The organism is Marinoscillum furvescens DSM 4134 (assembly GCF_003386095.1).
Classification (GTDB): domain Bacteria; phylum Bacteroidota; class Bacteroidia; order Cytophagales; family Cyclobacteriaceae; genus Marinoscillum; species Marinoscillum furvescens.
Window position 1 is genome coordinate 1 of record NZ_QREG01000012.1, and the last position, 115,343, is coordinate 115,343.

At 43.2% G+C, this 115,343-nt stretch carries 93 protein-coding genes and 1 other RNA gene (1 of these 94 running past the window's edge); 61 read left to right on the forward strand and 33 right to left on the reverse strand.

Features of this window, described 5'->3' with window-relative positions; translation table 11 throughout:
* The 9 genes from C7460_RS13010 to C7460_RS13050 all read left to right on the forward strand — a co-directional run.
* On the forward strand, positions 1 to 357 hold a 357-nt coding region (locus C7460_RS13010; RefSeq protein WP_245986348.1), incomplete at its 5' end, for a PfkB family carbohydrate kinase.
* 117 nt (positions 358 to 474) lie between these two features.
* Entirely contained in the window at positions 475 to 1,485 is a 1,011-nt protein-coding gene (locus tag C7460_RS13015) for a sugar kinase (RefSeq protein WP_115868550.1), read from the forward strand.
* Between the two features lie 4 nt (positions 1,486 to 1,489).
* On the forward strand, positions 1,490 to 2,164 hold the full coding sequence (locus C7460_RS13020) for a bifunctional 4-hydroxy-2-oxoglutarate aldolase/2-dehydro-3-deoxy-phosphogluconate aldolase (protein ID WP_115868551.1): 675 nt from the start codon (positions 1,490 to 1,492) through the stop codon (positions 2,162 to 2,164).
* Positions 2,161 to 3,141, forward strand: a complete 981-nt coding sequence (locus tag C7460_RS13025) for a TRAP transporter substrate-binding protein (protein WP_115868552.1) — start codon at positions 2,161 to 2,163, stop codon at positions 3,139 to 3,141. Before C7460_RS13020 ends, C7460_RS13025 begins: the two co-directional genes overlap by 4 nt.
* Positions 3,125 to 3,589, forward strand: a complete 465-nt coding sequence (locus tag C7460_RS13030) for a TRAP transporter small permease (protein ID WP_115868553.1) — start codon at positions 3,125 to 3,127, stop codon at positions 3,587 to 3,589. Before C7460_RS13025 ends, C7460_RS13030 begins: the two co-directional genes overlap by 17 nt.
* Positions 3,586 to 4,881, forward strand: coding sequence for a TRAP transporter large permease (locus C7460_RS13035; protein WP_115868554.1), 1,296 nt, complete (start codon positions 3,586 to 3,588; stop codon positions 4,879 to 4,881). The genes C7460_RS13030 and C7460_RS13035 overlap by 4 nt, the downstream gene beginning before the upstream one ends.
* Before the next feature lie 354 nt (positions 4,882 to 5,235).
* Positions 5,236 to 7,260: a transketolase family protein gene (locus C7460_RS13040; RefSeq protein WP_115868555.1), complete on the forward strand. Its 2,025-nt coding sequence runs from the start codon at positions 5,236 to 5,238 to the stop codon at positions 7,258 to 7,260.
* A gap of 13 nt (positions 7,261 to 7,273) precedes the next feature.
* Positions 7,274 to 7,930, forward strand: coding sequence for a fructose-6-phosphate aldolase (fsa, locus tag C7460_RS13045; RefSeq protein WP_115868556.1), 657 nt, complete (start codon positions 7,274 to 7,276; stop codon positions 7,928 to 7,930).
* Positions 7,931 to 7,996: 66 nt separating this feature from the next.
* The gene (locus C7460_RS13050) at positions 7,997 to 9,076 is read left to right on the forward strand and encodes an ARMT1-like domain-containing protein (RefSeq protein ID WP_115868557.1); all 1,080 of its coding nucleotides are present in this window, start codon (positions 7,997 to 7,999) and stop codon (positions 9,074 to 9,076) included.
* Here the strand turns inward: C7460_RS13050 and C7460_RS13055 are convergent.
* Positions 9,073 to 9,789 (reverse strand): ThuA domain-containing protein, encoded by a 717-nt coding sequence (locus tag C7460_RS13055; protein ID WP_115868558.1) that lies wholly within the window; start codon positions 9,787 to 9,789, stop codon positions 9,073 to 9,075. The genes C7460_RS13050 and C7460_RS13055 overlap by 4 nt on opposite strands.
* Positions 9,776 to 12,697, reverse strand: coding sequence for a ligand-binding sensor domain-containing protein (locus C7460_RS13060; RefSeq protein WP_115868559.1), 2,922 nt, complete (start codon positions 12,695 to 12,697; stop codon positions 9,776 to 9,778). Before C7460_RS13060 ends, C7460_RS13055 begins: the two co-directional genes overlap by 14 nt.
* A gap of 262 nt (positions 12,698 to 12,959) precedes the next feature.
* Between C7460_RS13060 and C7460_RS13065 the strand changes: the two genes are divergently transcribed.
* From C7460_RS13065 to C7460_RS13100, 8 genes are all read left to right on the forward strand, one after another.
* On the forward strand, positions 12,960 to 16,028 hold the full coding sequence (locus C7460_RS13065; RefSeq protein WP_115868560.1) for a SusC/RagA family TonB-linked outer membrane protein: 3,069 nt from the start codon (positions 12,960 to 12,962) through the stop codon (positions 16,026 to 16,028).
* A 31-nt stretch (positions 16,029 to 16,059) separates the two neighbouring features.
* On the forward strand, positions 16,060 to 17,667 hold the full coding sequence (locus tag C7460_RS13070; protein WP_170148005.1) for a RagB/SusD family nutrient uptake outer membrane protein: 1,608 nt from the start codon (positions 16,060 to 16,062) through the stop codon (positions 17,665 to 17,667).
* A gap of 49 nt (positions 17,668 to 17,716) precedes the next feature.
* Positions 17,717 to 19,357, forward strand: coding sequence for a PKD domain-containing protein (locus tag C7460_RS24450; protein ID WP_317127697.1), 1,641 nt, complete (start codon positions 17,717 to 17,719; stop codon positions 19,355 to 19,357).
* Positions 19,358 to 19,500: 143 nt separating this feature from the next.
* Positions 19,501 to 20,700: a family 16 glycosylhydrolase gene (locus C7460_RS13080; RefSeq protein ID WP_115868563.1), complete on the forward strand. Its 1,200-nt coding sequence runs from the start codon at positions 19,501 to 19,503 to the stop codon at positions 20,698 to 20,700.
* 20 nt (positions 20,701 to 20,720) lie between these two features.
* The gene (locus C7460_RS13085; protein WP_115868564.1) at positions 20,721 to 21,515 is read left to right on the forward strand and encodes a glycoside hydrolase family 16 protein; all 795 of its coding nucleotides are present in this window, start codon (positions 20,721 to 20,723) and stop codon (positions 21,513 to 21,515) included.
* Positions 21,515 to 23,791: a beta-glucosidase BglX gene (bglX, locus tag C7460_RS13090; RefSeq protein WP_115868565.1), complete on the forward strand. Its 2,277-nt coding sequence runs from the start codon at positions 21,515 to 21,517 to the stop codon at positions 23,789 to 23,791. Before C7460_RS13085 ends, bglX begins: the two co-directional genes overlap by 1 nt.
* Positions 23,792 to 24,024: 233 nt before the next feature.
* The gene (locus tag C7460_RS13095; protein WP_115868566.1) at positions 24,025 to 26,502 is read left to right on the forward strand and encodes a tail fiber domain-containing protein; all 2,478 of its coding nucleotides are present in this window, start codon (positions 24,025 to 24,027) and stop codon (positions 26,500 to 26,502) included.
* A gap of 24 nt (positions 26,503 to 26,526) precedes the next feature.
* Positions 26,527 to 29,637, forward strand: a complete 3,111-nt coding sequence (locus C7460_RS13100; RefSeq protein ID WP_170148006.1) for a leucine-rich repeat domain-containing protein — start codon at positions 26,527 to 26,529, stop codon at positions 29,635 to 29,637.
* Between the two features lie 392 nt (positions 29,638 to 30,029).
* Here the strand turns inward: C7460_RS13100 and C7460_RS24455 are convergent, their stop codons facing one another.
* Entirely contained in the window at positions 30,030 to 30,428 is a 399-nt protein-coding gene (locus C7460_RS24455) for a DUF6503 family protein (protein WP_115868568.1), read from the reverse strand.
* A 78-nt stretch (positions 30,429 to 30,506) separates the two neighbouring features.
* Complete coding sequence (locus C7460_RS24460) at positions 30,507 to 30,674, reverse strand: DUF6503 family protein (protein ID WP_170148007.1); 168 nt, start codon at positions 30,672 to 30,674, stop codon at positions 30,507 to 30,509.
* A 66-nt stretch (positions 30,675 to 30,740) separates the two neighbouring features.
* Between C7460_RS24460 and C7460_RS13115 the strand changes: the two genes are divergently transcribed.
* Complete coding sequence (locus tag C7460_RS13115) at positions 30,741 to 31,400, forward strand: TetR/AcrR family transcriptional regulator (RefSeq protein WP_115868570.1); 660 nt, start codon at positions 30,741 to 30,743, stop codon at positions 31,398 to 31,400.
* On the opposite strand, the gene C7460_RS13120 is transcribed toward C7460_RS13115, so the two are convergent.
* Positions 31,397 to 33,481 (reverse strand): prolyl oligopeptidase family serine peptidase, encoded by a 2,085-nt coding sequence (locus C7460_RS13120; RefSeq protein ID WP_115868571.1) that lies wholly within the window; start codon positions 33,479 to 33,481, stop codon positions 31,397 to 31,399. The two genes, C7460_RS13115 and C7460_RS13120, sit on opposite strands and share 4 nt — an antisense overlap.
* 87 nt (positions 33,482 to 33,568) lie before the next feature.
* Between C7460_RS13120 and C7460_RS13125 the strand changes: the two genes are divergently transcribed.
* The 18 genes from C7460_RS13125 (at position 33,569) to C7460_RS13210 (ending at position 56,007) form a co-directional block, all read left to right on the forward strand.
* Positions 33,569 to 34,876 carry an ABC1 kinase family protein gene (locus tag C7460_RS13125; RefSeq protein ID WP_115868572.1) on the forward strand — a complete coding sequence of 436 codons (1,308 nt, stop codon included), beginning with the start codon at positions 33,569 to 33,571 and terminating at the stop codon, positions 34,874 to 34,876.
* A gap of 173 nt (positions 34,877 to 35,049) precedes the next feature.
* Positions 35,050 to 35,610, forward strand: a complete 561-nt coding sequence (locus C7460_RS13130; protein WP_115868573.1) for a YeeE/YedE family protein — start codon at positions 35,050 to 35,052, stop codon at positions 35,608 to 35,610.
* Entirely contained in the window at positions 35,607 to 36,023 is a 417-nt protein-coding gene (locus C7460_RS13135; protein WP_115868574.1) for a DUF6691 family protein, read from the forward strand. Before C7460_RS13130 ends, C7460_RS13135 begins: the two co-directional genes overlap by 4 nt.
* Positions 36,024 to 36,078: 55 nt before the next feature.
* Positions 36,079 to 37,008: an SDR family oxidoreductase gene (locus C7460_RS13140; protein WP_115868575.1), complete on the forward strand. Its 930-nt coding sequence runs from the start codon at positions 36,079 to 36,081 to the stop codon at positions 37,006 to 37,008.
* A 3-nt stretch (positions 37,009 to 37,011) separates the two neighbouring features.
* On the forward strand, positions 37,012 to 37,638 hold the full coding sequence (locus tag C7460_RS13145) for a Crp/Fnr family transcriptional regulator (RefSeq protein WP_115868576.1): 627 nt from the start codon (positions 37,012 to 37,014) through the stop codon (positions 37,636 to 37,638).
* 56 nt (positions 37,639 to 37,694) lie between these two features.
* On the forward strand, positions 37,695 to 39,407 hold the full coding sequence (locus C7460_RS13150; protein WP_115868577.1) for a SulP family inorganic anion transporter: 1,713 nt from the start codon (positions 37,695 to 37,697) through the stop codon (positions 39,405 to 39,407).
* A gap of 81 nt (positions 39,408 to 39,488) precedes the next feature.
* On the forward strand, positions 39,489 to 40,895 hold the full coding sequence (locus tag C7460_RS13155; protein ID WP_115868578.1) for an MBL fold metallo-hydrolase: 1,407 nt from the start codon (positions 39,489 to 39,491) through the stop codon (positions 40,893 to 40,895).
* A 140-nt stretch (positions 40,896 to 41,035) separates the two neighbouring features.
* The gene (locus C7460_RS13160; RefSeq protein WP_115868579.1) at positions 41,036 to 44,974 is read left to right on the forward strand and encodes a PAS domain S-box protein; all 3,939 of its coding nucleotides are present in this window, start codon (positions 41,036 to 41,038) and stop codon (positions 44,972 to 44,974) included.
* Between the two features lie 127 nt (positions 44,975 to 45,101).
* Positions 45,102 to 46,367: an ATP-binding protein gene (locus C7460_RS13165; RefSeq protein WP_115868580.1), complete on the forward strand. Its 1,266-nt coding sequence runs from the start codon at positions 45,102 to 45,104 to the stop codon at positions 46,365 to 46,367.
* Positions 46,367 to 46,738, forward strand: a complete 372-nt coding sequence (locus C7460_RS13170) for a LytR/AlgR family response regulator transcription factor (RefSeq protein WP_115868581.1) — start codon at positions 46,367 to 46,369, stop codon at positions 46,736 to 46,738. The genes C7460_RS13165 and C7460_RS13170 overlap by 1 nt, the downstream gene beginning before the upstream one ends.
* Before the next feature lie 6 nt (positions 46,739 to 46,744).
* Positions 46,745 to 47,443 carry a LytR/AlgR family response regulator transcription factor gene (locus C7460_RS13175; protein WP_115868582.1) on the forward strand — a complete coding sequence of 233 codons (699 nt, stop codon included), beginning with the start codon at positions 46,745 to 46,747 and terminating at the stop codon, positions 47,441 to 47,443.
* Positions 47,444 to 47,529: 86 nt separating this feature from the next.
* Positions 47,530 to 49,143, forward strand: a complete 1,614-nt coding sequence (locus C7460_RS13180) for a PAS domain-containing protein (protein ID WP_115868583.1) — start codon at positions 47,530 to 47,532, stop codon at positions 49,141 to 49,143.
* Positions 49,144 to 49,150: 7 nt separating this feature from the next.
* Entirely contained in the window at positions 49,151 to 50,953 is a 1,803-nt protein-coding gene (locus C7460_RS13185) for a hybrid sensor histidine kinase/response regulator (protein ID WP_115868584.1), read from the forward strand.
* A 213-nt stretch (positions 50,954 to 51,166) separates the two neighbouring features.
* The gene (locus C7460_RS13190; protein WP_170148008.1) at positions 51,167 to 52,090 is read left to right on the forward strand and encodes a PorP/SprF family type IX secretion system membrane protein; all 924 of its coding nucleotides are present in this window, start codon (positions 51,167 to 51,169) and stop codon (positions 52,088 to 52,090) included.
* Between the two features lie 242 nt (positions 52,091 to 52,332).
* Positions 52,333 to 54,447 (forward strand): sensor histidine kinase, encoded by a 2,115-nt coding sequence (locus C7460_RS13195; RefSeq protein WP_170148009.1) that lies wholly within the window; start codon positions 52,333 to 52,335, stop codon positions 54,445 to 54,447.
* A 4-nt stretch (positions 54,448 to 54,451) separates the two neighbouring features.
* Complete coding sequence (locus tag C7460_RS13200; protein ID WP_115868587.1) at positions 54,452 to 54,874, forward strand: response regulator; 423 nt, start codon at positions 54,452 to 54,454, stop codon at positions 54,872 to 54,874.
* Between the two features lie 72 nt (positions 54,875 to 54,946).
* Positions 54,947 to 55,747, forward strand: a complete 801-nt coding sequence (locus C7460_RS13205) for a hypothetical protein (RefSeq protein WP_115868588.1) — start codon at positions 54,947 to 54,949, stop codon at positions 55,745 to 55,747.
* Positions 55,748 to 55,758: 11 nt separating this feature from the next.
* Positions 55,759 to 56,007, forward strand: coding sequence for a hypothetical protein (locus tag C7460_RS13210; RefSeq protein ID WP_115868589.1), 249 nt, complete (start codon positions 55,759 to 55,761; stop codon positions 56,005 to 56,007).
* 1 nt (position 56,008) lies between these two features.
* Here the strand turns inward: C7460_RS13210 and C7460_RS13215 are convergent, their stop codons facing one another.
* Positions 56,009 to 56,488, reverse strand: coding sequence for a DUF4494 domain-containing protein (locus tag C7460_RS13215; RefSeq protein WP_115868590.1), 480 nt, complete (start codon positions 56,486 to 56,488; stop codon positions 56,009 to 56,011).
* A 156-nt stretch (positions 56,489 to 56,644) separates the two neighbouring features.
* Here C7460_RS13215 and C7460_RS13220 point away from each other — a divergent pair, with 156 nt between their 5' ends.
* Together C7460_RS13220 and C7460_RS13225 are read left to right on the forward strand one after the other, a co-directional pair.
* On the forward strand, positions 56,645 to 58,615 hold the full coding sequence (locus tag C7460_RS13220; protein WP_115868699.1) for an acetoacetate--CoA ligase: 1,971 nt from the start codon (positions 56,645 to 56,647) through the stop codon (positions 58,613 to 58,615).
* A gap of 87 nt (positions 58,616 to 58,702) precedes the next feature.
* Complete coding sequence (locus tag C7460_RS13225; protein ID WP_115868591.1) at positions 58,703 to 61,501, forward strand: ATP-binding protein; 2,799 nt, start codon at positions 58,703 to 58,705, stop codon at positions 61,499 to 61,501.
* On the opposite strand, the gene C7460_RS13230 is transcribed toward C7460_RS13225, so the two are convergent.
* The 7 genes from C7460_RS13230 to C7460_RS13260 all read right to left on the reverse strand — a co-directional run bounded on the left by C7460_RS13230 (position 61,484) and on the right by C7460_RS13260 (position 68,596).
* Positions 61,484 to 61,687: a hypothetical protein gene (locus C7460_RS13230; RefSeq protein ID WP_115868592.1), complete on the reverse strand. Its 204-nt coding sequence runs from the start codon at positions 61,685 to 61,687 to the stop codon at positions 61,484 to 61,486. The genes C7460_RS13225 and C7460_RS13230 overlap by 18 nt on opposite strands.
* Before the next feature lie 182 nt (positions 61,688 to 61,869).
* Complete coding sequence (locus tag C7460_RS13235; protein WP_115868593.1) at positions 61,870 to 62,715, reverse strand: DUF4249 domain-containing protein; 846 nt, start codon at positions 62,713 to 62,715, stop codon at positions 61,870 to 61,872.
* Positions 62,712 to 65,282, reverse strand: coding sequence for a TonB-dependent receptor (locus tag C7460_RS13240; protein WP_170148010.1), 2,571 nt, complete (start codon positions 65,280 to 65,282; stop codon positions 62,712 to 62,714). The genes C7460_RS13235 and C7460_RS13240 overlap by 4 nt, the downstream gene beginning before the upstream one ends.
* A 79-nt stretch (positions 65,283 to 65,361) precedes the next feature.
* Positions 65,362 to 66,231 carry a FecR family protein gene (locus C7460_RS13245; RefSeq protein WP_115868595.1) on the reverse strand — a complete coding sequence of 290 codons (870 nt, stop codon included), beginning with the start codon at positions 66,229 to 66,231 and terminating at the stop codon, positions 65,362 to 65,364.
* An 87-nt stretch (positions 66,232 to 66,318) separates the two neighbouring features.
* A complete protein-coding gene (locus tag C7460_RS13250) occupies positions 66,319 to 66,873 on the reverse strand; it encodes an RNA polymerase sigma factor (protein ID WP_115868596.1) in 555 nt (184 codons plus the stop codon).
* Positions 66,873 to 67,979, reverse strand: a complete 1,107-nt coding sequence (locus tag C7460_RS13255) for a serine hydrolase domain-containing protein (RefSeq protein WP_115868597.1) — start codon at positions 67,977 to 67,979, stop codon at positions 66,873 to 66,875. Before C7460_RS13255 ends, C7460_RS13250 begins: the two co-directional genes overlap by 1 nt.
* Positions 67,976 to 68,596, reverse strand: a complete 621-nt coding sequence (locus tag C7460_RS13260; RefSeq protein WP_115868598.1) for a hypothetical protein — start codon at positions 68,594 to 68,596, stop codon at positions 67,976 to 67,978. The genes C7460_RS13255 and C7460_RS13260 overlap by 4 nt, the downstream gene beginning before the upstream one ends.
* 90 nt (positions 68,597 to 68,686) lie before the next feature.
* On the opposite strand from C7460_RS13260, the gene C7460_RS13265 reads away from it, so the two are divergent.
* Genes C7460_RS13265 through C7460_RS13275 form a run of 3 tightly spaced genes read left to right on the forward strand, consistent with a single transcriptional unit; the run spans position 68,687 to position 70,773 of the window.
* Positions 68,687 to 69,241 (forward strand): RNA polymerase sigma factor, encoded by a 555-nt coding sequence (locus C7460_RS13265; RefSeq protein ID WP_115868599.1) that lies wholly within the window; start codon positions 68,687 to 68,689, stop codon positions 69,239 to 69,241.
* Positions 69,234 to 69,752, forward strand: coding sequence for a hypothetical protein (locus C7460_RS13270; RefSeq protein WP_115868600.1), 519 nt, complete (start codon positions 69,234 to 69,236; stop codon positions 69,750 to 69,752). Before C7460_RS13265 ends, C7460_RS13270 begins: the two co-directional genes overlap by 8 nt.
* Positions 69,730 to 70,773: a DUF4097 family beta strand repeat-containing protein gene (locus C7460_RS13275; RefSeq protein WP_115868601.1), complete on the forward strand. Its 1,044-nt coding sequence runs from the start codon at positions 69,730 to 69,732 to the stop codon at positions 70,771 to 70,773. Before C7460_RS13270 ends, C7460_RS13275 begins: the two co-directional genes overlap by 23 nt.
* Positions 70,774 to 70,782: 9 nt before the next feature.
* Here the strand turns inward: C7460_RS13275 and C7460_RS13280 are convergent, their stop codons facing one another.
* The 5 genes from C7460_RS13280 to C7460_RS23785 form a co-directional block, all read right to left on the reverse strand.
* Positions 70,783 to 71,493 carry a cell division ATP-binding protein FtsE gene (locus tag C7460_RS13280; protein WP_115868602.1) on the reverse strand — a complete coding sequence of 237 codons (711 nt, stop codon included), beginning with the start codon at positions 71,491 to 71,493 and terminating at the stop codon, positions 70,783 to 70,785.
* 3 nt (positions 71,494 to 71,496) lie between these two features.
* On the reverse strand, positions 71,497 to 71,700 hold the full coding sequence (locus C7460_RS13285; protein WP_115868603.1) for a fructose-6-phosphate aldolase: 204 nt from the start codon (positions 71,698 to 71,700) through the stop codon (positions 71,497 to 71,499).
* 38 nt (positions 71,701 to 71,738) lie between these two features.
* Complete coding sequence (gene fsa, locus C7460_RS13290) at positions 71,739 to 72,395, reverse strand: fructose-6-phosphate aldolase (RefSeq protein WP_115868604.1); 657 nt, start codon at positions 72,393 to 72,395, stop codon at positions 71,739 to 71,741.
* A 54-nt stretch (positions 72,396 to 72,449) separates the two neighbouring features.
* Positions 72,450 to 72,543, reverse strand: an RNA gene (ffs, locus tag C7460_RS13295) — signal recognition particle sRNA small type.
* A gap of 68 nt (positions 72,544 to 72,611) precedes the next feature.
* Positions 72,612 to 72,779, reverse strand: coding sequence for a hypothetical protein (locus C7460_RS23785; RefSeq protein WP_170148011.1), 168 nt, complete (start codon positions 72,777 to 72,779; stop codon positions 72,612 to 72,614).
* Between the two features lie 274 nt (positions 72,780 to 73,053).
* Between C7460_RS23785 and C7460_RS13300 the strand changes: the two genes are divergently transcribed.
* The 4 genes from C7460_RS13300 to C7460_RS13315 all read left to right on the forward strand — a co-directional run bounded on the left by C7460_RS13300 (position 73,054) and on the right by C7460_RS13315 (position 75,328).
* Positions 73,054 to 73,170: a 30S ribosomal protein THX gene (locus C7460_RS13300; RefSeq protein ID WP_115868605.1), complete on the forward strand. Its 117-nt coding sequence runs from the start codon at positions 73,054 to 73,056 to the stop codon at positions 73,168 to 73,170.
* 32 nt (positions 73,171 to 73,202) lie between these two features.
* The gene (locus tag C7460_RS13305; protein ID WP_115868606.1) at positions 73,203 to 73,901 is read left to right on the forward strand and encodes an outer membrane beta-barrel protein; all 699 of its coding nucleotides are present in this window, start codon (positions 73,203 to 73,205) and stop codon (positions 73,899 to 73,901) included.
* Positions 73,882 to 74,982: an alkane 1-monooxygenase gene (locus C7460_RS13310; protein WP_245986350.1), complete on the forward strand. Its 1,101-nt coding sequence runs from the start codon at positions 73,882 to 73,884 to the stop codon at positions 74,980 to 74,982. Before C7460_RS13305 ends, C7460_RS13310 begins: the two co-directional genes overlap by 20 nt.
* A gap of 94 nt (positions 74,983 to 75,076) precedes the next feature.
* Positions 75,077 to 75,328 carry a hypothetical protein gene (locus C7460_RS13315; protein WP_115868607.1) on the forward strand — a complete coding sequence of 84 codons (252 nt, stop codon included), beginning with the start codon at positions 75,077 to 75,079 and terminating at the stop codon, positions 75,326 to 75,328.
* Between the two features lie 56 nt (positions 75,329 to 75,384).
* On the opposite strand, the gene C7460_RS13320 is transcribed toward C7460_RS13315, so the two are convergent.
* Together C7460_RS13320 and C7460_RS13325 are read right to left on the reverse strand one after the other, a co-directional pair.
* Positions 75,385 to 75,813 carry a tellurite resistance TerB family protein gene (locus C7460_RS13320; protein WP_245986352.1) on the reverse strand — a complete coding sequence of 143 codons (429 nt, stop codon included), beginning with the start codon at positions 75,811 to 75,813 and terminating at the stop codon, positions 75,385 to 75,387.
* Between the two features lie 10 nt (positions 75,814 to 75,823).
* Positions 75,824 to 77,719 (reverse strand): lamin tail domain-containing protein, encoded by a 1,896-nt coding sequence (locus C7460_RS13325; protein WP_115868609.1) that lies wholly within the window; start codon positions 77,717 to 77,719, stop codon positions 75,824 to 75,826.
* A gap of 285 nt (positions 77,720 to 78,004) precedes the next feature.
* On the opposite strand from C7460_RS13325, the gene C7460_RS13330 reads away from it, so the two are divergent.
* Genes C7460_RS13330 through aroF form a run of 8 tightly spaced genes read left to right on the forward strand, consistent with a single transcriptional unit; the run spans position 78,005 to position 85,441 of the window.
* A complete protein-coding gene (locus C7460_RS13330) occupies positions 78,005 to 79,414 on the forward strand; it encodes an anthranilate synthase component I family protein (protein WP_115868610.1) in 1,410 nt (469 codons plus the stop codon).
* Positions 79,415 to 79,996, forward strand: a complete 582-nt coding sequence (locus tag C7460_RS13335) for an anthranilate synthase component II (RefSeq protein ID WP_115868611.1) — start codon at positions 79,415 to 79,417, stop codon at positions 79,994 to 79,996.
* 22 nt (positions 79,997 to 80,018) lie between these two features.
* Positions 80,019 to 81,011, forward strand: coding sequence for an anthranilate phosphoribosyltransferase (gene trpD / locus C7460_RS13340; protein WP_115868612.1), 993 nt, complete (start codon positions 80,019 to 80,021; stop codon positions 81,009 to 81,011).
* A 17-nt stretch (positions 81,012 to 81,028) separates the two neighbouring features.
* On the forward strand, positions 81,029 to 81,829 hold the full coding sequence (trpC, locus tag C7460_RS13345) for an indole-3-glycerol phosphate synthase TrpC (protein ID WP_115868613.1): 801 nt from the start codon (positions 81,029 to 81,031) through the stop codon (positions 81,827 to 81,829).
* Between the two features lie 2 nt (positions 81,830 to 81,831).
* Complete coding sequence (locus C7460_RS13350; protein ID WP_115868614.1) at positions 81,832 to 82,440, forward strand: phosphoribosylanthranilate isomerase; 609 nt, start codon at positions 81,832 to 81,834, stop codon at positions 82,438 to 82,440.
* A complete protein-coding gene (gene trpB / locus C7460_RS13355) occupies positions 82,437 to 83,633 on the forward strand; it encodes a tryptophan synthase subunit beta (protein WP_115868615.1) in 1,197 nt (398 codons plus the stop codon). The genes C7460_RS13350 and trpB overlap by 4 nt, the downstream gene beginning before the upstream one ends.
* Before the next feature lie 27 nt (positions 83,634 to 83,660).
* Positions 83,661 to 84,437: a tryptophan synthase subunit alpha gene (gene trpA / locus C7460_RS13360; protein WP_115868616.1), complete on the forward strand. Its 777-nt coding sequence runs from the start codon at positions 83,661 to 83,663 to the stop codon at positions 84,435 to 84,437.
* Positions 84,437 to 85,441, forward strand: coding sequence for a 3-deoxy-7-phosphoheptulonate synthase (gene aroF / locus C7460_RS13365; protein WP_115868617.1), 1,005 nt, complete (start codon positions 84,437 to 84,439; stop codon positions 85,439 to 85,441). Before trpA ends, aroF begins: the two co-directional genes overlap by 1 nt.
* Positions 85,442 to 85,523: 82 nt before the next feature.
* Here the strand turns inward: aroF and C7460_RS13370 are convergent, their stop codons facing one another.
* The 3 genes from C7460_RS13370 to C7460_RS13380 all read right to left on the reverse strand — a co-directional run bounded on the left by C7460_RS13370 (position 85,524) and on the right by C7460_RS13380 (position 96,789).
* Entirely contained in the window at positions 85,524 to 88,349 is a 2,826-nt protein-coding gene (locus C7460_RS13370; protein WP_221409523.1) for a PAS domain-containing protein, read from the reverse strand.
* Positions 88,350 to 88,701: 352 nt separating this feature from the next.
* The gene (locus C7460_RS13375) at positions 88,702 to 92,643 is read right to left on the reverse strand and encodes a PAS domain S-box protein (protein WP_115868619.1); all 3,942 of its coding nucleotides are present in this window, start codon (positions 92,641 to 92,643) and stop codon (positions 88,702 to 88,704) included.
* A 153-nt stretch (positions 92,644 to 92,796) separates the two neighbouring features.
* Positions 92,797 to 96,789, reverse strand: a complete 3,993-nt coding sequence (locus C7460_RS13380; protein ID WP_115868620.1) for a PAS domain-containing sensor histidine kinase — start codon at positions 96,787 to 96,789, stop codon at positions 92,797 to 92,799.
* Positions 96,790 to 97,006: 217 nt separating this feature from the next.
* On the opposite strand from C7460_RS13380, the gene phhA reads away from it, so the two are divergent.
* The 6 genes from phhA to C7460_RS13410 all read left to right on the forward strand — a co-directional run bounded on the left by phhA (position 97,007) and on the right by C7460_RS13410 (position 102,012).
* The gene (phhA, locus tag C7460_RS13385) at positions 97,007 to 97,750 is read left to right on the forward strand and encodes a phenylalanine 4-monooxygenase (RefSeq protein ID WP_245986354.1); all 744 of its coding nucleotides are present in this window, start codon (positions 97,007 to 97,009) and stop codon (positions 97,748 to 97,750) included.
* Between the two features lie 70 nt (positions 97,751 to 97,820).
* Positions 97,821 to 98,405 (forward strand): imidazole glycerol phosphate synthase subunit HisH, encoded by a 585-nt coding sequence (hisH, locus tag C7460_RS13390; RefSeq protein ID WP_115868622.1) that lies wholly within the window; start codon positions 97,821 to 97,823, stop codon positions 98,403 to 98,405.
* Between the two features lie 3 nt (positions 98,406 to 98,408).
* Positions 98,409 to 99,122: a 1-(5-phosphoribosyl)-5-[(5-phosphoribosylamino)methylideneamino]imidazole-4-carboxamide isomerase gene (gene hisA, locus C7460_RS13395; protein ID WP_115868623.1), complete on the forward strand. Its 714-nt coding sequence runs from the start codon at positions 98,409 to 98,411 to the stop codon at positions 99,120 to 99,122.
* The gene (gene hisF / locus C7460_RS13400; protein ID WP_115868624.1) at positions 99,122 to 99,877 is read left to right on the forward strand and encodes an imidazole glycerol phosphate synthase subunit HisF; all 756 of its coding nucleotides are present in this window, start codon (positions 99,122 to 99,124) and stop codon (positions 99,875 to 99,877) included. The genes hisA and hisF overlap by 1 nt, the downstream gene beginning before the upstream one ends.
* The gene (hisIE, locus tag C7460_RS13405) at positions 99,877 to 100,476 is read left to right on the forward strand and encodes a bifunctional phosphoribosyl-AMP cyclohydrolase/phosphoribosyl-ATP diphosphatase HisIE (protein WP_115868625.1); all 600 of its coding nucleotides are present in this window, start codon (positions 99,877 to 99,879) and stop codon (positions 100,474 to 100,476) included. Before hisF ends, hisIE begins: the two co-directional genes overlap by 1 nt.
* A 51-nt stretch (positions 100,477 to 100,527) precedes the next feature.
* Positions 100,528 to 102,012 (forward strand): dihydrolipoyl dehydrogenase family protein, encoded by a 1,485-nt coding sequence (locus tag C7460_RS13410; RefSeq protein ID WP_115868626.1) that lies wholly within the window; start codon positions 100,528 to 100,530, stop codon positions 102,010 to 102,012.
* Here C7460_RS13410 and C7460_RS13415 read toward each other — a convergent pair whose 3' ends face one another.
* The 3 genes from C7460_RS13415 to C7460_RS13425 all read right to left on the reverse strand — a co-directional run bounded on the left by C7460_RS13415 (position 102,013) and on the right by C7460_RS13425 (position 104,375).
* The gene (locus tag C7460_RS13415; RefSeq protein WP_115868627.1) at positions 102,013 to 102,630 is read right to left on the reverse strand and encodes a hypothetical protein; all 618 of its coding nucleotides are present in this window, start codon (positions 102,628 to 102,630) and stop codon (positions 102,013 to 102,015) included.
* Positions 102,631 to 102,866: 236 nt separating this feature from the next.
* A complete protein-coding gene (locus tag C7460_RS13420; protein ID WP_115868628.1) occupies positions 102,867 to 103,547 on the reverse strand; it encodes a nitroreductase family protein in 681 nt (226 codons plus the stop codon).
* 15 nt (positions 103,548 to 103,562) lie between these two features.
* The gene (locus tag C7460_RS13425; RefSeq protein WP_115868701.1) at positions 103,563 to 104,375 is read right to left on the reverse strand and encodes a purine-nucleoside phosphorylase; all 813 of its coding nucleotides are present in this window, start codon (positions 104,373 to 104,375) and stop codon (positions 103,563 to 103,565) included.
* Positions 104,376 to 104,493: 118 nt separating this feature from the next.
* On the opposite strand from C7460_RS13425, the gene C7460_RS13430 reads away from it, so the two are divergent.
* On the forward strand, positions 104,494 to 105,669 hold the full coding sequence (locus C7460_RS13430) for an aspartyl protease family protein (protein ID WP_115868629.1): 1,176 nt from the start codon (positions 104,494 to 104,496) through the stop codon (positions 105,667 to 105,669).
* Positions 105,670 to 105,672: 3 nt separating this feature from the next.
* Here the strand turns inward: C7460_RS13430 and C7460_RS13435 are convergent, their stop codons facing one another.
* The 7 genes from C7460_RS13435 to C7460_RS13465 form a co-directional block, all read right to left on the reverse strand.
* Positions 105,673 to 106,863, reverse strand: a complete 1,191-nt coding sequence (locus C7460_RS13435) for an aspartate aminotransferase family protein (RefSeq protein WP_115868630.1) — start codon at positions 106,861 to 106,863, stop codon at positions 105,673 to 105,675.
* 83 nt (positions 106,864 to 106,946) lie between these two features.
* Complete coding sequence (bcp, locus tag C7460_RS13440; RefSeq protein WP_115868631.1) at positions 106,947 to 107,402, reverse strand: thioredoxin-dependent thiol peroxidase; 456 nt, start codon at positions 107,400 to 107,402, stop codon at positions 106,947 to 106,949.
* A 49-nt stretch (positions 107,403 to 107,451) separates the two neighbouring features.
* Positions 107,452 to 109,317, reverse strand: coding sequence for a M23 family metallopeptidase (locus C7460_RS13445; RefSeq protein WP_115868632.1), 1,866 nt, complete (start codon positions 109,315 to 109,317; stop codon positions 107,452 to 107,454).
* 65 nt (positions 109,318 to 109,382) lie between these two features.
* Positions 109,383 to 109,991, reverse strand: a complete 609-nt coding sequence (locus tag C7460_RS13450) for a fumarylacetoacetate hydrolase family protein (RefSeq protein WP_115868633.1) — start codon at positions 109,989 to 109,991, stop codon at positions 109,383 to 109,385.
* 2 nt (positions 109,992 to 109,993) lie between these two features.
* Positions 109,994 to 111,310 (reverse strand): tRNA (N(6)-L-threonylcarbamoyladenosine(37)-C(2))-methylthiotransferase MtaB, encoded by a 1,317-nt coding sequence (mtaB, locus tag C7460_RS13455; RefSeq protein WP_115868634.1) that lies wholly within the window; start codon positions 111,308 to 111,310, stop codon positions 109,994 to 109,996.
* Positions 111,311 to 111,442: 132 nt separating this feature from the next.
* Complete coding sequence (locus tag C7460_RS13460; RefSeq protein WP_115868635.1) at positions 111,443 to 114,115, reverse strand: CHAT domain-containing protein; 2,673 nt, start codon at positions 114,113 to 114,115, stop codon at positions 111,443 to 111,445.
* Positions 114,116 to 114,117: 2 nt separating this feature from the next.
* The gene (locus C7460_RS13465) at positions 114,118 to 115,065 is read right to left on the reverse strand and encodes a hypothetical protein (RefSeq protein WP_115868636.1); all 948 of its coding nucleotides are present in this window, start codon (positions 115,063 to 115,065) and stop codon (positions 114,118 to 114,120) included.
* Between the two features lie 185 nt (positions 115,066 to 115,250).
* Here C7460_RS13465 and C7460_RS13470 point away from each other — a divergent pair, with 185 nt between their 5' ends.
* A protein-coding gene (locus tag C7460_RS13470; RefSeq protein ID WP_115868637.1) for a hypothetical protein crosses the window boundary here: on the forward strand, positions 115,251 to 115,343 show its 5' end (the start). Its footprint extends 735 nt past the window's final position; 93 of the gene's 828 nt are visible here — the first part of the coding sequence; its start codon is at positions 115,251 to 115,253; the stop codon falls past the right edge of the window.

The following is a 115,343-nucleotide window of genomic DNA, read 5'->3' on the forward strand; positions in this document are numbered from 1 at the left end:
TGTCAGCAGATGATGAAGAAGTTTCCGAAGGCCAAGAAGGTGATCACTACCCTTAGAGGCTCTATTTCGGCTTCACACAACACCTGGGCAGGCGTACTGTATGACGGCAGCAAAATGTATGAGACGCGTCAGTACCAGATCACGGATATTGTAGACCGTGTAGGGGGAGGAGATTCATTCATGGGCGGACTGATCTACGGATTGCTGACTTACCCAGAGGATGACCAAAATGCACTGGACTTTGCCGTGGCGGCTTCATGTCTGAAGCACACCATCAAAGGTGATGCGAACCTGGTGAAGGTAGAAGAAGTACAAAAACTCATGGGCGGAGATGCTTCCGGCCGAGTAGCGAGATAATAAAGACATTCAATGTATCGGCCGGCAAATTAAGTGTGGGTTTGCGTCGATAATTCATATTCACAATGGTTTTTAAGAAGCGGCCGGCCGTGCATTGAATAATTAAAATACAAGCTTATGAAACGAGTAGTCACATTTGGAGAAGTCATGATGCGGTTGTCTCCGCCAGGTTATGCCAAGTTTTCGCAGACCAACACCCTGGATGTGGTGTATGGTGGAGGAGAAGCTAATGTGGCCATTTCTTTGGCCTACCTTGGTGTATCTGCAGCACATGTCACGCGTTTTCCAGACAACCTACTCGGACGCTCTGCTGAGCAATTTTTACGTCACCACTGGCTGGATACCTCTGCGATCATCTACGGCGATCATCACATGGGCAAATATTTCCTGGAAAAAGGTGCCGTGCATCGTGGTAGCCAGGTAGTATATGAGCGCGATGGATCAGCGTTTGCTAAGATAGAGCCCGGTATGGTAGATTGGTCTCAGGTGCTGGACGGAGCCGATTGGTTTCACTGGACGGGGATCACACCTGCAGTTTCTGCTGGAGCGGCTGCATGCTGCCAGGAGGCCATCGCTGAAGCCAACAAACGCGGGATTACCGTTTCGGCCGATATACACTCTCGTAAAAGTCTCTGGAATTATGGCAAGGCACAGCAGGAAATTATGCCTGAGCTAATAGCAGGTTCGGATGTGGTGATTGGCAGTGAATACGATGTTTCGGAGATTTTTGGAGAACCTATCACCGGAGAAGGAAACGAGCGTTTCAGAATAGCAGCCGAAAAGCTGACCAAACTTTGTCCACGGATACAAAAGGTATTTGATAAAAACAGGGAGATGGTGAGTGCCTCGCACAACCGAATCCAGGGAAAGCTTTGGAATGGCAAAGAATTTTTGAAAACCACCAAGCTGGATGTGACTCACATCGTGGACCGGGTAGGTACAGGTGACGCATACGCGGCGGGCATTATTTATGGCTTGTTGCACTATGCAGAAGACATTCAGGCGCTAAAGTTTGCCACCGCAGCATGTGCGCTCAAGCACACCGTAGAAGGAGACGCCAACATGGTTTCTTTGGAAGTGGTGCAAAACGTAATGGAAGGAAATACATCAGGAAAGATATCTAGATAATAACATGGCAAGATTTACAAGAATAGAAGTAGCATTAAAAATGAAAGAAACCGGCATAGTGCCGGTATTTTACCACAAAGATTTAGAAGTCTGCAAGGAAGTTCTCATGGCGTGCTACCGTGGTGGTGTGCGTGTGTTTGAGTTTACCAATCGTGGCGATTTTGCTCATGAGGTGTTTGCTGAGCTCAACAAGTTTGCTGCAGAAAATGCACCTGAAATGATCCTCGGTGTAGGGTCCATAGTGGATGCAGGTACTACATCACTATACATTCAGCTCGGGTCCAATTTCATCGTATCTCCGGTGCTCAATGCTGATATGGCTAAGGTTTGTAATCGTAGAAAAATCAGCTGGTCTCCAGGCTGTGGCTCTGTAACTGAGATTTCATATGCAGAAGAACTAGGAGCAGAGGTGGTGAAAATTTTCCCTGGTTCTCAGGTAGGAGGTCCATCATTTGTGAAAGGTGTGAAAGGACCGTTTCCATGGTCGAGCATCATGCCTACAGGTGGTGTGGAACCTACCGCAGATAACCTTACCAAATGGCTGGAAGCAGGCGTACACTGCGTGGGTATGGGCTCTCAGCTAATTACGAAAGACATCTTAAAAAATGGCGATTATGCCACTTTAGAGCAAAAAGTGAGCGATGCGATCGCTCTGGTACAGCAAATTCGTTCCAAATGAAGAAGTTCATTTACTTCCTGACTCTGCTTGTTCTTATAGCGGGATGTGCTGGTAATCAGGAAAAGAAAGTGCTCAAACTTGCCCATGGACTGGATGTGTCTCATCCAGTTCATAAAGGCATGGAAAACCTTGCTGAGCGACTTGCAGAAAAGTCAGAAGGTAAACTTACGATCAAAATTTACCCCTCCGGTCAGCTTGGCAATGAGCGAGAGTGTTTAGAGCTTTTACAGATAGGAGCCCTGGCTATGACCAAAGTGTCTAGTGGTGTGTTGGAAAACTTTGTGCCTGATTTTAAGGTGCTTGGACTGCCATATCTCTTTCAAAACAAAGACCATCTTTTTGGAGTGTTGAATGGCCCTATAGGGCAAGAGCTGTTGGCTAAAGGTCAAGATTACAGATTTAGAGGCTTGTGTTTTTACGATGCGGGTTATCGCAGCTTTTACACCAAAGAGCGACCGATCTATGAACCCAAAGATCTGGAAGGCTTGAAAATCAGAGTGATGAAAAGCGTAACTGCCGTGAATATGGTTGATCAACTCGGCGGTTCGCCTACACCAGTGTCGTTTGGTGAGCTTTACACCGCACTACAGCAAGGTGTAGTAGATGGTGCAGAGAACAATCCTCCAAGTTTCTATTCCAGTAGGCATTATGAAGTTTGCAAATACTATACTTTAGATGAGCATACAGCTCTTCCGGATGTACTGCTGGTAAGTCTTGACTGGTGGAAGAGTCTTACTGATCAGGAACAATCCTGGCTGAAAGAAGCAGCCATGGAATCTGTTGGATTTCAGATGAAAGTGTGGGAAGAGTCAGAGCAACACTCGCTTGAAGAAGTTCAGAAAGCAGGTGTGGAGATTATCAGACCAGATAAAAGTACATTTTCTAATCAGGTGGGCCCACTCTATGAAGCCTATAAAGATCAGCCTGAGCAGTATAAACTGATACAACGAATCAAAGATTATGCAGCTAAGAACTAAAGTAGACAAAGTATTGGCCGCCGTGTTAGTCGTACTTATGTCAGTCATGGTCATTAATGTATTGTGGCAGGTTGCCTCCCGGTATTTGTTGGGGTCACCGAGCTTGTTTACCGATGAACTTGCCAATTTTTTACTTATTTGGGTAGGGCTGCTAGGTGCGGCGTATGCTGCCGGGCAACGGGCACACTTGTCTATAGACATCTTGCCTGAAAAGCTTTCCGGAGCTAAGAAGCGTACGCTCCATATCATTCTTGGGGTGCTTACTATAGGTTTTGCACTGACGATCATGGTGATAGGAGGCATTCGGTTGGTGTATGTGACGCTGCTACTGGAGCAAGCTTCTGCCACCTTGCGGTTGCCACTGGGATATGTATACCTCGTAATTCCCGTGAGTGGCTTGCTCATCATTTTTTACACACTTTTAGACTTCAAATCCCAACCCAAATGAGTTTAACAGAGATATTAATTTTGGTTTGCAGCTTTGTGGTATTGCTCGGTATTGGGTTGCCCATAGCTTACTGCATAGGCCTGTCATCGCTTTTCACCCTGGTGGTGTCTATGCCCTCACTTACGGCTTTTACAACCATGGCGCAGCGCATGGCTACTGGCCTGGATAGTTTCTCGTTGTTGGCTATACCATTTTTCGTGCTTTCGGGTCAGTTGATGAACAGTGGAGGTATCGCCCGAAGATTGGTGGATTTTGCCAAAGCCATGGTAGGTGGATTACCCGGAGGACTGGCCTTTGTCAACATTGTGGCTAGTATGTTATTTGGGGCTATATCAGGTTCGGCCGCAGCTGCTGCATCAGCCATTGGTGGATTTATGGGGCCTCGCATGGAAAAGGAAGGTTATGATAAATCTTTTGGTGCTGCAGTAAACATTACCAGTGCCACTACAGGATTGGTTATTCCCCCTTCTAATATTTTGATTGTCTATTCACTGGCTAGTGGGGGAGTATCTATTGCTGCATTGTTCATTGCGGGGTATGTACCAGGTTTGTTGGTAGGTCTTGCTTTGATGATTGTCTCTGCTGTAATTGCCCTGCGCAATAAATACAAAAGAGGAAGCTGGGAAAGTCTTGGAGAGACCTTTAAGAAGTTTATGAGTGCGTTTCCTAGTTTGCTGTTGTTGGTGATCGTAATAGGAGGAATCGTGGTGGGGATTTTTACAGCCACAGAGGCTTCTGCGATTGCGGTACTTTATACTCTGATTTTGGCTTTTATTTACAAGGAAGTAAAAGTGCAGGACTTACCAGGTATTATCCTTAATACGGTGGTAACTACTTCTATCGTAATGCTATTAATTGGTACATCGATGGGGATGTCCTGGGTGATGTCTTACGAAAACATCCCTCAGGAGGTGAGTAAAGCATTGATCACCCTTTCTGATAACCCCATAGTGATCTTACTGATCATAAACATGATTCTTCTCTTTGTCGGGGTTTTCATGGATATGACTCCAGCAGTTTTAATTTTCACTCCTATATTCTTACCGGTTGTTACCAACCTGGGTATGGATCCGGTTCATTTTGGGATCGTAATGGTGCTAAATCTATGTATCGGTCTATGTACTCCTCCTGTGGGGTCTGTTTTATTCATTGGTTGTGGAGTAGCTGGTATCAGCATTCAAAAAGTACTCAAGCCTTTGATACCCATGTTTCTGGTGATGATCCTGGTTTTATTATTGGTGACTTACGTACCACAGCTCAGCCTTTGGTTGCCGGGAGTATTTGGTTATTAGATAAATGTATTAATTACACTATTGATTATTCTGTATCTTTGAAGGGCAAAACCTCTATGAGTAGATCATAGAGGTTTTTTGCTTGGTCGGGGGTTGAATTTAGAATAATCTACAAGTGATTAAATAAAATCCATTATGAAGATTTTGTAAAATGGAGTGATTTTACCTTGTAGTTTCCAATTATTATGGGGAAATGTTGAAGATTTATTCTACTTTTGGCCGAAACTACCGTACCTGGTAGTTGTGCTCCAATCGAATGCCCCAAATAGATCATAACAACGTGACATGTGCTGTTTACAGGATGTGTTTCGTAGAGGTATGCAATTGGAATATTAATAATAAACGGATTATAGTATGAGTAACCAACAGATTGATGTAAGGTGTGCGGATAATATCAGGGCTTTGTCAGCGGCCATGGTAGAAGCTGCAAAATCGGGTCACCCGGGTGGTCCAATGGGTGGAGCTGACTTTATTCACATCCTGTATAGTGAGTTTTTAAGATTCGATCCTGATAACCCGCAGTGGGCCTGGAGAGATCGTTTTTTCCTGGATCCCGGACACCTTTCGGCTATGCTTTATGCACAGCTACATTTGGTTGGAAATTATTCAAAAGAAGATATATCAAACTTTCGTCAGTGGGGTTCTGTGACTCCCGGACACCCGGAAGTAGATCAGGCCAGAGGTGTAGAAAATACCTCAGGACCACTGGGACAAGGGCACGCCATGGGCGCGGGTGCAGCTTTGGCGGCTAAGTTTTTAGCGGCCAAATTTGGGGCCTGGACCGACCATAAAATCTATGCTTACATTTCTGATGGAGGTATTCAGGAGGAGATTTCACAAGGGATTGGTCGTATCGCAGGATACCTTGGTCTCAATAACCTCATCATGTTTTTTGATTCCAACGACGTACAGCTGTCTACCAAAACGGATGAGGTAACGTCTGAAGATACCGCCAAAAAATATGAAGCCTGGGGCTGGAATGTAGTAGTGATTGATGGGCATGATCATGATGCCATTCGCAAAGCGCTACAGGATGCCCAAAATTCAGACAAGCCTACACTCATCGAAGGAAAGACCATCATGGGTAAAGGGTGTGTGGATGCTGATGGCAATTCGTATGAAGGACATGTAGAGCTGCACGGTAAGCCACTAGGAGGTACAGGTGCTGATTTTACCAAAACACTGGAAGCACTAGGAGCTAACCCGGAAGATCCATTTGAAGCGTACAGCGATGTAAAAGAGTACTATGCTCAGATTCTAGACCGCAAACGCGAAGAAGTAAAAGCTGCAAAGCAAACAGAGCAGGAGTGGAGAGCAGCCAATGCAGAGCTAGCCAAGAAGCTGGATTTATTCCTCAGCGGCGATATTCCTGAGGTAGATTTTGCCGAGGTACAGCACAAAGCGAATGGAGCATCTAGAGAAGCTTCTTCTGCTGTATTGGGATACCTGGCAGGAAAAGTAGAAAACTTGATCGTAGCATCTGCAGACCTTGCCAATAGTGACAAAACGGATGGGTACCTCAAGAAGGTGAAGCAATTTGGTCCGGGTACATTTGATGCTAATTTCTTACATGCAGGTGTGGCTGAGTTTTCCATGGCGGCTATGGCCAATGGTATGGCGCTCCATGGCGGTGTGATTCCGGTGATAGGTACATTCTTTATTTTCTCTGACTACCAGAAGCCAGCTTATCGCTTGTCTGCACTCATGGAACTCCCAGTAATTTACTTATGGACGCATGATGCGTTCCGAGTAGGAGAGGATGGTCCAACCCACCAGCCAATTGAGCAAGAAGCACAGCTAAGACTTTTAGAAAAACTGAAAAATCACTCTGGTAAACGCTCGATGCTGGCACTACGTCCGGCAGATGCTGCTGAAACCACCGTGGCATGGGAGATGGCTCTTAAAAATACTGCTACCCCTACAGGTTTGATTTTTTCTCGTCAGGGAATCAAAGATCTGCCTGCAGAAGGTAGTCGACTGGAAGTAGCTCAACAAGCTGCTAAGGGTGCATACCGAGTAAAATCTGATGCTGATGCAGAGGTCACTTTGATTGCCAATGGTAGTGAAGTGGCTACACTAGTGGATGCTGCTGAGCTGCTTGAAAAAGAAGGGATCAAGTCAAATATAGTTTCGGTGATCTCAGAAGGACTCTTTAGAGATCAGTCAGCAGACTATCAGGCGGAAGTGCTGGGCGATAAACCGAAGTTTGGATTGACTGCAGGACTTCCGGTGACTCTGGAAGGACTGGTAGGGCTAGATGGTAAAGTGTTCGGATTAGAGCATTTTGGCTACTCTGCACCTGCAGGTGTGCTGGATGATAAGTTTGGCTACACAGGTCCTAAAGTTTTCGAACAGGTAAAAGCATTTTTGGGTAAATAAATAAGCGACGAATATGAAATTTTTTATAGATACTGCCAATCTCAACGATATCAAGGAAGCCTATGACCTTGGAGTTCTTGATGGTGTGACTACCAATCCTTCGCTCATGGCAAAGGAAGGAATCACTGGCGAAGCAAACATTTTGAAGCACTACAAAGACATCTGCGATATCGTGGATGACAATGTAAGTGCTGAGGTAATCTCCACTACCTACGATGAAATGGTAGAGGAAGGTAGAAAACTTGCCAAGATCGACGATAAGATTGTGGTAAAAGTACCGATGATCAAAGATGGCGTGAAAGCGATCAAGCAATTTACTGCTGAGGGCATCCGCACCAACTGTACCCTGATTTTCAATGCTGGTCAGGCGATATTGGCAGCAAAAGCTGGAGCAAGCTATGTTTCGCCATTCATTGGTCGACTAGATGATATTTGCCAGGATGGTCTGGACCTTATTGCTCAGATTGTACAGATATATAGCAACTTTGGTATCGAGACTGAAGTGTTGGCTGCCTCTGTGCGTCACAACATGCACCTGATCAAGTGTGCTGAGATAGGCGCTGATGTGGTTACTTGCCCTCTTAACGTCATCACTGGATTGCTTAAGCATCCATTGACTGACAGTGGATTGGAAAAATTCCTTGCAGATTACGCGAAAGGAAATAAATAAGTATTTACTTTACCAATATCAGAAAGGCAGCCGCAGGAATGTAGCTGCCTTTTTTAGTTTGTTGTTATGCTAGATTACTTTGACTACTTAAAACCTACCATTGGCTCTTTCGCTTTGTATACTTATGAGCATCGTATACCTAAGATTGTAGCTGATGTAATTGCTAATAACCAAATTTCGGCAGAAATAGAGACCAGGCTGGTAGAGTTGAAAAATGCTTTGACCATTCGTGTTTCTTCACAATTACCAACGTCGGGTAATCCATATTGGCATCCGTTTCTAGAGGAGTACGATGGGGAAGAGCTCCAATCTGTACCATTTCTATTGGGTGAAATCTACTGGTATAAGCTACTTTATGAAGTAGTGAGCCAAGAGGTAAGTGACCCATTTCAGCAAATAAAGGAGTCTGATCTCAAGGGAAACATGGATTTTGTATCCGATTGCTTGTCCAGGGACTGGTCGCTCAATGACCTTATTTACTTATGTGTGGAAGGCAATAGCGCTGATTTAAGTCAAATGAATGGATCTGCGCATGGGAAAAGCCTTAGCTATATATTGGATCATTCTAACCTACTTGTAGACGAGTTAAACCGGGTGAGCAAAGTAGAAGTTCTTTGCGACAATGCTGGTATTGAGCTATTTACGGATTTGATGCTGGTGGCAAACCTACTGGATAGTGGCCTGGTAGAAAAAGTGGTGCTACATCTAAAAGCACAACCCATCTTTGTTTCCGATGCTACCCGAAAGGATTTTAACTTTTTGATGAAGCAACTGACCAACACCATGCTTGGTCGTTCATTCGAAAATTGGATAGAGCAAGGTAAGGTGGAGCTCCAGACCAGTACTTTTTGGCATGCTCCGACGTTTTTTCGCGAGGTTCCGTCAGAGGTGTTGCAGCCGAATCCCGAAACCATTTTGATAAGTAAAGGAGATGCAAATTATCGCCGATTTTTTGAGGACCGTGCATTTCCTCCGTCATCTACTTTTGACGTTCCTTTAGCGTACCGGGCTGTATATGCTTTTCGTACCCTTAAGTCTGAACTACAAACGGGACTGGATCCGGAGCGTACAGCGGAACTCAACACTGCATTTGGAAAATCCTGGATGACAGATGGAACTCACGCAGTAATACAAAAGCTGTCTTAATCTTTAGAACAAACCCACTTTATGCCACCAAGAATGTGGTTTAAAAAATGAGGTTCCCGATAGGACGCTTTGGTATGGCCTAGTGCTGTATAGAAAGCTCTACCTCCATCAAACTCATGATACCATGCAATAGGGTGATGGTTTCCCATTTTACCTCCAGTGTAGGTCTGCTCATCTACTGTAAGTAACACTTGTATGCTGTCGTCCAATGCTGACCTAAAATTGTACCATTCGTCTGATCGTATCCACGGATCTGGCAGGTGTTCTGTAGCCAAATGCGATGCTAACACATGTAATTCCGCCTCTTGTACTTTGGGGTGATCGGCAAAATAACTGCCAACCAATTTTCCGTACCAGGGCCAATCATACTCTACGGTGGAGGCACCATGAATACCCACAAAGCCACCACCGCTTCTAATATAATGTTGGAGTGCATCTTGTTGCTCCTCATTGAACACATCCCCCGAAGGACTTAGAAAAATCAGTGCATCGTATTTTGATAGGTTGTTACGGGTAAATGCTAAGGAATCTTCCGTAAAATAGATACTGAAGTCATTGCTAGCTGCCAGGGAATCCAGGGCTTCTTTGCCTGCGGCGATGCTTTCATGTCGGAAGCCATTCGTTTTTGAAAATACCAGCAGGTTTTGAGTGACGGCTTGTACAGGGCCAGTGACAATAAAAAGAATTAATAGGCAATGTTTAAGCTTGGTCATATTCTAGCATATAGTCCACAAGGTTCGTGTCTCTTGTGAGGTTGAGTTTTTTGCGTAATCGGTATCGGCTAATTTCTACACCACGGACCGAAATATTGAGCAAATTGGCAATTTCTTTTGAGGTCATGTTCATGCGCAAGTAGGCACACAGTTTTATCTCTTGAGGAGTAAGTGTAGGGTGGTCTTTTTTGATGTTAGACAGGAAATCACCGTGTACCTGATCAAAATGCTTTGTAAACTGCTCCCAGCCTTCATCCTCGGACATGTTTCGGTCTATATCTCTGATCAGCTTTTTTGCTACATCTTTAGAGCCATTTTTAGCCAAATCTTTAATCGACTCCCGGATCGTAAGCATAAATTCGTTTTTATTGATCAGGTGCATGGTGGTAGTCGCCAGTTCCCTGTTTTTATGGTCGATTTCTGCACGCAACTTGTCATTTCTCAGTTTGGTGATTTCCTGCTCGGATTTTTTCGAAACTTCTTGCAACTGACTGTCTTTCTTTTGCAGTTCGTGCTTTTGTAGTTCGGCAAGTATTTCATGTTTTTGACGGTGCCTTTTATCCAGAATAAACATGGATATAGCAAATATTAAAACTAGCACAGAAGCATAGATCAGGTATGCTAACCTGGACTGATACCAGGGAGGATACACGGTGAAGGTAAACACTGCCGGTTCGCTAATCACTCCAAATACATTTTTGGCACGAACATGAAAAGTGTAGGTGCCCTGTGATAGGTTAGTATATTCCTTTTCAGAGATTTCTGTCCAGTCTGACCAATCTTTATCAAAATTTTCCAACTTGTATTGGTAAAGCAAATCTTCCTGACCATCAAAGTAAGGAGTAGCATATTTGAATTTTAGCGAAGAAAAATATGCCGGTAATGAGAAGTCTGGAACATAAACACTGTCTGCTCCACCATGTACGATAATGGCACTATCTGTAACAGCCTCAATATGTCGTAAATAAGTTTGAAAAGACTGATCTCTATTATAGTTTTTACTTGGGTTATAATGTATGAAGCCCTCTTTAGCACCAATGAAAACATTTTGATGATCTATTACGGTGATGTTTTCCAGGTCATCATTCACATATTTTAAGATTCTTGAGAATTCTGCTGAGCGTTTTTGATATGATCCAAAATTGTTTTTTTCAAGTATCCCCAGCTCCTGATCTGTTAGGTAATAGATGTTTCCATGAATGTCTGAAGTCATTTCTCTGACATGTTGATTAGGTGCAATCCATTTTTCCAGTTTTTGATGGTGAACAAAGCGATCTATATCTGAATCATAACTAAATATGCCAGTAGCAGCAGGGAAGACCAGCTCATTTCCAAGATCAAATACATTAATCAGGATGTTGGACGGAAACCCGCTCTGATCTCCATAGTATTTTACTTCAGAAAACTGATTCTTATGTGTGTTGTAGGTTAACCTGTAAACTCCTTTATAACCATGGGTCATAAAAATGACAGAGTCGTTGTAAAACTCAAAAACTCTACTGGACTCACGAAAATCATCTAACAATTCAATATGCCTAGACCCTGAAGAGGTGGTGTTGAGTTGCAAAAAACCGTCATAAGTTCCGGCCAAAATTTCCGTTTCATGAGGGATTTTTTCAAACTTCCAGGTGCCAGAGACATCATAAAATGGTACAGCCTGATCATTGATAATTTCAAACGCACCACTGTGATGCCCCAAAAGTAGCGAGTTGTTGATTTGCTGGATGTTGTATACCTGCCCTCCAGAGCCAGGGATCAGTTCATAATTGCGACTTTCTGCTATGGGATCGGGGTGTGCATCCAGTTTAAACAGTCCATTACTGGTTCCCAGGTACAGTGTATTGCCAAAGAAACCTGCACAATAACCCGTGCCTGGCAGTCCTGATTGCTCATCGATAATCGAAAAAGGTGAGGCAAGTTCCACCATAGAAATACCATTATTCAGTCCTACCCACAGGTTTTGAAATTGATCTTCATGAAGTGCCAGCACTGTTCGGTTGCCTAACCCACGGTCTTTGGTAAGGTGTAATACCGATTTTCCTGTACTGTCCAATATAAGAATGCCATTGTTTTGAGTGCCTATAGCAATCTGGTTGTTTTGAAGTAATAGCACCTTATTTATAAGGGCCTCCTTCAGAAAATCTCCTGCCGCTACTGACCAGGGGGAAAGTTTGCCGTTGGAGAATTTAAATATGTGGCCATCTTCGAGGAATATTAGGAGATTTCCATTTTGGTGAGGGATAATTTCTTTTATCTGATTATCCCCAAACCTTTTGGTATTAGGTATTACCTGGAAAGTTTGACCGTTGAATTCAGCAAGGCCATGCTCAGGTGCGTAGACATACATTTTGTTGGCCACGTTGAATGCCAGACCATACTCAAATGGACGCGGTAACATGCGTGCTTTTTTGCCGTCATAGCCTATGATACCCAGGTACGAGCAAAACCAGATTTCATCTTCGTAACGCGTAATCTTCCAAATGTCCTCAAGACTTTTATTTTGGTCAGTTAGGCTGTCATATATGCTGCTGAAAGTGAGGGTGCCTGAGCTGTCTGGAGCGAAATACCCGAATTGATTTTGCCCCCCCACGTATACACGGTTGGTTTCATCTACATATACTGATCGCACACGAGTGTTGTTTTGTACTTCATATTTACGCCACTCATTTCCATCATATTCGAGCAAACCGAAGTTGTTTGCCACGTATACAAACCCGCGTTGATCCTGAATTAGGTCCCAGTTTTGAATGCCTCCCTGATAGTCTGAAGTTTGAAACGTCGTGTAAACAGGGATCTTAGAAAAACCATATGTGTCGTGCTGAGCATAGAGCATCATTGAACTCAACAAACAAAGTATTGAAGCTAGGAGCTGCATATCAATAGGAGAGCTGCGTATGAAATGGTTCATTCTTGTTGATGTGGCTAATGAGAAAAGAAAAATAAGTAATCGAATATTGAAAACCCTTTAAAATGCTTAAAAACCTATTAAAAAGGTGCCTTTGATGTAGTAATGATGTAGTAGTTATTTGGTGTTGATGTATTAATGTAGTGATGTAAAATCGTTTTCACGATCTCATACTCATCTAAATTGGTCAAAGGTTTTCGTGCAGCGAAGTGCAGCATTAACCTCATCAAGTTCTAACCATTTCTAAACTAAAACTACAATTTAGATGAGACCAAGCAGAAGTATAAAGTATCAAGTGTCCGCGCTGGTGGCACTGCTGCTTATCAGTTTTTGGGCCACTGCTCAGCAGCGCACCATCAGTGGTATGGTGACCGATGCTGGAGATGGTACTCCTTTGCCAGGAGCTACTATCATGGAGAAAGGTTCCACCAATGGAACCATAACAGATATAGAGGGACAGTTTCAGCTTACGCTGCAGGGAACAACACCTGTACTTACCGTTTCATTCGTAGGGTTTGAGACCCAGAAAATAGTAGTGGGTGAACGGACCAATGTAGATGTACAGTTGTCCATGGCACTGGACGAGCTGAGTGAGGTGGTAGTAATTGGCTACGGTACCCAACAGAAAAAGGTAGCCACAGGGTCTATTTCTAAAGTGAAGGCTGAAAACCTTGAAGGCTATAAGGTGCCTAGCGTACAATCAGCTCTTGACGGTCAGGTGTCTGGGGTGATAGTCAATGAAACATCTGGCCAGCCGGGATCTGGGAAAAGCATACTCATTCGTGGTATCAGCACCAATGGCGACAATTCTCCGCTGTATATAGTAGATGGACTCACAGTGAGTAGTATAGACAATATCAACCCATCGGATATTGAATCCATTGATGTACTGAAAGATGCCGCCTCTACAGCTATATATGGTGCGAGAGCAGCTAATGGCGTAATCATCATCTCCACTAAACAAGGTAGTGACGAGGGTAGCATTACTTATGAAGGTTTTACATCCTATGCCAATCCGTGGAAACAACCAGAGATGCTCAATGCCAATCAATATGTAGAACTGATTAGAGAGAAGTTTGCCAACAGTGGACAAACTGCACAGTTGGATAATCGAGGGTTCCCAACGAGCGGAGAAGGAGCAGTAAACACTGACTGGATGGATGAGATTTTTGATCAGTCTACCATGGTCAATCACCGCCTTTCAGCTACCATGAACAATTCCTACCTTTCACTGGAATACTGGGATCAAAATGGTGTAATAGGAGGCGAAAAGTCAAATTATAAGCGCTACGCCATTCGTATCAATAGCACCAAAGACATCAATGATTTGATAAGTATAGGTCAAAACCTGTACCTCAATCGTACTGAAAACCAAAACCTGGGAACAAACAACGCTTTTGGAACACTAGTAGCTGATGCGTTTGCTTATGACCCACTTACTCCGGTCTATGACGCTGATGCAGAATATGGATTTGCTCAGTCTGAGTGGGTGCAAAAGGAGTACATCAACCCATTGAGCAGATTGTTTTTGGCAGACAATGACGGCCATGCAGATCAGATTCAGGGAAATGCTTATGTGAAAATCAAGCCTATTGAAGGCTTAACGATAAGTAGTGACCTGGGGGTGGATTTTAGCTGGTATAACTATCGTTCTTTTCGACCAGACTACAACTATCATGCTGCATTTAATAACCCCAACAATAGCATTGCTCAGGGATATGGCTTTGGCCAAAGGCTGCAATTTGAAAATTATGTAAACTATCAAAAAGATTTTGGCTTACACTCTATCAATGCAGTAGTAGGTACCACCAACATCAGCCAGGAATTTGAAACTGCCGGTGGAAGTACTTTGAATATACCAGATGCAGTAAAATTCAATGATCAGTTTCAGTACATAGATGCAGCACCGACGGATACCATAGATCTTGCTTTTGGATCAGCTGCTGTTGATTATCGTCTGGTCAGCTACTACGGCCGTCTGATTTATGATTACAACGACAAATACTTGTTTAGTGCTACACTACGCCGCGATGGTTCCAGCCGATTTGGAGCCAACAACCGATGGGGGGTATTCCCTTCATTTTCACTTGGGTGGGTAGTGTCTGATGAGTCATTCTTTCCTACCAGTCCTGTTAGTTTCTTAAAAGTAAGAGGTAGCTGGGGGGTAAATGGTAGTGACCGAATAGGGGATCTGCGTTATGCATCGCGTATAGAAAATGCGTTTTCGTATACCTTAGGAATGAGCCCGGCATTGAACCAGGGGTCTACACTAGCTACCATACCCAATCCGAATCTCAAGTGGGAGGAAAGTGTGCAGCTTGATGTAGGTGTGGAAATGAAATTGTTTGACGATCGCCTCTCTACCGAATTTGATTACTATATCAAGACTACACGAGACCTGTTGGGTGATGAACGTATTCCTGGCTATGTGGGAGCTACCAATTTTCCAGTTTCCAATTTAGGGGAGATCCAAAACAAAGGATTCGAAGCAAGTATCAGCTACCGTCAGCGAATCGGTGATTTAAACTTTAGAAGTACGCTCAATTACACCACATTTAAAAACACTACAGTGGAAATCCCGGGTACTACTGAGTTTATCAATGGATGGAGCTGGCCAGTGCGCAATACCGCTATTACTCGAATGACCGAAGGTGAGCCTGTAGGACATTTTGTAGGCTACAAAACCTTGGGGATTTTTCAAGATGAATCCGATGTATTTGGGCACATCAGCAGTGAGGGAGATGTATTGCAACCTGATGCACAGCCGGGAGATCTAATCTTTGCAGATGTAAATGGAGACGGCACGATTAACTCCGATGACCTTACAAACATTGGTTCCCCATGGCCTGATCATATTTTGGGTCTCAATCTAAGTGCAGATTATAAGGGATTTGACATTAACATACTCTTTTCTACCCAGATAGGTCATGACATCTACAGAACCTATGAGCGGTCCGATGTGCCGTTTAGCAACCTTCAGTCTTTTTGGATGGACCGCTGGACTGAGAGCAACCCCAGCACAGAATACCCACGACTGGTACTCAACGATGTGAACGGCAACCAAAACCCATCAGATTTTTATGTAGAGGATGGGTCATTCCTCCGGTTGAGAAACCTACAAGTAGGTTATAACCTTCCAGAGAGCATTTTAGATGTGCTGCATTTGAAATCACTTCGCATCTACTTCTCAGCCAACAACCTGCTGACACTGACGGGTTACAAAGGCTTTGATCCAGAGATCGGTACAGACGGCTGGATACTCAATACGGGTATTGATAAAGGCTATTACCCGAGCAACAAAACGCTGGGCGGTGGTATACGCATCTCTATGTAATCCTATTCACAAGACTTAAATGACATTAGATATGAAATCATTAAAACTATTAGCTGCTTCTCTGTTGCTATTCGGGGCTTGTAAACAGGACCTTGAAGTGGAGCCAGTCAATCAATATTTGTCAGAGAATTTTTATCAAACCGAAGAGCAGGTATTTGCTTCTCTCATCGCAGCGTATGACCCTATCGGATGGTCTATGGCCATGGGGCAGTGGATATCACCGGTCATGCTAGGAGAGATTCGCTCAGACAATGCGAATGCCGGAGGTGATGCTTCTAACAATGATCAACCTGCATGGCAGGAATTGGATGATTTTAGAGAAACCAATACCAACACCATTCTACAGCCGATCTATCGTAAAAATTATATTGGTATTTTTCGGGCCAACCTGGTCATACTGGAGCCAGAATTAGAATCTGCCAATATCGATCGCTATCAGGCAGAAGCAAGGTTTTTGCGCGCTTATTACCACTTTGAGCTTTTTCGCCATTTTGGCCCTGTGCCAGTAATCGACCGCTTGTTGACTCCCGATGAGGTAGGTCTGGAGCGTAGTTCCATGGATGAGCTGTTTACACTAATCAAGGATGACCTGAAAGCAGCGATAGAAGTTCTCCCTACTACGCTTTCAGAAAATGAATTAGGACGTGCGAGCCGAGGTGCTGCTCAGGCATTACTTGGTAAGGCTTATCTCTACTGGGCAGATTTAGACAATGATGATGCAGAAAAATTTGGGCTAGCAGCCCAGTACCTTCAGGATGTGGTGGATTCGCGCCAGTACCAGCTGGAAGATGATTTTGCAAACCTTTTTGCTTATGAGACCGAAAATTCACCTGAGGCTGTTTTAGAAATTCAGCATTCAAATCTTTGGCCTAGTGACTGGGGATGGTTTGAAGGTATTGAAGGAAACGGAATTATTCAGCTGTGTGGTATTAGAGGGCTATGCTCTGACTATCCGGAGTATTCCGCCGGATGGGGATTTTTACTGCCTACTGCAGATCTAAACGACCATTTTCTTAGCGATGACGATTACAGACGAGATGCTGCGATCATTTCATTGTCGGAATTAGAAGAAACTGTAACCAACGAAGGAATTGCCGGCTGTGGTGTGGTGGTAGACCTTTCAGAAAATAACCCATCGGATTACACGGGCTTTTGGCAACAAAAATATGCCAATTACAAGGAATATGAAGGAAACAACATCAATGGGGGAGATCCCAATCTCACCAAGGATGGAAATACCTACGCTATACGCTATGCGGATGTATTGTTGATGCTTGCAGAGGCTATCCATCGTAGTGGCGGGGCGGATGCCCAGGCTTTGGAATATATAAACCTGGTACGCGAACGTGCCGCCGGTCCCGGTGACAACACAGGTTCGTTTCGCACTGCACAGCAGCTAATGGCAGATACAGGTTGGAGTTTGCAGGATGTCATCTGGTATGAGCGTCGTGCCGAGCTGGCGGGCGAAGGAGATCGCTGGTATGACCTGGTACGAAGCGGAAGAGTTTCCAATGACCTGTTTGATGCCGAAAAGGCTTCCAACCTCAAGACTGAGAGTATTTGGCTGCCCATTTCGCTAGAGGAAACCAGCGTGGCTACCAAGCTCTCTACATATCCTGAAACAGAGCTATTTAATTAAGAAATACCTAAAAAACACAATAACTAAAAACAACTCGATGATGAAGAAGATGAAGAACAATTTGGTCCTGCAAGGACGAGTATTAATGAGCATACTCGTGCTTGCTTTGATGGCTTCATGCGAAACAGGTGAAGATGCTGAGCCAGAGCAGGAAGATCCCATTGCAAGCTTCCAGTTTGAAGTAAGCACGGATAATTTCCTTGAGGTTACTTTTTCGAACTTTTCAAAAAATGCCACGAGCTATGCCTGGGATTTTGGAGATGGCAATACAAGTGAGGAAGAAAGCCCTGTACATACATTTGAAACTGTCGGAACCTATGAGGTGACCCTTACAGCCAGCAATGAAGCCGGTGTAAGTGCTACCAAAACCAATACGGTAGCGATCTCAGACCCAGATGCTGAGCTTACCAAGCTGGCTGGTCTGGAATCCAAAACCTGGATACTACAGCGTGAGGGAGTTGCTCTTGGAATAGGCCCTGCAGCAGGAGATACTCAGTGGTGGAGCTTTGGTGGGGTGACCCCTCTAGGTGATCGTCCTTGCATACTGGATGATGAATATACCTTTAAGCGTGATGGTTCATTTGAGTTAAACTCAAACGGTACGCTATTTACCGATGGTACTGGTAATGGAGGTTGGAATGATTCCAATATTGACCTGTGTGGTGATGAAGCGAGTGTAGATTGGACTTCAGCCGGAGGCATTGATATGAGTGCTTATCAAAATGGTGGTGCATATACCTACACCTTTGCCGATGGTACATTGAAACTGATGGGAGATGGTGTGTATGTAGGGCTGGCCAATAAGACTAATGCTGGTGATATCGGTACACAGAGCGCACCTCAAAGTGAGCTTACTTATTCGATTGTTAAGCTTGTAGACAATGATGATGTGGATTCCTTACAAATCGCCTTGCAGGTAAATGGTGAAGCTGTATTCTGGACATTTAATCTGGTGCACTATGATGATGAATCAAAGAAACCTGCCATTCCTGCCGAAGGCCCTAAAGCATTATTTGATTTTTCCTATACAGACGGAGATCAAACGGTGACATTTACCAATTCATCTAGAAATGCTACAAGTTATACCTGGGATTTTGGAGATGGTAATACCTCTACAGATGAAAATCCTGTGCACACTTATTCAGCTGATGGAGTTTACTCCGTTACGCTTACAGCTACAGATGGTACCACAGAGTCTGTTATTACGAAAGCAATAGAACTAAACGTAACGCCAGTAACTGATTTTGTAATTGACCATGAGTCGGCTGTAACATGGGATGTGTTTGGTGGGTCAGTTGTGGAGATCGTAGCAAACCCTGATGCTTCAGGATTAAATACCAGTGCCAATGTGCTCAAGCTCACACATGGAGATCAAACCTGGGCCGGAATTGTAACACAACTTGATGGACCACTTGATTTCACTGGCAAGACGAAAATGAAGGTGAAGCTGTGGGCTCCAGCTACAGGCACACTTAAGTTTAAGTTGGAAGGCGTAGGCGGTGAGCCCAATCAGGAAATAGACCTTACTGTAGATAAGGCCAACGAGTGGGTAGAGCTAACATGGGACCTTAGCACGGACATCAATGGAAATCCGGTGGCCTCAAATGCTTACTCAAGAGTGGTATTATTCCCAGGGTGGGATACCACTACTGCTGATGTATACTACATTGATGATATTACCATGGAGTAAATAAAGCAGAAACGCTTATTTATAAAAGATCTATCAGGTTGGTCAGTACTCCTGATCAATCTGATAGATCATACCTCTACTGTTTTTCAGTATCTTATGTTAGGCCAAGTTGTGCTTAGCTCTTATCAAACGAATCACATACTATGCGTAATCTCCTGTTTCTAGTAGGGCTGCTGCTAATCACAGCGTGCCAGGAAGAAAATAACGAAACCGATCCTAACATCGAACTTACCATAACCAACCTTAGTGTAACGGAAGGAGACGAGAATGCCACCATCGCAGTAGATGTGGCACTTTCTAGTGAAGTTTCAGAAGAATTTACCATCATCTATGAAACAGAAGATGGTACTGCAGTAAAGGGAGAGGATTACATCCAAACTGGAGGTCAGATAGCATTCAGTAGTGAAGTGAAAAGACAATCCATTTTTATTGATATCATAGGTGATTCAGAAAAGGAAGAAGATGAGATCTTCACCGTAAAGTTGCTTGGCATACCAAATACCATTGGTTACGAATCGGATGAAGCCATCATTACCATAATGGATGATGATGAAGCAGCTTCGGGTTCTGGTGAATTGGTGATTCCTACTACTGGATATACCTCTCCTGAAACTTACGAAGGCTGGAAACTTGTCTGGCAGGATGAGTTTAATGGCGAAGCGCTCAATGAATCAGATTGGACTTACGAGATAGGCGATGGATGTCCGGGGCTGTGTGGCTGGGGCAACAATGAGCTTGAATACTATCGAAAGGAAAACACATCGATAGTAGACGGAAACCTGGTTATCACGGCAAAACAAGAACGATTTGGAAATCGCGGGTTTACCTCATCTCGGATTATTACAAAAAGGAAACAGTCTTTTCAATATGGTAGAATAGATATTCGTGCTGTTCTGCCGAAGGGACAGGGCCTATGGCCTGCCTTGTGGATGCTCGGAGCTAACATAGATCAGGTAGGTTGGCCTGCATGTGGTGAAATCGACATCATGGAAATGATAGGTGGCAATGGTCGCGAAAACACAGTTCATGGTACCATACACTGGTCAAATGCTGGAAGTCATGCAAACTATGGCGGTAGCAAAAAGCTTAGTACCGGAACATTAGCAGATCAATATCATGTGTATTCGATTATTTGGGATAGTAACAAAATCAGCTGGTTGCTAGATGGCGAGGTTTATCACGTAGCAGACATTACTCCTGCAGAGCTATCGGAGTTTCATGAGTCTTTCTTCCTAATCTTTAATGTAGCTGTTGGTGGTCGATGGCCAGGATCGCCTGATGCTACTACAGTATTTCCCCAGTATATGATTGTGGATTATATACGTGTCTTTCAGCAACAATAACCCTAACTGTTTAGAGAAGTATGCATTTATTCATTTATACATTTTTAGCCCTTATTTTAACCACCGACCCTTCACCATCATCTTTAGCCCTGGTTTGGTCAGATGAATTTAACACATCCGAGGTAGACCTAAGTAAATGGACGATCATAGAAGGGGATGGGTGCCCAGAGCTATGCGGTTTCGGTAATCAGGAACTTCAACATTATGCATCAGAAAACATCACTTTAGATGATGGTATACTGAAAATCACTGCTCGAAAAGAACAAAAAGGACAAAGAGCCTACAGCAGCGGAAAACTCGTAAGTAAAGGAAAGGGAGATTGGAAGTATGGCAAAGTGGTGGTGCGGGCCCGGTTGCCACAAGGCACTGGAACCTGGCCAGCCATCTGGATGCTTCCTACATTAGATCGACCATTGAATTGGCCACGTGATGGCGAAATCGACATAATGGAGCATGTGGGGTACAATCAGGGCATGGTCTATGGTACCATTCATACAGAAAAGTATAACCATGCCATCGGTACACACATTTCAGATAGTATTTATGTTCAAAACGTGCATGAGGAGTTTCACGATTATGCCGTCTTTTGGGACGAACAAATAATGATCTGGTCTGTAGACGGCACCGAATATGCGCGCATAGCAAAGGGCAACGAAGAATATGCTGGTTGGCCCTTTGATCAGGAGTACCATCTCATAATCAACCTTGCCGTAGGTGGTGCCTGGGGAGGCAAAATGGGTGTGGATGATAGCATTTGGCCTCAATCGCTAGAAATAGACTATGTGAAAGTATATCAACCTAAACTACCTGAATAATGAAAACATGGATGATGTTGGTGCTGATACTGTCAGGTATACTGGTAGAAGCTCAGAGCACTATGGATGAAAAGGACGAAAAGATTGCCAGGCAGGTACAAGAGTTGCTTGACAAAATGACGCTGGCCGAAAAGGTAGGCCAAACAAACTTATACAATGGCACCTGGGAGTTTACCGGACCGGTACCTGCGGACGACAACAGTCAGGAAAAAGCCGAATTAATCAAAAACGGTGGCGTAGGCGGCATGCTCAATGTCTTAACCGCCAAAGGAACACGTGAAGCACAGAAACTAGCTGTAGAGAATAGTAGATTGGGCATACCCTTAATTTTTGGCTACGATGTGATACATGGCTATCGTACCATGCTACCTGTACCTTTGGCGCAGGCGGCGAGTTGGGACCCTGAAGTCGCTCGCAAAGGAGCAGAAGTGGCCGCTAGGGAAGCAGCAGCTAGTGGTTTACATTGGACATTTTCTCCAATGATAGATATTAGTAGAGATGCCCGTTGGGGACGCATCATGGAGAGTGCGGGAGAAGATGCTTTTCTTACTTCGGTAATGACCAAAGCCTGGGTGGAAGGATATCAGGGAGAAGATCTGTCCGCTGTACATACCATCGCAGCATGTGCTAAGCACTTTGCAGCGTATGGTTTTGCTGAAGGCGGTCGAGATTACAATACCGTTCAAATATCTGATCAAACATTGTATAATGTGGTATTGCCTCCTTTCAAGGTGGCTGCCGATGCAGGCGTGGCTACGTTTATGAATGCCTTCAATGAACTAAACGGTGTACCGGCAAACGGAAGTGAGTTTTTGCAGCGTGACATATTGAAAGGCAAGTGGGGGTTTGACGGTTTTGTAGTGTCAGACTGGGGTTCTATAGGCGAAATGATCACGCATGGCTTTGCGGCGAACGATAAGGATGCAGCTCGTAAAGCGATGCGAGCCGGAAGTGATATGGATATGGAAGCCAGGGCTTACGAAAAGCACCTTGAAGCTCTAGTGTCATCAGGCGAGCTAGATGAGAAAATACTGGATGACGCGGTGCGTCGTATCCTTACCATCAAATTTAAGCTAGGTCTGTTTGAAGACCCTTACCGTTACTGTGATGAGCAACGTGAGTCCGAGAGCATTGGAACCACGGAGAATCTTGCAGTTGCCAGGGAGGCAGGGCGAAAGTCAATTGTTTTGTTGAAAAATGATAAGGGTTTATTGCCATTGCCGAAAGACGTAAAATCCATAGCGGTAATTGGCCAATTGGCCAACAGTAAGGACGTGCCCTTGGGTAGTTGGAGAGCTCAGGCAGTGACTAACTCTGCAGTCTCCGTGTTGGAGGGTATAGAATCAGCCGTTTCATCAGACACTGAAGTAACATTTGCTAAGGGGTATACACTGACTACAGGTCGACGTACTTTTATTCATGAGTTAACGATTGTACCTGAAGATGAGACGGGTTTTGATGAGGCCATAGCCGTGGCTAAAAGTGCTGAAGTAACTGTACTTGTACTTGGTGAGGATTGTTTCCAGACTGGAGAGGGTAGAAGTCAGACAGACATTCAGCTAAAGGGAAGTCAGCTAGCTTTGTTTCGTGAATTGATGAAAGTAAACCAGAACATCGTTGTGGTCTTGATGAATGGAAGACCATTGGCTATACCAGAGCTAGCAGCAGAGGCACCGGCATTAGTAGAGACCTGGTTTGCCGGCTCACAGGCAGGCCATTCCATCGCAGATGTGCTTTTCGGAAAATACAACCCTTCAGGTAAACTTCCTGTGTCCTTCCCGTACCATGTTGGTCAGGAGCCCCTTTATTATGATCGTAAGTCTACCGGAAGACCTCAAACCAACGCTACCGATGACGGATTGGTCTTTTGGTCTCACTATACAGATGCCCCAAATGAAGCTCTATATCCATTCGGGTATGGTTTGAGCTATGCTAATTTTGCCTATGACCAGCTGAAATTGTCAAAATCCGACAATGGAGTAACCGTTTCGGTGAGTATAACCAATACTTCTTCTTTAGACGGTATAGAAACTGTGCAGGTTTATGTTCATGATGTAGTTGCTTCATGGACTCAACCAACCAAACGACTTGTAGCCTATAAACAGGTAGAGTTAAAAGCTGGAAGTACATATACCGTAGAATTTGAGCTTACAGAGCAAGAACTGGGCTTCTATCATCAGGGATATGAGTTTTATGCCGAAGACGGCACATTTGTAGTGATGGTCGGTGGTAATTCCCGAGACGTACTCAAAAAATCAATTGACCTTTCGTTTTAGATAATGATTGAATCTATCGTATAAAAGGCCCTTCGGGGCTTTTTTTATTGAATCAGATTAGTGAACTATTGCTAATGCTGTTTACCTCATGTTTGCACTTGAAGAATTCTGCCTGCATTTCACAAAATATAAAGGTCGATTCATAAAAATCACCCTAAATAGGTAGACCACTTTTCATTATCATCTAGTACTTTTAGGATGATTTTAAGAAGAAATTAGACTATCCATTAACTATGATTAAATCTACACTGACTTCCTTTTTACTACTGGTACTGGTATTTGCCCAGGCTCAGAAGATCCCTTTTCAGGGTAAACTTGTTGAAAACAATGTGGCTGTAACGGGCACAAAAACGTTTCAATTTTCAATAGACTCTACCTGGAGTGAAACACATACTGACGTCAATGTTCAGGATGGGTTTTACGCGGTTGTTTTAGGTAGCATTAACCCACTTCCTGTTGATTTGTACCAGGGAAGGGATGAAGTAAGTCTATCGATAAATGTAGATGGGACAGCACTTTCTTCGGTCCAATTGTTCGCACCGATTAGTTCAGCAGAGGTTTCACGACGAGAATATATTGGTCCAGACGATTTGCGTGGGAGTGATACCGTGTATTATTTTCAGGTAAATGCGGATGTAAACCGCGTGCTACAGGTGGACAATCTTGGCTCAGGTTCGCGAGGAAACGCATACGGTATTAGAGCCAATTCAATAAGCCAGGCTGGTGATACTACTTTTAGAGTTGGAGTGTTTGGTAGTGCCACAGGCGATGGCTCAGGTGATCATACCGGCTTGTATGGCCAGGGCTGGGGCCAGGGCCACTTTAATAATGGTGTGGTAGGCCGTGCTGGTGGTGCTGGCAATGGAGATGTTGGTTTTGGCACTGGTTCCTACAACTCCGGTATATATGGAGCAGGGTTCAACAACGCCTGGGGTAACGTAGGGGTAACTGGTGAAGCTCTTGGTTCTACAGGCGTAGATAACGTGGGAGTATCAGGAGTTTCTAGAGTAAATGATGGCTCAGATACTATACAAAACAAAGGGATGATAGCCCGTGCAGAAGGTCCTGGCATCAACTACGGTATAATGGCAGAAGCTTTTGGAGGAAAAGAAAATTACGCCGGTATTTTTAATGGCGATGTAGACGTAAATGGTGTTTTACGTGTTAACGGTCAGCAGGTAGGAGCCTCAGACAGTATTTCAGCACGCGACATTGAAGTGACAGATGAGTTTGGTACCATGAAGGCTCACCTTAACTATTTTGGCCCTAATAAGTCTGGTAGTTTAGTGATAAACGGCGCTAATGATAGTACAAAAGTGATTTTAGGCACTGGTGGCGGAGGTTACGGTGCTTACCTCGGTATGTATGACTCTTTACGCTATTTGGGAGCAAGGCTTGGTGTGAATAACAAAGGAAGAGGAAATTTATTTACCTACAACGAGCAGCATAAAAACGTTGGCTGGATTGGTTCCAACGATGGTAATAGTGGTCTTATGCAAATCGTTGGGTATGATGATGCCGGTAACCAACTAGGGGCCATGCTTGGTTATCACCCTGGAGGTCTTCCCACGCTTATTTTGGAAAGTAACAATGGTGGTGTTGGTCCATTTGCTAATCTGATTCACCTTAATACATTCCAAAATGGTGTAGGAAACTATGTGGGAGAGATCAATTTGGGATCACAGAACCGAACCAATAACGGAGTAGGCTCTGGTATTACCATGAGCATAGATGATAACGACCTGCCATTTATTCAATTAAAAGGTGGTAATGATCTCGGCTGGGATGTCCGTGGACAATTTAAGCTAGACAGTGTTGGTTCGCTAGGTACAGCTGGCAGACTTGAGCTACTCGGGCCTGGAGGAAATGTAAACAATGATGTTCTGCAGCTTTTTAGTGTAGGCGCGTCATTTGATCCTGGAGGGCAAGATGCTGGTAGAGCTGCCGGCGAAATGTTCCTTTGGGGAGGTGAAGCTCCAAACTTCCAGTTTGGAGGTAGACAATGGGAGAACACAGATCAGGCCTACTTTACCATGTATGGAAGTCATGATGATGGAGGTGGATGGTACATGTCCAACCTCAATATGGAGGTAGTAAATCAGGGAGCTTACGAAGGAGTTTCTTTTAAGATGTTTAATACCCAAAGTGGTGGAATAGCTCAGGAAAATGTTCTGATTGAAAGTAACCTTTACGGATCTAATGGTGGAGGTATTGTACTTCGTAATCTGAGTGATAGTGTGACTATTGAATTATTAGGAGAGGGTGGTACAATAAACGCCACTACAGTTAACCAATCATCTGATCGTAGACTAAAGGAAAATATCGTTTCGCAAGAAGGAGCTTTAGCTAAAGTAAAAGAACTTCAAGGTGTTACTTATGAGTGGAAAAATGATGAGACTGACGCTCAAAACATTGGCTTCATCGCTCAGGAGGTAGAAAAAGTATATCCTGAAGTGGTAACTACTCGTCAAGATGGATTCAAGGCAGTAAACTACGCCGTGTTGGTCTCTGCACTGGTAGAAGCCATCAAGGAGCTCGATGCGAAAGTAGCTGACTTAAAGACGGAGAATGCAGACCTAAAGGCGGCACTTAATGAAAGTGCATCTCAGGATGATTTGAGTGAACTCAAAGCGGAAATTGAATCCATCAAAAAACTGCTTTCGCTCTCTGTAGAGCAAAACAAAACGACCACTGTAGGTCAAACAAAATAATTGGTGATTGTGAGGATGTCTTATATGAAACGACTATTAACACTCATCATAGCTATAGGCATTTGCCGTTTGGGTTACGCTCAAACTGAAAATGCAGCGAGCGCCCAATCCATCGGGGGAGCAGCGGTTACCGGAGGTAACTTCTCCTCTCACGTAGTGGTTGGCGAGCAAGGCCCTAGTGGTCAGGTAGCTTCGGCTGGAGGATTGAAAATGTATACTGGTTTTATGCCGGCAGCATTCATGACTACCGAAGCAGATACCACTGCGGTAAATGAACAGGACAAGGCAGCTTTGGTGGCTATTTACCAAGCTACCGGAGGTGATACCGCCTGGATCAAGAAAGAAGGGTGGTTGTCAGGTTCTCCGAGGTTTTGGACTGGTGTATCTATCAGTGAAGGCGGGCGTGTGGTTGGACTGGAACTACCGAACAATAACCTCGTAGGAAGTCTTCCCGGAGAGCTTACAAGTCTTGATTCTCTGGAGTTTTTGCGCCTGGGCAATAACATGCTTTCTGGTGATTTGCCAGATAGCATTGATAAGTTAACTGTGCTCAACGACCTTGTTCTCAAAAACAATCAGCTGGACGGCTCGATTCCACCAACTATAGTCTCCTTGACTGGCCTGGTGAGAATTGATCTTTCTGGAAACCAGATGATTGGTGAAATTCCCGAAGGGATGTCAGTGTTGACAGAGTTGAGAGATTTCCAAATTCAGGACAACCAATTCATTGGCTTTTTCCCTCAGGAGGTGGCTCAAATTTCTACTTTAGAGCGACTTGATCTTTCTGGGAATCAGTTTGAAGGAGATCTGCCAGCTTTGGACTTAGAAGCATCCGCGTTGGCTGTGCTTGATATCAGTAGCAATTTCTTCGGAGGTACACTTCCAGAAACGTGGGGCAAAGCGCCTTCACTCAAAGAATTTAGACTGGATAGCAACGAATTTGAAGGAGAGATTCCTGTAGAATGGTCAGGACTTACATCACTGCAGTTGCTGGATTTGAGTGCCAACTCACTTTCGGGTAGCTTAGGCACGGTTTCGAGCCTTCCTGAATTACACGCACTGAATGCACGTGGAAACAGATTTACCGCTCTTGGAGAATCCATAGGAAGTCGTATGCAGCAGTTGATGGCTACCTATAATTACCTCGATTTTGGAGACTTTGAAGCAAACAATTCTCTGATTCAGGAAAATGTAATTCGTGTAAACCCACAGGATTCCTTATTTGATCCGGTAGATTCTCTGCACGAGGTAGGAAGTCCTATTGAGATTATTTATGCTGTGAGTGGAGACTTTAATACTTACAGATGGTATAAAGATGGAGAGTTAGTAGCAGACCAAAACTCTAATTCCATCTTGATTAACAGTCCGGACTTTCAACATCAAGGAACTTATGTGTTGGAAATAAGGAATGAACTCTACCCAGACATTAAACTGTATACTTCGGGTTTTACACTTAAGCTTTCATCTTTAGAGCGAGACAAAGAAGCACTACTGGCATTTTTGGGTGCCTTGACTGAAAAGTTTACTCCAGAAAACTGGTCCGAGAGCAATGAGCTGACGAGTGATTGGGAGGGAGTAACAGTAGAGAACAACCGGGTGACACGTCTGGAACTCCCGGGCACTGCTGAGAAGCAATTCATAGGTAATGTTTCGCCAAGGTTTAGAGAGCTAAACGGAATTCAGGTGCTGGACTTGAGTAATCACCAGTTACGATCATTTCCTGATGTCTCTAAGTGGGAAGGACTCACGAGTCTTAATATCAGTGGGAATAGACTGTCATTCCAGCACATCATTCCGAATGTAAATATTGATGGAATCACGTACAGCCCACAGAGACGTTGGCATGTTACGCTCAATGACACCTTGCAGGCTGGAGCAGATTACCTTGTCACAGTCCCAGATCTGGGCAAAGGCACAGAGTATCAATGGAATTTTGGTCCATTGGTTCCTGGTAGGCCGTTCAACAATGATGTAAGCCCAATAGAAGGAGCGAACAGTAGACGCTATCAAATCGAAGGGTTGGACTATGACCAGCAAGGCACCTACCGTGTAGATGCTACGCACCCGCTAGTGCCCGGTCTAACTATCACCAGTCGTAACCGAAACCTTTGGGCAAGTACGGATTTGTTTGGAACAGTTTATTCAGATGAAACTCAGTCCTTGCTTACTGCCGGTACGGTAGCTATTTACCGGGTTACAGAGCCTCCCTTTTACCTGGAAGATACTGTCTCTGTCGATGGTTTTGGACAGTACAAATTCGAAGATTTAGTATTGGGTGATTTCATTCTTTTGGTAAGGCCTGATCGGGAGGTTTATCCTCTTAGTAAAGCGGCAGGAGCTACGAATATCGTTCAGACTTATTACATAAAGAGTGAGTTCGACACGGCAGCAGTTAAGCTGATTGTCCGCGACCGTATTGAAAATGTTAATATTGAGATGGTCAACTATACTGTCCCTACACCTCAGTCAAATGGTGCGACTTTCAATGGAGTTTTGGAAGAAGAATTGCCCGCAGATTCTGTAGGTGATGAGGAGTCGAATGGTCGTATTTTGGCCCGTAGGAAAGTTAAACGTGCTGGTTGTTCCATGCGCAGGTTTGTAAGAAGAGGACGTATGGACCAGGAAGAGGGGACTTATGAACTCTATGCTTACGTTGAATCTGATGATGAGGGAAGGTTTCAATTCGAAGATGTAGAGGATGGTCAATATAAGTTGAACATTGAGTACCCCGGTGTGCCTTTGGATGAAGATGCGGCTATCTATTTCGAAGTAGGTGGTGATAAAGAAAATCAGCTTTTCGAAATTAGCGCTGTAGTTACTGAAGAAGGAATACAGGTAGAATCTAATGAGGTGCTGTACAGCTTAAAACCTTATATCAAAGAGGTAAGGCTATACCCTAATCCTACTGACGGTCAGCTGGGAATCGACTACCTCGTGTATAGAAAGCTGGATAATCTGAAAATCGAACTGATGGATATCCGAGGAACCAAACTGGTAGAAATGGAAATTCCTCATGCTATGGATTATCATCATGCTGAGTTAGATCTCACAGAATACGAGTCAGGAATTTATTTTGTAAACTTTACAGATGGGGCCAGATCGTTCCGGCACCAGATAAAAGTAAGTCGTAAGTAATTATTAGTTGTTTCAACGCATCAAGTCGCCTCTATTCAAACTGGAGGCGACTTTTTGTTTTTAAGGGACAAATCAAGAAAAGTGCTTGTGGAAATGAAAGTTGAATAAAATAGAACCTCAATTCGCTGGTCAAAAATGCCTGCCTTGTGTCCTGAAATTGCTCGAAAAAACAAATTTTTTAAGAAAACGAGGCGATTTTGATTTTTAATGAAAATATTATGTGCTGAAAATCAGTGTTTTATGAAATTAAATTTCGGTCAAAATGAAAAATACCATATTTATGGTATTGACCTTGGTAAATGGCCACTTTACCTTAGTAAAACATTTCACAGAATACTTCTGTATCTGTTCACCGCTGGTTAAGAGCCTCCCTAAGACGTAGGGGGGCTTTTTTATTTGATTGCTGTGAGAATGTCTTTGCCGAGGTAGTCGTTGCCTGGCAATTGGTACCAGGCGCGCGTCTTAGGAAACTTGATGCCACTAGTCACATGCTCACCCTCTAGTAGTATGATTTCACCACCTGGTTTTTCACTAAACATGAATTGATAAGCATTTAGTGAGTAATCACTTTTGCGGAAGTAAAAGGTCCAAACATCTTTTGCATATGGTACAGTTATTCCAAAAACATCTTCATCATTTACTACCGTGTCTTTCACCTGGGCCACGATGTTGGTGCCAGGGTCTTTTAGCTTCATGGGGAGCCCCCACAGGTAGAGGTAAAAGTTACGGATGGTAGCCACACGATCGCAAGGTGTGGTACCCTCTACCACAAAACAGGAATCTTCATACATGCCATGCTCGTTTGCTCCCCGGGTAAAAATGAAATAGCCTTTTTCATTTTCCAGTCCAAATGTGGTTTGTCTGATGACTCATTCATTCCTATGCTCATCTAAATGAAAGGTTCCTGAAAATGAAGGCCATCTATTTTCAGGATCGTGATAAGCAATAGCCTTGTTTAAGATCTCTGCAGCGGTCATTTGAGCGTGAGAAGCAGACCAAGTAACGAATAGCAAAAGCAAAGTGATGAGATGTTTCATACTGTATAGATAAAAAAAGATTTGCCCCGAGCCAACCATTTATCATCACATGCGGTTTACAATCGTATGGAAAAAGCAACCACCAAAAGAACAAAAAAGGCTATCAGTAAGGATCAGTTTAAAAAAGCATATATGGAGCATGTACTGATGCATGGTGTGAATCCTGCGTCCGTCTTTGCCTTTGCTAAAGGACTGAAAACCACAGAAGCTGAATTTTATCAATATTTCAATAGCTTCAAGGCCATGGAGCTATCCATCTGGTCTGATTGGCTAGAAGATACCCTCAAAGTATTAGAATCTGATGAAGCTTATGCCAACTACACGGTAAGAGAAAAGCTCCTGGCTTTTTATTTCACTTGGCTGGAGGCATTGAAAGACAACAGAAGTTTTGTTTTGAAGCGATTTGACGAGCTGGACAAACGAGAGCTAAACCCGCCATTTCTCTCTGGGCTTCGTTCGGCGTTCGAAGCATATGTCAATGGGCTCATCGCCGAGGGGAAAGATACCTCTGAGGTAGCTGAGCGTCCTTTTACCAATCAATATCAAAAAGCATTTTGGTTGCACTTTCTCTTTATTACGCGGTTTTGGGCCAATGACGATAGTGATGAATTTGCCAAAACGGACGCAGCGGTAGAAAAATCAGTAAATCTGGCATTTGATCTGGTAGGCAAAGGGCCACTAGACTCTATGCTTGATTTCGGCAAGTTTCTTTTTCAAAACCGCTAATCGAACAGATGCTCTTCAAAAAAAGCTGAGAATAAGGCATAGTCATATAAACGATCTATTCGAGACTGCTCGCCTTGATGGCCTGCTTGCGATCGGGTATATAGCAGTACAGGGTTTTTCTGTTGAGGTAGGTTTTGCAGAGCAGCCGCAAATTTGTAAGCGTGTAGCGGGGGCACTCGATCGTCATTGTCACCTGTAGTGATTAGTACTGGTGGGTGGTTCACTGGTTTCAGGTTGTGATATGGTGAGTAGGCTAGGAGGTTTTGAAAGTCTAGCGAGTCTGAAACGGTGCCAAATTCATCCACATGTTTGGTGCCTACAGTGAACTGTTCGAACCGGATCATGTCCAATACGGCGACATTCAGTAGCGCTGCCCCAAAAAGCTCAGGACGCTGAGTGAGTGCTGCCCCGGCCACCAGACCCCCATGTGAGGAGCCAGTTATGCCTATTTTGTCCGGGCGGGTATATCCTTTATCGATGAAGTGCTCTGCGGCACTGATAAAGTCATCAAATCCTTTTTGTTTATGGTGTAGGATGCCTGATTTCCACCACTGTGGTCCCAGCTCCCCACCACCACGTATGTTTACAAAGGCAAAGACCCCTCCAGACTCTACAAAGTGAATTACTTTAGGATCATAGTAGGGAGTAGATATCGCCCCAAATCCACCATAAGCCTTGAGTAGAAAAGGGGTGTTTCCAGATTGCTTGAGTTGGTTTTTGAACACCAAAAAGACAGGAACCTGAACTCCATCTTTAGAGGTAATATATTCCTGACTAAAACGAAACTCATCAAAATTGAAATTGACACCTGTAGACTCTACCACTTTGTATTCGTAACTGTCCAGATCTAGCAGGCAAGTAGTAGGCGGGATGGTGAACGATTGCATAGTGAATGAAAGCCCGTTTTTATTAGGCTGAAAAGTTAGGTTGTCTATAGTGACGCCAGCTGGCAGTTTCACTTCTTTGAGGATCTGGCCGTGCCTATCGATAATCGTCAGAAATGGAGTGCTTAATGCCTGGTAAGAAAGGGCTATGGTTTGGTCCATAAACTCATGATCTGTGAGTACCGCGCCCTCATAGGTAGGTGAAATGGGATGAATGTCCGACGGGGCTGATTTGTTGATTTTAATAATCTGCCTTCTGTCTTTTAAGATCCCATAGAAATAAAAATGATTGTCATGGTAGTCGATAAACGAAAGGTCGAAGTTTACCTTATAGAAAAGTGGACGAAAAGCCGCAATAGACTCGGAGGGATCAAAGTAGAGCATGGTGTTTTTGCTCGTAAAGTCATTTGATACCCGCAGAAAGTACATGGTCTCTTCCGTATTGCTTTGCAGCCATAACTCATCACGGGGGTTCGAGGATTGAAATACCAGAGAGTCTTCCTCGCCATGTATAGTATGGTAGAAAAGCTTTGGGTGTTCATTTATATCGGTAATGCCATTAAAAGGATATTTTTTGTAGAAGAACCCATTGTCATACCAGTTGATGTCCGAAAACTTCACCCCCGTAATCACGTCTTTAGGGTGGTTGGCATCTAAAGTGGATGCAATGCGGATTTCACCCCAATCACTGCCATTTCTACTGTACTGATAGGCCAGATACTTGTCGTCCTTGCTGGGTTGGAAGTTTTGAAAAGTAATAACGTCTTTTGAAGAAATTTGTCTTGGAGCTACAAGCAGACGGTAGTCATTGAAGCTATTGGTTTTATGATAGATCGCAGGAGTGCCAAACTCGTCATTATAAAATAGCCGGTAGTAAGAGTTGCTACCTGGGTTGTGGCTAAGTTCACGGCTACTGTTCCTCATCTCGGTGGCCATGAAGCGATTCATCTTGTTGATGGTGTTGTGCCGGTTTCTATACTTTTTTAGCTGCTTACTGCTAAGTTCGTTTTGGGCAGCTACCCAGGCCTGCACCTCTTCGGAAGTAATGTTTTCTAGCCAACGATAAGGATCCTGAACGACTACCTCATGCAGTGTATCAGCATTATTGACAGTTTTTGTGCCTGGGTATTTCAGGTTTTGAGCTCCAGATTGGAGTGCCACGAGTAAGGATATGATTAACAATTGAAATCGATACATCTTCAACACATTAATAGCGGAAAATTATTTGAATTTTGTCAACCTTTTGTTGTTACACGCTGTTTCTCCTTCAACTAATGCAAGAACATGAAAGAACAGTCTAAAATTCCGGTAGGAAAGGTGTCGCGCGCAGCAAGGTTTGTGAAGACCGGAGCCAAAGTAGGGGGAAACTATTTGAAGCATTACGGTAGAAAGCTTCGGAACCCTGAAACAGACAGGGTGCAGCTGGACAAAGAAAATGCAGAAGATATATATGATTCACTGAGTGAGCTAAAAGGCAGTGCGTTGAAAGTGGCACAAATGCTCGCCATGGATAAAAACCTGTTACCTACAGCATATCAGGATAAGTTTGCAATGAGCCAGTACAGTGCCCCTCCACTTTCATTTCCTTTAGTGGTCAAAACATTCAAAACAAGTTTTGGTAAAGGACCTCTGGATATGTTTGATTCTTTTACGAAAGCAGCGGTAAATGCGGCATCAATAGGTCAGGTGCATCGCGCCGAAAAGGACGGTAAAGTCTATGCGGTGAAAATACAATATCCAGGCGTTTCCGAAAGTGTACAGTCGGACCTGAAGCTCGTAAAACCTTTTGCTCTGAGGTTGTTTGGTCTCAACGAACGCGAGCTAGACCAATACATGGACGAAGTAGAAAGTAAATTGCTGGAAGAAACTGACTACAATCTGGAAGTGCGTCGCTCGATGAAGATAGGAAAAGCATGCGCGCACATTCCCAATTTGATTTTTCCAGAATATTACCCTGAAATGTCTGCTGACCGTGTGATTACTATGGACTGGGTAGATGGGAAGCACATCAAGGAGTTTTTAGCTTCAAACCCTTCACAGGAATTTCGCAATCAGATCGGGCAGGCCATTTGGGATTTTTACCACCACCAGATACATAACTTGCGAGAAGTTCACGCTGACCCGCATCCGGGTAATTTTTTGATGCGAGAAGATGGTACGTTGGGAATCATCGATTTTGGTTGTGTAAAAGAAATTCCGGAAAGCTTTTATGATGCTTACTTCCGGCTGATGAGCAAAGACCTGGTAGCTGATAATGAGGCGTTGATGCCAATCCTTTATGGACTCAACTTTATCTATGAAGATGATAGCGAAGCAGAATTGGAGCTGTATATTGGTGTTTTTAAAGAACTTACCGGGTTACTGGGTAGACCGTTCCATACAGATACTTTCGATTTTGCAGATGATGCTTATTTCAACGAAATCTATGCTTTAAGTGAAAAGCTAGGTAATATGAAAGAACTGCGAAACTCAAAGCATGCGCGTGGTTCCAGGCATGGTCTTTATATAAACCGCACGTATTTTGGTCTGTATCAGTTGCTAAACATGCTAGGTGCAAAAGTGACAACAACTAAGCCCGACTGGTTGCGCTAATCAGTATGTGACTGCTCATATTCGTGTACTTTTCACCCTGAATCTCACTGACATGCCTATATACAGCTGGTAATCTTTTTGTCAGGGATATGTGTAACATTAGTGACAATGAACCCTTATGAATCGGGCTAGCTTTGCTGTATTCTTTTTATTAATGTATTAAACTCTAGTTCATGACAAACTGGTTGACAGATCCATGGCCCTGGTATGTAGCAGGTCCGTTGATTACACTTACCATGGTATTGCTTTTTCTATTTGGGAAAACCTTCGGCGTTTCCTCTACTCTGCGCACTATCTGCTCTATTGGAGGAGCTGGTAAATGGAGTGACTTTTTTAAGTTCGATTGGCGATCTGCCGTTTGGAACTTGTTTTTTGTTGCGGGAGCCGCTATCGGTGGCTACATCGCATCTACTTATATGACTAGTGGTGAAGCAATCGCTTTGAGTGAGGCCACCACTCAGTCACTAAAACAAGTAGGAATCAAAAACCCTGGAGCAGAATTCGTGCCTTCAGAGATATTTCAGTGGGCAAATCTGGCTACCTGGCAGGGATTGCTCTTCATGGTAGTAGGAGGATTCTTAGTTGGTTTTGGTACTCGTTATGCAGGAGGCTGTACCTCAGGCCATGCCATCACGGGTCTTAGCAATTTACAACTGCCTTCGCTTATAGCGGTAGTTGGTTTTTTTATCGGAGGCCTCATTGTTACACATTTTATTTTCCCATTCGTGTTATGAATAAATTGAAATTTCTTATTGCCGGTATTTTGTTTGGTATCATTCTTACAAAATCTGAAGTGATCTCCTGGTTTCGTATTTACGAGATGTTTAGGTTTGAATCCTTTCATATGTATGGCGTGATTGGCTCTGCTGTAGGTTTGGGTATTGTGGCCGTTCAGATCATTAAGAGACTTCAGATCAAAGACTTTTCAGGAAAACCGATTGTAATTCCAGATAAACAAATGCGATTCTGGCCTTCCTTGCTGGGTGGTACTATTTTTGGATTGGGTTGGGCTCTTACCGGAGCATGCCCGGGGCCTATTTATACCATTATCGGAAATGGATTTCTTGTATTCATTGTGGTGCTGGCTTCCGCGGTTATCGGTACACTTACCTATGGACTGGTGATGGATAAACTGCCGCAGAAATAGGTCTGCGCATACAGCCAAAATTAGTTATCTTTCGTTTTCTAACCCCACTTGAAACATGACATATACCCAGGGAATGCTACGCGACGATGCGTTAAAAGGAAAAACGATACTGGTAACTGGAGGTGGTACTGGTCTAGGTAAGTCTATGGCCACCTATTTTTCAACTTTAGGAGCCAACCTGGTCATTACCAGTAGGAAGCTCGAAGTATTAGAAGCTACCGCTGAAGAGATATCAGGTGTAAGCGGAAACCCCGTACTTCCACTGGCCTGTGATGTGAGAGATTATGAGCAGGTAGAGCGTACTATCGATGAATCCATCAAACACTTCGGGAGTGTAGATGTACTGCTCAACAATGCCGCAGGAAATTTCATTAGCCCTACCGAAAGGCTTTCTCACAGGGCATTCGATACAGTGGTAGATATTGTGCTGAAAGGCTCCTACAACTTTACCCTTGCTATGGGTAAAAAATGGATCGATGAAAAACGGGCGGGCAATATCTTGAGTATAGTGACTACATATGCCTGGACAGGGTCTGGCTATGTAGTACCTTCGGCATGTGCCAAATCCGGGGTGCTCGCCATGACCCGTTCACTAGCCGTGGAGTGGGCAAAATACGGCATCAGGTCCAATGCCATAGCTCCTGGGCCATTTCCTACCAAAGGAGCCTGGGATCGATTATTGCCCGGGGATCTAAAGAAAAAGTTTGACCCAGCACATAAGGTGCCAGTAGGCAGGGTAGGCGAACATCAGGAGCTGGCCAACCTTGCGGCCTATTTAGTCTCAGATTACTCAGCATATGTCAATGGAGAAGTGATTACCATAGACGGTGGAGAGTGGTTAAAAGGTGCCGGAGAGTTTAATCAGCTAGACCAAATACCCGAAGAACTTTGGGATGCTATGGAGATGAGTAGAAAAGGTGGGTCTAAATTGAAAATGATGTGGGCTTATCTTGCGGGCATGCGAAAACTCAAATTCAGAAAATAGTGCATGGATAATCTTGAGGAAATTTTAGAAGGCAATGGGTTTGAGAAAGAACTGGTCGCAGAAATAAAGAATATAGGACGGTCTAAACGTGTATCAAGTGGTGGGGTAGTAGTGAGTGCAGACCTGGGGTCAGAAGAGATTCCTTTGGTCTTGTCGGGGCTACTAAAACTTCTGCGAAAAGATGACCAGGGCAACGAACTGTTTCTCTACCATCTCCAAAGTGGAGAAACTTGCGCCATGTCTATTACATGCTGTCTGGAAGGCAAGACTCAAGACATTACCGTAGTTGCAGAGGAAGATTCGCAACTGTGGATGATTCCTATGCACACTGTAGATCGCTGGATTCAGCGGTATAAATCGTTCAGGAAATTTGTTTTTCGGTCCTATCAGGAACGCTTCGATGAGCTGCTCGGGGCCTTAGACGGTATTGCCTTCTTAAAAATGGACGAGCGCCTCATGAAGTATTTGTTAGACCTAAAGCAAGCATCTGGCAGTTTCGTGATCAAGAAGACCCATCAGGAAATAGCCAAAGAGCTAAACACCTCCAGAGTGGTGGTGTCCAGGCTATTGAAGCAGTTGGAACGAGATGATAAAATCGAACAACACCGTAATAGAATAGAGATATTGTAACACAGCGTAACTTATGTTACGCTATCCCCCTGGCCTGCACCCTACATTTGCCAGACATGAAGTATTTAAAACAACTTTTTCCCATACTCCAATGGATGCCTCACTACCAGCGCAAATGGCTCTACGGTGACCTAAGTGCTGGGCTTACTGTAGGAGTTATGTTGGTGCCTCAGGGGATGGCTTATGCCATGATTGCGGGACTACCGCCTGTATATGGACTCTACGCTGCTTTGGTGCCGCAGCTAATATATGCGTTGATGGGAACATCACGGCAACTGAGTGTGGCACCTGTGGCAATGGACTCCTTACTCGTGGCAGCGGGTGTATCCGTATTGGCTACTCAGGGAACCGCTGAATACATTACATTTTCCTTGTTGCTGGCCTTTTTTGTTGGCTTTTTTCAAATTTTGCTGGGCAGTGCACGCTTGGGGTTCATTACCAACCTTTTGGCACGACCTGTCATAAGTGGTTTTACATCGGCCGCCGCATTTATCATCGGTATCAACCAACTGAAATACTTTCTTGGGGTAGACCTGGAAAGGAGTAGTCAGCTAGTTACAGTACTATGGGATGCCATCAAAAGCCTACCGGAGATTCACTGGCTTACATTCTTTATTGGCTTACTTGCTATACTCATCATTAAGGCTCTAAAAGTAGTCAATGGTAAGATCCCAGGTGCTCTGGTAGTGGTAGTTGTAGGTATTGTTGCTGTCTACCTTAGTGGGTGGTCAGACCAGGGTGTACGGATAGTAGGGGAAATACCAGGTGGATTACCGCAGTTTACCCTGCCAAATCTGGATCTGAGTGTCTTTATGTCTCTGGCTCCATTAGCTGGTACCATCGCATTGGTGGCATTTATGGAGGCATATTCTGTGGCAAAGGCTATAGAGGCCAGGAGAAGAAATTATGATGTAAAGCCTAATCAGGAATTACTTGCCATTGGTAGTGCCAATCTGGTGGGCGCGCTCTTTCAAAGCTACCCTGTGACCGGTGGTTTTTCCAGGTCAGCTGTAAACGACCAGGCAGGCGCCCACACGCAGTTGTCTTCAGTGATTTCGGCCATGTTGGTGGCATTGGTGCTGCTATTTCTCACTCCTTTGTTTTATTACCTACCTCAGGCTGTATTGGCAGCTATCATCATGGTGGCAGTGGCCAAATTAGTGGATGTTAAATATGCAATCAACCTGTTTAAAACCAATCGGTCAGAATTTGTATTGTTGCTAATCACATTCCTGGCTACGCTTCAGTTTGGCATGGTGGAGGGTATTGTTTCGGGAGTGGTATTGTCTATCCTTATGATGCTCTATCGGATCGCGTATCCACACATAGCAGTTTTAGGTAGGCTGCAGGGATACTTCGAATTTAGAAATATCCGTCGGTTTTCAGACTTAGAAACCTGGCCAGAATTACTGCTTGTTCGTGTAGATGCGCCTATGATTTTTGTAAATGTGCAATACATACGTGACTTTGTGTTGAAGGAGTTGGAAAAGCGCCCTACAGTACAAACCATAATATTAGATGCCAATGCTATTAGTCATGTAGACGCTACAGCCCTGGAAGCATTAATGCAGCTTCGAAATACCTTGCATGAGCGAGGTATTAGATTGATGTACGCCGAGTTGGTAGGCCCGGTTAGAGACATGCTTCATAAAAGCGGATTGATAGCAGATATAAAGGAGGATGTGTTTCTAGATATGAATGAGGCCGTAAACTATATTGTTAATAAAGAGCCACCCCAGCACGGGAAAGAAGCCCTACAGTCCAACTAGAATGTAACAGTAGTTACGTTTTATCGAAACAGAAATTCGTTTCTTTGTATAAGACATTAACCAGAAATAAAATATACAGTAATGCATATTGAACAAATTTATACCGGATGCCTGGCACAGGGAGCTTATTACATCGAAAGTGAAGGACAGGCAGCCATCATAGACCCGCTTAGAGAGACAAGTCCATATATAGAGAAAGCAAAAAGCCGGGATGCCGTTATCAAATACATCTTTGAGACTCATTTTCATGCGGACTTTGTGTCGGGCCATGTGGACCTGGCAGCCAAAACCAATGCCCAAATCGTCTATGGCCCTGGTGCCAAGACAGCCTACGATATCCATGAAGCAAAAGATGGAGAGGAGTTTGTGCTTGGAAAAGTGAAAATCAAAGTGTTGCACACACCCGGACATACCCTGGAATCCACTACTTATTTACTCAGTGATGAATCTGGAAAGCCACAGGCTATTTTTAGTGGCGACACGCTCTTTATCGGAGATGTAGGAAGACCGGATTTGGCACAAAAAGGAGATGTGACGCAGGAGGATCTGGCAGGAATGCTTTATGACAGCCTAAGAAACAAAATTATGCCGCTTCCAGATGATGTAGTAGTATACCCTGCACATGGAGCGGGCTCTGCATGTGGTAAAAACATGAGTAAAGAGACCAGCGATCTACTTGGAAACCAAAAAGAGTCAAACTATGCACTAAGGTCTGGTATGACCCGTGAAGAGTTTATCAAAGAAGTGACAGATGGCTTGCTACCTCCACCTCAGTATTTTGCTCAAAATGTGGCGATGAATAAATCTGGAGCAAAAAGCCTTGAAGATGTACTCCAAAAAGGGTTGGTGGCACTTACTGTAGACGAATTTGAGGCCATGGCCAATCACGAAGGAGCAATAGTTCTGGATACCAGAAAACCTCAGGATTTTGCACAATCGCATATTCCAAATTCAATTTTCATTGGCATTGATGGCAGTTTTGCTCCATGGGTAGGAGCGCTCATTCCTGATTTGAGCCAGCCTATCGTTTTCCTAGCAGACGAAGGGAGAGAAGAGGAGGTGGTGACCCGGCTATCCCGAGTAGGCTATGACAATACACTTGGGTACCTCGCAGGAGGAATGCAGGCGTGGAAAGAAGCTAAAAAAGATGTTGCACAGGCAGAGTCAATCACAGCTGAAGAATTAGAGTCAAGAATGACTAAAAACGAGCTCACTGTATTAGATGTAAGAAAGCCTTCAGAGTTTGAATCCGAACATTTAGAAAGTGCCGTCAACGTACCATTGGATTTTATCAATGACAATATGGGGCAATTAAGTAACAACACCAGGTATCATGTACATTGTGCAGGTGGATACCGGTCTATGATCTTTGCTTCCATATTGAAATCACGTGGTTTTGATCAGGTTGTAGATGTACAGGGAGGCTATAAAGCGTTAAAGGAAACATCCATACCCAGGACAGCTTTTGTGTGTCCGTCACAATCCTAAAACTGATTCACCTCAGGGCTAATGGTGTGATGTCCTGAGGTGAATAATGTCAGCTAATGCTTTCTATTGAGCTATTTTTTTAAAATTTCTAAACATTTGTTTATAGTTCTTTTAACTTAGGATTTGGCAATACCTCATATATGCTAAAACCTAATATACCTCAAGACGAAGCTAACCGGCTAGAAGCCCTGAATCAACTCAATATTCTAGATACTCTTCCCGAAAAAGAGTTTGATAATATCACCAAACTGGCATCACAAATCTGTGGTGTGCCTATAGCCTTGATTTCGCTAGTCGACCAAAATCGTCAGTGGTTTAAGTCCCGATACGGTCTAGAGGCTTCTGAAACCCCCCGTGAACTGGCATACTGTGCACATGCCATCAATGACCCTGATCACGTGCTGGAGGTTCCGGATGCATATAAAGATGAACGGTTTAAAGACAATCCGCTAGCGGTAGGTGAGCCTTTTGTCAGGTTCTATACTGGCGTGCCCCTTAAGGATCCTCAAGGATATGCCCTGGGTACACTCTGTGTCATCGATCATAAACCGAACAAACTTACGGATGAGCAGCTAGATGCTTTAAAAACGCTCGCTCAACACGTGATGGCGCTGATAGCCGAAAAACGAGCCAATATAGAACTCTCCAAAAGCCAACGAAAGTACAAGGCCCTGGTAGAAAACATGGATGATATGATCTATGAGCTCGACCAAAAAGGGAGGTTCATCTTTTCAAATAACAAACTTCAAGAATTAACCGGACGCACAGCAGAGGAATTAAAGAAAACGCACTACTGGGAACTGATTCGCCCCGATTTTGCCCAAAAGGCCATTGACTTCTACGTAAAGCAGCAGAAAGACCAAAAAAACAAAAGTTATTTTGAGTTTCCTATGGTCACATCGGCAGGTTCGGAGTGTATGGTAGGGCAGAATGTGGTGATGAGTTTTGATAGCGAATCCGGGCGCGTTAAAAGAGTGATAGCCGTGGCTCGAGATATTAGTGAGCTTAGGGAAAAGGAAGAGCTGTTTAGACTACTATCTGAAAACTCTCAAGACCTCATTTGTCTGCATCAACCTGATGGCACCTATAAGTATCTGTCACCCTCGGTAAAAGATATATTAGGCTATGAGCAGGATGAACTAGTAGGAGAGGACCCATACAACTACATGCATCCTGAGGATGTGGATCGCTTACGCCAATTGCCTCATAAGCAAACTTTAGACGGGCAAGAAGTATCAGGAGTAGAATACAGGCTGAAGACCAAAAATGGCAAATATCGATGGCTAGAGAGCTACACCAAGCCAATTTTAAATGAGGACAAAAAGGTCGTAGCATTTCAGACTTCATCACGAGAAATCAGTGATCGCAAGTTTCACGAACTGCAATTGCTTAAGTCTCGTGAAAATATTGCGTCCATTGTAGAAAATACAGATGACGCTATATGGTCCGTAGATCGTCAGTTACGTTTCAAGATCATCAATAAGTCATATAAGGAGTTGCTAGAAAAGTTGGGTGTGACTGGTGAATTGGAAGGTGAAGACGCTCTAACTATAGCCGATCAAACCTTTGCCGATTTAGGTCCGCATTATGAACGAGCGCTGGCTGGTGAAAAGTTTAATGTTGAGTATGAGTTAACCGTTTCCGGTGCAGAATTGTATTTTCAACTATTCTTCAATCCGATTTTTGGAGATGGTGATCGTACAGATGGAGTTGCCGTTTTTGCAAGAGACATCACGGCTCAGAAGCGAATTTCACGCAAGGCAGAACAATACAAGGAAGGATTGCAACTGCTCAACATGCTATCCTCAAACACCTATCTTACGTTGCCTCAGCAATTGCGCCAGGCACTCAAAGTGTCTTGTGAGTATTTGCAAATTCCAATGGGACAGGTCGTTCAGGTTACAGATGGTCAGTCCAATGTACTTCAGGAGTATCGGATGCGTGAGGGCGAAGAAGAAGACCTAAACATAGACCCTAAGGTAATCCAGACAATATTTGATCAGACCAAGACACAGGAAATAAGTGATACCAGTCGTGTTGATGAACTAAAAGGTGTTTCGGTAGGAGCATTTATAGGTTCCGCTATCATGGTAGACGGTCGCTCATTTGGAGTAATCGTATTTGCCAAGAAGGATGCAAAACAAATCCCCTTTGATACCAATGAAACCGATTTTGTTGACCTGCTAGCTGGATGGGTAGGGTTCAATATTGAAAAGCAACAATATGAACGCAAGTTGCTTGCAGAACAAGATGTCTTAAAAGCGTTTGTTAACTCTGCACCAGCAGCGATTGCTATGTTTGATGCTGAGCTGTGTTATCTAGCAGCAAGTAAGCAGTGGAACGATGAATATGGTCTGGGAAACAGAAACTTGCTCGGACTAAATTATTTTGATGTTTTCCCCAATGTGTCAGAAGAATGGGACTGTATACTAAAATCAGCCCTCAACGGAAAAATAGAAAGTAAAGAGCGGGACTCCTTTAGACGAGATAACGGAGAGGAACTTTGGTTTAAATGGGAAGTAAGACCATGGTATACCGGAGATAATGAGATCGGTGGGGTCATTATGTTTAGTGAGGACATTACTCAGCAGGTTCATCAGGAAGTAGAGCTGCGTATGGCCAAAGAAGTGGCCGAAAAAGCATCTAAAGCCAAAGAACTGTTTTTGTCCACCATGAGTCATGAGATCCGTACACCGATGAATGCCATCCTTGGGCTTACCAACATACTTCTTCAGGATAGTCCTCGTCAAAGTCAGCTGGAAAACCTCAACTTGTTGAAATTCTCAGGCGAAAACTTGTTGGTTCTGATCAATGATATACTTGACTTTAATAAGATAGAAGCCGGTAAAATGAGCCTGGAGCTTGTTAATTTCAACTTTAAAGAACTCGCCAATAACATCTACCAAACCATGCACATGAAGTCCCAGGAAAAGCAGTTGGCCTTTATGTTTGAGTTTGAAGATGGCATACCCGAAAATTATATTGGAGACCCGGTTCGGCTGTCGCAAATACTTACCAACCTGGTGAGTAATGCCATTAAGTTTACTGATGAAGGATTTGTAAAGCTCGTGATTTCCAGCAAAGAACGAACTTCTAATGAGGTACTGTTGAACATTCAGATTACAGATACGGGCATCGGTATACCTTCTGACAAGCTAAAATCCATATTTGAAAATTTCACCCAGGCAAGCAGCAGTGTCACGCGTCAGTTTGGCGGAACAGGTCTGGGGCTGGCAATTACCAAAAAACTGATCAACATGATGGGGTCAGATATTTGTGTGAGTAGCACACAGGGTGAAGGCTCTTGCTTTGAGTTTGATTTAAGCCTTCAAGTAGGAGAAGTAAAGACGCTGACAGAGGAACTAAAAGTCATCGGTGATGTGAAAGAAGAAAAGAAAAAGGGTGAAATATTTTTACTCATAGCGGAAGATAATTATGTAAACCAGGAAATTCTGGCCAAATTTTTGGATCGTTGGCAAATCCAGTATGAGTTTGCCTGGAATGGGCGGGAGGCATTGGAAATGGTCACTCGTAAGCAGTATAGCATGGTGCTGATGGATATTCAAATGCCCGAAATGGATGGGTATGAAGCTGCAAGGCACATTCGCAATATGGATGGAGAATATTATCAAAAAATACCTATCTACGCACTAACGGCTTCTGTACTGCTGGGGGTCCAAAAGAAGGCTATCAAAGCCGGTATGGATGGGTACATTAGCAAACCATTCGACCCGAACGATCTGTATGAAAAGATTCTAACCAAATCAATCAGGATTGCACGAAATCAGGAGCAAACCATCGATGTGTTTGATCTGGATGTAGTGACAAAAATTTCAGGAGGAGATGAAGACTTTGAGTATGACCTCACGGTGTATTATCGGGAGCTATTTGCCCATGCCCTGGGTGAAATTATATCTAGCACTGCCTCAGTCAGAGTAGAAAAATGTAAGGATTTACTCATTGCTAATGGTGCTGGTATCTATAGTGGACTCAACGAACTTTTGGAAAAACTAGTAGCTGACCCTGATGATAAGCGTCTTCTGGATCAGGTAGAACAAGAACTAAAAAAGTTTAAATGAGCAAAATTAGAAAAAGCTATCAGCGAGCAATGACTAGACTTCATCTGTTCACCACATCAACTCAACGAGTGCTCAATAATAAGACTTTATCGTCCTATACATTTGAGTAGTAACCAGAATATAGACAATGGCAAATTCCTTAGACGAGCTTAAATACGAACACTTCAAATCATCTACACAGATCATTGTGTCAGATGAGAAAGGAGTGGTGCAATCCTCGTGCAATACCTTGTCCAAAATAGACAAGGGTTATGAATTGTTTGCTGCCAATTCATTTTTGGATATACCCGGCCTAAAGAAAGACATTAAGTCTAAGGAACGAATAGTTCTTGGAGATATTAGTCTCGATTTTCTCGGGCACAATTCCATTTTCAGTGTATACATTTCTCGTAAGAAAATCGAAGGTAAGAGACAGATAGTCACTGTTATCGAAGACCGAAGAGAAATGCTATCCAGTGCATCTGATGAAGTGCTGGAAGCTTTTATTTCCAAAATCAAAACTCCGCTAAAGGTTCTCAGGGAGCTCGCTGAAGTAAGCTTGGAGACCCGCACGCGCATGAATGATCAAACCGAACCAGAGATTTCGCTGATCAACGCTTATATCGACAGGTTTTCACAGCAACTCAAAGAAAGAGATCATGTCTACAAGGAAGAGATACCCTTTAAAGTAGACCATATCAGTAAAGCAGTTAGTCTCTGTTTTGAGCACATGGCAAATCACAAAGGGGTGTCACTTGAAACTGAAAGTGATTTTGATAGCAAATTTTTGATTGGGGATCGACTGAAAGTACTCCATGGTATCCTACATGCTACCAGCCATTTATTGGATAACCAGGAGCAAGGCAAGATAACTGTTGGTTTTGGCTATCAGCCAGAAGAAGAAGAAATAAAGGTAACCTTTCGCGGCAATGTAATGCCCGAAGTATACAAAAGGCTTTACATGGACCTGAAGCTTGTAGGTGAATATGCGTCTATGGGAGACGAAGATTTGCTCACATTGACTTACAAAGGCAAGGCTGTGGCATACGAGCCAAAACTCAAGGAGCCAAGGAATAAAATCTCGAAAAATGAATTCCCGTATTTGTTTAGTATCACAGGGGATGATGAATCGTTGGTCATGGATATTTTGCGGACAATTCTAGATTCTATGCAGACGGAATTGGAAAATCTCAAAAAATCCTATGAAGAGCGCGACTGGAATCTGGTGGCTCGAATTACCCACAAGATGAAGCCTAATTTTCAAAACATAGAGCAAAAAGCACTCTCGCAAATGCTTCAGGATATGGAAGGTCTGGCTATCAATAACGATGAGAAAAATTTTGATAGTACCTTTAAGGAATTTGAAGAGCGTGCAACCAGCGCTCTCAACCGTCTCAACCAATACGAAATTTAATGACCAACAAAATCAGATGTTTAATTATTGATGATGACCCATCAGCCCGAGCTATCACTAAAAGCCTAATAGCACAAGATGATCGGCTAGAGTGTATCGGAGAGTGTGAGGGCTCTACCGAAGGTGCCCTATCAATTACCAAAAATAAGCCGGATTTAGTGTTTTTAGATCTAATGATGCCTGGCCTAGATGGGTATGAAGTCTTAGAGGTGATCGAGTATAACCCTAAAATTATTGTGGTGACAAGTAGTGAAGATTATAAGTCAGACACTTTGAGTCATTTAATTTCCGGTTATATTTATAAACCAGTGAAAAATCTGGAATTGTTTAAAGAAGCAGTTGACACTGCAATAAAAAAAGACTTAAATTAGAAGCTAATGGGTAAATACACTTGTATAGCTATCGACGATGATATAGTGGCGTTAAAGATTATTTCGTCACTAATAGAGAAAACACCTTTCCTGGACCTGGTAGGAACTTATCAAAACTCCGTAAAAGGCGCCAGTGCTATTTTGGAAGACAAGCCGGATATCGTTTTTTTGGATATTCAGATGCCGGATCTTTCAGGAATGGATATCCTTAAAAGCCTAAATGAAAAGCCTCAAATTATTTTGGTGACTTCTCAGGACGGATTTGCTGTAGAAGCCTTCGAATTTGATGTAGTAGATTATCTGCTGAAGCCAATAGAAAATTATGGCAGGTTCTTGAAGGCAGCAAATAAAGCCGTATCCGGGATAGAGGAAAAGTCTGGAGGCAAAGGGGATGCTCAAAACCTCTTTGTTAAATCTGATTCCTTATTGGTAAATCTGGATACCTCTGATATTCATTATGTGGAGGCCTATGGAGATTATATCAAAATCCATACACCGGAAAAAACGCACGTGGTTTACGGTAAACTAAAAGACACTGAAGCCAAGTTGCCAGACAAAGATTTTATTCGCGTTCACCGATCTTACATTGTGAGGATCGATAAGATTAAAAATATAGATCAAGGTAATTTACAGATAGGAGAGAAGATCATTCCTGTCAGTTCCTCTTATAGAGGTACATTATTGGAGCGGATAAAAACGCTTTAATTTCCACCCAAGATAACCCACCCACGGAATACGAAGTAGTCAGAAGCAGTTTGTTGTTTCTGACAACACTGTGATGATGTATTCCGATGAAAATAGACAATAAGTCTCTGTCCGGTAAGCTCTCCGAAGAGCTGATAAAAGAAGTCTCGCGACGGAAATACGCCGAGAAACTGCTTTCATTATTTGTAAAGCATGCGCCCGGTGCTATAGCGATGTTTGATAGAGATATGGTGTGTCTGGCGGCTAGCGATCGTTGGTATACAGCGTTCGACCTACAACGTGTAGACATTGCAGGCAAGCATTTTTATGATATCCTGCCTGAAGCCCGAGAAAAGAAAGACTGGGCAGCCTACCATCAGCGCGTACTAAACGGAGAAAAATTACACCAAAAAGAGGATCAGCTAAGACTTTCTGATGGTGAGACGGCCAAGCTGAGCTGGGAGATGATCCCCTGGCACAATCGCGATGGTCATATAGGAGGTGTAATCATTTCTATAGAAATACTCAAACCAGATATAGACCTCCAAAAAGACCTCAACAGAAACAAAGAACTGCTCCAAATGGCCCTGGATGTGAGCAATGTGGGCGTTTGGCATTGGACAGAGGAGGATAATAAACTAACCTGGAACGACCGTATGTATGCTATTTTCAACTGCGAAGGAAATAGCATATATAACGGTGATCAATTTTTTGATTTACTGGAAGAGCGTGACCGTAAACGCATGGCTACCTTGTTACAGCGTACTGTTCAGCAAGGGGGCGATTACACCACAGAATACCAGATCAAAGGCAATCGATTTGTAAAAGAATACGGAAAAGTATTTGATGAAGGAGGTCGCCTGAGAATGACCGGTATTTGTATGGACGTGACACAAGATCGCGCATCCATGAAACATAAAGTTGATCAGCAATACGCTTACCGATATGCCGTAGATCATTCACCTACAGCTACAGCGATTTTTGACAATAAAGGAAAGTGCGTACAGATAAATGCCGCTTTGAGCGAGCTCCTTGGCTTTGAAGAAAGTGATTGGGTAGGTGTAGACTATAAATCCATCATGCATCCTGAAGATGAAGACTTCTATTTGAGTGAAGTAAACAAACTCATATCAGGGGAGCGAAAGTTCATAGACAAACGTAAAAAGTGTATCACCAGAGGAGGGTACGAGATTGCAACTAAACTAACCATAGCTTTGGTACGTGACGCATCGAATAAGCCTCATCACTTTGTAGTGAGCCTCATTCCAGAGTCAAAGCAGATAAGGGAAAGTAATCGAGTATCCTTACCTCCACAAAAAAGATCGTTCGATATCCACCGGATAATCAGCGAATTCCCAAAAGAATATCACCACAAAATCAACCTACAAAAAACACCAATGGTTTTAGGTGATCAGCAGACACTAGAGAAAGTTTTCTATGCGCTGATCGATGCGCTAATTAGGCATTTGCCCCATTCAAATACCATCGAGGTGCTTGGTGATACCAATATTAGTCACGACATCATTTTTATAACCGCAATATCCGATAAGACCGGGGTTTCGGATCACAGATCAGAAAAGTCATTTATCGAGCTCCCTCCTGATCTAAAGATCGTAGTAGATCTTTGCGAAAGACTATTGTCAGGACAAGGCGGTAGTTTATATGCAGAATCACCCAACTCAGGAGGTTTGACTTTTACTGTTTTACTACCGCGCTACTGATCAAAGGATGAAGGAGATTAACATTATATATCTTGAGGACAACCCTGACGACATCTTTTTTGTTAAGCGCAGGCTTAAAGAAGCGGGAGTCAACTTCCAATTAAAAGAAATACCATCCGGTAAGGAGTTTGTAGATGAGCTTCAAAACATTCATCTCTTTGATGTAGTGCTCTCAGATTTTAACTTACCTGAATTCACAGGTGAGGAGGCATTATGGGCTGTAAGAAATGTGTCTGATATGCCCTTTATTTTTTTAACTGGTGCTCTGGGCGAAGAAAAAGCCGTGAGTCTCATGCGTAAAGGAGCCACAGACTTTTTGTTGAAAGATCACATGGACGCAGTGGCGAAAGTGATCTTAAGAGCCCTTCGAGAATATGAGATAAAACGCAAGGAAGAAGCTCGTGAACGAGAGCTGCGTGAAAAAACGCTAACCCTCAATACCTTGATGGAGAGCATGATGGATCATGTTTCGCTTAAAGACGTCAATAGCAGATACCTGGCGGTAAATACTTCTTATGGAGCATTTATGAATGCGGATCCGGATGAGCTGATTGGAAAAAAAGACCATGAGGTGGTAAATGATCCAGAACTGGTAAAGCGCTATGAAGAATCGGACAGGTATGTGTTGCGGTATCAAAAGCATATCATGGAAGAAATAGATATGACGTTTGACGGCAGGCGCATTATTTTAGAAACATTGAAAACCCCTCTGATAAACGACAAAGGAGAGACGCAGGGTATCGTTTGTGTGAGCAGAGACATTACAGCAAAAAAGGAGGCTGAAGAAGTGATTTATAAAAACGAATTACTACTTGATCAGTCTGAGACTTTCAATCAGTCGGGAAGCTTCTATTTGGATACAGCATCCATGCAAATGACTTGCAGTAAGAATTTTCGGAGGATTCTTGGTCTGGACGAACAAAGTTCTTCTGAAATTCCATTTGTGGCATTTCTGGATAAAATTCCTGTGTCGGAGCGAGACCTCATAGAGGACTCACTGACAATGGCTTTCAAGTTTCATAAAGAGTTGAGTTTGGAGCACCGACTTGCTGACCAGTATGGCAACGTTCTTAACCTGAGAACACAACTAAAGGCAGATACCACTACCGGTACAAATCGGTATGTGGGTATGGTGATGGATGTAACATCCGATAAGCAAGTAAACAATGCAGTTTTGCAGGCACAGGAAAATGAGCGTATGAAGGTGGCTGAGGATTTACACAACAGCCTAGGACAAAAGCTGGTTGCCCTGAAGATGTACATCAATGCATTTCAATCTAAACTGGATGATAAAGAAATGGTCGGAAAGGCTCAAACACTGATAGCCGATAGTTTGGATGAGGTGCGAGATATTTCCAGAAATCTGTCGCTCAAAATAATTGAGCACAATGGATTAAAAAGCTGTTTGAGGCATCTCCGTGACCTGTATCAGCAGGAATTTAAGTCAGAGTTGGTTATGGATTTTGATGATAACGATGTTTCTCTGGAAAATGCCGGTCATATCTACAGGATTGTCGAAGAAGCCATGTCTAACACGGCCAAATATGCCGAGTCAAATTGTTTTAAGCTCTCTGTGATCAAAGAACAACACTACCTGGATATAGACATATCTGATGATGGAGTAGGGTTTGACGTAAATGCTTTACCAATGGGAAATGGATTGAAAAACATCCAGGGAAGAGTCCGAAAAAGTAACGGCGTATTCTTTTTTAGTTCAGAACCGGGCAAGGGAACCTCTCTTAAAATAAGAATCCCGGTAAGAGAACAGATGGAAACTTCTGCCAGGGTACCATCAGGGCCAATAACCTGATTGGTTAAACTATTCCAGGGTATAAAGGTTATAAGCAGTATTAACCCTGCATCACCGAAAATACAGATCGTCAGGAAAAGCAATCGCTTGCACATCTGAAATTGAAATTGGCCATTTCCAGTCAACAAGAATTAGCCGCCAGTGAGCGTGAATCAACTGGCAGCTATCGAATGAATGGAATGTCTACCTGTCTCATGTTTTATTTTCGGTACTATGAACACAACAGCTACCCCTTTTCGAACTTTACTTTTTAGCGCTTTCATTTTGTTTGGGCTGGTGGTTTTTGCCCAGCAACAACCCATGTACACCCAATACATGTTCAATACACTTGCCGTAAACCCGGCGTATGCAGGAAGCCACGAATCCATTAGTGCAACAGCACTTTCCCGTATTCAATGGGTAGGAGTAGATGGAGCTCCCAATACCCATACATTTTCTATTCATTCTCCGGTACCGGGTAGAAAAATCGCCATAGGAGCAATGTTTTCTCACGACCAAATTGGTGTGTCTAAGCAGACGACAGCACAGCTATCCTATGCATATCGGATTCAGATGAAACGATCCACTCTGAGTTTGGGATTACAGGGTGGGATTCGGTCTAACCGGACAAACTACAATGAACTAGGTGTTAACGATACAAACCTGCAGGGCAGCGAGTTTGCAGTTAGGCCTAATTTTGGCGTTGGGGCATACTACTACACTGGTAGGTGTTATTTGGGCGTATCAGTGCCCACGGTGATCAAGAACAATTGGTCGAAGGCATCAGATGAAAACCAGGTGATAGGCACAGATATTCCACACTTTTTTATAACTGCTGGAATGCTCATAGATATTTCCCCTTTAGTGAAGATAAAGCCAAGCACTCTGATCAAATCCGTGCAGGGAGCACCTGTAGAAATAGACATCAATGCCAATGTTATTTTGGATGATAAAGTGTGGGTAGGACTTTCGTACAGGTCATTTGATGCATTGAGCATGATTCTCGAATTGCAGGTAAATCCACAGCTAAGATTTGGCTACGCTTATGATCTCACGGTGTCTGATTTAAGACAGGTCAACTCAGGTTCGCATGAGTTGATGCTCAATTACCGCTTCGTTTATGAGCGAACAAAAATTGTAACACCAAGGTATTTTTAGTGCTATAATTTGCTAGCTTGAAGAAAGACTATCACCGACGAATGACTAAAACTGGCGCAACGACATTTTTCAAAGCAACCGCTTTCTTATTGGTCGCGTTTCCTCTGATTTGGTTGGTCATTGACAGTTTTTTTCAAATAGCTATAGTAACAATCTCCCAATTTGAATTAGGGGCATTACTGCTTATCGGATTGCTGATGTATTTGAGCAAATCCAGGTGGTCAAGAAAGTTTACAGCACCGATGGCTTTATTGCTGGTGCTTGCTGCCATTTTTGTTTCTATCGGTTATAGCTCGTCTGAAAAGGTGCCGGGCCAGCCTGAAGAACCGGTAGTTGGTCAAATGATGGCTTTGGTTTATCTCATTTTTGGTGCTTCTTTTCTTTTGGTCAGAATCAGGTATCCGAGGTTTGTAGTGCCTGTGCAGTACGCCTTGCAGCTGATACTTCTTGTTCTGATCTACATGGCAGGTGAGTGGGCCTATGGGATCCCAGTTGAGCATTCGATTTTATACTCTTCCAGCCGCTCAATTTTTGGAGTCATCCTAATGATTTTAGCTACTGTAGCCTGTATTGCAGTATTGCCTTCGGTAGGCCTCTCTACCCTGTGGCACGGAAGCAAGCCTGGTAATGTGATCAGTAGAACGCTGATGTCGGTATTAGTGATACTCGCGATCGTGCTGGGGTATGTGCTTAGCAGGGTGTTAGATCTTCAGCTTTTAGCACCTAACATGGCTTTGCTAATCTTTGGTTTTTCGATTCTAACCTGTTGCTTTATTGTTGTTACGGTGGTGGCTTACTTTCTAAACCAGGCCTATGATGATCGGCAAAAAATAGAAGAACAGCTGACCAAAAGCAATGAAGATTTGGAGGCGCAAGTGGCGGCTCGCACGGCCGAACTGGAGCGAACAGTTCAATTACTTAAGGAAACTAATGAAGCCGCCAGTATCGGGTATTGGCAGATAGATTTGGACAGTCAAAAGGTGCATTGGTCTGATGGAACCCGCAAAGTATTTGGGTGGGGAGATGTACCTCTTCCTTCTTTTGAAAAGGCCCTGGAGTTTAATGCTGCAGCTCAAAATGCAGAAAAGATGAGAGTGCTGGTGAGAGATGCCATAGATCATGGTAATAGCTGGGAAGAAGAATTGCTCATAGAAACTCGTGAGGGAGAGAAGCGCTGGGTGCTCATCACATGCAAAGCCCTTAATAAAGATGCGAAATGCAAGGAGCTGAGAGGTACAGTACAGAACATTGATGATCGCAAACGAGCGGAAATTGAACTAACGGAAGAGCAGCAGTTTCTGCAATTGGTCATTGATAATATACCCGTGAATATTTATGTAAAAGATCTTGAATCTAGAAAAACGTTGGTAAATAAAGCGGAGCTAGAACTACTAGGTGTTAGTGATCCGGCCATGGTGATTGGAAAAAATGATTATGATCTCTACCCTAAAAGTTCAGCAGATATTTCCAGAGCAGAAGACCTGAGGATCATCAATGATCGTCAGGTGATGCGTGGACAGGAAACTTGTCTGCATCTAAATAATGGCGATGTTAGGTGGTTTCTATCGTCTAAAATACCGCTAATCATCAAAGACAATGTAAAAGGTATTTTGGGGGTAAGTGTAGATATCACCCAAAGAAAATTAGATGAAGAAAAGCTAACCAACTATGCGGTACTAGAAGCGAAGAGCAAAGAAATGGAGGAGTTGACTTACGTTACCTCACATGACCTGCGCGAGCCACTTCTGACAATCAAAAACTACACGCAGGCAATGGTGGAAGATTTTGGTGAGCAAATGAATGATGACGCCATTCGGTATTCTGAAGCGATCGATCGAGGAGTGGGAAGAATGGAAGAGCTGATAGGAGGTCTACTGGATTATTCTAGACTCAGTAGACCCAAAGCAATGCGTCCAGCTGATATGAACGAACTCGTTTCGGAGGTCTTATCAGATTTGCAGGCTCAAACTGAAGCAGTAGGTGCTAAAATTATTGTAGAAGACCTGCCGCAGGAGGTTTGGGGGTACACAGTGGAGATCAAGATGCTTTGGCAAAATTTGGTGGCTAATGCGTTGAAATTTAGAAGCCCGGAGAGAGTACCAGAAATAACTATAGGATATAAGAATCAGAATGGAGTGCCCCTATACTTTGTGAAAGATAATGGTATAGGTATTCCAAAAGAAAGCTACTTGCAGGTGTTTGTTATTTTTAGGCAGTTACACGAGCGGGGTAAGTATGAAGGTATTGGGATCGGACTTGCTCATTGCAAAAAAATAGCAGAGCTGCATAATGGAAAAATTTGGGTAGAGTCTGAGCTTGGTAGTGGGAGTTGTTTTTATTTCACATTAAACTCGTAGAAAGATGAGCGAAAAATTGAAGTGCATATTATTGGTAGATGATGATGATGATTGCAATTTTTTTCACAAACGATTAATAGCAAAATTGGACTGTGCAGAACATGTAGAAGTTTGTACAAATGGTATAGAAGCGCTGGAGTATCTGACCCAAAGAATGGAACGGGGCTACCCCAGGCCGGAATTGATATTTTTGGATATCAATATGCCTAAAATGAATGGGTGGGAGTTTCTCGAAAAATATAAAACATTAGACCCGGATCAGAAGGCTGAAATGCTAGTAGTAATGCTCACAACATCACTAAACCCTGACGATCGTTCGCGTGCAGATAGCAACGATGATGTGCATGCTTTTGCCAATAAATATCTCGATAAATCTAAGCTGCAATTAATCCTGGAAAAGAATTTCCCTCAGCTATTTAGTGAATAGTAGAATACGACTCTTCACACTCACTAATCAAGCGAAAAGTGTACTTTTGTAGGAATTGATTACCAGCCGTTTATGAAGTATATACTGACGGGATGCATGGTTGTATTTACATTGTTGGCTCATGCTCAGCGCTTTGGAGCGTCACAAGACGTGATAGAAGTGGGAGAGTCGATGAAGGATTACATTAAAGAGCATCACATCGAAGAAATTGAAAATATTGTTCACAGGTTTACCGAATCACGGGTTTTTTTAGAGTATCTCTTGGAGCAGGGACATCATATCCCATCAGACTCAATAAAATTGCGAAGAAGAGATGTGAGAGTTGGGGATGATGTAGATGTCTATGTCAAGCATTTTACCGACCACCAAAACTTCACCATGCTTATGGTGCCAGTGGATATTTATCCGCTTACCATTTATGATACTTTACTTTTTTCGGTTTTAGAAGTAAGTGATGCCTGGCTTCAAGACAAATATTACTATCACGATATTTCGGATGAATCAGTAAAGGCGGAACTGCTCGCCACAGAAAACCACAACCTTATCACCCAGCACATGTTTGATCAGGTAATGGCTGAGCGAAGACAAATAAGCGCAGAAGTAGAAGTGAAACTCCATGAAAGCTATATTTCTACCAACACCATCCATCTAAACACGCATGATTTGGATAAAGATGAACGGAAAGAAGTACTTAAGCATTGGAGCCTGATGAAGCGACTTTTCACCCATAATCTGGATATGAATGTAGAAATGAATATCTATATTTTCGGCTTTGATGACATGAGAATCATTCACTATCTGGATGGCGAAGAGATTGACTATCGCATTACTCCGCGTAATATTTTCACCAGACACCATTTTTTAGAAGAATAACCGATTTGGCAATGGCGTGTGTGACAGGTAAGAAAGCATATCCAACGAAAGAACGAGCATTGGAAGCTTTGGTAGACCAGAGGGGGAGGTTTGAGTATAGGTCCAACAGTGGTCCTATAAACGTATACCACTGCGATGACTGTGGGGAATGGCACTTTACTTCTAAAGGGGACATGCATGAATACCTCCAGTCAGCAGACATTCAGAAACGTATTGCTGACCAGAGAGAAGCTGAATATTGGGAGCGAAAGCTACGCTAGATTATTTTTCTACCACTTCATTGAGTGGCTTCAGGTTGCTAGGAATTTGCTCTTCAGGATTGTAAGGGAATACCTCCAGGAAGTTGGTGAGTGTAATGGAAGGAATCTCATAAGGTACAAGCATCGAATTGAGGTGCTCCTCTATGCGCTCGTATGCTTGCTTTACATCATCTGCACTCACCAGTATATAGGTGTTGATTTTTACTTCCTTATCACTGTCGCCATCTACCGTGGCATATACTACTTTACTTTTATACCATTTTTCCGAGTCTTCGTGATGGATTACTTCCGCAATATTCGTTTTGGTGATGGCCGTTACCGTAAACTCACCTCTAATATCGCGCTCACAAATCTCATAAAGTCTGGATTCAGCATCAGTATAGGACACTGCGTCTAACAAGAATGCTTCTGTAACTTGTTTGAGCATTCCATCGTCGAGTTCTTTATTGTGTTTTACTTTACAAGAATACCAGATCTTCATTTGTTGTAGTTTTGAATTTTTAACATGATGGCCTGCAAAGATATAGGGCCAGTGCTCAAGCGGAAAATTAATTCCGTGCAAACAATCATATATTTGTAGTGCTATTGATTACCCCATTTTGATCAATAGGACTTAATGAATCAGAAAGAAAACAACATGACCCAAGACACCCCAAAAATCCTGTGGACCCCAGGTCAGGATTTGATCAAAAATAGTAATCTCACAAGTTATATTGCATGGCTTCAGGAGGCCAAAAGTTTACACTTCTCCAACTATGATGAGTTGTGGAAATGGTCCGTAGATGAGGTGGATGCATTTTGGGAGTCTATCTATGAATACTTTGAGGTGATAGACCATGGTAAGTATAACCAGGTGACTTCCGGGGGGCACATGCCCGGTGTACGTTGGTTCGAAGGAAGTGAGATCAATTACGCTGAGCATATTTTTCGACATGCTGCTGATGGTCCAGCGATTATCTTTCAGCGGGAAGGAGAAGATCCTGTCGAAGTTTCGTGGGACGAACTAAAGCAAAAAACAGCGGCATTTGCTGAATACCTTTTGGCTCAGGGAGTTGAGAAAGGGGACCGGGTAGTAGGGTATATTCCCAATATCCCAGAAGCTACCATTGCCTTTTTAGCTACCTGTTCCATTGGAGCCGTTTGGTCGAGTTGTTCCCCAGATTTTGGTGCCAGTAGTGTGGTGGATCGTTTCTTGCAAATAGCTCCCAAAGTATTCGTAACCGTAGACGGCTATCAATATGGAGGCAAGATGTTTGACCGCACTGCTGTGGTAGAAGAAGTAATCAATCAACTGCCTTCCGTGAAGGCAGTGGTAGAGATTCCATACCTAACCAGCGATAAGAAGCTCGCAACAAGTGACTTATGGGAGGCTTGTGTGTCCAATGATTCGTCAAAATTGACTTTCACACCTGTGCCATTTTCGCATCCTATCTGGGTGCTTTATTCATCGGGCACTACCGGTCAACCCAAAGCTATTACACATAGCCAGGGAGGAGTTTTGCTAGAACACCTAAAATATGTGTCGTTTCATAACGATGTGCGCGCAGGAGAGCGCTATTTCTGGTATACTACCACAGGTTGGATGATGTGGAATTTTGTTCAGGCTACCTTACTCTGCGGAGCCACCATTGTTTTATATGATGGAAGTCCGGGCTTTCCGGATATTAAGTCGTTGTGGAAAATGGCCGCCGACCTGCGTGTCAATCACTTTGGGACCAGTGCTCCATTTATTGTGGCATGTATGAAAGCTAAAGTTGATCCAGCAAGCGAATTTGACTTAGAGGCCCTTAGGTCTATTAGTAGCACAGGTTCGCCTTTACCTCCGGAGGGCTTTAGCTGGGTTTATGACCATGTGAAGAAAGATGTTTGGTTGTGCTCTATGAGTGGCGGTACAGATGTTTGCTCAGCATTTGTAGGAGGGTGCCCGGTGGTGCCACTTTACGAAGGAGAAATACAACGTAGGGCTTTGGGCTGTGCGATGTATGCCTTTGATGAAAAAGGAACCCCTCAAATCAATAGCGTAGGGGAAATGGTGGTAACAAAACCTATGCCTTCAATGCCCATATATTTCTGGAATGATACGGATCAGGAAAGGTATAAAGAAAGCTACTTTGAGATGTTTCCACATGTGTGGAGACATGGTGACTGGCTTGAGATAACGGATCGTAATACGTTGATCATCAAAGGGAGATCAGATGCTACACTTAACCGACATGGAATCCGAATAGGGACTGCCGAAATCTATCAGTCAATGAGTAAGGTGGAAGCCATTCAGGATAGTTTGGTAGTTAATCTAGAGCTTGATGGTGGACACCATTACATGCCCTTATTTGTAGTGATGAAAGCTGGCTACTCTCTTTCGGAAAGCGTGAAAAAGCAAATTGCTCAGCAGCTAAAGGCCGATTATACCTCCAGACATGTACCAGACGAAGTGATAGAAGTAACTGAGATTCCTCTGACAATAAGTGGAAAAAAAATGGAAGCCCCGGTGAAAAAGATACTGATGGGACATTCGGCAGCTTCTTCTGCCAATTTGGGGGCCATGAAAAACCCTCATAGTTTACAAGTGTTTGAAAACTTCTATACGGAGAAATTAAAAGCCCATTAGTCGATTTTTTGACTAAACGCAGGAAAAAAATGCCTTCTATACAGTAGTTTGCAGGCGTAGCAATAGACCAACCCACACCGCTAAGCTATGTATGACAAGAGTATAATTAAAGTAGGCTTGCTATGCTTGCTCACATGTATAGCCACTCTAAAGGCATTCTCAATAGGCCTGGTTGATCAGGATACTTTATCCGTAATGGATCGCATCGAGGGTTACAGTGAACGTGCCTGGAAGCTCCGAGACAAACGGCCTGATTCATCGCTCTTTTATGCCAATAAAGCCCTCAACCTTGCAAAAGGTCATGGTTATGAAGATCTAGAAATTCAAGCCATCAACTATATTGGTGTAGCATATCGAAACCTGAGTAATTATTCGAAAGCCTTCGAAAAGTATTTGGAAGCGCTACGTCTCTCAGAAGAGCGTGGCAATCAAGAGCAAAGGGGATATTCGCTCATCAACCTGGGGAATCTGTACCTCTACCAAACCAATTTTCATGGAGCTATCAAATACTTCATTCAAGCGCTAGATCAGGCCCAGTCTCTTGCTAATCAGCGTATGGTGGCCTATTGTTTTACCAATCTGGGGCGATCGTACAAAGGCATAAATGAATACGGGCAGGCAGAACTGTACTTCAAGCAAGCTATTGAGATCAGAAAAAAACAAGAGGATCTATATGGACAACTATCGGCAGAAATGGAACTGGCAGAAGTATACTTATTGCAGGGAAATTTGGATAAGGCTGAGAATTATCATTTAGCCCTGGCAGTTAATATAGAGCCAACAGGTAATCCACGCATGCTGGGAATGGTGTACAACAATGTGGCACGTGTATACCTTTCTAAGGGTGAGCTGGTGTCTGCTAAGCACTTTGCTCAAAAGGCAATAAATATCACGAACGATATTACCACGCGTTATGAAGAAAAGAATGTGTTGGAAACGCTGAGCAGAATTTATGCTTCAGGAGAAGACTACAAAAACGCCTTTCAGTATCACGTGCGCTATGCTGAGCTCAATCAGCAGTTGTTCAGCGAAGAAAACATCCGAAAGATAGAGCAGCTAAAGGGGCAATACGAAATGGAGCAGCAAGAGGCCGAAACCGAATTTCTACGTAAGCAGCGCGCTCTCAATGAGCTCATTATCAGTCGTCAAAAAGTCATTATCTGGCTGTCTACTATAGGTATTGTTTTACTGTTTTTGATTGCAGTGCTGTCTATTCGGGCGTACCTGATCAAAAAGCGGTTGAGTCAAAAGATCAGCAAACAAAAAACGGAAATAGAAAAGGATAAAACGATCATAGAAGGCCAGTCACAAAAGCTAAAAGAACTCGATGCAGCTAAGTCTAGATTCTTTGCAAATGTATCGCATGATTTGCGGTCTCCACTTAGTCTTATCATGGGGAACTTGGAGATGCTGCAGGATGATGAACAGTCTGTAATAGGTCCCAATGGCCAAAAGAACCTGGAAATAGGATATAAAAACTGTAAACGCTTGCTGTACCTGACTGATGAGATCAATGACCTGACACGCCTGGAAGAAGGGAAAATCAGTCTTAAAAAGGAGGCCATCAGTGTGAAGCCATTTATTCAAATGCTCACGGATATGTTTGTTGGGACGGCTGAGTATAAAGGTGTCAACTTACGATATTCAGACCAAACAGAGGTGGTGGATTGCTTTGAAATCGACCCTCGTCAGTTCGAGAAAGTGTTTTATAATCTGGTGTCGAATGCCATCCGACATACCGCGAAAGGGGACAGTATAAACATCTCTACACAGTCCATAGATGAACGTGTAGTGCTTGAAATTTCAGATACAGGAGAAGGTATACCTTCAGACAGCCTTCCTCATGTATTTGATCGGTTTTATCAGTCCAAAAGCAATGAATACAAAGCCCGCGAAGGGTTGGGTATAGGACTGGCTCTGGTTAAAGAGCTTGTGGAGCTACATGGTGGTTCTATAGAGGTTTCGAGTATAAAGGGCAAAGGGACCACCTTTACTGTAGCCATGCCGAAGGTTCAAGCTGCTGGAGGGGGCTCAGCTGCCGGTCGGTCTTTTAGCTATGTGTCCGAACGTAAAGCTTTGTATGACGATATAGACCGGGAAGCCAGTGCTGGAGTAAGTATTCCGGATATTGGCGATAAGAAGTCCATTTTGATAGTGGATGATCACCCGGAAATTCGGTATCACTTACGACAAATATTAGAAGATGATTACCACATAGTAGAAGCAGCTCACGGCCTGGAAGCTTTGGAACTACTTAAAACGAATGATATTCAATTGATTCTGTCAGATCTGATGATGCCCTGGATGGACGGATTCGAATTGATCAATGAAATAAAATCTACTCCAGATTATAGCAATATTCCTATCCTGGTGGTTTCTGCTCGTATTTCGGATACTGATCAGGAGCGCGTACTGTATCAGGGCATAAATGACTATTTGCAAAAGCCTTTTCAAAAAAAGGAATTGCTTTTAAGGATCACGAATCTAATCAACCAGACCCGACATCAACCGCAGGATGTTTTTGCTGAGCTTTTTGATAAAAACAAACTCGATACAGTAGAAAAGGATATCATGATACGTTTGGAGCAAGTGGTGATGGAGAAGATTGCCGATGAACATCTTTCTGTTTACCAACTTGCAGATGCCATGGCAGCCAGTGAACGTCAGGTATACAGACTAGTCAAAAAACTTACAGGACTAACACCCTTTGAATATGTGACCGAAGTACGGATGAAATACGTGGATTACCTGATTCGTAAAAAGAAAGTAAAAAACCCTACAGCTGCCGCAAGGAGTATAGGGTCAAAGAATGTTACGGCATTTAGCCGTCAATATGAAAAACGTTTTGGCAAAAAACCTGCAGAGCTCTTAAACTCCGACAGCTGAGTCTACAAATGACCTGGATTCTGAGGCGATCTCTGCAAGTTGGGCCTGATAAAAAGACTCAAAGTAGCTGCTTCTAAGGCTGGGATTGCCTACAAAAACATCCTGATTTGTTGGAAACTGGCTGTTTTGGTTTTGGTTAAGCATTTTAGCCAAACCATTCGAGATTTTATTTTTTCTGTTTTCCATTTTCCTGCCTTACTTAGTAATAAATAAATTTTTCGTTGGCTTTAATGCCTTCAGGTCGCTTTTTTGCTAGCTTTAATCCAACCATGGCCAGTGCACCTACTAAAAAGAATAAGACTAATTTTCTGATCATACACCGTTAAGGCAATCAGAATGGTAGGGACCCCTAAAAAGATTCAAAAAAATTATTCGGATATATTGGTTTCGACAGTTCGAACAGATGCCGCACCCCAAAAGCCCAGCACTTCTTCATCAACATTTTCAAAAGATAGATTGCCAGGTATGGGGCCGGGCGATACTGCAGACACCGTGCCTATTGTGGTTGTCTGGGCCTTAAGAAGCTCAAGATAGCGGTACCCTGAAGCAGAAATTTGGAGCAGTTCAATTTTTATGTCATCGCCAAGACTATAATCAAACGAGTTGAATTCATTTTGATAACTCTTTCCATTAATAAACCGGTCATTGAGTAGCACAATATGTCTTGGTTCATTGAAAAGAGTATCGTTTTTATAAAGCTTCCATCGGTAATAGTCTTGGCTTTGATCGTTATCAGATGTAAACACTACAGGGTAATAAACGATCTCAGGCTCGTCGGTGGTTTCAGATATGCGCTCATAGGAAGTATAAGTCAGGCTATCGATAGCAGGGGCAGATTTCATTACTTGTGGTTCGGAAAGAATACGTCTGCCATCACTCAGCAAAATCTCTAAGGTGTAGCTGATGCCGTGCTTCCCGCTAAACGATCGCGTCGACTGGTAACGCCCATCTTTTGTATGCACGAACAGGTAAGAATCATTGATATTGCTGATGACTTTCACAGATAGGGCGTCATTTACAGATGGAGGAGTCGTTTGTACAGCGAAACCTACGGACTGTGTGATTCTGATTTCTTGCAAAGTGTCCTGATCGATAAGCCAACCTTCTACTACTATTCTGGATGGAGATTCGCCCAGATCAACTTCATTGATAGAACATCCATAAAGTGCCATCATACTTAATATTACAATTGCTATGGAGGTTGATACTTTCATAGCTTAAAGTGATAAGTGATAGCAGGAATTACAGAATCAAAAATAGAGTAGGGCGTAACCGATGTATTTCCCGAAGATTCATTTTCATCAAAAATATAGGAGTACACATTGTCACGACCATAAACATTGTAAACCACCAGTGTCCAGTAGTCTCGCCATTTCTTCGGGCTTCCATCTTTTTTTACCGTTCTACCTTCCCATTTGATGGACAAATCCAGACGATGGTAATCGGGTAGTCTGTTGTTGTTTCGTTTGCCAAAAAGTGGAATTACATTGCCTTCATAATAGTATTTGCCTTCAGGTAGCGTATACGGTCTTCCTGAGTTGTAATTGAAGCTAAATGAGCCACTGAGCCGAGGGGTAAACTGATATATATTGACCAGAGAAATGTCATGTCTTCTGTCATGGTCTGCTGGGAAATAATCACCATTGTTAATCGTACTTTCTTCAAACGGCCCGGCCACCTGCACTTCACTTCTGGACAGGGTATAACTCAACCATCCCGTGTATCGACCTTTGTTTTTCTTTATAAAAAGCTCCATTCCGTAAGCTCTACCTGTTCCATTGAGTAGTTCAGTTTCAGGGTTTTCATTGAAAAGTAAATCAGCCCCATTTTTATAGGCGATAAGGTCGGATATTTGTTTGTAATATATGTCCAGGTAGGATTCCCATACATTTTCTTTGAAGTTTTTATAATAACCCAACGAATAGTGGTTGGAAACCGTGGGTGCAATGTGCGTGTCACTGAGTTTCCAGATGTCCGTCGGAGACGGAGTGATGGTGTTAGAAATTAAGTGTAAGTATTGAATATTCTTGGAATAACTTGCTTTGAGAGTAGAGGTTTCATTGACGCGGAAGGCAGCGGAGACTCGCGGTTCGAACCCAAAGTAAGACTGGGCTACCTTCCCTTGATCGTAGGATATGGTATCTACAATATTTTCATCGTTTCTTGGTTTGTTAGCTGCGTATAGGTAGACCTCTTCAGGTCCAATTGTATGCAGTGAAGAGAAGCGAAACCCGTAAAGTAGCTTTAGCCTCGAAAAAAGTTGGGTTTCGTGGCTGGCATAAAGCGCGGTTTCCAGTCCATGCTCTGTATCTAGTAGGAGGGAATCTGACGAGGAATCTTCATCAAACGGAATGCGGTCTCCGGGTTTTAATCGATGCAAGATCAGGTTGCCACCAAATTCAAAGTGCTGGTTCGGTGAAAGTGTAAAGCTCCAGTCTGATTTGAGTGTGTAGTCAATTATTCGAGAGTTGCCTACAAAACTAGCCGCCTCACGAGGTTGGGTAATTCTGTAATTGTACTGACTCACAATCGCTGAAAAATTGGTGAAAAGTCTTGGCGTATGCAGGTGATTCCAGCGCAATGAGAAATTACGGTTTCCCCAGTTTCTAACAGTTTCAAAGGTGTTTTGGCTACGGTCGTTGCCAAAGTATCCTGATGCGTAGAAGGTATTTCGCTTGTTGAATTTCCAATTTATTTTAGCATTGACATCCTGAAAGCTGGACCGATTGCCGTCATCCAGTGAAATGTTGAATAAGGATTGTCTGCCCGAAAGGATAAACGAGCTTTCTTCTTTTTTGATGGGCCCCTCGGCAATGAATCGGGCAGATACTAACCCGATACCACCAGTAATGTGATAGTTCTGATCATCGCCTTCCTTTTGGTGTACAGTGATTACCGATGATGCTCTGCCTCCGTAGGATGGGGGGACAAAACCTTTCATGATTTCTACATTATTGACTGCTTCTGGGTTAAAGACAGATATCAAACCAAATAAATGATTGGGATTGTATACGGTAGCCTCGTCTAGAAGTATGAGGTTCTGATCCACACCACCGCCTCGTATATTCAACCCATTAGCATCTTCGCCCAGAGTGTTGATGCCCGGAAGGAGCGCAGCACCCTGTAAGATGTCTACCTCGCCTAAAAAGTATGGAATTTGACCTTTGGTGCTCAAGTCCATGGTGTTGATACCAGGTATGATACTTTCTACATTAAAATCGGGTTCTTTGGCTGATACGATTACTTCGGTAAGCTGCTCCGTCATGGGCTGCAAATCGAAGTTTAGGTTTAAGTTTTGGGCAAGGCGAATGGTATCCAATTGGCGCTTAAAGCCTATAAATGATACGCCTATTACGTGTGTACCTTCTTCCAATGTGAGCGAATAGTGTCCATAGTTATTGGTGATGCTGCCGGAAGTAGTGCCTACTTTCTGTATGCTTGCACCGATCAACACTTCGCCGTTTTCTGCATCTCGGACGATCCCTTGCAGGGTAAATGTCCTGGGTGGTTTGTAGGTTAAAGTGATCGTTTCACTTACCTGGTGGTGGTAAACTCTATGTGACTTGAGTAGTTGCAATACCTCATTTAGTGAAATAGGTGAATGAGGTATGGTGACCTTTATACGAGGGAGCTTGTCTGTGCTATAAGCAAGTTTAATGTTTTGTGCGGCTAATTGAGACAGGAGTTCGGGTAGAGGGTAATCAGCAGGGGGAATATGTAGATCATCCACTTTCTGACCGTGGGTCAATGAAGACCACATCATCAGCAGAAATGCAATCAAATATGTGAATGGTAGTTTTAACAGCATGCGAACAAATTCCCCGCGTCATCCAAGAAACTTGTCGCAAAAATAGTTGGGTTTAGTTACAACCTCTCCCTGAAAGCTTTATAAGATCACCCTTCTTTTTAGCTTTTACCTGTAGAATCGATTGGAGGGTTGTCAATACCTCGTCGAAAGAGGCGTTTTCAAACTTGGCAGTTACTTTGCAGTTTAGAATGGATTTGCTACTTGTAAATTTCACCTTGTAGTAACGCTCCAATTGAGGGAGTGCCTGCTTTAAGTGTTCATTGCTAAACTTGAAATGTCCTGTTCGCCAGGCCAGTGCGTTTGGATTGTATGTGTAGAACTTTCTTACTTCATTTCCATTTGCCAGCGCACGTTCGCCAGCAATCAGTTCCGTCTGAGATTCGCCAGAAGAGACTGAGACTTTTCCAGAGCTTACCATTACATCCAGTGTTTTCCCAGATTTGACATTAAACTGAGTTCCTAGGACTTCTATTTTTCCCTGTTTCGTAGTTACGATAAATGGTTTGTCAGATTTGGTAACAGCGAAAAATGCCTCTCCTGTGAGAAATATCGCGCGAGTTTCATCAAACGTCTCAGGGTATGAAACTTTGGCATTTGCAGCAAGTGTAATGGTGGATTGATCGGGGAGTGTCAAGATCTCACCATCTTTACTTGCAACAATTTCGAGCTCATTTGCGGAATTGTAGACGTTTTCGTAAGTCACCCAGGCCAGTCCTATAGCTAGTACCAGCATGGCCGCTATTCTGAACACCTTAGGCCATACGGAGGCTGGTTTCAGTTTTGCATCTACTTTTTTCCAGGCCTTTTCAATATTTACCGGGCAGTCATATGCGGTCAGCTCCTGAAATGTCTCATAATCCTTATCAGGATGAGTATTTCCATTTGCTTGTTGATGATAGTTGTCTGTCCAGTTTTTATTCATGGTAGTAGTAAGGCAATGCGTAAGTAGCGTACCCCTAAATGAACTGAAAAAATATGTGGGATTTTTCACATATTAATTTGAATATATTCATAACCCGTGATTTTTCAATTCTTCATTAAGGCTTTCTTTTAACTTCCGGAGAGCAATGGTCATTTGGTTTTCCACGGTCTTAGTTGAGATCTCGAGTTCCTCGGCTATTTCAGCATATGTAAGCCCTCCATATCGGCTCAATACGAAAATGCTTTTACATTTCTTCGGTAGCTGATCTATGGCAAGCTGAATTTTACGTTTTAATGCTCCAGACTCATCCTCAGGCATTTCTGTGGTCATCGCGCTTACACCTTCCAGGTCTGTGGTAGCTTGTTGTTTGGGGAGCTCCAGACGAATGTAATTGATGCATTTGTTTTTCACAGAAGACATTAAGTAGGCTTTCAGGCTCCCTTTTAGAGCTATTTTATGTCGCTTTTCCCAGATGTAAATAAAGGCTTCCTGAGCAATTTCTTCGCCTATTGTTTGATTTCTAACGATACTCGTAGCAAACCGGGTGAGCTCGGCGTAGTAGGAGCGAAACACCACTTCAAATGACTGATAATCGTCATTCTTAATTTGATCAAAAAGTGTGGCATCATCCTGCTTTGTCATTAGTTTGCTTGCGGAGAGTAAGTGGACTGTAATGTGCGCAAAAACAGATACAAAGATGGGTTGAACACGTCATGATAAAAAAGGTTGGATGACGTAATGCCTACGACCAGCTGCTGGTCCGGTACCAGGTATAGACTGTACCCGCTTATACTGGTTTGAAAGTATATCTTTTGAGAGCTCTGAGTGTTTTCTTCTATAAATTGATCTGAAAAAACTTTCCAACCTAAACCATTTCCATAGTACTGATTGGTAAGCCTTGCCGGAGTGACCACTTCCAGCGCCCAATCTCTGCTGATTATTCGTTGTTTGTTTAGCCACCGGCCTTCATTAAGGACCAAAAATCCAATACGGGTATAGTCTAATGTGCTCAGGTATAGTCCGTCGGAGGCATTGAGTAAACCGGAATGACTTTTCTCCCACTCAAAATGCTGAATTCCGAGAGGGTGCAGGAGCCTCTCGCTGATATAGTCGGTAAGGTCTCTATCAATCAGTAAGTTTTGTAGGATTTTAGCAACTACCATTGCCGTGCCACTATTTGGGACGGTGCGCAGGCCTGGCTGTGCCTCCAGTGGCTGTCTCAGTACATACCCTGGCCAATCAGTGGTGCGTTTCATCGAAGAAATGTCACTGCTATTTCCTGGGGCGTAAACTGATGGTTCGGCCCAGGCTAGTCCCGACTTGTTTTCCAAAAGATGCCTGATTGTGATTTTCCGTTTATCTGGATTTTCATCAAAAATATCAGTGTACTCGGGAAGGTGAGTATATATGGGGTCATCCAGGGAGCAAAGCCCTTCAGTAATAAAAAAGTCTAAAGCCAAGATGATTACGCCGTAGGTAGCATTTCCAATGGGGCGTAAGGTGTGGCGCGTGTGATCACCGTAATAGTTCTCAAAAAAAAGCTGCTGGTCTTTTACCATAAGTACTCCAGTGATGTCATTGTAGACTTTTTCACTGATGGCTTTGTCTAGCTCATAAAGCGTTTCAGATTGAAAATTTACAGACTCTGGCGAAGCGTATTCCCAGATGGGATCAAGGTCTGATATTTCTTCACCAGTATAGCAAGCCGTAATACATACAAGCATCGATATGACTGCCAGGTTTTTCATTTTACCAACACTAACATTAAGCCCAGGCTTGCAGTAAAACCAGTTAGATCGTTATTTTGAACGTTTACCATTTCTAAATTATTCATGTACCGATATCCTATCCCTGTGCATACATTTATCCCGCGAATGGGCTTGTAGTAGACTAAAAGTTGCGGGTGAACTGTCCAAAACCTGTCGCGCTCAAACACCTGCTGGCTGTCCTGACGCTTCCAGGTAGCGTCACCAAACCCTATGTTGAGTTGACCATTGATGTCTACTGATTTGGTACGAAAAAATGGTCCGTTGAGATATCCTCCACCATACTCGTAAGTAAACGTAAATTCGTTTGGGAAGATGAGTGTTCGGTTCACTTCACCATTAAATTGGTGCCTAAAAAAACCTCCGGTGATGCCTTTGAAGGCAATACCCATCCAGAATTCGCTGGATAGTCTGTATTGTTGCATGGATGGACTCATCATCACTTGCATGCCAAGTTTTATACCCAGAGACTCAGGTACATCATCTAGCCAACTCAGCGTGTCAGTGGCATGAGTCAGGCTATCGGTGTCCTGAGCGTTCGTTAGCTGGTAAGCTAAAAGTCCCAGAACGATAAGAACAATGCGAAGACAAGAGGTCATTTCGTAAACTTACACCAAAGCCAAGAATTTTCACCTCTTCGTGCAACCTTGTTAATTTCACTGGGTCCTTAGGGTGAACCTAACAAAAAATTGGAAGAGCAAACCGTAAACATTCACGATGACATTATCAACCGCTGCATTGAAGGTGATGAAGTAGCTCAGTTTGAGCTGTACAGGCTTTATAGCAAGGCTATGTACAATACAGCTTTACGAATATGTGGTGCTTCGAGTGATGCCGAGGATGTTTTGCAGGAAGCTTTTGTGAGCGCATTCGATCGACTGCATACTTACCGGAGAGAGGCAGCCTTTGGTGCCTGGCTCAAACGTATCGTCATCAACAAGGCCCTCAATCATTTGCGTACTCAGCAAAAGTATGCAATGATGATGGAGGACACTCATGAGCACCTGGAAGTTGCTGAAAGTACAGATGAACTAACGGAATTACAGGTACAACACGTCAAAGATGCACTCTTTCAATTGCCAGTAGGGTTTCGGACCGTTCTTTCGCTGTATCTACTAGAAGGCTATGACCATCGAGAAATTAGTGAGATTTTGGGAATAGCCGAGTCTACTAGCAAGACACAGTACAAGCGTGCTAAAGAGCGGTTAAAAGATGTTTTACGATCAAAGTTGAATTATGGGTGAACTAGAGAATTGGGTTAGGAAAAACCGCTCTGCTTTTGATAGTGAGGAGCCCTCTCAAGAGGTGTGGCGAGCTATTCAGGCAAGAAACCGACAAAAAGTCAACTGGTGGCTCTATGGCTGGAAGTCTGCAGCGGTTCTGCTGCTATTGTGTACCTGCTATTTGTTATACGAGCGGCAGTTGGACTCTTCGACTTCTTCAGCTCAAGAAGGTCAGCAGGCCTGGGTTCATCAGCCAGTTGAGGCGTACTACACAGAATTGATTTCATCAAAAACCGCAGCAGTAGTAGGTCATGGTGATCAAAAACTCACACGAGAATTTTTATTGGAAATTAATCGCCTGGAAAAGCAATACAAAGAATTACAGCGTGCCTATCACTATCAAAATGAAGCTGACAGGCTGGAAAACGCCATGATTCAAAACCTCAGGTTGCGATTGGAGCTGCTAGATAGGCAATTGCATATTTTGGAAACTCAAAAGGAAAAGAGAAATGAAAAAGCAATACATAGTTAGTGTCATACTGCTCATGGTCACTAGTATGACAATGCTTGCTTCGGCACTAGACGAACGTAGCAAGCGTATCAACAAGACGTTTACAGTTCGCCCAAATACCACGGTGGAAGTGACCAACCGATATGGGAAAATTCATGTGAATGTATGGAATAAGCCAACTTGTGAAGTTAAAGTGGAAGTAGTAGTGGAAGGACGCAGTGCTCAGCGTGCGAAAGAATTGCTGGACCAGATTGATGTGGAATTCGATGAGGGAGACGCTTATCTTGAAATGAAAACCGAATATGATGGGGTAAACACCAAACGGAATGAGAATTTTGAGGTCAATTATACCATTAATCTGCCGGCTAATAACCCTTTAGAAATTGAAAATCACTTTGGAGATGTCTACCTGGATAGCCGCACGGGTATCACGGAAGTGTTGCTTAAATATGGTCAAATAAAAGCCGGAGATTTTACAGGATTTTTGGATTTGACTCTGGAGTTTGGAGGAGGGTCTATAGGCAACCTGTCCAGTGCCGAGCTCAAAGTGAAATATTCTGAGTTACGCATAGCGTCAGCTCAAGACCTGGATTTTGAACAACAATTCTCAGATATTAAGCTGGATGCTGTCAATGAACTCGAGATGGAAAGCAAGTATGGAGATGTGGAGCTTGGTGTTGTTGGGCGGGCAGAAATTGATGCTCAATTCTCAGGGTTTACAATTGACGAGTTGAAGGACTATATGGATATGACGGCCAGCTATGTGTCCGGGTTTAAGATAAATAAGGTGAGTTCAGCTTTTTCGGAGATAGACATTTCGGGTAAGTTTAGTGACTATACCCTGGTGTTTCCAGAAAAAGTGGCGGCTGATCTAGAGGCGAGGTTTAGTTTCTCAGACCTACGTATGGATAGAGATGATGCTGATGTATACTACCGTGAAAAGGACACCAACCGAAGCGAATACAAAGCAAGGCTGGGAGGGGGCAGCTCCACCAAAAAGATAACTGTAAAATCTAGCTATGGGGATTTGACCATTCGCTAGCCATTAGGTTCAATAGATTCCGGTAAGCTCAAATTCTTCTTTGGAGGAGTCTTTGATCTTGCCGTTTTCGCATTTGAGTACTCTCGCCGGAAACTGTTCGATAAAATGGTGGTTGTGAGTGGCCATTACCACTGCAGTTCCACTTTTGTTGATTTCCAAAAAGAGCTTCATGATGCCTTCTGATACTTCCGGATCAAGGTTTCCTGTTGGTTCGTCCGCAAAGAGAATTTGAGGTTCGTTGATAAGGGCTCTAGCAATAACTACACGCTGCTGCTCACCACCACTCAACTGGTGTGGCATCTTGCTGGATACAGCTCCCAGACCTACACGCATGAGTACTTCAGCCAGTCTGCTTTTCATTTTGGCCTTATCTTTCCAGCCTGTAGCTTTCATTACAAAAAAGAGGTTTTCTGCTACGCTACGGTCATAAAACAGCTCAAAAGCCTGAAATATAATGCCTATTTTTCTTCTCAAAAAGGGGATTTCGCTGCTCTTAATATCACGAATCCCATGACCTACTACGGTAATGTCACCAAGTCTGAGAGGTAAGTCACCGTATAGTGTTTTAAGCAAAGAGGATTTTCCACTGCCAGTCCGCCCCACGAGGTAAACAAATTCACCTTTAGTTATCTGAAAATCTATTTCGCTCAGTACCGTGGCATGATCTTGAAAAATAGTAGCATTTGCTACGTTTACTACAGGTTCATTTGAAAAAGACATAGACTACAGTTCCAGTTTCTGAAGTTTACCAAATGGAAGCTCGGCAATGATAGACTTGAGAGCTTCTTCCTTGCCCTCAAGTCCAAACTTTTCAAGCTTAGACAATGGCCGATCTGCCCGAAAGTATGCAATCAGTACGAATTTATCGTCGCGCAATTGTATATAATCAGGAATTTTGGCTTTGCCTTTTACTTTAATGATATACATGTTGGCTATTGAGTTTATCATCCAACTGCCAAATGTACTTATTGGTTGCCTTTTTTGTAGTCGGCCAGGAATTTTTCAAGTCCACTATCGGTCAGTGGGTGTTTGAGTAGACCTGTGATCACATTGAGTGGACATGTAACTACATCAGCACCAATTTCCGCACATTGGATCAGGTGCATGTTGTGGCGTACCGATGCTGCCAGTATTTCAGTTTCAAACTCGTAATTGTCAAAAATTTGAACGATTTGCTCGATAAGTGTAAGCCCATCCGTGCAGATATCGTCCAGTCGGCCAATAAAAGGGGAGATGTATGACGCACCTGCTTTTGCAGCGAGAATGGCTTGACCTGCGTTAAATATCAATGTGCAGTTTGTTCTGATCCCTTCATCCGTCAGTGCTTTGATCGCTTTTACACCATCTTTGATCATTGGGATCTTTACCACAATCTTATCATCTATGGCAGCCAGTTTTTTACCTTCAGCAAGCATGGCCTCATATTCTGTAGAAATGACCTCTGCACTTACATTGTCATCTACGATATCACAGATGTCCTTATAGCGCTGAAGGATGTTTTGCTCTCCAGTGATGCCTTCCTTGGCCATCAAAGAGGGGTTGGTAGTCACGCCATCAAGTACACCCAGATCATAAGCTTCCTGGATATCGTCCAGATTTGCTGTATCAATAAAGAATTTCATAAAAGCTAGTGGTTTTTTAAGTGAAGAATTTTTCTAGATAGGTCTAAAATAAAAAAAGGCAAACGAAATGTCGCACCGCTACAACCGCCTACCCTTGCTACCTTCCGGTCCTGGGGGATTCAGCAGGAGCTGGTCGCATCCGTTTGCCGAATTGCAAAGGTAATAAAGAAAAATCCTTCCAAAAAAGGAAGTGAGAGAATTTAACTGCGTAGACTTCTAGAGCTCTGATATTGGCCGGTAATGAGCGGGCCGTGTTTCATAATTGGATTCGTCTTCTTCTAAATCCACCAAGTCATCAGCGTCTGAAAAAAATGATCTGTCTAGTACGTCATCAATGTCTAAAAAGTCCGTACTTTCTTCTCTTTTCATATCGATCTTCTCCATGGCTTTTAGTTGTTTAGTTATGCTAAATAAATCAGTTAATCCGTTGGTAAAAAGTGAAAGGAGTTAACTGTTTTTTAGATATGTGTTATTAAAAAATGTCTTGAAAGATAATTCTTTCATTGGTTTATGCAAAACGGGATAGTGTGAAAAATGTTTCAACTCAACGTCTGTCAACTGTAAGATGTTCCTTATAAATCACATAGTTATTACCTTTGGAAATCCTTGGGAAATGTACCCGAGGCAATGTTTATGTTTTACTTAAACTTCTAGTACAATGGGAAAAGGAGACAGAAAAACCAAAAAAGGGAAAATCTGGCGTGGAACCACAGGTGTTAGACGGCCTAGGAAAGCAGGTAAAGTAACGACGCAAACAGCCAGGAAAAAGGATTAAACAATAGCCACTCGCAAGAGTGGTTTTTCATTATGAAGAGACTATTAGTTGTAGGGTGTCTGTTAGTGGCCATATCTGCTACAGGTCAGGTAAAGGGATTTGTGGGTCTGAAAGGAGGAGGACAGGCGGCTAGTGCTTATATAGAGCATACCATATACACCACTTTTATGGATATTGGTATTATACCCGGGTATCATGGGGGAGTGATAGCCAAGCTTTTTACAAATCAAAATCCAGGATCTTTCTTAAATGCCGGATTACAAAGTGGTCTTACCTATTCACAAAAAGGATGGCGACAACATTTCCCTACGGAGCATCCCTCGTACACGGTGAAAATGTCCTACCTGGAAGTGCCGGTTGAAGCTATGATCTATGCCGGTAAGCAAAATTTCAAGGTCTTTTCTACACTGGGAGTCTATACAGAATACCTACTCAATGTAGACAAGGACCCTGATCCAGATACGGATCCGGCTGTAATTGGTAATGATGTCGATTTTTATACCTATCAGGAAGGGTATGATAAGACCTTTGGGTATGGCTGTAGGGTATCTTTAGGTGTGCAGTATGAATCACCCATTGGCGCTTTTCATGCGGATGGCTTTTTCGGCTTTTCGATCAGTAGTTTTATGCGATCCGATGATCTCGGAGAGGAACGCCCCGATTTATCAAATCACTACACGCTAGGGTTTTCATTAGCCTACCTTATACCTTTTGGTAAAATGGAATATTGATTACCTTTCAGGTATAGATTGCCTGAAAATGAAGCGTTTATACCCCGTTAAATATTTTGCTACTTTTACATTGCCAGCCTTGGTAATGATTTCATTTACCCATACAGGATGGGTGACTTTTTTGCCATTAGCCGAAGCGTTTGTTGTTGTGCCCTTGTTGGAGCTGTTTTTTGCTCCAGATAGCCGCAACATAACAAAAGATGAAGAACAAGAACTGTTGAAAAATACGTGGTTTGATTGGCTGGTATATCTTGTGGTTCCGGTACACCTGGTCATGGTTGGTTTTTTTCTCTGGCAGATGCAATCTGGCCCCGAGAGCCTTCTTACAATCATGGGTAGAGTGAGCGCTATGGGACTCTTGTGTGGAGTACTGGGTATCAATGTTGCGCATGAGCTTGGCCATAGAAAAAATACCTGGGAGCAATTGATGAGCAAATTGTTGTTGCTCACCTCTTTTTACATGCATTTTTTTATAGAGCATAACCGGGGGCACCACAAAAATGCGGCTACACCTGAAGATCCTGCGACTGCTCGTTACAATGAACCACTATATACTTTTTGGGTGAGGTCAATCATAAAATCTTACCTGTCTGCATGGAAACTCGAAGCTGACAGGCTCCGAAAAATAGGATCTTCGTCATTGACATTAAAGAATGAGATGTTAACGTTTCAGTTAATCCAACTTCTTTTTATCTCCGCCATCATACTATTTGGCGGTTGGGCTTTGCTGCTGTACTATACCATGGCCGCATTTATGGGCATTCTTCTATTAGAAACGGTTAATTACATAGAGCATTATGGTTTGGTGCGTGAGCAAAGAGAAGGGCGTTACCAACGTGTGATGCCTGAGCATAGTTGGAATAGTGATCACATGGTAGGAAGGCTAATGTTATTTGAATTGTCACGACATTCAGATCATCACTATCAGGCTAACAGGAAGTATCAGATACTGCGACATATGGAAGTAAGCCCACAAATGCCTACCGGTTACCCCGGAATGATGATACTAGCTTTTGTACCGCCTTTGTGGTTTAGGATTATGAATCGTAGGGTTGTTGATTTTAAGAAAATGTTAAGTTAATTGACATATTCGCATCATAATATTTAATTGTCTGGATATTATTTAATAAAAACACTAAATTTGTGATAATATTATAACCGCATAGAATACAATCATGTCTGCAGAAAAAATGGAACAAGCCTTAATTAATGCGAAAGACAAGTTGACAAAACTCAACATTGAGGAGCAGCTTGTGTCTGAGATCGAGTGGTGTCTGGGTAGCTATACCCATGATCACAATCCGGCTGGCCTTTATGAGAAAGGCGAGCAAGCAAAAACAGCGCTGGAGTCTTACAAAAAAGACAATCCACGCAAAGTCTCTAAGAAATTGTTGGATGATTTATCCAAAGCTCTAAAAGCACAGTAAGACTAGGGACCAGCTATAAAAAAAATCCCGCGGCATTCGCGGGATTTTTTTTGTTCTTACTTCTTTTTAGGGATAATGTGCTGGTCAGCTATGGACCTCAAAAAGCTACGTTTAGTACTAATTTGTGGATCGGAGTAAATGTATGCAGAAAGCTCCGCTACTACACCAGGCTTGTACCCAAGCCCCAATGCTAACCGCTCGCAAAATTCTATTTCACTTTGGAATATTTTCCCATCCACTTTCATTAATTGAATTACGTTGTGGAGGTATTCAAATTTCTCATCAGGCGGTAGATCCTTCAGTACTGGGATAGGGCGAGGGTTGTCTATTATCAATTCAATTTCTTCATGAGAAAGTCCGTTTCGTTCTCCAATCTTATGAATCATTTTTCCCTCTTCTTCAGCCAAAAACTTGTCAGCCATTGAGAGGTGCACGAGGATACTCAATTGTTCTTCTACAGGTAACATACTGTGAAGATAATTCAAAATTTGAAACCTATCTTAAAAGAATTCTGGTTTTATAAACCGGACGACTACCTTCTGTAATTTGTAGAAAGTAGGTGTTTTGAGGTAAGCTCAAGGGTAATATAACCTGAGAAATTTCCCCGGTGCTGATCATCCTGTTGTCATATACCATGCGCCCTGTGATGGATCGCACCTGTATATTGTAAACTCTATCGGTAGCCAATCCAGTCACAGTTATGTTTAAGGGTGTTTTGCTGTCTAATAATGTAGGGAAAGCTTTTATAACTGACCTATTTCCAGGGGATAACTGAATGAGTTTGGTAGAGGATTGCTTGCCATCAAAATCTACCTGAGTGATGCGAAAGTAATAGGGGCGCTGAATTTCTTCTAATTCATAGGAATAATGACTTTCGGTGTAGAATGTGCCTTTCCCGGGGACTTTTCCTATTTCGGTCCATTGCTTACCGTTCAAGGATTTTTCCACTTTAAAATACTGGTTGTTTATTTCCAATGCCGTGCTCCAGTAAAGAATGGTCTTTTGCGGCATGACTTTGCCTTCGAAAGATAACCAGGTGACAGGAAGGGGTACTCCTGCATATGGTGAACCAGTGTCTGATCCGGCACCTAGAATACGTGAGCCTCCTCCTGTAATTGAAGTAACTGTATAAGCTGTACCTACAGGAGAGCTACCAGCGTCTAGACTCATGGACCAGTTGCTGCCTGCAGTGTTATCTGCAGCTAATGATGTGAGGTAAATGCTCGCGCCATCTGTGGCCCCAACAGAAGGCCATGAAGCAGCACCATTCTGAAAACTCAGCGCATTGATCGCATTGGTGGTGTTTCCATTATCGAAATAGGCTCTGTTGCCCCATAGGCCAATGGTCTTCCCGGTATTGGTAAGCTCAGGCAGATTTATCGCTATTGCAGGGATGTTTTCACCGGTTTCCCAAAGTGCTTTAAAATCCGTGGAGCTTATGGTGTTGTTGTGAAGAATTACTCCTGTAGACGCTGCCAATGTAAAATTAGGACCAAGTACAGTTTGTGTTCCAGCCCCAGAGTTGTCAAAGAAAATAAACTCCTCTAGATTGACAGACTCAGAAGAGTTGTTGTATAGCTCTATCCATTCATAATTTGGTTCTGTGCTATTTGGAGAATACATGATTTCTGTAATCAACAAATCAGGATTGGAGTCAGATACGTTGACTTTGATATTGTCAATTGCGATTTCATCTCTTGAGCCTGATCCGCCCAAATCATCAAACTGCCATGCCAAATAAAATGGGTCAGCATTGGCCCAGTTTAATCCATATATTTTTTTTGTTACGGTGGTTTTAGACCATGCCGGGCTGCCGTCTGCGATTTCTACTGTTTGCGTTTGTCTGGAGGATATGGTGTAATACGTGAGGTTGTCACTACTGTATGCCAGGTCCAAAGTGCTTGAACGTCCCTGATCATTGTACACGTATACATCGTAGGTAATTGTCAGCGTTTTGATGGTAGTGGCAGCGATTGAGTTTAGTAGCTTTAGCCGAATAGAACCAGGGGTCATGTCATCTGCAGTGGGTTGTACACCTAAGCTAAAATCTGGATCCAGTACTGTATTCGTATTCACGGCATATAAACCACCTGTAGATGCCCCGCCAGTGGTGGTGGTTCTGCTAAAGTCTCCAGTGACTCCAGTACCACCAAAAGCAACATCTCCATCGCTCATGCCCGTGATAGACCATGCCTTAGAATCTAGCTGACCAGCAGATATACCCACATCTATAAGTCCCAGGCCAGCAAAAACGCCAAGGTTTACACCTGCCAGGGTGTTGTCAAAATCTATTGTGTAGTCAGTGTCAGTAGCTGAAATGGACAACTGCGCGTGCACAGTGATGACCAAAGTACAGAGTAGGGTTGTAGTTAATAATCTTAGGGGTGACATAGCTTAACATGTTCTTAATCAAGGGTAAGTAATCTGTTTCTTAATACTTGTAGAACAAAAAACAGTTCAGTGTGTTTCTTTTCTCGGTGAAATTTTGATGAAAGTCTTTGGAATTAAAATGTAGCCTGCACTAGATTAGCAGCATGAAAACAAGAAACACATACTACTGGTGGCACATGGTTAACAACAAACTGTGAACGGTCCCGGTATGTATTGATGATAAATCACATGAAACCCGCTGTTCGCAGCGGGTTTTTTTTTGACCTGAAATTTCTAACAAATAAGATGTACCAACTAAAAATCAGGAAGAAGCGTCTATTGGCAGACACAGTTACGCCGGTAGGATTGTATTTAAAAATACGTGACAAGTACGCAAAATCATTTTTGCTGGAAAGTTCGGACTATCATGGTGCTGAGAATAGCTTTAGCTATATCTGTTGTGATCCTATAGCCACGTTTAGGCTGGAAGACGAACAAGTGACGATGAAGTTTCCAGATGGTACTTCTCAGGAGCGTGCACTAGGAGAGGAGCGTACTGCAATGCCTCATTTGAGGCACTTCATTAGTCAGTTTGACTTAGAGGGTGAGGATGCAAAATATATACAGTCCGGGCTATTTGGTTATATGGCCTATGACGCAGTTCAGTATTTTGAAGACATCATCTTGAAAAACGCCAAAGGGGATTCGGCACAGATCCCGCAAATCCAGTATCATGTCTTTAGGTACATCATTGCTTTGGATCATTTCAAAAACGAGTGTTACCTCATTGAATGCTATTTAGATTCACCGAATGAAGCAGGTTTCAATGATTTGCTGAACGTACTCTCACAGCGCAATATTCCATCATTTGGATTTCAGAAATCTACCGAAACAACCTCGAATTTTGATGATAATGAATTCCTGCAACGTGTGAAAAAGGGGATCAAACATTGTGATCTCGGCGATGTGTTTCAGGTGGTTTTTTCACGTCAGTTTTCTACTGGATTTAAAGGGGATGAATTTCAAGTGTATCGGGCGCTGCGTTCCATCAACCCATCTCCTTATTTGTTTTATTTCGACTATGGTAGCTACAAGATTTTTGGTTCTTCCCCCGAAGCTCAGATCGTAGTAAAAGATCGCGAAGCGGTGATCTACCCAATAGCTGGCACGTTCAAACGTACTGGTGATGACGCTGCTGATGCGGCTTTGGCCAATGAGTTGTTGGAAGACCCGAAAGAGAATTCTGAACACATTATGTTGGTGGATTTGGCCAGAAATGATTTAAGTAAGAGTTCTGATGATGTGAAGGTGGAGACCTATAAGGAGATCCAATATTACTCTCATGTGATCCATTTGGTGTCTAAGGTGACCGGGCAACTAAGGGATGAGGCTGACCCTCTGGAGATTGTGGCTAGCACTTTTCCGGCCGGAACACTCTCTGGAGCACCCAAGTACAGGGCTATGGAGCTTATAGATGAGCAAGAGAATATTGCCAGAGGGTTTTATGGTGGTGCTATAGGCTTTATGGATTTCAAAGGAAACTTTAACCACGCCATAATGATCCGAACTTTTATGAGTAGGGCCAATAAACTGTACTTTCAGGCAGGTGCAGGTATAGTTTCTAAATCTGTACCTGAAAGCGAGGTGCAAGAGGTGTATAACAAGTTGGCAGCACTAGAGTCTGCTATGGAGATGGCTGAAACGATCAATGATTAGATGAAAAAGGTATTAGTAATAGATAACTACGATTCGTTCACGTACAATCTGGTACATATCCTACGTGAGCTGGGCCTGGACGAAGAAATGGAAGTGCATCGAAACGATAAAATCAGCGTGGACTATGCTGGAGAGTTTGAGCGCATATTGCTTTCACCGGGGCCAGGGTTGCCAAAAGATGCTGGTATCATGCCCGAGGTTATTAAAAGGTATGCAGACTCCAAAAGCATATTAGGTGTATGTCTCGGACATCAGGGAATAGCAGAGTCTTTCGGGGCAGAGCTTTTCAACTTACCTACGGTCTTTCATGGAGTGGCTACGGGTGTAGACCTTACTGACCTTAAAGATCTACTCTTTGAAGGCTTACCTGATCATTTTAGTGTATGTCGCTACCACAGCTGGGCCGTAAAGCCAGAAAACATACCTAATGAACTCCAGGTAACGGCTGTTGACGCTGAAGGCAATATAATGGCTCTACGCCATGAATCATTGAAAGTAAGGGGTGTACAGTTTCATCCAGAATCTATCATGACGGAGCATGGCAAGCAAATGATGAAAAACTGGATATCTGAAAAACTTTAAAGTCACAACTAGCTAAAAAAGAATGAAAGAAGTTTTAAACAAGCTGTTTCAGTATCAATCTCTCAGCCGTGAAGAGGCCTTTCAGATACTGTCCAATCTGGCTACCGGTCAGTACAACAACAGTCAGATGGCGGCATTTCTCACAGTGTATCTGATGAGAACCATCACCGTGGATGAGTTGGAAGGTTTTAGAGATGCTATGCTGGAGCTTTGCGTAAAAGTTCCCGTTGATGATTACAACGCCATAGACCTATGTGGTACAGGTGGTGACGGCAAAAATACGTTTAACATCAGCACGCTATCATCTTTTGTGGTGGCAGGCGCAGGGCAGCACGTGGTAAAGCACGGAAATTATGGTGTCTCCTCAGTGAGCGGATCTTCTAACGTACTGGAAAGCATGGGGGCAAAGTTTACCAATGACACAGATCAGATAAAGAGAAGTCTGGACGAATCCGGTATTTGCTTTCTTCATGCGCCATTGTTTCATCCAGCTATGAAAAATGTAGGGCCTGTTCGCAAGGAGTTGGGGATCAAGACATTCTTCAATATGCTTGGACCTATGGTAAACCCCGCATTTCCAAAAAGTCAATTGGTGGGAGTTTTTAGCCTTGAGCTGGCCCGTCTCTACGGGTATTTGTACCAAAATACATCCAAAAATTTTGTAATTGTCCATGCGTTGGACGGTTATGACGAGGTATCGCTCACTAGTGGTTTCAAAATTATTGCGAATGATCAAGAAGCAGTATTTGAGCCAGAAGACATAGGACTGCCTCGCCTTACCCAGGAACAGCTCCACGGAGGTGAAACCATCGAAGAAAGTGCTAAGATCTTTCAGGGAGTACTGAAAGGGCAAGGCACTGAAGCGCAAGAGGCAGCTGTGATCGCCAACTCCGGACTGGCAATAGCTACCGGTAAGCAGGTGTCGATTCAGGAAGGAATCGAGCAAGCCCGGACATCATTGAAATCCGGAAAAGCTCTGGATGCATTTAAGAAATTTATAAGTGTCAACTCATAGACCTTGCAGACAAACCAATGAATATTTTAGATCAGATTATAGCAGATAAGCAAGAAGAAGTCGCTCAGCGCAAAAGCCTGTACCCGGTAAAATTATTGGAACAGAGCACCTATTTCACAGGTAAGCCTGTATCACTTAAAAAATATGTGCAGCGTGAAGACAAGGTGGGTATTATTGCTGAGTTTAAGCGTCAGTCGCCATCCAAAGGTGTAATCAATGGAAGTGCGGATATAGAGCGTACATCTATCGGTTACATGCAGGCGGGGGCTTCCGGGCTGTCGGTACTTACTGACACCAAATATTTTGGAGGGAAAAACGAAGACCTAACTACTGCACGTAGTTACAATTTTTGCCCGATTCTGCGAAAAGACTTCATCATAGATGAATACCAGATCGTAGAAGCAAAATCTATTGGTGCGGATGTGATACTGCTAATCGCTGCGGCTTTGTCTCCAGAAGATATAAAAAGACTCGGAGCATTTGCCCATTCTTTGGGTATGGAGGTGCTTCTGGAGGTCCACAACGAGGATGAGCTACAGCGCTCTATCAATGAGCATGTAGACCTGCTGGGTGTAAACAACCGCAACTTGCAAACATTCACTACTGATATCAATACTTCAAAAGAGCTTGCAGAGAAGATACCAAGTGAATTTGTGAAAGTCTCTGAAAGTGGAATCAACGACCCGGAAGTAGTTGTAGAGCTGATGAAGTATGGTTTTGAAGGGTTTCTGATAGGCGAGTATTTTATGCACAAAGGCAGTCCTGAAAAGGCATGTAGAGAGTTCGTGAAATCTATAAAAGCATTACAAGCGGGCTGAAAATGAAACAGCTGAAGCTCAAAGTATGCGGCATGCGAGCGCCTGATAATTTACAGGCATTGGATCAAATAGGTCCCGATTTCATAGGGTTCATATTTTACCCTAAAAGCACGCGCTACGTAAGTGATTTTCCAGATGTGACATTGGAAGCACAAAAAGTAGGTGTGTTTGTAAATGAAACATTGGAAAAGGTGCAGGAAATGGCTGAATCCTGCCAGCTGGACTTATTGCAATTGCATGGCAGTGAGAGCGTGGACTATGTGCGATCACTGAAGGAAGCCGGTTTCCGGCTAATAAAAGTGTTTAGTGTCACAGACTCCATTCCCGAAGCGCAGATGGAGTCCTACGAACCGTTTGTTGATTTCTTTTTGTTTGACACGAAAACTCCTAAGTATGGCGGGAGTGGTCAAAAGTTTAATTGGGAGATTCTTAAAACATACCACTTAAATAAACCCTTTTTCTTGAGTGGCGGCATTGATCTGGACGACATAGCAGCCATCAAAGCACTGGAGTTGCCCCAATTGTATGCCGTAGATATCAATAGTCGTTTTGAGCAACGTCCAGCTCTAAAGGACATAGAAAAAGTAAAAGCATTTAAAGAGTTATTATGAGTGAAGTGAAGTCAAAATATCTGGTAGATGAGCGTGGCTATTTTGGTAAGTTTGGTGGAGCCTATATCCCTGAGATGCTCTACCCCAATGTGGAAGAACTACGTAGCGCTTACCTCGAAATAATAGAGACGCCAGCTTTTAAGGCTGATTTTGAGCAACTGCTCAAAGACTATGTAGGCAGGCCTACTCCACTGTACCATGCAGCCAGGCTGTCTGAAACTATAGGAGCTAAAGTATACCTCAAGCGAGAGGACCTGTGTCATACAGGGGCGCACAAAGTAAACAACACCATTGGGCAGATATTACTTGCTCAGGCTCTGGGCAAAAAGCGGATCATTGCAGAGACAGGTGCAGGTCAGCACGGAGTGGCCACGGCTACCGTATGTGCGCTGATGGGGATTGACTGCATAGTCTACATGGGGGAGATAGATATGGCACGCCAAAAACCCAATGTGGAGCGGATGAAAATATTAGGGGCTGAAGTGCGTGCTGCAAAGAGTGGCAGTAAAACCCTAAAAGATGCTACCAATGAGGCCATGAGGCATTGGATCAACAACCCGCAGGATACGCATTACATCATCGGGTCAGTAGTAGGACCACACCCATATCCGGACATGGTGGCACGGTTTCAGTCTGTGATCAGTGAAGAGATTAAGTGGCAATTGGAAGAAAAAGAAGGTAAAACTTCTCCAGACTGTGTAGTAGCCTGTGTAGGTGGAGGTAGCAATGCCGCCGGGGCTTATTACCACTACCTGGATGATGAGCAGGTAAAACTTGTAGCTGTAGAAGCTTCGGGCTTAGGAAATGATACCGGAAAGTCCGCAGCTACCACAGCCCTTGGCCGTGAGGGTGTGCTCCATGGAAGCCGTACTATTTTGATGCAAACGGATGACGGACAAGTAGTGGAGCCGTATAGCATATCTGCTGGATTGGATTATCCGGGTATAGGTCCATTTCATGCGCACTTGTTTGACTCTGGAAGAGCCGATTTTGTAGGCGTGACAGACGAAGAGGCCATGAAAGCTGGGGTTCTGCTCAGTAGGACAGAAGGCATTATTCCCGCTGTAGAAAGTGCTCATGCCATCGCTGCGCTTCATAAGGTTTCGTTTGAATCCGATGATATCGTAGTAGTGAATTTGTCAGGGCGCGGAGACAAGGACCTGGAGACCTACATCAAGTGGGGAAAATATTGATTGACACCATCCAAAAGCTAGAAATTAATGAATCGAATAGATCAAGCATTTAAGGAAAAAGGGAATCAACTGCTCAACGTATATTTTACGGCTGGTTATCCAGCCTTGGAAGATACACTGCCTATTGCCAAAGCATTGAATGATGGAGGAGTGGATTTAATAGAAATCGGCCTTCCGTTTTCTGATCCTGTGGCTGATGGCCCCACCATTCAGGAGAGTTCCACACAGGCATTGGCCAATGGTATGACCATTTCTCGGCTGTTTGAGCAGCTTCAAGACTTGCGTCCGCAAGTGGATGTGCCGGTATTACTTATGGGTTATATAAACCCTGTTTTGCAGTATGGTTTTGAGCGTTTTTGTGCCAGGTGTCAGGAAGTAGGGGTGGATGGATTGATACTGCCCGACTTGCCAATGTATGAGTACGAAGAGCTCTACAAAGACGTGTTGGAAAAATATGGCTTGTACAATGTGTTTCTAATCACGCCACAGACATCAGACGAAAGAATTCGAAAAATTGATGAACTAAGTAAAGGCTTTATTTACATGGTATCATCCGCCAGCACCACAGGCGCCAAGAGTGGAATTACGAACGAGCAGATTGCATATTTTGAGCGTATCAAATCCTTACAGCTGGCAAACAAGCGACTGATAGGATTCGGTATATCCAACAATGAGTCATTTGAAAAAGCTTGTGAGTTTGCCGATGGAGCAATAGTAGGTAGTGCATTTATCAAACAGATCGCCAATGACAGCAGTGCAGCGGCTATCCAATCATTTGTAAAAAACATTAAACATCCCAAATAATGATTATTCAGTTAGAGTCCAGTATCACTGATGAGCAGCGTGATGCCCTTAAGGCACAGGTGAGTGCTTTGAAATACAAAACCAACGATGTAAAAACCCAGAAGGGAGAATATATCATCGGCATTGGGAAAAAGCAATTTGATGTACGTAACATAGGACATCTGCCCGGCATCAAGGACATACACATTGTCTCCGATGATTTTAAGCTGGTTTCACGCAAGTGGAAAGTAAATAGAACCACCATAGACCTGGGTGATGGCGTGCTCATCGGTAATGGGCACTTTGCCATGATGGCAGGGCCATGCAGTATCGAAGGAGAGGAAAACATCCAAAAGACCATAGATCACCTAAAGGCCAATGATGTAAAAATCATGCGTGGGGGAGTTTACAAACCGCGAAGTTCGCCGTATTCTTTCAGAGGTATGGGCATAGATGGCTTGAAAATGTGGCATGAGGCTGCTAAAGCTGCCGGGATCAAGATTGTCACCGAGGTGATGCAGGTGTCACAGATAGCAGAGATGTATGACTATGTAGACATCTTTCAGGTAGGTGCGCGAAACACCCAAAACTTTAACCTGCTGGATGAGCTGGGGAAGGTGGATAAAGCGGTGATGATTAAGCGTGGCATTTCGGGTACTATCGATGAGCTGCTCTACAGTGCGGAGTATGTGTTTTCTGGAGGAAATGAGAATTTACTCCTTTGCGAAAGAGGTATTCGCACGTATGAAAAAGCGTCAAGAAACACCTTTGATATCAATGCTATTCCGATTCTAAAAGAAAAAACACATTTACCTGTGATTGCGGATCCATCACATGGTATAGGCATCAGAGATCATGTGGAGCCTGTGGCATTGGCTGCTACGGTAGCAGGTGCTGACGGAGTGATTTTTGAAATACATGATAAACCACAGGAAGCATTTTCGGACGGTCAGCAGACACTTGATTTTGAAGAGTCTGCCAGGTTAATAAACAAGATGCGTGCTTTGACTGAGATGAGCATATGATATAAGAAGGGAGGCTGTCTCAGTAACCAATAGTCCTGATTGTCAGGATTTGATTTTTGAGACAGCCTCATTCCTTCCTCGCTTAACCATTGCTATATGGTATCTCTATAATGATTTTACAGCCTTTGCCTGGAGCAGACTGGATATCAATGTCGCCTCCGAAGACTTTTACCCTCCGGGAAATATTGTTCAGTCCGATTCCATTTTTTGTTTGATTTACATCAAATCCATTGCCATTGTCTTTGGTCTCCAACCTTACTCTATTGTTTTCTTCAGAAACCTTCACCCATACTTTGGAAGCCTTTGCATACTTGATGATGTTGCTGATCTGCTCTTGTACAATTCTATAAATATTCAGCTTTAGCTCATCGGTGATAGGCGCCTCTTTTGGAAGTTTGTATGTGGTATAAAAGGCAATCTCACCACTGCCTTCCAGACCAGAAATCAGGTTGTTGATGGCTTCATCCAGTCTGAGGTTGATCAGATACGATGGCGAGAGCCTGTGAGATAGTTTGCGGCTATCATTAATAGCGGTAGAGATCAATTCTTTTACATTGGCCAAAAGGTGCTTAGGACCTTCTATTTTATCCTCTGCATAGGTGAGGTTCATCATGGAAGCTACCAAAGTCTGTATGACGTTATCATGCAGCTCCTGGCCAGTTTCCATGCGCTCTTGTTCCTGGGTCTGGATGATGGCTTTGGCTATTTGTTGTTCTGCATTGATCGTTTCAGTAATATCACGACATACACCTATTAATGATTCCGGATTATTAGATTCATTTCTTAGCACTATCATATGCAGTTCTATATGTTGCAATGTGCCGTCTGATTTCAGCACACGAACAGTCTTGCGAATGTGGTGATACGCTTGGAGTTCTGCTTTATGAAGAAAATCTAGCTGTGAGGTGTCCGAAGGGTGGATTTTTTGCACCAATGATTCGATTTTATGGTCGAAATCAATTGGGTTTAGCTCAAACATCTCATGTGTGAACTCATTGATTACAAGGTGGTTTTCTTCGATTTTCCAATCAAATATTCCGAGGTTTGCAGCAGATGTAGCCAACAACAACCTGTTAGAAAGTTCCTGAAGTTCTCGCTCTGATTCACGCTGCATGGTAATGTCCTGCATGGCACCCATCATCCTCTTGGGAGCACCATTTTCATCATATACGATGTACGCTCTGTCCTGAATGATTCTATAATGATCTTTGGTTTTGAATCTATACTCTTCAGTGATAGCGTTTTTCCTGTTATTTAGAGCGCTTGACAGGTCGCTTTCTACACGCTTTCTGTCTTCCGGGTGGATACGTTCTATGAAGTCATTGATTTCTAAATGTTGCTTTTTACTTTCATAGAGCTCTCTGAGCCTGTCGTTTCCAGTGATGGTGTCGGTGGAGATATTCCAGTCCCATATGCCATCCTGAGTGGCTTTGGTGATTAGTTCGTAGCGCTTGTTGGTGTCCAGTAGCGCTTGCTCATTTTGCTTTTGCCTGGAAATGTCTATGAAAGAGCCCAGGATGCGAATACCTTTACTCGCTCCCATGGTAAAACAATTCACAAGGAGTGTCTTTAGCTGATTGTCCTCACCAACCAATCGTATTTCTTCATTCCAAGAGGTTCTTATGCCGCTGATCATTTCGTTTACAGCGTTTCGCACCAGGTCCTGATCGGGATGGTAGATGTGTTCTAGCCACTTTTCAAACCCTGGCAATGGATCTGACTTTTGATAGCCAAAAAGTTCATAATGGCTATCACTCCACCACGCATAATCGGTTACTGGGTTCCAATCAAAAATGGCATCTGTAGTAGCTTGTACGATGAGGTTAAAACGCTCCTGAATTTTTTTGATTTTAAGGTCTCTAAGGGTAACCTCTGTGATGTCTTGTATAACTCCTTCTAAAGTGTATGGATTGTTTGGATTTCGAAAGATGGATAAGTTGATGTACTTGATAGTATCCCGAGGGGTAACGTATCGGAGCGTGAGTGTTTGAGTGTCTATTTGTTCGATATTGCTGATCAGGTATGCAAATCTATGCCTATCCTCATCATGAATTCTCGTCATGATTTGTTCCAGCGGCACCATCCCATCTTCTGGGGCTGTCTCCAGGATGTCATACATGCCTTGTGTCCAGTAGGTAAGTTCAAGTCGCTCCTGGTCCAGTTCCCAATAGCCGATTTTAGCAAACTGCTCTGCTATTTCAAGCTTTTTCCTGGTTTTTACGAGTTCACTGATGTCATTGCCCATGCCAATCAGGCACTGCTGGCCATTAAGGAAGAGCCGCTTTCCCGTAAAAAAATACGGGATTTTTGTTCCTTTTTTTGTGATCAGAGGGAGTTCTTCAGATGCTGTTCCGTTTTGAAACAAGTCATCCATGCGTTTAGTCAAATACTCGCGGTGTTCATCTGCTAAATTTTCAAATGGTTTACCGGTAAGGATTTCTTCAGCACTGAAGCCCGATACTTTTTCAAAATTTTTATTCCAACGTATGTAATTGCCCTCTTCATCTAATAGGTAGAAAACCCCGGGTAGTGCGGCTATGATTGATTCAGAAAACTCAAGATCTGCTTTCATCTCAAGTTCACGTGTTTTTTCTGATGTAATATCATTTATAAGACCAGACACCATTGGCTCGTCATCATGGTAGTCTGCTTTGATGCTATACCAGGACCCGTCGCATTCCACTTCAGTTGAAAAATCACTTTGCGTCCCAATACATTCTCTAATTTGAGAAATTAGCTGATTCCCAATCATCGGTGGAAGGGCATAGGGTAGGTCCATTAGCATTAGTTGCTGGTGGCCGTTGTAAAGCGGTAGTGAATCTATACCCGAAACAATGAATAGCTCATCGGTGGATTTTTTGTATTCCCAGCAAACCATTTTGGCCGAATGGCATAACTCAGAAAGCATTCTTGTATGTTGATTTGGATACTTTCTACTGTTCATTTTTAGACTATTTTCTGGAAGGTGTATGAAGTCTTGCTGGTCAGCATTTATCGAGTTACGTACACTTTCGTGAAAATCTGATTTCGTGTATTGGGGTGAATAGTCATTTTGTGGGGTGTAGGTTGAGTCATTTTGAGCTGTTGATGGATATGACGATATGGTGTCGTTTATCATTTGTGCCTAATTTGAATGTAGCCAAGATAGCCGAATCAAAGGCCTTCATACAGGGCGATTCGATAGGACCGAATTTTTAAGAGCCGAAGCACAGCAACTACTCTATGAGTGAAGGAGCCGATCGAGTTGATGCTCTTTTTGATTAGCTGATTGGTATTTTGATGGTCATTTTACACCCTTTGTTAGGAGCTGTTTCTATCTCCAATTCGCCCTCAAAAATTTTGACACGTCGCGAAATGTTGTTTAGCCCAATGCCTTTAGAAACTGCCTCTGGATCAAAACCCACGCCGTTATCTTCAGTGGTGACTTCTACCAGCGTAGGGGTTATCTTGATCGATTGATCAATGCGGGTAGCTTTTGCATGTTTGATGATATTATTGATTTGCTCCTGGACGATGCGGTATACATTTAGCTTGATTTCATGCGGTACTACCTGATCGCTATCTACCTTACAGGTCATAGAGGTTTCGAATTTATCATCCGTATTGATGTCTTCTATCAGTTTGGCAATGTTTTCATCCAGTGAGGATTCATTAATGTTAGATGGAGCCAACTGATGTGAAAGCTTACGGGTGTCCTCTATCGCAGATTGGATATACTCCAGCGCCCTGTCTAAGAGCTTGGCTTCTCCATTTAGTTTGCCATAGGCATGATTAAGGTTGATCAGTGAGGCTACCAGCAATTGTACAATGTTGTCATGCAGCTCACGTCCTGTTTCCATCCGTTCTTCCTCTTGAGTTTGAATGATGGCTTTTGCGATCTTCTGCTCTGAAGTCATGATTTCTGTTACATCCTTACAAATGCCGATCACCGATTTTGTGTTTCCATTTTCATCTTTGATGAGTACAGCATGAGTTTCGATGTAGTGTACCTCTTCATTTTCATGTACCGTTCGGATGACTTTATTCAAGTGGTGTTTTGCACCATCTTCAAGAAGCGTACATTGGTTGAATTTTTTAATATCCTGAGGGTGGAAGCAATTTAGCCAGCTCTGGAAGGAATGATCAAATGTAACTGGATCTAACTGAAACATGTCGTACATGTACTCATTCCAAACCAGGGTGTCTTTTTCTACATCCCAATCAAAAATGCCGAGACTTGCCGACGTGGTGGCCAGAAGCAGTCTGTTCGAAAGTTCCTGAAGCTCTATTTCTGCTTTTTTCTTTTCGGTAATGTCCTGCATGGCTCCGACCGAACGTACTGCTGTACCATCTTCATCGTATATTCGATACAACCGATCTAAGATAATTCGATACTCATTACCTACTCTAAAGCGGTATTCGTTGGAAATGGAAGCTCTTTGCTCCTCCGTTGATTTCTTTTCGCGGGCTTTGATTTTGTCCACATCATCGGGATGAAGGCGGTTGAAAAAATCATCTGCGGTGAGATGAGTGTCGGTTTTTACTCCATAGAGCTTGTAGAGCTGGTCGTTTCCTGTAATTACACCGTCTGATAAATTTACGTCCCATATAGCGTCGTTTGTGCTTTTGCCAATCAGTTCGTAGCGTTCGTTAGATAGCCTTATAGCTTCTTCGTGTTCTTTTTCATGGGTGATGTCTATAAATGCACCGATTATTTTAAAGCGTTGGTTTTCTGTAGATACAAAACATCGCAGCAACAATATTCTATTTTTTCCATTGCCTAGTGGAAGCCGGATTTCAGTTTTAAGGCTTTGCATTTTGCCATTGATAAACTTATCTACCGACGAGACTACCATATCACGGTCATCCGGGTGAATTTTGTCCAGCCAACTTGCAAAAGAAGGTACACCTAACTGGGGATCGAATCCAAATAGCTGGAAGTGGCTATCACTCCACCATGCTTTGTTCAGTAGGGGATTCCATTCAAATAATGCATCATTAGTAGTTTGAGCTATTAGGTGAAACCTTTGCTGGGATTCCTGTAGTTTCAACTCTCTCTCGGTACGTTCACTAATATCCTGTAAGGTTCCTTCTAACTTGGTGATCATTCCGTCTGCAGTATAGGGGATGACCTGTGCTTTCAGGTGTTTTTTCAGACCTTCCGAAGTTTTAAAGGCAAACTCTATACTGGTTGATTTTTGTGTTTTGAAGACTTTATCAAAAGTGAGGGATATTAATTTCCGATCTTTTGGGTGAACGCAATCCATGAACTCCTTATCCTGTAAAGGGTTGGCGGTAGGATCTACCCCACAGATGTTGTACATTTCCTTGGTCCAATGCACGGATTTGCTTTGGCGGTTCCATTCCCAGTAGCCTAGTTTGGCGATGCTTTGTGCTGCATTTAGCTGTTTGTTTGCTTCTTCGAGTAGATTTTCAAAATGTTTCCTCGCACTTATGTCTGTCCCAACACCCATAAGGCAGGGCTCACCATCATATTCGACTGCTTTGCCAGTAAAATAATAAGGCGTTTTGGTGCCATCTTTGGACACTAACTCAGCCTCTACAAAGTCCTCTCCAGTCTTAAACACATTAGCTATCCTTTCGGCTATAACCGGTCCCTCTTCTTCACTAAAGAGTTGGAGTGGATGTAGAGATAGCATTTCTTGATCTGTATAGCCACTTACATCGAGTAAGTTTTGATTCCATCTTTTGTACTGTCCTTCTGTAGTAAACAGGTAAAACACTCCCGGAAGGCTGTTAAGCAGTTGCTCTGAAAGCGACTTCTCTTTGAGGATTGCCTTACGAGCGCTTTTATGTTCAGATATGTCCTGCATGGTACCTTGAATCAATACCAGCTTACCTTGCTCTATCAATGGTTGTCCTATAATACGAATCCACGTGCCTGGAGCTCCGATTTTAGAGAGTTCAATTTCAAAGGAAAAGGAATTTTGAGTGTTTACGCACTCATCCAGATAATGGTCGAAAACCTCAGCTCCAGCTTCAGTAAAGAAGGAATGCCACTGATTTCTCGGGATAGTATGGCTACCACTTATTTCCTTAGAAATAGTAAATCCCGACTCCAGAATAAGCTCCTGGCTTTCCAGGTGGTATTCCCATCCGCCAATTTTTGCGATTCTACCTACTTCTCGAAGTAGGTGTTCACGCTTTTTAATGGTGAGTTCTGCTTGCTTCTGTTTGGTAACGTCTCTGATAATAGACTGGAAAACACCATTCACCTCAGACACACTTACTTCCACCATTATTTTGGAGCCATCTTTTTTAGTGACGCTTCGGTACTGCAGAGACCTCTCTTGAGCATCCTCTTCTGATATTAGCCAGGGGCCTTCATCCAGTTGCTCGACAAAGTCGCGGAGATTTTTACCAATGATTTCCGATTTCGTATAGCCACACAGCATACAGCCTGCAGCATTTACATCAATGAAGTTTCCTTTTGCATCATTTATAAAAATACCGTCTGAAGCATGGTTAAATAAATTTCTAAAATGCTTGTCATTTTTTCTGATGCTGGAAGCTTGATGTTTTTCATCTGTAATGTCGCGAATGGTGTATAGCCATAAGCTTGAACCGGGCTCGTCAATTTGATCTATGTTGATCGACAAATAGCGATTTCCCGAATCCAGGTATAATTTGCCTTCCAGATGCTCTATGTACTCTGCTTGTCCGAGACGCTGTTGTGCCTGAGGATCTGATAAATATGGAATAACCACGTTTAGCGCTGATAGACTGTTGTGAAGGGCTTCGCTTTTACGGGTCTTTAGGATACGGCAGGCTTTGTCATTGATGTCTAAAATCCTGTCATTGTCACCAATAAGGACAAATGCCGTACTTTTTGATTTCATCAAAAAACTTACACTTGAAGGAGTAGAAGTTTGTGAAGGAGAGCGCTCTATCACAAAAAGACAGCAGTCTTGTGCTGAGTCACTCATGCAGGCATTGTTGAAGCTGAAAACCAAATCGAGGAATTTGCCAGAAGGTGTAGCGCCTAAGTAGCTGCCTTCATGAGTGCCTGCACGAGAGTTATCCAGCTGTATGTTTGGTAGTACTTCTGTGATTTTTCTTCCTATAAGTGCATCAATCGGAGCTTCAAGTAGCTTGGCTAGTTTGGTGTTGGCTGTAAGAATCTCACCATGTGAGTTTAGTGTGGCCGTGCCGATGAGTGCACTGTCTTTTAATACATAAGATCCGAATATCTCCCTTAGCATGACTTAAAGGCATAAGTGTTTGTCTTAGGCAATTTACCTATGCACAACGGTGAGCAGGAGAATACTAGTTGTAATCAGGTTTTTTCTAGGTGAAACTACCAGATTGAGGTGTCAGTTATAAGATATTTCTGATTTTAGGTCCATCGATATCTGCTAATTGTCGGCTTCTCTTGGTATTTCAACGATAATTTTAAACCCATCATTGGGTGCAGAAACTACTTGTAGGTTCCCATTAAAAATTTCTACACGCCTACGGATGTTATTTAGCCCTATGCCTTTAGCAGAATTTTTTTTGTTTAACCCTTGTCCATCGTCGGCTATGAGCATGTAGATTTTAAAATCATTGATGGTCAGTTGAAGGGTAAGCGTTCTAGCATTGGCATGTTTTACTATATTGTTGAGTTGCTCTTGGAGTATGCGATACAGATTGAGCTTGAGGTTGTCAGGTATGGGGACCTCCGTATTCATTTCAGACTCAAAATTGATGGTAAACTGTCCATGGGTATTGAATCCTTCTAAAAGGCTGGACATAGCCTCATCCAAAGCTGTGTCTTCCAGACTTGCAGGTGCCAAGCGGTGAGAAAGCTTGCGAATATCCTCTATAGCTGTGCCTGTTAGTTCAAAGGAGCGCTGCACTGAGGGAAATTCATCTAGCTTGTCTATCACATGATTGAGATTCATCCGGGCCGCAACGAGAAGCTGTATAATATGGTCATGTAACTCGCGTCCGGTTTCAAACCGCTCTTCTTCCTGAGTTTGAATGATGGCCTTGGCAATGTCCTGTTCTGCATTTACACTATCTGTAATGTCACGACACACTCCCACCATAGCGGTGGCTTCCTTTTTATTGTTTCTGCTGACGAGCGCATGAGCTTCTACATGTCGAATTTCATTGTTTGGCCACACGATTCTAAACCGGTCATGAAAAGGCCTTCCGCGTTCAATTGATGTTTCAATTTTCTCATTAAAAGCTACCACATCACGTGGGTGCAAGCAGTGTAGCCAATCGTCAAATGTAAACTGAAACTCATCAGGGTCCACACTGAAAATGCTATACATGTATTCGTTCCAGACCATTCTTCCGGAGGATAAATTCCAATCAAATATCCCCAGACTAGCCGATGTGGCAGCTAGTAAAAGCCGGTTGGATGCAGCTTGTAGCTGACGTTCTGATTCCTTTTGAGTCGTAATGTCCTGCATCGCACCGAGCATTCGTTTTGGTAACCCATCATTTCCATAGATGATATATACCTTGTCCATAATGTCTCTGTAAGTGCCATCGGCATGTAAAAACCGGTATTCTTGTGTGATGTGGTGCTTTCTGTTTTTCAGCACTTTGGTTAGGCTGGATTTTACCCGGCCCAGATCGTCAGCGTGTATGTGATCGTAAAACATTTCATCACTGATGATTGTCCCTGGAGGTACTCCGTATAGTTCATAGAGGCGATCGTTGCCTATTGTGTTGTTGTTAGAAATGTCCCAGTCCCAGATGGCATCATTGGTAGCCTTGCTAATCAATTCATAGCGCTGATTTATTTGAAACAGTTCTTCCTCGCGTTCTTTGGTTTCAGTGATGTCCTGTACTGCACCTTCAATTTTACCTAACTCTCCAGTGTTGTCGATGATCCCAATTGCTTTGACACGAATGACCCGTTGTCCGAGTTGGCTATGCTCGAAGCGATATTCAAACTGAATGAATTCGTCTGAGTTGATAGAATTCATAAAATCCATGACTCCTTCACGATCTTCTTCATGGACTTTCGTAAGAAACTGCCCAAATGGAAGGGGGCCTTTGTTCGGATCTGCTCCGAAAATATCATACATTTCTTCAGACCAAAACATTTCATCCGTTGGCACATCCAATTCCCAGTAACCTACGTTTGCTATGCTCTGTGCTGCTTTTAGCTGCTCATTGGTGCGTATGATTTGATCCTGAGTACGCTTTTGTTCAGTGATGTCTTGTCCTAGCCCGAGCAGACAGGGTTTGCCTTCATAAATAAACCTGGAGCCCGTAAAGAAATAGGGGATACGGGTTCCGTCTTTTAGCCGCAAGTGAGCTTCCACTTTATCGGAACCATTAGTAAAAACGGAGGTGATTTTTTCAATTAGGAGTGGTTGCTCATCCTCACCAAAAAACATGAGTGGATGCCCATCTGCAATTTCTTCACCACTGTACCCTGATATGTCTTCAAGTATTTTGTTCCATCGGATGTATTTGCCTTCCTCAGTGAAAAAGTAGAATACCCCTGGCATACTATTGATAATGGCATCTGAGAGCGATTTCTCATGTTCCAGCTTCCGGTTATAGGCTTTTTGTTCTGTTATGTCCTGTATGGCACCGATTAGTTGGTGTGGAGCGTCATCATCTCCTATACTAGTGCCTATAATGCGAACACACTGAATACCTCGAGTTTTGTTGTCAAGTTCTGCTTCTATATCAAACGGCTCACCTGTGGTCAGCGATTCTTTAATGGCACTTGTTATTGACTTTGCAGAGGGTTTATCAAACATCTCCACCCACGTATCGAGTGACAGTTGAGATGCCTCTATTCCCAGGCAGGTTGGATCACCTATAATCACCTGATTGTTTGTCGTGAGTTTCCAGCTACTTACCTTGGCTAGCTGGCTTACTTTTTTAAGGAGTTGTTCGTTTTCTTTAAGTCTCCGTTCAGCGAGTCGTCTCTCTGTTACATTCCGGACGATGGCTTGCAGTGTGCCATCCGGCTGTTTTCTGGTGCTAATTTCCACAGCCAGGGTATTGGATGACGTGAAGAGTTCAAAATCAGCTACAGAAAGATCCTTGTCCAGCCAGTTAGCTTTTAGTTCTTTAGCTATTGGCGAAAGTAAACTTTTAAGAGGTGTTTGGATCAAAGTGTTTAGCGGCATAGAGCAGAGCTTACACATGCTTGTATTTGCATCGATAATGCGCCCTGCTTCATCGATGATTAGAATACCATCCGTGGCTTGCTCAAAGAGTGTTCGAAACTTGCTCTCACTATTTTGCAGTTCTTTCTGAGCGGTTTTACGTTTGGTTATATCATGCTGTATGCCAAATAAGCCTACTAAATGCTCATCATCGTTGTATATAGCCGTGTAATCACCCTCTACCCAGAATGTAGAACCGTCCAGTCGTGTTTCTTCAGTCTCTGTTCGAATCCTTCCTGTCTTCACAAATTCCAAAAATGTCTTTTTGGCTTGTTCTAGATTATTTGGAAAGAAATCTACTGGAGACCTGCCAATTATATCACTTTCTTCGGCCTTGTACTGATCCAGCATGGCTCGGTTGGTACGAGTGATCCGGGCATGTTCAAAAATATGATCTATGGCCGCCTCTGGATTGAGATTTGCATCCCATTTGAGAGGTTCTTCCAGTTCCATAAAAAAGAATCCAGAAAGTGTATTGCTGAAAAAGGGGGTGATTTCCCTTTTGCTCTCCAGCCACAGCTGTTCGATTCTCTCTAGCTCTGTCACATCTTGTACCAGGCACAAAATCGATAACATTTGACCATTTTCATCTTTGAGGATACTATTGTACCAAACACAGCTTACCGTGCGCTCATTTCTGGTGATGTTGCGATTGTAGCAGGTGTTTCCTTCCACATTTCCACCCATGAGTTCATCCACTACCAGATGTACTATATCTTCATCATCTGGATGGATCATATTCAGGTCGTCAAGGTTGCGACCGATAACTTCTTTTCCTGTCCATTCGAAGATCTGTTCAGCTCGTTTAGACCAATTGAGAATGGTTTTGTTTCGGTCCAATTCTATGACGCCCAGAGGAGAATTGGTGAGGTAGGATTGTAGCTGATAGGCGTTGTTTTCTCCTGACCATTTGGTAGTAGGTGTGAAGGCAAAACTCCCTGGCGCCGAGTCGGTAGCAGGTGTAAAGCCATATTCTACGGTAAGCCGAAGCTCATTGCCGTCTGTTATTTGCAGGGTGCCTTCGGGGTTGCTTTTAAGACTTTTATAGTGCTCCGGACTTAAGAGGTCCTGTAGTTTTTTCCCAATGAGGTTGTCAGTCAACAGCAGCTTGGAAGCTTTAGCATTTGCTTCTATGATTTGATCATCATCATCCAGCAGTAGCATCCCAAAAAGTGGATTTTCAAGTAATGGAGTATGTTGCTGGTATTTGGGGTGTTTCATAAATAGCTGATTATGGTCAGGATGTTGTCTGCTATCAATTATAGCGAAATAATGTCACAGCTACGAAAGGTTTCGGCGAACTGCTTCACATGAGCCATGAGTAGTTTCGCGGATTGCAAGCCATAACTAAATCCTACTCAAAAAAATAACCGCAGCGCATTTAGGAATGTTTATCTTTACGGTGAACATTAACTCATTACCCCAACGTTTATACTGTATGAAGCAGATATATGGCAATTACAATAAGGAAGATTTTGAAGTTTGGAGGATCCTTTACGAAAGGCAGATAAAGAACCTTCCCAATGCAGCCAGCAAAGCCCATTTGGAGGGGCTTGAAAAAGTCAACTTTGTGGCAGATGAAATCCCAAAGTTTTCCGAAACAAATGAAATACTGCAGGATTTGACTGGCTGGCGACTGGCAGTGGTGCCAGGAATTGTTCCGGATTACACCTTTTTTGAGCTGATGTCCAATAAGCGTTTTCCTGCCACTACCTGGTTGCGCAAAATGGAAGAGCTGGACTATTTGGAGGAGCCAGATATGTTTCACGATGTATTTGCTCACGTGCCACTACTTACCAATCAGAGCTTTGTGAATTTTCTGGAAGAACTGAGTGTGATAGGATTGGGCTATGTAGGCAATGATTATGCGATCGAGCTGCTGTCTAGAATCTATTGGTTTACGGTAGAGTTTGGCTTGATTCAGGAAGATGCAGGTCTGCGCATTTATGGTGCAGGTATTTTGTCGTCAGCAGGCGAAACCAAATACAGCCTTTCTGAGGAGCCTCCAAAGCATGCCTTTGATGTGCGTACTATCGCTAATACATCCTATCGAAAGGATGTTTTTCAAGATCGCTATTTTGTAATCGAATCTTATGAGCAGCTTTACGAGAGCTTGCCAGAAATAAAAGCAGTTTTAGCTGAAATGGTAGAGAAAAGTCAACACGAAGAGGTGCTCACTTGAGAAACACAGACTAAATTTGTGTGACAAAAAAATAATAGGTTGTGCAGGTTGCACAACCTTTTTTATTTCTATGAAAGTAGCAATTGTAAAATATAATGCTGGCAATATCCAGTCGCTCACCTTTGCCCTCAACCGACTGGGGGTGGAACCTACACTAACCGATGATGCGGAGGAGTTAGCCGCTTCGGACAAGGTGATTTTTCCAGGTCAGGGGGAGGCCAGCTCTGCTATGCGTAGCCTTCAGGAAAAAGGCCTTGACGGGGTGATCAAATCACTCAAACAACCGTTTTTGGGCGTATGCCTGGGTATGCAGCTGATGTGTGCACATACTGAAGAAAATGACACTGAAGGCCTGGGCATTATTCCAGAGCAGGTAAAACGTTTTAATAATGATCATGTGAAAGTGCCTCACATGGGGTGGAATGATATTTCTGAAATAAAATCACCGCTTTTTGAAGGTGTCTCAAATGGAGATTACCTCTATTTTGTGCATAGTTACTATGTGCCTGTGGGGGCGTACACCATTGCTACTTGTGAATATCCCGATCCTTTTAGTGCGGCTATTCAAAAGGATAATTTTTATGCCATACAGCCACACCCTGAAAAGAGTGCAGATGCTGGTATGCAAGTTTTAGCTAACTTTTTGAAACTCTGATAAATGCGTGTAATTCCAGCAATTGACATAATAGGCGGTAAATGTGTGAGGCTCACCAAGGGCGACTACAAACAGGTAAAGCAGTATGCTGATAATCCGGTAGAAGTAGCTCAGGCGTTTGAAGCAGCAGGAATCAGGCAATTGCACCTGGTAGATCTGGATGGTGCCAAAGCCAGGCATGTGGTGAATTTCGAAACGTTACAAAACATCAGCAAGGCCACTAGCCTGGATGTTGATTTTGGAGGAGGAGTGAAAACTCGTGCGGACTTGGAGAAGGTTCTGAAAGCAGGAGCTAAGCAGGTGACTGCAGGCAGTATTGCGGCGAATAACCGAGAAGAAGTAGCTCAATGGATAGCGGCATACGGTGCCGATAAAATCATATTGGGAGCGGATGTGCTGAATGAAAAGGTGATGGTTTCCGGATGGCAGGAAAACTCGAATATCGAATTGTTTGAATATTTGGAATACTACCAACAGCTAGGGATACAGTACGTGGTTTGCACAGATATTGATAAAGATGGTGCGCTGCAAGGACCTTCATTCCAACTCTATGAGAAAATTCAGAAACGTTTCCCAGAGCTAAAGCTGATTGCAAGTGGGGGAGTTTCAGGAAAGGAAGACCTTGTCAACCTAAAGTCTCAAGGCTTGTATGGAGCTATTGTGGGCAAGGCGTTTTACGAGGGTAGATTAACTTTGGAGGACTTAACCAATATCTGATGCTAACAAAAAGAATTATCCCATGTCTGGATATAAAGGATGGGCGCACTGTGAAGGGAGTCAACTTTGTAGATTTGAGGGACGCTGGAGATCCTGTAGAGTTGGCCGAGCGCTATACCCGGGAGGGGGCTGACGAATTGGTTTTTCTGGATATTTCTGCCACTGTAGAAAAACGAAAAACACTCATAGAGCTGGTAAAAAAAGTAGCAGAAGCCATTCATATTCCTTTTACCGTAGGTGGTGGTATCAGTACAGTGGAGGATGTACGAGCCTTGTTGCTGGCCGGAGCTGATAAAGTCTCAGTAAACTCAGCGGCAGTTCGCAACCCACAACTGATCAATGATATAGCTGCTGACTTTGGCTCACAATGCATTGTAGTAGCTATTGATACACGCTATGTAGATGGTGTGAATCTGGTACATACACACGGAGGTAGAAAACCTACGGAGATAGAAACCATAGGATGGGCGGAAGAAGTGGCGAAGCGCGGAGCTGGAGAAATCCTACTTACTTCCATGGATCATGATGGTACCAAGGCCGGGTTTGCCGTGGAGATTACCAAAAAGATAAGTGAGCGAGTCAGCATTCCAGTGATCGCTTCTGGTGGTGGTGGCAACGAAGCTCATTTCTGCGATATATTCAAAGAAGGGAAAGCAGATGCCGCATTGGCAGCGAGTATATTTCATTACAAAGAGGTAGAAATCAAGCACCTCAAGGAAGAATTGATTAAAAACAAACTACCAATAAGACACTGATGGCATTGGATTTTGAAAAAGGAGGGGGGCTACTTCCCGCAGTAATACAGGACGCTAAAACCGGCAAAGTATTGATGCTCGGCTATATGAATGAGGAGTCCCTTGCACAAACCAGGGAAACAGGAAAAGTGACGTTTTTTAGCCGTAGCAAAAACCGGTTGTGGGTAAAAGGTGAAACATCGTCTAATTTTCTGATCGTAAAAGAAATACTGGAAGATTGTGATGGAGATACCTTACTCATAAAAGCAGATCCTCAAGGGCCGGTATGTCATACAGGTAGCGATACATGTTTTGATGAAGTGAATAAAAACGAGGTGGAGTTTCTCAATCACCTGACTGCTATCATAGAAGACCGTAAAAACAACCCAAGTGATGCTTCTTATACCGCCAGCCTTTTTAAGAAAGGTACCAATAAAGTAGCGCAAAAAGTAGGAGAAGAAGCCGTGGAAGTGGTCATTGAAGCAAAAGATGATAATGACGACTTGTTTTTAAATGAATCTGCAGATTTGCTTTTTCACCTGATGGTATTGCTATCACATAAGGGTTTTTCCTTAGATGATGTGGTGAAAATACTTAAATCAAGGCACCAAACTTCCTGATAATCTGATTTTTTCATACATTATAGGTCGTAAATAAAGCACCGACCTAAAATGAAAAAATACGATGTGGTTGTCATAGGCGCTGGCCCGGCAGGATATGCCGCTGCTATGCGTGCGATCGATTTCAAGAAAAAAGTAGCACTGATTGAGAAAAAGCAACTCGGAGGAGCGGGAATTCACCATGGAGCGCTGTGGAGCAAAACGTGGTGGGAGCTAAGCCGAGAAGCCAATATGCTACGCAAACACGGAGATACACTCAATACTGGTAGTGTAGAGTTTTCCTTTAAAAATGTGAAGTCTGAGGTGCGAAAAGCTGTGAAGGAGCGCATGGAACAGCTAGAGCACCACATGCACAATATCAATGTGTCTATTGGAGATGGCCTGTTTGACTTTATACAGGGGAACGCTCGGGTAATCGATACCAATCAGGTATCCATCAATACGGCTGATGGAATAGAGACGGTCTGGGCAGACTATATTATACTCGCTACAGGTAGTAAGCCACGTAAACTACCTAACATTCCCATAGACGAAGAAATGGTCTTTACCAGTGATGGACTGGATAAGTTGGAATCCTTCCCCAAAAGTATGGTGATACTAGGGGCAGGGGTTATTGGTTGTGAGTTTGCTACTATATTCTCCAATTTTGGCCATACCAAGGTGCATTTGATCGATAAGGGTGACCGTATACTTCCTTTTGAAGACGAAGATGTGGTGAAAGTAATAGAGCGCAATCTTGAAGCTAAAGATGTGCTCGTCCACAGAAACTCACGTCTAATAGACATGCGTAAAGATGGAGACATGGTAGCCTATACACTGGAATATACAGATGGCTCGAAAGAAGTGTTTCGGGTAGAAAAGGCGCTGGTGTCTGTAGGTCGTGTTCCTAATTATGAAAATCTCTTTGATCAGACGATTGATATAGAGTTAGATAATAGAGGGATAATCGATGATCGAACACAAACCAGCATTTCCAATATCTATGCAGTAGGGGATATTACAGCGGATATTTCACTCGTAAATGTAGGTGAGCTTGAAGGTCGCTATGCGATCGAGCGTATTTTTGGCAAACCAGAGCGGGATCTTATTTACGAAAACATTTCTACCATTATGTTTTTATCTCCCGAAGTGGCTGGTGTAGGTATGAATGAAATACAAGCCCGAGAAAAAGGGCTGGAATATAAAGTGGTAAGCATTGATTACTCCTGTATTCCAAGGGCAATAGCCATGCGTAACACTCAGGGCTTTATCAAAATATTGGTAACCAATGATGATAGTCAACGAATTTTGGGGATGCGTGTGGTAGGGGAGCATGCCTCTAGCGCCATTCAGGCAGTTGCCTTGTTGATTTCCATGGACCGTGGTATCAAAGAGCTGGCAGAGCTGATTCACCCACACCCATCCATTATAGAAGGTATTCAGGAGTGCGGCCGTATGTTGCTGGGCAAGCCAATGCTAAAGCCAGCGGTCTTGAGAAATGCAATGGTCTGTAAGACCTATACCAATGGCAAATATGCCGACTTGATGGTGAGTTAATTATTTCCAGTTGACATAGTCAGGTAAACTAAAATCATCTTCAGAAATGGTAGGCTGAGTACGCATTTCTTCCGCCACCATTTCATAGGTGATGCCAGGTACTCTTTTCACTACTTTTAATGGCAGGGCATTCCATTCCCAAAGCTCTGCCACACTTCCCTTTTCAAACACCCATACGTTACAGGGCTTGCCCAGCAATGTGTCGAGGCCTGTAAGTTGGCCTCCTTGCTGATTGTAGATGGCCTTGCTGGTTTGTTCCAGGTTTTTATACCCCAGCAATTGGCTCCAGGTATAATCTGATGACTTGGTTCCCGAGCTGTCCAAATGATTGATCGAATACATCATATTGCCATCTGTAAGTGTAGACCTCATCTCTGAGCTGCTCACGCCATATCTTTTAAAGACTATTTCTTTGGTTTCATAAGATCGCCACCCATTCCTGTCAAAAATCAACCTGACCGAACCCTCTGCGCCATTGATGATGGTGTAGGTGATTTCTGCCTCTTCTAGTGGGAATCGCGCGGGTAATTTTTCGTTGAGAGAAGTCGAATTGCCTGTTTGTGCGTTGAGCACACTTGATGAAAATAGCAGGAAGAAAATGAGTAGATGTCTGCGCATGTTATAGGTGAGGTTGGTGATGGTCTTTTGAAATTACCAGAAATTTCTAAAAAAGAAAACCCCGAGGACATTCTCCTCAGGGTTCCAACCAGCTATAGACAAGATTCCTGACTTTCATCAGGAGTTGTTTCAAAATTTGATAGCACTAAGATGGGATATCTTCTATTTGCGCGACTGCCAAAACACTTAATCAGACTGCCAAAGTTGAAAAAGATGCCTTCAATGGCTGTAAATAGCTATTTGTAGAACTTTGAAACTTCGGAAAGTGGCTTTCTTTCCAGGTCAGGAACGTACACTTCTTGCTCTGGATAGCCTACCGGAAGGAGAAGAAAAGGTCGTTCGTTTCCTGGTCTTTCTAGTAATTTGGAAAGAAAATTCATCGGTGATGGTGTGTGAGTAAGCGTTACCAGACCAGCGTTGTGAATGGCAGTGATTAGCATCCCGCAGGCTATGCCCACAGATTCATTGACATAGTAGTTGTTTACTTTTTCACCGTCTATAATGTCGTAGGCTTTTTTAAATACGATGATGAGCCATGGGGCTTTTTCCAAAAAAGGTTTGTGCCAGTCGGTACCAATAGGGGCCAGGTCTTTGAGCCATCGATCAGTCATTCGCCCATGGTAGCTGTCGTACTCTTCTTTTTCTGCCGCCTCACGTATTTGGGTTTTGAGTTCAGGGTTGGAAACAGCACAAAATGTCCAGGGCTGCTTATGTGCTCCGGATGGAGCAGTAGAAGCTGTCATTATCAGATTTTGAATGAGTTTTTCTGATACAGGGCGGTCAGATATTTCACGAACTGTTCGGCGCTGGTCCAGCTGACGATAAAACTCTTGTGCTCTTTCTTCAGACTCTTCCAGGGTGAAGTTGGGGATGCTGTGCTCTACATGAGTAAAGCCATTGATTTGCTTGGTTTTCATTGATGGGTGGATGTGTTAAAGTGATTTTATTACTTCTTTAAATAACCTTACCAGGTGTTTTTCAGCCTTGCCAGCAGTGGATATGATGTCTTCGATATCTACGGGAGCAAGGTTGTCAGGGTCACATTCGTCAGTAAGTACAGATACAGCGCTTACAGGAAGCCCCATCTGATTGGCCGCGATTACTTCAGGTACCGTAGACATACCAACAGCATCAGCACCGATATTTCTTAGATATCTATACTCGGCACGTGTTTCCAGATTGGGGCCTGCCACGGCTACATATACTCCTGCGTTTAGCGGGATGCCCGCTTCTGCAGCTACTTTTTTCATGATTCCATTCATCTCAGGATCATAGGGCATGCTTAGGTCGGTAAATATAGGGCCAAATGCTCCGGCATTTTTTCCCCTCAAGGGGCTTTCCGGTAGCAAACTGATATGATCATCCAGAAGCATTAGTTCGCCCTTTTGCCAGCTGAGGTTCATGCAACCTGAAGCATTGCTAATCAAAAGCTTTTCAATGCCTAAAAACTTCATCACGCGAACCGGAAATACAACCTCCTCCATGCTGTACCCTTCGTAGTAATGAAATCTCCCGCTCATGGCCACTACTTGTTTGCCTTCTAGCAAGCCGTAGATCAGTTTACCCTTATGAAACTCTACTGTGGCTATCGGGAAGTTGGGTATTTCGTCGTAGCTTATTTCTAGTTGTACTTCTATGTGATCTGTCAGTGCGCCTAAGCCTGTACCCAAAATGATTCCCAACTCAGGAGAAGAGAATCCTTTGTCTTGTAAGAATTTCACCGTTTCATTTACCTGATCACTCATGTGCATTTTTAGTTTTTTGGCAATTTAGTGCCTTCCTTTTAAATCCAAAATTGCCATGAAAATTATGGCAAAGAATGTCAGCCATGGTTAACTTAACCGTCATAAACTAAGACAGGAAATGAAAAAACTAATCGTTGTATTTGTATATCTGATGTGTAGCCAGGTAATGGGGCAAACGCTCGTTACTTCCACACCTTTTGAGCTTTTTGGAGACCATATTTTTATTCAGTTGAGTGTAGATGACTCCAGGCCTGTTGATTTTATATTTGATACAGGGGACGGGCTTACTGTATTGGATACCGATGTAGCTGCGGAGCTAAAATTGGAACCAGACCACAAGGCATCCAAAACCAGCGCACAGGGGAGATTGAGCGGCGCGCTCATCCCACACAACAAAATAGAAGTAGGTGCGGTGAAAATCGAGGATATCGAGCTTTATACGACAGAGCTTACCCATTTAGAGCAGTCTGTGGGCCGAAATATTGATGGTATCATTGGTTATGATTTGCTCAAAAACTATGTAGTCAAGATTGACTATGAAGACATGATGCTGAAAGTATATAAGCAAGAAAAATTCGACTATACTGGATATGGTGAGCCGTTTAACTTTAAGTTGGTCAACTACATGCCATGCATGACAGCTATTGTAACCTTAAACAATGGAGAAGTTTACGAAGAGGAGTTTTTTGTGAATACAGGAGCAGGAACCACTATGGATTTTAACACTCCCTTTGCCAATAAGCGTGATGTCATTGCCAAAACTGGAGAGCATTATTCTTATCCGGTGGCAGGTATCGGTAAAGTAGAAACCATGCACTATGAAGGACGTGTTCAAAAATTCAGTTTTGGGACGTTTGATTTTGAACAGCTACCTGTAGGTATTAGTCAGGCCAAACACGGTATACAGCATCATAAAAAAGCTGCTGGTATAGTTGGAAACAAACTGCTCAGCAGATTTAACATCACGTTTGACTTCAAAAACAAAACCATGTATCTGGAGGCTAATAAATACCACGAAGAGCCCTTTAAGGTAAATGCAAGTGGGCTGAATCTACAGTATGATAAATCCATGGAAAAGCTTCTGGTTCACCGTGTGTATGAAAACAGCCCGGCTAAACTAGCAGGAATCAAACAGGATGATGAACTACTAGCAGTCAATGGCAAGCCTGTAAGTGCCTATACATTGCCAGAAATAAGAGAACTACTAAAAGATGCGAACAGCTCTGTAGAAGTAAAAGTAAGTCAGTATGGTATAGAAAAAGTATTTACGCTGGACCTGGATGCCCTTCTTTAGGCATTAATCAGTAACCTCATCAATGGCCTGTAGTATTAAGCTACAGGCTTTTTTTATTTCTTCGGGTGTGATGGTAAGGGGAGGAGCTATGCGCATGGCATTGTCACAAAACAAAAACCAGTCTGTCACTACTCCCAACTCTATGGCTCGATCGATGATGGGTTTCAGCACTTCAAATGACTCAAACGCCACAGCCATCATTAATCCCAGGTTGCGTATTTCCTTAATTTTAGGGTGTTTGAGTTGTTGTTTAAACAATGCAGCTTTTTCAGCCACCTGTTCTGGTAGCTTTTCCTCAATAGTGACTTGCAAGGCGGCTAGTGATGCAGCTGCGCTGACCGGATGGCCTCCGAAGGTGGTAATATGACCTAAGATTGGGTTTTCTTTGAGCACATCCATGATGGCTTTGGAGCTGATAAAAGCCCCAATAGGCATACCACCTCCCATGCCTTTGGCACTAACCACTATATCGGGAACAACATCGTAGTGTTCAAAAGCCCAGAATTTTCCTGTTCTTCCAAATCCTGCTTGTATTTCGTCCAGTATGAGCAGTGCACCCACATCGTTGCATCGTTTTCTAACTGCCGAGAGGTAATCCTGAGATGCTACTCTGATACCTGCTTCTCCCTGCACAGTTTCTAGTATTACGGCAGCAGTTTGGTTATTTATTTGCTCCAGTGCAGCCATATCATTGAAAGGAATGTGTGAATGGCCTGGTACCAAAGGACGATAATTTCTCTTGAATATTTCGTTTCCTCCTGCCGAAAGCGCTCCATGTGAGGACCCATGATAGGCATTGACGGCCGAAAGAATGTGAGGTCTGCCTGTGTACCTTTTGGCCAGTTTGAGTGCGCCTTCTACTGCTTCGCTACCTGAGTTTACCAGATAGATGGCATCCAGGTTATCGGGCAAGGTTTTGGTGATTGCTTCTGCTAGTTTTACCTGTGGAGACTGTACATACTCTCCGTATACCATCAGGTGCATGTATTTGTCCAACTGCTCTTTGGCAGCAGCTACCACTCTGGGGTGTCTGTGTCCTACACTGCTTACTCCTATTCCTGAAATCAGATCGATATAGGCTTTGCCATCAGGGTCATACATATAAATGCCCTCAGCATTTACTATCTCTATCATGAGCGGAAAATCCGTAGTTTGGGCGAGGTGATCCAGGAAAAGTTGTCTGTTCGTAAGCATGGGCTAAAAATAACAGGTTTTGTTTGGGCAAAAAAACAGCCATGACCACATGTGGCCATGGCCGGTAAGGGCTCTTTAATTGATTATTTTAATATCTGAGCAGTGTGTTCTTTGGTCTTTACTTTTCCGATCACTTCTTCAATCTTACCTTCTTCATCTATGACGAATGTAGTTCGGAAGGTGCCCATGTACTTGCGGCCGTACATTTGTTTCTCTCCCCAGGTGCCATAAGCATTGTGTACGGACTTATCCTCATCAGCAATAAGTGTAAATGGCAATTCGTGTTTGGTGATAAATTTTTGATGAGACTTGGCACTGTCTGTACTTACACCAAGCACTTCATAGCCTTGTTTTTGAAGTTGTTCGTAATTGTCACGCAAGTTGCAAGACTGGGCTGTGCACCCGGGTGTGTTGTCTTTAGGGTAAAAGTACAAAACGACTTTTTTGCCTTTGTAGTCGGACAGCTTCACTTTGTTGCCATCCTGGTCAATGCTTTCAAAATCGGGTGCCTGATCGCCAGGTTGTAGTTTCGTTTGCATAGTGCTTTTTTTATTTGCTGTTAGTAATATAAAATGCAGTTTGAAGCTATTATAGCTCGTGCTTATAAGTGCTCACATTGCCTGCATTGTCTGTAACTTCCAAAGTAAACTCGCCCACCATCGGGATGTTTTCATCTTTTGGGTTGGCCCAAATCATGTTTTGCTTGTATTCGTAGTTCATCAGCAAAAACTGTCCATTGAGCGTAGCACGGTAAGTAGCTACTCCTGATCGGTCATCGTTTATTTTAAAGTACAATTTCTGTGGGGAAACAATCTGAGGGGAAATCTCTGGCGGTATGGTGTCTTGTGTCAGTACATAAGTGCCCAGTTCACGTGTCGTAAAGGTGATGTTTTGGTCCTTCCAATTTCCTCCCACAAAATTCAATCTGTTGCTATTTTTAGCGTAAACCTGAGTGTTTTCCGGGTAAGCATATTCTGGCTTAAGTGTTACATTAACAGACCCACGAAGCGGTGTGCGCCGGTGTTTAAACTCAAATACTTCTTCACTTAGCTCTGGATTAAAGGATTTTTTAAAGCGAAGGTACAGAGTGTCAAACAGTGAATATTTCTTAAAATTAAGATCTACATGATGGTTGTAAAAGCTGATTTCTTGCCTTGGTGGAATGCTTGCATAAATGTCGGTGTGAAGAATCTCGCCGCAATAATCAACCGAATCGGGTAGGCCTTTCCTAAGGTCCCAAAGGTAGTAGGCACTTCGTCTGTCGGTTCTATAAGGCACTAGTTCTGTGGCAGCATTCCCAAAAAGCATTTTGATTAGCTTCGGGTCTCCACTGTGAGTGGCTTTGAAGTGTAGGTGGTTTCGAAATAACTCAAACTTCTGAATGTCAGGGTCGGGGAGGTTCACTACTTTTCGGTCATTTACCCTGGTTTCGAATGTGGAGATGTTTCCGTAGCTGTCTTCCATCAGTACTCGGATGACATGCGGGTTTTCATCAAAGACATAACCCTCTGACCTGACCGTATAGATGTCATTGGTATTGCCATCATCCACAAACAACTTATTAAACTTTCGGCCACCTTGTCTATACCTGGGGTAATCCATATGCACGAGAATACTTCGCTGATGTGAAAACGATAGATTGGTCTTGCTTTGGCTGAAGACAGTATCACCATCTACCAGAAGGGTTGTGCGTGAGATGCCATTTCTGTTGTATACGCCATTTAACAAGTCATAGGCATAGATCTCCAATCCAACCTTTCCGGTTAGGTTAAGTGGTACGCGTGTTTTATAAATCCCATTTGTTTTTAACACATCAAACTCGAATCTCCCGAAGGTTTGGTTTACCCGAGCATTGCCCTCAAGCGTAACAAACGCCACGTTTTTCAGTACAGGAGCGATGTTGTCTTTTATTTCAGGAAAGTTGAATTTGAGCGGATCGAGTATGCGTTGATTTCTATCACGAATTTCGAAGTGCAAATGCGGACCACTAGAAGATCCCGTATTGCCCGAGTAGCCTATCACTTCTCCCTGACGAAAGTAGAATAGATCTTTTTGCGGAAACAATTGGATTTCGTAAGATTCTTCACGGTACTGAGCTTCTTTTACATATGCTGCTATGGTTGGTTCAAATTCACTCAAGTGAGCATATACTGAAGTAGTTCCATTGGGATGAGTCATGTATAGCGCATAGCCATATCCACCCACACTAATTTTGATTCTGCTGATGTAGCCTTCAGCTGTTGCATAAACGGGAAGTCCAGATCGTCCACCAGTTTTGATGTCTATACCTGCATGGAAATGTGAGGACCTTAGCTCGCCCATGGTACCTGCCAGGTAATTTTGCTGGCCCGGGTTGATGGGAAACAGGTAATAATTATCAGTAGTAAATGGCTGGGAAAACAGAACCTGAAGCGCTGATAGAAATATAGTTAAAGTCAGAAGTGTTGATCGCATAAATGCTATCTTGAGACTGTTGTTGTTGGGATTTAAAGAGTTGGTAATCAGGTTGTTGTTTGTATTTATTTCACTTCAAAATTAAATAATTCCTGGCCTTCCAGTTTGCCAACCAATCGATCACCAATGGACACAGGCCCCACACCTTTTGGTGTGCCCGTAAAGAGTATATCTCCTGTTTTTAAAGTGAAATATTTGGATACATAAGCAATCAGTTCGTCTACAGGCCAAAGCATGAGTGATGTGTCTGCTTGTTGTACCGTTTCTCCATTTTTTTCCAGTTCAAAATGAATGGCCGTGATGTCTTTGCCATCAAGTGGAACAAACCCAGATACCACTGCCGATCCATTAAATCCTTTGGCGAGTTCCCACGGGAGTCCTTTCGCTTTCAAGTCGCTTTGCAGGTCTCGCGCTGTAAAGTCTATACCCAGCCCAATTTCATCATAATATTTGTGTGCAAACTCGGCCGCTATAGCTTTACCTTCCTTTTTGATTTTGACTAGTAGTTCGCATTCATAGTGAATGTTTTCTGAAAAGGAAGGATAGTAAAAAGGGTCATTGTTGCGCAAAATCGCTGTGTCAGGTTTCATGAAAATCACAGGATTTTCAGGTCTGTCATTTCCCAGTTCAGTAATGTGGTCTGCGTAGTTGCGACCGATGCAAATGATTTTCATAACTAGTGTACGAGGATTTCTTCCGTTTCTTCTACTTCCATTAGACAGTTCTCGTCTACTCTTACGAGGTTTAATGTCTTCAATTCATTGATCAGCACCGGGTCGTATTTGGCTTTTACACGAATGTAGTTTTCCGTAAACCCGTGCATGTATCCATTTTCAACATCATCTTCAAAGAGCACTTTTTGGGTATTGCCCTGATGCTGTTCATAAAAATATCTTTTCTTTTTTTCTGATAAGGTCCTCAGCATTTTCGAACGTTTTTGGCGCTCCTTTAAAGGTACCGTTCCGTCCATTTCCAATGCGGCAGTGTTGGCTCGCTCAGAGTATGTAAAAACGTGTAGGTAGGAGACATCCAACTCGTTGAGAAACTGGTAAGTTTCCAAAAAGTCCTCTTCCGTTTCTCCCGGAAATCCGGTGATTACATCCACACCTATGCAGCAGTGAGGCATTAATTGCTTGATGGTAGCCACCCGGTCTCTATACAGCCCACTGAGGTATCGGCGGTTCATGCTACGGAGAATCTTATCACTCCCAGACTGTAGCGGTACATGAAAGTGAGGAACAAACCTTTTGGACTTGCTCACAAACTCTATGACATCATTGGAGAGCAGGTTGGGTTCTATAGAGCTAATTCTGAAGCGATCGATACCCTGTACTTCATCCAGGGCTTTTATGAGGTCTATAAACTTCTCTTTTCGCTTGCCATTTTGTATGCCAAAGTCACCAATATTTACTCCGGTGAGCACGACTTCTTTTACTTCTGAGGCGGCTATTTCTTCTGCTTGCTTTAGGATGTCAGCAATGCTCGCACTTCTGCTCTTTCCTCTAGCCAGAGGAATGGTACAGAAAGCACAGCCGTAATTGCACCCGTCTTGAACTTTTAAGAATGTACGTGTGCGGTCTCCATAGGAATACGAAGCATTGTAGGTCTTTGCTTCTTGAATTTCCGAGGCATAGACCTGAGGCTCGTTTTTAGACGTGAAGTCTTCGAGATATTCAAAGAGGCGAAACTTTTCTGCAGCGCCCAGTACTGCATCTACACCTTTTATTTCAGAGATTTCTTTCGGCTTTAGTTGTGCATAACATCCGATGATGGTGACAAAACTTTCAGGAGCTATTTTTTTCGCTTCCTTTACAATCTTCTTGCATTTTTTGTCTGCATTTTCGGTTACCGAACAGGTGTTGATAATGAAGATATCCGGCTGATCTGTGAAATCTACTTTTTGATATCCCTTGTCTTCAAACATTCTGGATATGGTAGATGTCTCCGAAAAATTCAGCTTACATCCCAATGTATAAAAGGCCACTCGCTTCATAAGAACGCAAAGATAACATAATGAATACAACGATTTGACCTAAGGAAAGGTGAAACCGGCGATGCTTGTATTGCTTATGACATATAGTAGCGCGAAGGTGGATTTGAGGTGGCAAAATGCGACCACTGTATATCACCGGCCTATCAGTATGAAGGGAGCCCAATAATACGGTTGATTGTAGTTTTCAGACTGTAGCATTTTGAGTTTAGCATTGCGCAGGTCATCTGCATAGGTCTTGTTTCCTGAGTGGTGGAGGTGCTGCCGGTAGAAGTCTATCATCAGGCGTGCTGTAGAGGCATCTGCCACCTGCCATAGAGACACCATTAGGTTTTTAGCACCTGCATACATGAGTGATCTGCTCAACCCGATGATTCCTTCGCCTTTTTGTAGTTTCCCCAGTCCCGTTTCACAGGCAGACAAGGTGACCAGGTCTGCACCGATATCGAGGGAGTAAATTTCGCCAGTGTATAAATTGCCATCCTCTTGATCATCAGGAGATAAAAATATACGCGACAGTGCGGGTTGGCGTGGGTTTACCACACCATGAGTGGCAAAATGCAAATAGCGGTAGCTTGAAAGGTCTTTGTTTTTTAGTTTAGACTCAGTAGCACTGCTGTTTAACCAGACAGTTGGTTTATCTGAACTTCCAAGAAACAAATATTTGATTTCCTTTACCTCATTTTCTGATGCAGGCAATTCATTTAATGACATTTCTGGATAGTCGAATGATACTGGTGCGGCCAGAAAGATGCCCTGAGTACTTGAGGCTTTGGAAGCTTTCGATAGGAAGAGCTGAGCTGCATAATCATAGGATACTTCCAAATCTTCAATAAGATAGTGCGGGGCTTCCGCGTTTTCATTTTCGATAATGAATGATTCGAATGGTACAGTGCCCAAAATGCCATGGGGTATAATTATGAGTTTTTTAGCTTTCACATCAGGTATGAGCAAATCGTAAAGTGCTGATGCTGCGGGTTGAAATGCCTCGGCCAGTTGGTACCTCATACCATTTCGATAAGCACTGACTGTAGAGATAAAGTCATCAGGAAGTGCTTTTGCGTGGACTTTTATTTTCTCATTGGAGACCTCAAATATGTAAACACGATCTTCGCTTACATAATAGGAGAGTAGCACTGTAGTAGGCGAAAGCTGGGCTTGTAAGTTGCTTAAGTCAAAATCCACCGGTTGGTATTTCAGTTCATAATACCTGGGGAAGTCTGATTCTAATTTTTGGATGAACAAGTTGTGGGCACGCTGTGCTTCAAAAAGTTCGTTTTTTAGCGTCGTGAGGCGAGGCTCTTTGGGCTTTGATGCCAGCTGCTGCTCTATAGCTGCCATGATGTTTTGTAAGCTATCTTCTTTTTGAATGATCGCGTCAGGAATTCCGGCAAAGGATTTTGCTTTAGTATCTCCGATGGCTTCCAGTAGTACTGCAGACTTGCTTCGCTCACAAAATCCAAAAGCAATATTTGCGAAGTGCTGCTTGCGAAAAGTCTTGTCAGAGAGGTAGTGACCTATTCTTATGGCGTTAGAGTAGATGTCCGCAGCAATGGTGCCTATTCTTAGTTTGTCTGATTCATTAAGGCGCATTTGTCTTAGCTTGGCTATGAGGTCATCGGCGAGCTGGTAGGTGGCTAGAGAAGCCTCCAGATCGTTTAGGCTAAGCGTTTTACCAAAATGAAAAGCTTCCAGAGTTTGGGCTTTTGATTGCAGGGAGGTCAGTAAAATATTGCCATCATAGTAGTTGCCCAGTTGAGGAAGGTCGTACAGACCCTCAAAGTCCTGATCATACAAATTAGCGTAAATGGACTTTTGAAAGTGTTCTAAAGCAGATTGGTATTCGTTTTTCTTTAAAAGTACGGAGCCTAACAGGTAATACGTATTAGCAATTTCAGGGTGCTTTTGGCCATAGAGTCTGTGGTAAATCTGTAGCGCTTCCTGTTGAGCCAACAGTGCTTGATCCAGATCGCCTTGAGCTTCCAGAATTCTTCCCTTATTGGAAAAGGTATAGGCTTTGTTGGGGTGATCGTCAGCGAATGTTTGGTTCCAAATGTCCATGGTCTGATCGATGTATCGGAGCGCATCACTAAAATTGCCCTGACTGCTGTTGGCAAAAGCGAGGTTGCTGTAGCATAGAGCTACTTGTGGGTGTGTAGGCCCATGCACTGTTCGATAGATATTGAGGGCGTTGTTGAAATTAATGACTGCTTGCAGAAAGTCCCGGTTGAGATAGATCAAACCAATGTTTAGGTAGGAGTGGGCGATGGGTGGGGCATTGGTTGGTAACAGGGTTTTGCGAATAGCCAGTGCTTTCTCGTGATAGGCTATTGCTACCGAATGGTTTTGCGCATTCCAGTGAGCTACTCCCAGATCGTTGTAACACTCTGCCGCCAGCAGGTTATCCTGTGCAGGTAGCAGTGCCTCGGCCTTGTTTAAGGTTTCGAGCGCCAGATCTGTACGTCCCAATTTTAGTTGGGTCTCTGCTAGCAATAGATATCCTTCTACCTGAAGTGGTGCAGCATCTGGTATTTCTTCACGCACATATTTTAGGGTGGATTTGAGGTGTTTTTGTGCTGCCATCAATTCCCCCTGAGCAAGATGACATTTGCCCATTTGGAGGTGACAGTAGGAGTAAAGGTCTATTTTTTGTTCTGTCAAAAAGACCTCTCCAGCCGTTTGAAAAGAGCTAAAAGCATCTACATAGTTTCCAGCTTCTAGTTGAGCAAGTGCCTGCTGATAGCTGTTTTGTTGACCAGAAAGGAACAGTGAAGACGCAAGAAATGTCAGTATTAAAATCTTTTTCATCTTCAGAAACGATAGATATAACTTGTACTTAAAACATCATGGCGTGTGAGGCCATCAGGATTGACTTCTCTATCTGTCACTTTATGTGCGTAGATGAGTTTGAGGCTATGGTTCACGTTGATATGATATCCGAAATTTGCGAGCATCGTAAACGCTAACCCGGTGGTCCCGTCAAGCTTTTCTCGGGTATCTGTACGGAAGTTGTATACTTCATCCTTGCTGATCCGGTAGATTCCCAATGCTCCAATTCCAAAATTATAGTTGACATATCTGAAATTACGCTCAGCTCTGAGCATGATATCTGTGCCTCGTCTCAGGTTATTCGCCAGGTCATGGCTATTGATGTAGTCAGGAGATGGGTAACCAGGCCAGTGCCCCCAGCGAAAATCATTTTCATTTTGATGGACTATCGGTAGCTGTATGCCTGTGGCAAAAAGCCAGTTTTCATTAATATAAGAAGTACCCAATACAATGTCATAAGTCCCAAGACTCGTTTGGTAGTACATAGGGTAATCCCCTCCAGGACCTAGTTCACTGGGTTCTTTTTCGATGTTTGCTTTACCTGTGGGCAGTTTGCCACCGAGAGTCACTCCCACAGCTCCGCGTTCTATTGGAAAGGACCGGGTCGCACTTATGGACAGGTCTGCTATTCCTGAAGTTTCGCCTAGATTTCCTGAGACCATCTGATAGGGTACCTTTAGCTGTATGGCGGTAAGGTCGTTGATACCAAAGGTCATGTCAGCTGTGATGGCTGTGATAACCGGAGATAGCAGTGATCTGCCACGGTAATAGTTGAGCTCCAGTGTCCGGAGCTTAAAGTCAATTTGCTTGCTATAGGACTGGTCAGGCTTCATAGCACCCATGGTACAAAAACCTGCATCACTACACCCCTGAGCGGATGCATGGTAAGTAAAGAATACTAAACAGCTGGCAATAATGAGATTTCGCATATCAGTTAGGCAATACTAAATGGAAGGCAATTCATAGTCTAAGTTAAGCTTTCATGTGCACATATGTCAAGAGCACAACCGTCATTAGCATGACTCTTTGAAGATTTTTTTCTACAGCAATTAAACCTTTGAGGTGAAGAAGCATCTAAGCACCGAAAATCAATTAGAAACTAACATTTATTGCCATGAGAAAAATAGGATTGATCTTACTTACAACCATCACCATTGGTTTTTATGCCTGCGAATCTGATCAAGAAGCTACCGCTTCGTTAAGTGTA

Bases quoted from the DNA above. Each gene is read 5' to 3' on its own strand.
- C7460_RS13085 (WP_115868564.1), top strand. From the start codon at position 20,721: ATGCATTTATTCATTTATACATTTTTAGCCCTTATTTTAACCACCGAC.
- C7460_RS13315 (WP_115868607.1), top strand. From the start codon at position 75,077: ATGTCTGCAGAAAAAATGGAACAAGCCTTAATTAATGCGAAAGACAAG.
- C7460_RS13420 (WP_115868628.1), bottom strand. From the start codon at position 103,547: ATGAAAACCAAGCAAATCAATGGCTTTACTCATGTAGAGCACAGCATC.
- C7460_RS13260 (WP_115868598.1), bottom strand. From the start codon at position 68,596: ATGACCTCTTGTCTTCGCATTGTTCTTATCGTTCTGGGACTTTTAGCT.
- mtaB (WP_115868634.1), bottom strand. From the start codon at position 111,310: ATGAAGCGAGTGGCCTTTTATACATTGGGATGTAAGCTGAATTTTTCG.
- C7460_RS13190 (WP_170148008.1), top strand. From the start codon at position 51,167: ATGAACACAACAGCTACCCCTTTTCGAACTTTACTTTTTAGCGCTTTC.
- C7460_RS13210 (WP_115868589.1), top strand. From the start codon at position 55,759: ATGGCGTGTGTGACAGGTAAGAAAGCATATCCAACGAAAGAACGAGCA.
- C7460_RS13030 (WP_115868553.1), top strand. From the start codon at position 3,125: ATGCAGCTAAGAACTAAAGTAGACAAAGTATTGGCCGCCGTGTTAGTC.
- C7460_RS13275 (WP_115868601.1), top strand. From the start codon at position 69,730: ATGAAAAAGCAATACATAGTTAGTGTCATACTGCTCATGGTCACTAGT.
- C7460_RS13245 (WP_115868595.1), bottom strand. From the start codon at position 66,231: ATGAATAAAAACTGGACAGACAACTATCATCAACAAGCAAATGGAAAT.
- C7460_RS13200 (WP_115868587.1), top strand. From the start codon at position 54,452: ATGAGCGAAAAATTGAAGTGCATATTATTGGTAGATGATGATGATGAT.
- C7460_RS13255 (WP_115868597.1), bottom strand. From the start codon at position 67,979: ATGAAAAACCTGGCAGTCATATCGATGCTTGTATGTATTACGGCTTGC.
- C7460_RS13380 (WP_115868620.1), bottom strand. From the start codon at position 96,789: ATGAAACACCCCAAATACCAGCAACATACTCCATTACTTGAAAATCCA.
- trpA (WP_115868616.1), top strand. From the start codon at position 83,661: ATGAATCGAATAGATCAAGCATTTAAGGAAAAAGGGAATCAACTGCTC.
- C7460_RS13410 (WP_115868626.1), top strand. From the start codon at position 100,528: ATGAAAAAATACGATGTGGTTGTCATAGGCGCTGGCCCGGCAGGATAT.
- hisH (WP_115868622.1), top strand. From the start codon at position 97,821: ATGAAAGTAGCAATTGTAAAATATAATGCTGGCAATATCCAGTCGCTC.
- C7460_RS13225 (WP_115868591.1), top strand. From the start codon at position 58,703: ATGTATGACAAGAGTATAATTAAAGTAGGCTTGCTATGCTTGCTCACA.
- C7460_RS13430 (WP_115868629.1), top strand. From the start codon at position 104,494: ATGAAAAAACTAATCGTTGTATTTGTATATCTGATGTGTAGCCAGGTA.
- C7460_RS13375 (WP_115868619.1), bottom strand. From the start codon at position 92,643: ATGCTAAGGGAGATATTCGGATCTTATGTATTAAAAGACAGTGCACTC.
- C7460_RS13140 (WP_115868575.1), top strand. From the start codon at position 36,079: ATGACATATACCCAGGGAATGCTACGCGACGATGCGTTAAAAGGAAAA.
- fsa (WP_115868604.1), bottom strand. From the start codon at position 72,395: ATGAAATTCTTTATTGATACAGCAAATCTGGACGATATCCAGGAAGCT.
- C7460_RS13330 (WP_115868610.1), top strand. From the start codon at position 78,005: ATGTACCAACTAAAAATCAGGAAGAAGCGTCTATTGGCAGACACAGTT.
- C7460_RS13205 (WP_115868588.1), top strand. From the start codon at position 54,947: ATGAAGTATATACTGACGGGATGCATGGTTGTATTTACATTGTTGGCT.
- C7460_RS13050 (WP_115868557.1), top strand. From the start codon at position 7,997: ATGCTAGATTACTTTGACTACTTAAAACCTACCATTGGCTCTTTCGCT.
- C7460_RS13270 (WP_115868600.1), top strand. From the start codon at position 69,234: ATGGGTGAACTAGAGAATTGGGTTAGGAAAAACCGCTCTGCTTTTGAT.
- C7460_RS13335 (WP_115868611.1), top strand. From the start codon at position 79,415: ATGAAAAAGGTATTAGTAATAGATAACTACGATTCGTTCACGTACAAT.
- C7460_RS13095 (WP_115868566.1), top strand. From the start codon at position 24,025: ATGATTAAATCTACACTGACTTCCTTTTTACTACTGGTACTGGTATTT.
- bcp (WP_115868631.1), bottom strand. From the start codon at position 107,402: ATGCAAACGAAACTACAACCTGGCGATCAGGCACCCGATTTTGAAAGC.
- aroF (WP_115868617.1), top strand. From the start codon at position 84,437: ATGATTATTCAGTTAGAGTCCAGTATCACTGATGAGCAGCGTGATGCC.
- C7460_RS13195 (WP_170148009.1), top strand. From the start codon at position 52,333: ATGGCTTTATTGCTGGTGCTTGCTGCCATTTTTGTTTCTATCGGTTAT.
- C7460_RS13460 (WP_115868635.1), bottom strand. From the start codon at position 114,115: ATGAAAAAGATTTTAATACTGACATTTCTTGCGTCTTCACTGTTCCTT.
- C7460_RS13220 (WP_115868699.1), top strand. From the start codon at position 56,645: ATGACCCAAGACACCCCAAAAATCCTGTGGACCCCAGGTCAGGATTTG.
- C7460_RS13325 (WP_115868609.1), bottom strand. From the start codon at position 77,719: ATGTCACCCCTAAGATTATTAACTACAACCCTACTCTGTACTTTGGTC.
- C7460_RS24450 (WP_317127697.1), top strand. From the start codon at position 17,717: ATGAAGAACAATTTGGTCCTGCAAGGACGAGTATTAATGAGCATACTC.
- C7460_RS13250 (WP_115868596.1), bottom strand. From the start codon at position 66,873: ATGACAAAGCAGGATGATGCCACACTTTTTGATCAAATTAAGAATGAC.
- C7460_RS13060 (WP_115868559.1), bottom strand. From the start codon at position 12,697: ATGAACCATTTCATACGCAGCTCTCCTATTGATATGCAGCTCCTAGCT.
- phhA (WP_245986354.1), top strand. From the start codon at position 97,007: ATGAAGCAGATATATGGCAATTACAATAAGGAAGATTTTGAAGTTTGG.
- C7460_RS13125 (WP_115868572.1), top strand. From the start codon at position 33,569: ATGAAAGAACAGTCTAAAATTCCGGTAGGAAAGGTGTCGCGCGCAGCA.
- C7460_RS13435 (WP_115868630.1), bottom strand. From the start codon at position 106,863: ATGCTTACGAACAGACAACTTTTCCTGGATCACCTCGCCCAAACTACG.
- hisA (WP_115868623.1), top strand. From the start codon at position 98,409: ATGCGTGTAATTCCAGCAATTGACATAATAGGCGGTAAATGTGTGAGG.
- C7460_RS13070 (WP_170148005.1), top strand. From the start codon at position 16,060: ATGAAATCATTAAAACTATTAGCTGCTTCTCTGTTGCTATTCGGGGCT.
- C7460_RS13185 (WP_115868584.1), top strand. From the start codon at position 49,151: ATGAAGGAGATTAACATTATATATCTTGAGGACAACCCTGACGACATC.
- trpD (WP_115868612.1), top strand. From the start codon at position 80,019: ATGAAAGAAGTTTTAAACAAGCTGTTTCAGTATCAATCTCTCAGCCGT.
- hisIE (WP_115868625.1), top strand. From the start codon at position 99,877: ATGGCATTGGATTTTGAAAAAGGAGGGGGGCTACTTCCCGCAGTAATA.
- C7460_RS13350 (WP_115868614.1), top strand. From the start codon at position 81,832: ATGAAACAGCTGAAGCTCAAAGTATGCGGCATGCGAGCGCCTGATAAT.
- C7460_RS13135 (WP_115868574.1), top strand. From the start codon at position 35,607: ATGAATAAATTGAAATTTCTTATTGCCGGTATTTTGTTTGGTATCATT.
- C7460_RS23785 (WP_170148011.1), bottom strand. From the start codon at position 72,779: ATGGAGAAGATCGATATGAAAAGAGAAGAAAGTACGGACTTTTTAGAC.
- C7460_RS13150 (WP_115868577.1), top strand. From the start codon at position 37,695: ATGAAGTATTTAAAACAACTTTTTCCCATACTCCAATGGATGCCTCAC.
- C7460_RS13285 (WP_115868603.1), bottom strand. From the start codon at position 71,700: ATGTATATCATTAAAGTAAAAGGCAAAGCCAAAATTCCTGATTATATA.
- hisF (WP_115868624.1), top strand. From the start codon at position 99,122: ATGCTAACAAAAAGAATTATCCCATGTCTGGATATAAAGGATGGGCGC.
- C7460_RS13300 (WP_115868605.1), top strand. From the start codon at position 73,054: ATGGGAAAAGGAGACAGAAAAACCAAAAAAGGGAAAATCTGGCGTGGA.
- C7460_RS13160 (WP_115868579.1), top strand. From the start codon at position 41,036: ATGCTAAAACCTAATATACCTCAAGACGAAGCTAACCGGCTAGAAGCC.
- C7460_RS13425 (WP_115868701.1), bottom strand. From the start codon at position 104,375: ATGAGTGATCAGGTAAATGAAACGGTGAAATTCTTACAAGACAAAGGA.
- C7460_RS13180 (WP_115868583.1), top strand. From the start codon at position 47,530: ATGAAAATAGACAATAAGTCTCTGTCCGGTAAGCTCTCCGAAGAGCTG.
- C7460_RS13065 (WP_115868560.1), top strand. From the start codon at position 12,960: ATGAGACCAAGCAGAAGTATAAAGTATCAAGTGTCCGCGCTGGTGGCA.
- C7460_RS13035 (WP_115868554.1), top strand. From the start codon at position 3,586: ATGAGTTTAACAGAGATATTAATTTTGGTTTGCAGCTTTGTGGTATTG.
- C7460_RS13370 (WP_221409523.1), bottom strand. From the start codon at position 88,349: ATGCTTTCTGAGTTATGCCATTCGGCCAAAATGGTTTGCTGGGAATAC.
- C7460_RS13100 (WP_170148006.1), top strand. From the start codon at position 26,527: ATGAAACGACTATTAACACTCATCATAGCTATAGGCATTTGCCGTTTG.
- C7460_RS13040 (WP_115868555.1), top strand. From the start codon at position 5,236: ATGAGTAACCAACAGATTGATGTAAGGTGTGCGGATAATATCAGGGCT.
- trpB (WP_115868615.1), top strand. From the start codon at position 82,437: ATGAGTGAAGTGAAGTCAAAATATCTGGTAGATGAGCGTGGCTATTTT.
- C7460_RS13450 (WP_115868633.1), bottom strand. From the start codon at position 109,991: ATGAAAATCATTTGCATCGGTCGCAACTACGCAGACCACATTACTGAA.
- C7460_RS13170 (WP_115868581.1), top strand. From the start codon at position 46,367: ATGACCAACAAAATCAGATGTTTAATTATTGATGATGACCCATCAGCC.
- C7460_RS13230 (WP_115868592.1), bottom strand. From the start codon at position 61,687: ATGGAAAACAGAAAAAATAAAATCTCGAATGGTTTGGCTAAAATGCTT.
- C7460_RS13465 (WP_115868636.1), bottom strand. From the start codon at position 115,065: ATGCGAAATCTCATTATTGCCAGCTGTTTAGTATTCTTTACTTACCAT.
- C7460_RS13415 (WP_115868627.1), bottom strand. From the start codon at position 102,630: ATGCGCAGACATCTACTCATTTTCTTCCTGCTATTTTCATCAAGTGTG.
- C7460_RS13025 (WP_115868552.1), top strand. From the start codon at position 2,161: ATGAAGAAGTTCATTTACTTCCTGACTCTGCTTGTTCTTATAGCGGGA.
- C7460_RS13080 (WP_115868563.1), top strand. From the start codon at position 19,501: ATGCGTAATCTCCTGTTTCTAGTAGGGCTGCTGCTAATCACAGCGTGC.
- C7460_RS13445 (WP_115868632.1), bottom strand. From the start codon at position 109,317: ATGCGATCAACACTTCTGACTTTAACTATATTTCTATCAGCGCTTCAG.
- C7460_RS13215 (WP_115868590.1), bottom strand. From the start codon at position 56,488: ATGAAGATCTGGTATTCTTGTAAAGTAAAACACAATAAAGAACTCGAC.
- C7460_RS13115 (WP_115868570.1), top strand. From the start codon at position 30,741: ATGGAAAAAGCAACCACCAAAAGAACAAAAAAGGCTATCAGTAAGGAT.
- C7460_RS13130 (WP_115868573.1), top strand. From the start codon at position 35,050: ATGACAAACTGGTTGACAGATCCATGGCCCTGGTATGTAGCAGGTCCG.
- fsa (WP_115868556.1), top strand. From the start codon at position 7,274: ATGAAATTTTTTATAGATACTGCCAATCTCAACGATATCAAGGAAGCC.
- C7460_RS13175 (WP_115868582.1), top strand. From the start codon at position 46,745: ATGGGTAAATACACTTGTATAGCTATCGACGATGATATAGTGGCGTTA.
- C7460_RS24455 (WP_115868568.1), bottom strand. From the start codon at position 30,428: ATGTATGAAGATTCCTGTTTTGTGGTAGAGGGTACCACACCTTGCGAT.
- C7460_RS13235 (WP_115868593.1), bottom strand. From the start codon at position 62,715: ATGAAAGTATCAACCTCCATAGCAATTGTAATATTAAGTATGATGGCA.
- C7460_RS13165 (WP_115868580.1), top strand. From the start codon at position 45,102: ATGGCAAATTCCTTAGACGAGCTTAAATACGAACACTTCAAATCATCT.
- C7460_RS13020 (WP_115868551.1), top strand. From the start codon at position 1,490: ATGGCAAGATTTACAAGAATAGAAGTAGCATTAAAAATGAAAGAAACC.
- C7460_RS13145 (WP_115868576.1), top strand. From the start codon at position 37,012: ATGGATAATCTTGAGGAAATTTTAGAAGGCAATGGGTTTGAGAAAGAA.
- C7460_RS13055 (WP_115868558.1), bottom strand. From the start codon at position 9,789: ATGACCAAGCTTAAACATTGCCTATTAATTCTTTTTATTGTCACTGGC.
- C7460_RS24460 (WP_170148007.1), bottom strand. From the start codon at position 30,674: ATGAAACATCTCATCACTTTGCTTTTGCTATTCGTTACTTGGTCTGCT.
- C7460_RS13120 (WP_115868571.1), bottom strand. From the start codon at position 33,481: ATGTATCGATTTCAATTGTTAATCATATCCTTACTCGTGGCACTCCAA.
- bglX (WP_115868565.1), top strand. From the start codon at position 21,515: ATGAAAACATGGATGATGTTGGTGCTGATACTGTCAGGTATACTGGTA.
- C7460_RS13155 (WP_115868578.1), top strand. From the start codon at position 39,489: ATGCATATTGAACAAATTTATACCGGATGCCTGGCACAGGGAGCTTAT.
- trpC (WP_115868613.1), top strand. From the start codon at position 81,029: ATGAATATTTTAGATCAGATTATAGCAGATAAGCAAGAAGAAGTCGCT.
- C7460_RS13305 (WP_115868606.1), top strand. From the start codon at position 73,203: ATGAAGAGACTATTAGTTGTAGGGTGTCTGTTAGTGGCCATATCTGCT.
- C7460_RS13280 (WP_115868602.1), bottom strand. From the start codon at position 71,493: ATGTCTTTTTCAAATGAACCTGTAGTAAACGTAGCAAATGCTACTATT.
- C7460_RS13015 (WP_115868550.1), top strand. From the start codon at position 475: ATGAAACGAGTAGTCACATTTGGAGAAGTCATGATGCGGTTGTCTCCG.